Genomic DNA, 115,343 nt, shown 5'->3' on the forward strand with positions numbered 1-115,343 from the left:
GTCAGTGATCGGGCTTATAGACCCCACACATCCGACACGTCAACAGCCACGTTCAAAAAAACTTCAAAAATCGACAACTCACTGAATTTACAGAATAATTCCAGCTGTTGATAAACTAGGTCGATTTAATGCACCGGAAAACCAGCGAATCCGTGGCGCGAATCTTTGACCAGGCGGTCAAAAACCTGATGGCCATTTCACGTGGCCCAAAACGCCCCTCTGAGCGGCCTCATCTACATGTAGACAGCATGGGTCTCTCAGCCGTCAGATGTAGATATCTCCAGCACGAAGCGCCATACGAAGCACGCTCACGGACGCGCCACGCTTGCCCTTAGGCGGGCGATTGCCGTACTTGCGAATTGTCCGCCCTGCCCGACATGACGATCCATGCGGTGGCGGACCGACAACATGGTGATGCATGAGCCGACGGATGCACCGACCGCACGCAGCGCCATCATCTCTATAGGGGCGGAGAACCAGACGTGACGACACAGCTTCCTGCGCTTCCGGTTCGCGAGGTGCTGCCCGCACTGGCACAAGCGCTCACCGCAGGCCCCTCCGTGGTGCTTTCGGCCCCACCCGGCGCCGGCAAGACGACGCTCGTTCCACTCTTCCTGCTCGATCAGAACTGGGCAAAAGGCGGAAAGATCATTCTGCTCGAGCCGCGGCGGCTGGCAGCGCGCGCCGCAGCTGGCCGCATGGCCGAGCTCCTGGGAGAAAAGGTCGGCGAAACCGTCGGCTATCGCATGCGTCTCGACAATCGCGTCTCCGGCAAGACACGCATCGAAGTGGTGACCGAGGGTGTGTTTGCCCGCATGATCCTCGACGACCCGGAACTCAAGGGCGTCGCAGCCGTGCTGTTCGACGAATTCCACGAGCGCTCGCTCGACGCGGATTTCGGCCTGGCGCTGGCGCTCGACGTACAGGCGGCGCTGCGTGACGACCTGAAGATCATCGTTATGTCGGCAACGCTCGATGTCGAGCGGGTCTCGGGCCTGCTTGGCGATGCGCCGGTCATCGAGAGCCAGGGGCGCAGCTATCCGATCGACATCCGCTACCAGGATCGCGGCGGCGACAGCGTCGAGGACACGATGCTGCGGGCCATTGCCGAAGCGCATCGTACGGAAGATGGCTCCATCCTCGCCTTTCTGCCCGGCCAGGCCGAAATCACCCGAGTCGCCACGCGGCTCCAGGACCGCTTCGACAACAATACGGCGATCGTACCGCTTTATGGCAACCTGACCCAGAAGGAACAGGATGCAGCGATCCGGCCGGCGCCATCAGGCACCCGCAAGATCGTGCTTGCCACCTCGATCGCCGAAACCTCGATCACCATCGACGGCGTACGCATCGTCATCGACAGCGGCCTGCAGCGCCTTCCGGTGTTCGAGGCAGCGACCGGGATCACGCGGCTGGAGACGGTGCGCGTGTCGCGCGCGTCTGCCGATCAGCGCGCCGGCCGTGCGGGGCGAACCGAACCCGGCATTGCCATCCGTCTCTGGCATAGCGGCCAGACCGCAGCGCTTGCCGCCTTCACGCCGCCGCAGATTCTAGCCAACGATCTCTCGGGCCTGCTGCTCGACTGCGCCCATTGGGGTGTCAGCGATCCGGCCACCCTTGCCTTCATCGACGCGCCGCCGGAAACGGCGCTTGCCGAGGCCAAGAAGCTGCTGACCGGCCTTGGCGCGCTGGACGAGGCCGGCGCACTGACGCCGACGGGCCGCAAGATCCGCGACCTGGCCTTGCCGCCGCGGCTGGCGGCAATGGCGGTCGCGGCGGCCGAAGAGGGACAGGCGGAAACCGCGTGTCTCTTGGCGGTGATGCTGACCGAACAGGGCTTGGGCGGCAACAGCGTCGATCTCGAGGACCGGGTGCGCCGCTTCCGTCAGGAGCGTGGCGACCGCGCCGACGCCTCGCGCAATCTGGCGCGGCGCATGGCGGCCGAGCTGAAGGGCGCGCCGAAATCGAGCGAACCGATCCAGCCGGGTGCCCTGCTGATGCACGCCTTTCCCGACCGCATCGCGCTGCAGCGCGGTGGCCGCGGCCGGTTCGTCATGGCGAACGGACGGGGTGCCGAGATCCCCGAGACGGAGCGGCTGGCGGCGGCTTCCATGCTCGTCATCGCCGACCTGACCGGCCGCGCCGGCGGCCAGCGCGTGCTGGCGGCGGCAGAGCTGACGCGCGCCGAGGTCGAGGCGCATATGCCCGAGGCGATAACCCGCGAGGACCAGAGCTTTTTCGACAAGGCCAGCCGGCAGGTGCGGGCGCGTCGGGTCACGCGGCTCGGCGCCATCATCTTCGAGGAGGCGCCGCTCACACGACCGACCGGTGAATCGGCGGCGCGGGCACTCGCCGACGGCGTACGCCAGCTCGGCCTTGCCATCCTGCCCTTCTCCAAGGAGGCGATGCAGATGCGCGACCGCCTCGGCTTCCTCAACCGCTCGATCGGTGAACCCTGGCCGGATGTTTCCGACGAAGCGCTGCTCGACCGTCTCGACGACTGGTTCGTGCCCTTCCAGCACGGCATCACCGCGATTGCCGACATCAAGGCATCCAACCTCTCCGACGGTCTGCTCTCCCTCATTCCACACGAGCGGCAACGGGAACTCGGGCGGCTGGCGCCGACGCATTTCGAGGCGCCGACCGGGCAACGGCACCCGATCCACTACGTCGGCGACGAGCCGCTGCTATCGATCCGGGTACAGGAGCTTTTTGGCCTGAAGACCCATCCGGCGATCGGCGATGGGCGGCTGCCGTTGTTGCTCGAGCTGATCTCGCCCGGACATCGGCCGATCCAGACGACGCGCGACCTGCCCGGTTTCTGGGCGGGTTCCTGGCGCGATGTGCGCGCCGACATGCGCGGGCGCTATCCGAAGCATCCCTGGCCCGAGGATCCGGCCAATGCGGCGCCGACGACACGGGCGAAGCCCCGTGGTACATGAGACGAAAGCACCGATCATGGGAATGCAGGCACGAATGACCACTGTTGCGCTCGAACACAACAACGACCAGACCAGCAACCGCAGCCTGCGCCTGCAGACGCTCGTCCGGCTGCGCTGGCTGGCCGTCGGCGGCCAGTCGATCGCCGTCCTCATCACGGCCTTCTGGCTGCAGTTTCCTCTGCCGCTGATTTCCTGCCTGGTGCTGATCGCGAGCCTCGCACTGGTCAACGCCTATGTGACGTTGCGCTATCCGCCGACGCACCGGTTGCAGCCGCCGGCGGCCTTCGCGCTTCTCGGCCTCGATCTCGCGCAGATCACCGGATTGCTGTTCATCACAGGCGGGCTCACCAATCCCTTCGCGCCGCTGCTCTGCGTCCCGGTCATCATTTCCTCTGCGTCGCAGCCGAAGTCACACAGCATCATTCTTGCCGGTTTTGCGGTAATCGCCATCACCGCACTCGCCTTCTCACCCTTTCCGCTGCCCTGGTATCCGGGCACGGTCCTGCTGATGCCGCGGGTGCTGACCGCCGGCATCTGGTTTGCGATCGTCTCGATGACCGCCTTTGCCGCCTTCTATACCTACCGCGTGTCGCTGGAAGCGAGTGAGCTGTCGGAAGCGCTGACGGCGACCGAACTCGTGCTTCAGCGGGAAAAGCACCTGTCGCAGCTCGATGGGCTTGCGGCAGCGGCAGCCCATGAACTCGGCACGCCGCTTGCGACCATCAGCGTCGTCGCCAAGGAGATGGAACGCGAACTCGGCGACGATCCGCGCTTCGGGGAGGACGTGCATCTGCTGCGCAGCCAGAGCGAACGCTGCCGCGATATCCTGAAGCGACTGACGACGCTGTCCTCCGAGAGCGAGGAGCACATGCGGCTCTTGCCGCTGTCGTCGCTGATCGAAGAGGTGATGGCGCCGCATCGCGAGTTCGGCATCCACATCGAGCTCATCGAAAAGGGCGACCGTGCCACGGAGCCGGTCGGCAACCGCAATGCCGGCATTCTCTATGGGCTCGGCAACCTCTTGGAAAACGCCGTCGACTACGCCAAGAAACAGGTGACCGTAACCGTCGAGCACACGGCGGATCGGGTTCGCGTCACGATCGCCGACGATGGTGACGGTTTCGCGCCCGATATCCTGCAGCGGATCGGCGAACCCTATGTGACACGCAGGCAGAAGGATGACAGCGCCGGCGGCCTCGGGCTCGGGCTCTTTATCGCAAAGACGCTGCTCGAACGCTCGGGCGCGCGCCTGCGCTTCGAGAATGGCGGGCCGGAGAGGCCGGGCGCCCGGGTCAGCGTCGAATGGCCGCGCGCCCTGATGGATACGAAACTGGCGAAATGACATTTCGCAGTTTATTGAACGAGGCAGAAACCTATAATCTCGGCGAAAGCGTTCCGTTTTTTGCCCAAGGATTGCGAGAATGACCGACAAATCGACAGCTTCGCCCAGCACCACCGCACAGGACGCCGAACTGATCGGACCGGACCGCACCCTGTTGCTCGTCGATGACGACGCACCCTTTCTCAGGCGGTTGGCCCGCGCCATGGAAGCCCGTGGCTTTTCGGTCGACATCGCCGAATCGGTCGCGGAAGGCATCGCCAAGGCCAAGGGCAACCCGCCGAAATATGCGGTCATCGACCTCAGGCTCGGCGACGGCAGCGGCCTCGACGTGATCGAAGCGATCCGCGGACGGCGCGACGACACGCGCATGATCATGCTGACCGGCTACGGCAACATCGCCACCGCCGTGAACGCGGTGAAGCTCGGCGCGGTCGACTATCTCGCCAAGCCTGCCGATGCCGACGACATCTTTGCCGCGCTCGTGCAGCGCCAGGGCGAACGCGTCGAGCCGCCGGAAAACCCGATGTCGGCCGATCGCGTGCGGTGGGAACATATTCAGCGCGTCTATGAAATGTGCGAGCGCAACGTCTCGGAAACGGCGCGCCGGCTCAACATGCATCGCCGCACGCTGCAGCGCATTCTCGCCAAGCGCGCGCCGAAGTAAGCAATCAACTTCCACGACCGGCGCATAACCGCTGTTCCGGTCGCTTTTCCCCGCGGGATCAGTCGCGACCGCCGGAGAGGATGTCGCCGATCGAATCACCGAGTTCGCCGTTGCGCTCGGCCGCCCATTCGGCAAGCATCAGCCGTTGTGCTGCCGTACGGGCAAAGAGTTGCAGCACCGACTTGCGTGTCGCCGGCGGCAGCCTGTGTTCGGGCGCCTCGCGAACGATGTGGCCTTCATAACCGTCAGACAGCAGCAGTCCGCAGTCCTCCGGAAAGATGTCCAGTGGCACGGCGGCATGGGTGGCGAAGAACAGCCGGTCGCAGTGCTGTCGGTAGTCCGGCCATTTGCGGTCGACGCGAAAGTCCTCGATCGAGGTTTTGATCTCGACGATCCAGATCTCGCCCTTCACCGACAAGGAGATCAGATCGGCACGCCGTCCACTCGCCAAGGTCAATTCTGGCAGGACCGAATGGCGCAGCTCGGCGAACAGCCGCTGCACGCCGCGGCGCACCATCATCGCGCGATTCGACTGGCGACCGTCGATCAAGGGGTTGTCGCCATGGATGGAGAGGATCGTCATGCGTCCGGTGTCCCTTTGAGCCGGTCATTTTGTTGCAAAAAAACAAGGGTCATGGAATTTGCACTTTTCAGCCAAATTGTGGCCGCGCAATCTCTTGCATAGCTCAAACTAATCGAAAATAACCGTAGTCACTGTTGGTCGCGGCGACCCAGTTTTTACTTCGCTTCTTTTTAAGAGACTCCCATGCGCTTCCGCAATGCCTTCCTCTTGTGCAGCCTCGCGGCGACACTCGCCGTTGCCGGCTGCTCGACGACCTCGTCCAAGCCCGAAACGGCTGCGAACGAACCCGCGCCCGCAACGGTACAGGTTGCTACGAATCAGATCTTTAACGGCGATTATGGCGCAGTTGAGGATCACGGTTACGCGCTGCCGGCCATTCCGATCAGCAAGGTCGATACCCGTTTCCATCGCCAGATCGTCGATTACGCCACCAGCGAGCGCCCCGGAACGATCGTCGTCAACACGCCGAATCGCTTCCTCTACTACGTGCTGCCGGGCGGCAAGGCCGTTCGTTACGGCATCGGCGTCGGCAAGGCCGGTTTTGCATGGGAAGGCGAAGCCTATATTGCCTGGAAGCAGGAATGGCCGATGTGGCATCCGCCGAAGGAAATGGCGGAACGCAAGCCGGAAGTCGCCAAGTACGTCGAAGATGGCATGGGTCCCGGCCTCAAGAACCCGCTTGGCGCCCGCGCGCTCTACCTCTTCAATGACCAGGGCAAGGATACACTGTTCCGTCTGCACGGCACGCCGGAATGGTCCTCTATCGGTACCGCCGCTTCGTCCGGCTGCATCCGCCTGATCAACCAGGACATCATCGACCTCTATTCGCGCGTTCGCCCCGGCAAGAGCGCCCGCGTCGTCGTCCAGCAGTAATCGAATCAGATCGACACTGACAAAGCCGCCGACCCCGTCGGCGGCTTTTTTCGTTCGCGCTCAACGTCACCCAACTTCCGAGCGAAAGCCGCAAGCAGGCACACCATCGACGCAAAGTTGCCGTGCTGATTCGCGCTCAAATCAGGGTCGTGGAATATGTCCCTGCCCGCTCGGAAAGTTCAATTTCGACTTAAATTCAGTCTCTTATTAAGTAAGCGTTATCTAAATAATCGAAACAGTGTGCCCACGAAATTCCGCTCGGGAGGGACTGGCATGCTGATCAAGACCAAGCTTATCGGCGCAATCGCGCTTCTATCATCCATCGCTATCGGCATCGCTATTCACAGCCAGAGCACGCTGTCGGAAACCAGCGACATGATGGACGCGGTCTACGCCGATCGCATTGTGCCGCTGAAGAACCTGAAGGCGACTTCCGACGCCTTTGCGGTCTCGATCGTCGATGCTGCCCACAAAGTGCGCAATGGTAACGAATCGATGGAGAGCGGGCTTGCCTCGGTCAATGCCGCACGGGAAACGATCAAGTCAAACTGGGATGCCTATGCGGCGACCTCGATGACCGACGAGGAACGGAACCTCGTCGACAATGCACGAAGCCAGATGGTCGTTGCGATGGATTCGATCACGGCACTCACGCAAATCCTCTCGGCCAAGGACCAGAAGGCTCTTGATGCCTTCGTGCGCGACAAGCTCTACGCGACGATCGATCCGCTGACGGCCACGATCTCCGAGATTTCGGACCTGCAGGTCGAACTTTCGGGTACGGCCTTCGAGGCCAAGCATCATGAGTTCGAAGCCGTACAGACACTCAACATTGGGATCATCGTTCTCGTCGTGGCGCTTGCTGCCGGCACCCTCCTCGTGGTGCTGCGCGGCGTCGTCGGACCGCTCGCCCGCCAGATCGCCGCCATGCGCCGGCTGATCGACGGCCACGTTGAAGATGCCGACGACCCGGTGCGCGGCAAGGACGAGATCGCCGAAATGGCCCGCGCCATTCAATCCTTCCGCGAGGCGGCGCGCTCGAATCTTCGGCTGCAGGCGGAGGCCGAAGAGAACCGCCGCAACGGCGAGGCCGAACGTGTCCGCGTCCAGAAGGCGGCGGAGCAGGCGGCGCAGGAAAAGCTGACGCAGGCGACCGCCGGACTTGCCGGCGGCCTGCAGCGGCTGGCCAACGGCGATCTCGCCGTTCAGCTACATGAGCCGTTCGCCGCCGAGTTCGAACAATTACGGCACGACCTCAACAAGGCGGCCGCGCAGTTGAACGATGCGCTTCTCGCCGTTGCCGACAGCGCCCAAAACATCGGCATGGGCACGCGCGAAATCAGCCAGAGCGCCGACGACCTGTCCAAGCGCACCGAACAGCAGGCCGCGTCTCTCGAGGAAACGGCCGCGGCGCTCGATCAGATCACCGCCAATGTCAGCAATTCCTCAAGACGGACGGAGGAGGCACGCGACATCGCCGGCGAGGCGAAGACCAGCGCGGCCCAATCCGCCGTCGTCGTCGCCAACGCGGTGGAAGCCATGCGTCGGATCGAGGAATCCTCCAGCCAGATTTCCAGCATTATCGGCGTCATCGACGAGATCGCCTTCCAGACAAATCTCTTGGCGCTGAATGCCGGCGTCGAAGCAGCGCGGGCCGGCGAAGCGGGAAAGGGCTTCGCCGTCGTGGCCCAGGAGGTGCGCGAGCTCGCCCAGCGCTCGGCGAAGGCTGCGAAAGAAATCAAGGATCTCATCCGTACATCGAGCCGGGAGGTCGAGAACGGCGTGCACCTGGTGCGCGACACCGGCGAGGCGCTGCAGACGATCGAAGCGCATGTGATCACGATCAACGAACACATGGCGGCGATCGCCACCTCCGCCCGCGAACAGTCGGTGGGATTGAGCGAAGTCAACACCGCCGTCAACCAGATGGACCAGGTAACGCAGCGGAACGCAGCGATGGTCGAGGAAGCCAATGCGGCCTCCGCAACGCTGGCGCAGGAAGGCACAAACCTGCGCAACCTGATCGACCGTTTCACGCTCGCCGGCGAGGCCCAGCCAAAGGGCAGGCCGATGGCGCCTGCCCCGGCAGTCGCCGCAACCACGCGTGACCAGGGACGTCCTCAGCCGGTACGCCGACCAGCCCCATATGCTACCCACGGCAATGCCGCACTCGCAACGGACGGCTGGGCGGAGTTTTAGAGCGGCGCGGGCTGCGATCGTGTCTGGAAGACCGGACCACCGCTGAAACGAAAGAGCCGTGCGTTCATGTGAACGCACGGCTCTTTTCCAATACCCCGACTTCGGTGGCGAATCAGGCGGCGTTGCGCGCCTTCAGCTCCAGGCGGCGGCGGTGCAGGACCGGCTCGGTGTAGCCGTTCGGCTGCTCGCGGCCCTTGAGGACGAGTTCGACGGCGGCCTGGAAGGCAATCGAACGGTCGAAATTGCCGGCCATCGCGACGTAGAGCGGATCATCGGCGTTCTGACTGTCGACGACGGCCGCCATGCGCTTCATCGTCTCGACGACCTGGGCCTCGGTGACGACGCCGTGGTGCAACCAGTTGGCCATGTGCTGGGCGGAGATGCGCAGCGTCGCACGGTCTTCCATCAGGCCGACATTGTTGATGTCCGGAACCTTCGAGCAGCCGACGCCCTGATCGACCCAGCGCACGACGTAGCCGAGAATGCCTTGCGCGTTGTTGTCGAGTTCGCGCTGGATTTCCTCGGGCGTCCAGTTCGGGCGGACGGCGACCGGCACCGACAGGATATCGGAGAGCTTGGCGCGGGCGCGGCTCTTCAGGCTCGCCTGGACTTCGGCGACATTGACGCGGTGGTAGTGGGTCGCGTGCAGAGTGGCCGCCGTGGGCGACGGCACCCAGGCGGTGTTGGCGCCGGCCTTCGGGTGGGCGATCTTCTGTTCGAGCATCGCCGCCATCAGATCGGGCATCGCCCACATGCCCTTGCCGATCTGGGCGTGACCGGACAGGCCACATTCAAGCCCGATGTCGACGTTCCAGTTTTCATAGGCGCCGATCCAGGCTGCCTGCTTCATGTCGCCCTTGCGGATCATCGGGCCGGCTTCCATGGAGGTGTGCATCTCGTCGCCGGTGCGATCGAGGAAGCCGGTGTTGATGAAGACGACGCGCTCGCGGGCCGCGCGGATGCATTCCTTGAGGTTGACCGTCGTGCGGCGCTCCTCGTCCATGATGCCCATCTTCATGGTGTTGGCGGGCATGCCGAGCGCCTTTTCGACACGGGCGAAAATCTCGCTGGCGAAGGCGACTTCCTCGGGGCCATGCATCTTCGGCTTGACGACATACATGGAACCCTCGCGGGAGTTCATGCGGCGACCGCCGTTGCCGACATCGTGGAGGGCAATCAGCGCCGTCACCATCGCGTCCATGATGCCCTCGGGCACTTCCTTGCCGTCGCGGTCAAGGATAGCCGGATTCGTCATGAGGTGGCCGACGTTGCGGACCAGCATCAGCGAGCGGCCGGGAAGGGAAAGCGTGCCGCCGGCAGTTGCCGTGTAAACGCGGTCGGCATTGAGACGACGGGTAAAGGTCTTGCCGCCCTTGGCAACCTCTTCTTCGAGGTCGCCCTTCATCAGGCCGAGCCAGTTGCGGTAGACGACGACCTTGTCTTCGGCATCGACGGCGGCGACCGAATCTTCGCAGTCCATGATCGTGGTGATCGCCGATTCGAGAATGACGTCGGCGATGCCCGCCGGATCTTCCTTGCCGATCGGCGTGGAGGCGTCGAGGACGACGATCGCATGCAGATTGTTGTGCCGGAGAACGATCTCGAAGCGCGCACCTTCAGCCCCGGAATAGCCGGCGAATTGAGCGGCGTTGCGCAGTGCAGTGCTCGAACCATCCTTGAGACCAATCGCCAGCGCACTGCCAGCAACCTTCAGGGAAGTAACGTCCGCCCAGCTTCCATTCGCCAGCGGCGCACTGGCGTCGAGGAAGTTTCGCGCCCAGGCGATGACCTTGGCGCCGCGCTTCGGATTGTAGCCGCGGCCCTTCTCGGCGCCATCAGCGTCCGAAATCGCGTCCGTGCCGTAGAGCGCATCGTAGAGCGAGCCCCAGCGTGCATTGGCGGCGTTCAGCGCATAGCGCGCATTCATGACCGGAACGACGAGCTGGGGGCCGGCGATCGTCGCGATCTCCGGATCGACATTGGCGGTCGAAACGCTGAACTCGCCACCCTCGGGCAGCAGGTAGCCGATATCGCGCAGGAAGGCCTGATAGGTCTCCATATCGCTGGGGGCGCCGTTCTGCTTGTACCAGGCGTCGAGCTTGGCCTGCAGGTCGTCGCGCTTGGCGAGCAGCGCCCGGTTCTTCGGCGCCAGATCGTGCACGAGGGCGGAAAGCTCAGCAAAGAAGTGCTCTGCATCGACGCCGGTGCCCGGCATCGCCTCTTCCATCAGGAAGCGATGGAGGTCCGCATCAATCTTCAATCCATACGTCTCAATGCGGTCCATCTGCCAACTCCTTGAAATAGACGTAAGGAGCGCCACCGATCCGAACGGATGCGATGAAAACGCCCCAACATGTTGATCTTGCGCCTGAAGCGGGTCTCGGACCAGCCCATGCGCAATACGCGCGTGAAACGGCCGCAGTTTCTCACCAATTCATTCCCTGTCAATTCTGCAAGGATGCGAAGAATTGTTTCCGAAATGGAAAAGATCAGCCGTGCGCGATGCGCGGCCGGCCGCTGGCGGACGCAATGAACCGGGCCTCGATCAGCTTGGGGCTGCCCTCGACCTCCGGCGCGTCGATTTCCTCGCGCAGCAACGACGCGGGATCATCGGCACCGTTGGTGCGCGCCGCCTCCAGAGCTGCGGTCTCGGCCCGTCGGCGCGCGGCACCAAAAGCCTTTTCCTGATCGAGAAAGCGTTCGCTGGCCCCGGCCCCGTTGACGACAAAAATGCCCTCCTCCGGCATCGTCACGAAAACGGTGACGGTGGCGCTTACCTGGCCGACCACGGCGCCGACGGCATTGGCGACGCCGGCCTCCTCGGGAATGGCGGCTTCGGTTCCGAGCATCTCGGCAATAGCCGGGTAATAAACCGGCGCCGAAGCGCCAAGTCCGACGAGCGGACGATCGAGACCAAGCGAGAACCGGACGATGCCGGGCGTCCGGGTCAGCGCACGATCGACGGCCTGCGACACGGCGGGATCGATCGCGCCGGCGCCGTCCTCGCCGAGGCAGGCCTGCAGGATGACCTCCGAGGATTGCCGCGTCAGCCGATCGACGATCATCTGCGCCAGCGCCTGTGGAGAAGAAGCAATCGGCTGGCCGGAGCCGTCGCGGGTGCGGGCGGCAAGCTGAATGCCAAGCTCGGCCGCTTCGAGGTTCCATTGCGACTGCCGGCCGAGCACATGCATGGCGTCGGACGGCGTCAGACCGCAGATATGGACGAGCCCCCGGGCCACCAAACGATCGAGCGTCGCCTTCTGTGGCGTCGAGACGAGCAGCGTTTCAAGCGAGACGGGGACGCTACCGATGCGCTCGTAGAGCGCCTGCTCCTGTGGCTGCAGGCCGCTGGCCAGATGATCCGGCAGGCCGGTACGCACAGCAAAGCGCCCATTGTTGCGCCCGGTGTGCTGGGCGCGCATCTGTTTTTCCAGCACCGAGATGACGGCGTCGCCGTGGAGCGCTGCGGCGAGGCTGAGCGGCATCAGCCGGCGCGGACCGAGGTCGATCTTCGCCTTGAGGCCGCGATCGTTGATGCGCACTTCCGAATCACCGCCAAGGCCGTAGGTCCGCATCGCAACAGCCTCGACCATGGTGCGGAAGCCACCAACGACGGCGCCTTCGGCATCGAGACGCGGGCGGCCGCCATCGAGCACGGCCACGTCGGTGGTGGTGCCGCCGATATCCGAAACCACGGCGTTGTCGAGGCCGGTCAGATGCCTCGCGCCGACGAGGCTTGCTGCCGGACCGGAGAGGATCGTCTCGATCGGGCGCAGCCGCGCCTCCTCGGCCGAAATCAGCGCACCGTCACCGCGCACCACCATCATTGGCACGTCGATGCCGCGCGCCTTGAGGAACCCTTCGCAGGACCCGATCAGCCGGTCGATCATCGAGACGAGGCGGGCGTTGAGCAGCGTCGTCAAGGCACGGCGCGGCCCGCCGAGTTTCGAGGACAGTTCGTGGCTGCAGGTGACCGGCAGGTGCGAGACCTCGCGGATGCGGTCGCGCACGCGCTTTTCATGATCCGGATTACGAACGGCGAAATAGCCGGCAATGGCGAAGGAGGAGACCTGATCAGCCAGCACCGGCAGGACGGCGTCGAGCTCGCTCATGTCCAGCGGGGTCTCACCGCCATGCACATTGTGGCCGCCCGGCAGGAAGATTACCGGATCCGAGCCGAGCGCTTCCTGCAAACCGTCGCGCTTCAGATCCTCGGGGCCGAAGCCGATCATGACGAGGCCGGCGCGGCCGCCCTGCCCTTCGACCAGCGCATTGGTGGCAAGCGTCGTCGACAGCGAGACCATGCTGATTGCCGAGACCGGCACGCTGGCCTGATCGAGCACCGCTTCGACTGCACCGGAAATGCCGACCGCGAGATCATGGCGGGTCGTCAGCGCCTTGGCCTTGGCGACCACCCCCTTCGTCTCCGAGAAGAGGGCGGCGTCGGTGTAGGTGCCGCCGGTGTCGATGCCGAGAAGAAAATGGGAGGTCAATTCGCGCAGTCCGGAATTCGCGCGGGGCGCAGAGGCCCCGGGTTCAATGGGGATCGATGCGGTGATATGACATATTTCAGGAGAAGACCATCGTGTCGCAGACATCGACGATGAGTTCAGCGACACCGGTGAGAATGGCAGGGGTCCATCGCATGCTCGAACGCCGCCATCCGTTGCTCGTCGCCTTGCTGTCAGCGGGCATCCTGTGTCTTGCAGCAATGCCGTCCCGCGCACAGGACGCGGAGGAAGAGGAATACAAGCCGCAGCTGCCCGAAGTCGCGATCTACAAGGCGATGCTCGATGCCAACAAGCAGACCGGCTGGATCCAGTTTCGCGACTATGACGACCGGCAGCTGATCTATTTCACGGCATTGCAGACGATGCATTGCCGGCTATCGGAAATCCGCTACTCGATCAATTCCGATGCACTCGACCAACGCTTCCCGCTGGCCAAGTGCAATCCGCAGCTGCCGTTCAACCTGCCGGGCGACGAGACGGCCGAATATGTCTACATCTCGCTGCCCGCCAAAACGGCGCAAACGCTGACGATCCAGGCGGTCTGGGACGATGGCGCCGGAAGCGAGATCGTGGTTTACAAGCCCTGCGACAATGTCGGCGACGCCACCTGCGCACAGATCAAGACGATCAAGAAGCCGTCGAAAATGCTACAGCAGCCGAAGCCGGCGGATTCTCCGGTGCGTTCCGTTCAGTCACCGATCCCCGGCAAGACCTTCAGCGAGCCGAAACCCTCATCGGCAACCCGCCCCGCGGTTGAGTAGTGAGCCGCTGCACCGGCCAGGGATTGGTTTCCGCGGTCGTATCGAAGCGGTAGCGGTGCATCATCACTGCCAACGCGATCACCGCTTCCTGCAGCGCGAAAGTCGCGCCGATGCAGACGCGCGGTCCGGCACCGAAGGGCAGATACTGGTAGCGGTTCAGCTTCTCTCGGTTTTCCGGCAGGAAACGCTCGGGCATGAACGCGCGCGGCTTATCCCAGTAGAGCACATGGCGATGCAGCGTCCAGGGCATGATCAGTACGGCGATCCCTTTGGGGATGCGCACCCGCTCGCCAGTCGGTGAGGTCCACGCGTCTTCCTCGATCGCCGCGCGATTGATTGACGGCGCCGGCGGATAGAGCCGCATCGCCTCCTCGAAGGCGGCGAGCACATGCGGCATCAGACCAAGCCATTCGACCGGCTCGGCACCGCTTGCCATCGCGGTATCGATCTCGGCTTCCATGATTTCGCGATAGGCCGGCGTGTTGGCAACGCAGTAGAGCGTCCAGGCGAGTGCCCGGGCGGTGGTCTCGTGCCCGGCACCGATGAAGGTCAGGATGTTGTCCTCGATCTCCGCGGTCGAAAGGCCCTGGCTGCCCTCGATCTCCAGAAGCAACGTCAGGAAATCCTGCGGCGTGCCCTTGGGGTCCTCCGCCATCTTGCGGCGGCGAAGCGCCATGGTCTCCGACACGATCGAGCGGAAGCGGTTCATCACCCTCTTGCCGCCGATGCGCGTCGGGCGCGGGATCCATTCGGGCGCCAGCAGAATGTCCATCGGATCGACGCGGCCCATGCGGTGCAGCAATTCCTCGACGCTCTGGACGAAGCCTTCGCGCTCGACGGCGACCTCACCGGAAAACAGCGTTTCGGCCAGGATGTCGAAGGTCAGTTCCGTCATGTCGTTGGCGACATTGGTGGTAAAGGGAGCTTCCTGGGCTCCGGCATAGCGCTCGACGAACTGCTCCGAACTGCGCAGCATCTGGCCGGCAAAGCCCTTGGCGTGGCGCGGCGTGAACACCGGCGCCATGGCCTTGCGCGAACGCTTCCAGACCTCGCCTTCCGCCGTCAGCAGCCCGTCGCGCAGGATGGGCCGCAGGATCAGCCGGCGCACCTTCGACATTTCGTAATTGGCGACGTTATCGACGAGGATATGGCGGATGAGGCCGGGATCGTTGACGATCAGGGTGCGCTGGGTAACGAACTTCGTCTCGATCCAGGGCAGCGTATAGGATGGCTCGCCCCACAGTTCGAGCGGATTGCGCAGCACGGTCCTGATGATCTTCAGGTAGGAAGGAATGCCGACACGGGGAACGGGAGCCGGCGGTTCGAACGGCTCCGGACGCATGTCCATGGTGATTGCCTTTCTCGATTGCCCCAGGATTTCAGGTTTTTACGGCGCAATCAAGGAAAGTGCTTCACGTGAATCACAGCAGGCTTTCGAGTTCCGTCAGCTTGTCGTTGACGAGCCAGCCGTAATAGTTTTCCTCCGGCCATTGCGCCTGACCGCTCTGGATCTTGGCGGCGAGCGCTGCCGCGCGGCCATCCGGATTGCCGACATTATAGAGCGTCGCGGTTACACCGGGGTTGGTCGAAATATCGACCCCTGCGATCGACTTGTAGGCGTCGATCGAGTGACGGATCGAGGCCGCCATATAGGCAAGCGAGACGTCCGGATCCATGATCGCCTCATAGACGCCGGCGGCATTGTTCTCGTCGAGGCGCTCATAGCCCGAGGTCTTTGCCACGATATCGGTCAGCATCAGGGCGGTCAGCGGGTTGATCTGACCAAGGCCGAAGGTCTGGCCGGCGAAGAACGGCTGGAAGAAAACGGCGCTGAAACGGTTGTTCGGGTAGGACTTGCCGCCCACCGATTTGCCGCGGAAGTCGTTGTCCCAGACCCGCTCGCGGCAGCTCCACAGCGCATAGGCGCCCTTCTTGGCGCCGCATTCGGAAAATTGCGGCCGAGCCACGAATTCGGCGACGGTCTCGCCATCGTATCCGAACTGGAAGCTGTTGCCGGCATAGGCAGCCGCCTTGACGTAATAGGACTGCAGCCGATCGTAGGCGTCGACATTGTAGGTGTGTTCGCCGACGATGGCGCCGACCATGTGGATCGGCGCGATGCCATAGGCGCGCGACACGGACTTGATCTTGCTGATCAACTGCTTGTCGGTGGCTAGCAGATCGCGGACCTTCTCGAACTTGGCATCGAAGGACGTGCGGCCGGCCTTGGTGCGGCGCACGGATGCGCCGGGGATCGCCGGTTGCTCGACGTTGCGGTTGCCCGGCGGAACGTCGGTCGCGGCGAATGACTGGCTTGCGCTCAGGCAAAACGTGGCGATAGCGAGCATGCAGGCGGTGAAACGCACGATCTCTTCTTCCTGTGACTGGTGGAGGCTGCCTCGGTCGGCGGGCCGCTCCTACGCCAAGATCATGTCGGAAAAATGCCCGGACCACGATCGATAACCGCGTCCGTGTTAGAAAAAATGCGGCCGCCTGTCGAGAGACAGGCGGCCTGCGTATTCAGGGTTGCGGGCGTTTGCATGGCCCTACGACCGAAATGTCACAGGATATAGCGCGACAGGTCGGTGTTGGCGGCGAGATCGCCGACATGCTTGCGCACATATTCAGCGTCGATCGTCACCTCGTGGCCGGCGCGGTCCGGCGCATTGAACGAGATCTCGTCCAGCACACGCTCCATCACGGTCTGCAGCCGGCGGGCGCCGATGTTCTCGACCGTGGCGTTCAACTGCACCGCCACGTCTGCAAGCGCATCAATTGCGTCATCCGTGAAGTCGAGCTTGACCTCTTCTGTGTCCAGAAGCGCCTTGTACTGGCGGATGAGGCTCGCCTCGGTTTCCGTCAGGATGCGGCGGAAGTCTTCCTTCGTCAGCGCGCGCAGCTCGACGCGGATCGGCAGGCGGCCCTGCAACTCCGGCAGCAGGTCCGAGGGCTTGGCCACGTGGAAGGCGCCGGACGCGATGAAGAGGATGTGGTCGGTCTTGACTGGCCCATACTTCGTCGCAACGGTCGTGCCTTCGACGAGCGGCAAGAGGTCCCGCTGTACGCCTTCACGCGAAACGCCAGCACCCATGCCGCCTTCCCGCGAGGCGATCTTGTCGATCTCATCGAGGAAGACGATGCCGTCGTCTTCGACTGCTTTCACGGCCTCGCGCTGGATCTGCTCGTTGTCGAGCAGCTTGTCGGACTCGTCGTCGATCAGCATGCCATAGGAGGCCTTGACGGTCGTCTTGACCTTCTTGGTGCGGCCGCCGAGCGCCTTGCCGAACATCTCCGAGAGATTGAGCACGCCGATATTGGCGCCCGGCATGCCCGGGATCTCGAAGCCGCCGCCCGGCGCGCCGGTCTCGGCGATGTCGATCTCGATTTCCTTGTCGTCGAGCTCGTTGGCCCGCAGCTTCTTGCGGAAGCTGTCGCGCGTTGCCGGCGACGCGGTGGCGCCGACCAGTGCATCGAGCACGCGCTCCTCGGCATTCTGGTGCGCCTTTGCCTTGACTTCGGCGCGGCGCTTTTCGCGCACGAGACCGATGCCGACTTCGACGAGGTCACGGATGATCTGCTCGACGTCGCGGCCGACATAGCCGACCTCGGTGAACTTGGTCGCCTCGACCTTGACGAAGGGCGCGCCGGCGAGCTTGGCGAGCCGCCTGGAAATCTCGGTCTTGCCGACGCCGGTCGGTCCGATCATCAGGATGTTCTTCGGCATCACCTCGTCGCGCAGCTCGTCCCCGAGCTGCTGGCGGCGCCAGCGGTTGCGGAGCGCGATCGCCACGGCGCGCTTGGCGTCGTTCTGGCCGATAATGAAACGGTCGAGTTCCGACACGATTTCTCTGGGTGAAAACGTACTCATGTAGTCCTCTCAAACTCGGTCCGCGTCAGCTCCATCAGGAGTGTGCGGCCGGACGTATCAATCCATTCTGCGTAAGCCACGAAGCCGGCCTTGGTGTAGGCGCTGACGGCCCTTCGGTTGCCGGCGTCAGGGTCGATCACGATGCGGGGTGCGCCGGCGGCAAAGAGCCGCCCGGCAAAGGCCCGGACCGCGAGCGATGCGACGCCCCTGCCCGTCAGTTCCGCCGGGCCGATGAAGATGTCGATACCGGGCACATCGGCCGGCATGTCCTTCGCCCAGGGCTCGTCGTCCGGGTACTGGGCCGGCACCCAGGACTGGATGTAGCCCGCCGGCTCGCCGGCCACGTGGAAGATGAAGCCTTCCACTTCTCCTGACGCGCAGCCTTCGCGGATCAGCTCCACTTCCTTGTCCGGGTCGCCCCACCATTGCCGCACATGCGGCTCGCTCAGCCAGGCATGCAGCAGCGGCAGGTGGCTATCGGCCACCGGCACGAAACTGACATGCGCGGGCTCATTGGGCATCCAGTGTCTCCACGACGATATTGTGGTTGGTGTAGACGCAGATGTCGCCGGCGATCTGCAGCGCCCTGCGGGCAATATCCTCGGCCGACTTGTCGCTGTCCATCAGCGCGCGGGCCGCGGCAAAGGCGTAGTTGCCGCCCGATCCGATGGCAATCGTGCCGTGCTCGGGTTCGAGAACGTCGCCGTTGCCGGTGATCGCCAGCGTGATCGACTTGTCGGCCACCAGCATCATCGCTTCGAGATTGCGCAGATACTTGTTGGTGCGCCAGTCCTTGGCGAGCTCGACGGCTGCCCGCATCAGCTGGTCGGGATACTGTTCGAGCTTTGCTTCGAGCCGTTCCAGCAGCGTGAAGGCATCGGCTGTGGCACCGGCAAAGCCGGCGATCACGTCGCCCTTGGCAAGCCGCCGCACCTTGCGCGCGTTGCTCTTCATCACGGTCTGGCCGAGGCTCACCTGGCCGTCGCCGGCCATCACCACCTTGCCATCCTTGCGTACCGTGATGATGGTCGTCGCATGCATCGTTCCGTAGGGATTGTGTTCGCTCATGAAATTACCCGTAGGCCCCTGATACGCGGGGCATTGCGGCTCGTGACTCGAGCCTGGTTGCTTGAGGCCTATGTAAGTACGGCAGACAGGTTTGCAAATGGCAACAGGCCGCCGGCGCAATCTTCATTCGGCGACTGTCACCGGATGATTCGAATCGACCGCTCAAGTTCTGGATATTTCAGCTTTTGCCTGATAAGGAGCCGCGTCAGCGTATACAGGAGAGCCCGATGGCAGAAGCCACGTCCAGCCGCACCGCAGAGGTTTCGCGAAAGACCAACGAAACCGCGGTATCCGTATCGGTCAACATCGACGGCACCGGAATCGCCAAGATTTCGACCGGCGTCGGTTTCTTCGACCATATGCTGGACCAGCTCGCCCGACATTCGCTGATCGACATGGAGATCAAGACGGACGGCGACCTGCATGTCGACGACCACCATACGGTCGAGGACACCGGCATTGCCATCGGCCAGGCGATTGCCAAGGCGCTTGGCGACCGGCGCGGCATCACCCGCTATGCCTCGCTCGATCTTGCGATGGACGAAACGATGACCCGCGCGGCAGTGGACGTTTCCGGCCGGCCGTTCCTCGTCTGGAACGTGACCTTCACCTCGCCGAAGATCGGCACCTTCGACACGGAACTCGTGCGCGAATTCTTCCAGGCGCTCGCCCAGCATGCCGGGATCACGCTGCATATCCAGAACATCTACGGCGCCAACAACCATCATATCGCCGAGACCTGCTTCAAGTCCGTCGCCCGCGTGCTCCGCACCGCAACCGAAATCGACCCGCGCCAGGCCGGCCGCGTTCCCTCGACCAAGGGGACCCTTGCCTAAGCGGCCAGTCACTGGCTTTGACTCATGGCTTCTTACATGATCCTCACCCCGCCGGGTGCCCGCGCCAACGACGAGCGGGCGCGCTTCGTCGCCGACGGCTTTTCCTGGTGGGCCTTCCTTTTCCCGGCGCTCTGGCTTCTCGCCAAGCGTCAATGGGCAATCGGAATCGCAGTTGCTGTTCTGCAGATCTCGTTAATATTCCTGTCGAACCACGAGAGCGGCTTCTTGCCATCTCTCCTGGCCCAGCTCGCGCTTCGGCTGGTGGTGGCGCTCGAAGGGCCTGTTCTGGTGGCACGCAGCCTGACGGCCCGTGACTGGACGCTGCGTTCCATCGTTCCGGCGCCCAATCTCGAAGCGGCCGAAGAGATCTATTTCACGAGCCTGGCTTCGAATGAGACCAAGCCCGCCGCCCCCTCCCCGGCCGACTGGACCGTGCGCAAGCCCTCAAGTGGCGGCCCCGGCCTCGGCCTTTTTGATTCCTACGGAGAACGCTGATGCGCGTCGCCATCATCGATTACGGCTCGGGCAATCTGCGCTCGGCCACCAAGGCCTTTGAACGGGCCGCCCGCGAAGCCGGCATTGCAGCCGAGATCGACCTTACCGACAAGCCGGAACGGGTGGCGAGCGCCGACCGCATCGTGCTTCCGGGAGTCGGCGCCTATGCCGATTGCCGCCGCGGCCTTGCTGCCGTCGACGGCATGGAGCAAGCGCTGACCGAGGCGGTCGAACAGGCTGGGCGACCCTTCCTCGGCATCTGCGTCGGCATGCAGCTGATGTCGTCGCGCGGACTTGAAAAGACCATCACCCATGGTTTTGGCTGGATCCCCGGCGATGTCGTCGAGATGACGCCCGCCGACACCACGCTGAAGATCCCGCAGATCGGCTGGAATACGCTGAAGCTCAAGCGCGAGCACCCGCTGTTTGACGGCATCCGTGTTGGCGAAGCCGGCCTGCATGCCTATTTTGTGCATTCGTACCACCTGGCCGCTGAGGACGCCGCCGACGTGGTCGCCGAGGCCGACTATGGCGGGCCGGTCACGGCCTTCGTCGCCAACGGCAACAAGGCGGGCTCGCAGTTCCACCCGGAAAAGAGCCAGGCGCTTGGCCTTGCCCTCATCTCGAATTTCCTGCGCTGGAAGCCCTGAGCTTTCGCACGACTGATTGGACAGACCCATGATCCTTTTTCCCGCGATCGACCTGAAAGACGGGCAATGCGTGCGCCTGAAGCTTGGCGACATGGACCAGGCGACGGTTTACAACCCCGACCCGGGGGCCCAGGCCCGCGCCTTTGAAGACCAGGGCTTCGAATGGCTGCACGTGGTCGACCTCAACGGCGCGTTTGCCGGTGAGACGGTCAACGGTACCGCCGTTGACGCCATTCTCAAGGCGACCAAAAACCCGGTGCAGCTCGGCGGCGGCATCCGCACGCTCGACCATATCGAAAACTGGCTGTCGCGCGGGCTTGCCCGCGTCATCCTCGGCACCGTGGCTGTCCGTGATCCGGCGCTCGTGATCGAGGCCTGCCGCAAATTCCCCGGCAAGGTCGCCGTCGGCATCGACGCCAAGGGCGGCAAGGTTGCCGTCGAAGGCTGGGCCGAGGCTTCCGAACTCGGCGTGATCGAGCTTGCCAAGAAGTTCGAGGGCGCCGGCGTTTCGGCGATCATCTATACCGACATCGACCGCGACGGCATCCTGACCGGTATCAACTGGGCTTCGACGCTGGAACTGGCGGACGCGGTTTCCATTCCTGTCATCGCATCGGGCGGTCTCGCCTCGATGGACGATATCCGCCGCATGGTCGAGCCGGACGCGCGCAAGCTCGAAGGCGCCATCTCCGGCCGCGCGCTCTATGACGGCCGCATCGACCCGCAGGAGGCGCTGGAGCTGATCCGCGCTGCGAGAAAGGCTTGAACCATGACGCTTAAAGCCCGCGTTATCCCCTGCCTCGACGTCAAGGACGGCCGTGTCGTCAAGGGCGTCAACTTCGTCGACCTGATCGACGCCGGTGACCCCGTGGAAGCGGCCCGCGCCTATGACGCTGCCGGCGCCGACGAGCTCTGCTTCCTCGACATCACCGCGTCCTCGGACAATCGCGAGACGATCTTCGACGTCATCGCCCGTACGGCCGAACAGTGCTTCATGCCGCTGACCGTCGGCGGCGGCGTGCGCCAGGTTTCCGACATCCGCAAGCTGCTTCTGGCCGGCGCCGACAAGGTGTCAATCAACACGGCTGCGGTAAAGAACCCGGAATTCGTCGCCGAAGCCGCCGACAAGTTCGGCAACCAGTGCATCGTCGTCGCGATCGACGCCAAGAAGGTCTCGACGGATGGCGAAGCGGATCGCTGGGAGATCTTCACCCATGGCGGACGCCAGCCGACCGGCATCGACGCGATCGATTTTGCCCGTCGGGTGGTCGATCTCGGCGCCGGCGAGATCCTTTTGACCTCGATGGACCGTGACGGCACCAAGAGCGGCTATGACATCGCACTTACCCGCGCCGTCGCCGACGCGGTCCGCGCGCCCGTTATCGCGTCGGGTGGCGTCGGCACACTCGACCACATGGTCGCCGGCATCAAGGACGGTCACGCGACCGCGGTCCTTGCCGCCTCCATCTTCCACTTCGGCACCTATAGCATTGGCGAAACCAAGCGCTATATGGCGGAGCATGGCATCGCCATGCGCCTCGACTGAGCTTCAGGATCTCCCATGGGCGACTTCACACTTTCCGACCTCGAAGCCATCGTCGCGATACGCGCGATAGCGGCGCCGGACGAATCCTGGACGGCGAAACTGGTGGCAAGCGGCCAGCCGAAGGCGGCGAAGAAACTCGGCGAGGAAGCGGTTGAAACCGTGATCGCGGCCATCAGCAACGACCGCGCAAATCTCGTCGCCGAAAGCGCCGATCTCCTCTATCATCTAATGGTCGTATTGAAGATCGCCGACGTTCCGTTGCAGGATGTGCTCAACGAACTTCAGCGACGGACCAACCAATCCGGCCTGCAGGAAAAGGCAAATCGGCAGACCCCATGACGATCGCGGCGAAAGACATCGAAGCAGCCGACCTGCCCGACAACCTCCAGAAGCGGGACTACTCGCCCTATCATTTCTTCACCGCCGAGGAATGGTCGCGCTTTCGCGCCGATACGCCGATGACGCTGACGGCCGACGAGGTACAGCGGCTGCGATCGTTGAACGACCCCGTCGATCTCGGCGAGGTCCGGCAGATCTACCTGTCGCTGTCACGCCTGCTTTCGACCCATGTGGAATCGTCGCAGATGCTCTTCGAGCAGCGCAAGCGCTTCCTCAGCATGTCCGAGACGAAGACCCCCTTCGTCATCGGCATTGCCGGATCGGTCGCCGTCGGCAAGTCGACGACGGCCCGCATCCTGGCGCAGCTTCTGGCGCGTTGGCCGTCGAGCCCGAAGGTCGACCTGGTGACAACAGACGGTTTTCTCTATCCGAACGCCGTGCTCCAGCGCGAAAACATGATGGACCGCAAGGGCTTTCCGGAGAGCTACGACGTCGGCGCGCTCCTGCGCTTCCTGTCGGCGATCAAGGCCGGCCAGCCGAACGTCAAGGCGCCCAGCTATTCGCACCTGACCTATGACGTGCTGCCCGACCAGTTCACGGTCATCGACCGGCCAGATATCCTGATCTTCGAAGGCATCAACGTTCTGCAGTCGCGCAACCTGCCGGCCGACGGCAAGATCGTGCCGATGGTCTCGGATTTCTTTGACTTCTCGATCTATATCGATGCCGAGGAGAGCCTGATCCACAGCTGGTACGTCAACCGCTTCATGCGGCTGCGCGAAACCGCGTTCAAGAACCCGGAATCCTACTTCCACCGCTACGCCACGATCAGCGAGGATGCAGCCCGGGCCATTGCCGAGGGATTGTGGCACAACATCAACCTGAAGAACCTGCACCAGAACATCCTGCCGACACGCCCGCGCGCCGACCTGATCCTGCAAAAGGGCCCGAACCATCTGACCGAAAAGGTGGCGCTCAGGAAGCTCTAAGCTTTCGGTGCATCCTCAGGGATTGACGCGGCGGAGTGTCAGATTGACCCGCCCGCCATTCTTCAGCAGCGTCGACGTGCTCGGATAGATCCGGTCGACGCCATGGAAGGCGAGACGCCCTTCCCCACCCAGCACCACGACATCGCCGCTTTCCAGCCGGAAGGACATGGTCTGGCCGCCGCGCGTATTGCCACCCACGCGGAAGAGGCAGCTGTCACCAAGCGAGATCGAGACGACGGCGGTTTCAAGATCGCGCTCGTCGCGATCCTGGTGCAGCCCCATGCGGGCCTCTTCGGAATAGAAGTTTACCAGGCAGGCCTCGGGCGTCTTGCTGCTTGCGGAAACCGCATCCCAGATATCGAGCAGGATCTCCGGCATGACCGGCCAGGGGCGGCCGGTCACCGGATGCTGAGACTGGTAACGATAGCCGCGATCGCGATCCGTGACCCAGCCGAGCGCGCCGCAATTGGTCATGCGCACCGACATGGGTTTGCCAGTCTTCGGCATTTCCGGCACGAACAGCGGCGCTTCGGCAACGACTGACCGAATGGCCTCGACCAGTTGCTCTTGCCGGGCACGATCGAGATAACCCGGAATATGTCTGATCCCTTTCGGGAGCACCTGCATGAGAAGCAGTCCTTATTGTTCCAGGCCGAGAAGTGCCGCCGGCACACCGTAGCGAAGCGGCCAGCCGGCATAGGCCACATCCGTCGGCCCAACGACGTGATCGACCAGGTTCCAGCGGCCATTCTGGAAGCTGACGAGTGCGAACACCGTCAGACCATCCATCATGTCTGCCTCGTCGCGCAACCCGGTTTGCGAAAGCTCGATCGATCCGCCACCCGGCCGTTGCGGCTCGACCTGCATGAAGGCCCAGTTGGGTGCGGCACGCATGGTGGTGACGACGAATTCGACGGGACCGCGCATCTCGGCTTCGACCGCGGGGCGGATCGCGTCGAGGATGGCGGCACGCTCCGTACTGCCCTTGGCGGGTTCACGGAAAGGCTGCGCCAAAGAACCGCTGGCAAGCCAGAGGCTTGCCAGCGCGGCAACGACGAGAGAACGCCTGAAGGACACGCTCAGGCCGCATCCAGATCCGGAATGCGCAGAACCTGGCCGGGATAGATCTTGTCCGGATGGGTCAGCATCGGCTTGTTGGCTTCGAAGATCACCGTGTGCTTGGCGCCCTTGCCCTTGCCGTACTGCGCCTCGGCAATCTTCCAGAGGTTATCGCCCTTCTTGACCGTATAGAAGACGGGCTCCTTTGCCGGAGCAGGTGCTGCGCCGGCATCGGCGACCTTGAGTTCGGAGGCCTCGACTGCGGACACGCCGAGCGTGTTGCCGACGGCGACGACGGCCTTTTCGAAGACGCTCTGGTCCTTCACGACACCCTTCAGCACGACCTTGTCACCGGCCACTTCGACCTGCACGTCCTTGGTGCCGAGATCGTGGGATGCAAGTTCCTTCTGAACGCTTTCGGCATCCGGAGCATCGTCGTCGCCGCCGATACCAAGCTTCTTGCCGGCGTTCTTGATAAAGCTGAAAAGACCCATGAATATCTCCTTTTGCGAAAACACTGCTCGATAAGAGAGGGCGCTGCCCGCCAAAAGGCAAGGGAGCCGCAAAAAGAATCAATCGCCTCCAGGCCGGCCCCTGAGCTTCTTGATCTCCCCGCGACCCGACTTCTCCTTGAGACGCCGCTCGACGGAGCCGCGCGTCGGCTTGGTCTTCTTGCGCGGCGGCGGCGGGGGTTCGGCAGCCTTCAGGATCAACTCCTTCAGCCGCTCGCGCGCATCCTCGCGGTTGCGCTCCTGGCTGCGAAAGCGGCTCGCCTCGATCATCAGCACGCCCTCTTTCGAGGCGCGCTTGCCGGCGATCTTCAGGGCGTTGGCCTTGATGCGATCGGAAAGCGCCGGAGACGCCTGGACGTTGAAGAACAGCTGAACGGCGGTCGACACCTTGTTGACGTTCTGCCCGCCCGGGCCACCGGCCAGCACGAATTGCTCCGTCAGCTCCCAGCCGGCAAGGACGATATTGTCGTTTATGTAGAGCGGGTCGCTGGCCATGGTTCACCTCGGCCCGATCTATGGCACAGAGCGAACCCGTTGAAAACACTGCGGCGCCGCGCGTCTCCTCAGAGGCGCAAAGGTCGCCGTAGCACTCTGGCTCGCCTTAGATCGAAGAGGATTTAAAGGGACATAGAGCAGACGCGAAAGCGAAAAACCCGGCCACAAGGACCGGGTTTCACGTGAATCATAGCCGACAATGTTTATTCGGCGGCGATCTTCGTACCGGGAGCCGCGTCGCGAACGCTGCCGTCCACATGGCTCTCGAACTTGGCGAAGTTCGTGATGAACATGTCGACCAGGCGGCGGGCCTGTGCGTCATAGGCTGCACCATCGGCCCAGGTCGAGCGTGGGTCGAGGATGCCGTCGTCGACGCCCGGGACCGACACCGGAACGGCAAAGCCGAAGTTGGCATCGGTGCGCAGTTCCGCAGCGTTCAGCGAGCCGTCAAGCGCGGCCGCGAGCAGAGCGCGCGTCACCTTGATCGGCATGCGGCTGCCGGTGCCGTAGGCGCCGCCGGTCCAGCCGGTGTTCACCAGCCAGCAGGTGACGCCGTTCTTGGCGATCAGGTCCTTCAGCAGGTTGCCGTATTCCGACGGGTGACGCGGCATGAACGGTGCGCCGAAGCAGGTCGAGAAGGTGGCTTCCGGCTCCGTAACGCCCTTTTCCGTGCCGGCGACCTTGGCGGTGTAGCCGGAAAGGAAGTGGTACATCGCCTGTTCCGGCGTCAGCTTGGCAATCGGCGGCATCACGCCGAAGGCATCGGCGGTCAGCATGATGATGGTGCGCGGCTGCGGTGCGGTGCCGGTGGCGCTGGCATTCGGGATGAAGTCGAGCGGATAGGCGCAACGGGTGTTTTCCGTCAGCGAACCGTCGTCGAAATCCGGAACGCGGCGCTCGTCAAGCACGACGTTTTCCATGACAGTGCCAAAGCGGCGGGTGGTCGCATAGATTTCCGGCTCGGCGGCTTCCGACAGGCGGATCGCCTTGGCGTAGCAGCCGCCTTCGAAGTTGAAGACGCCCTGCTCGCCCCAGCCGTGCTCGTCGTCGCCGATCAGCGTGCGGGTCGGGTCGGCCGAAAGCGTCGTCTTGCCGGTGCCGGAGAGTCCGAAGAAGATCGCGGTGTCGCCGGCCGCGCCCACGTTTGCCGAGCAGTGCATCGGCATGACGCCCTTCTTCGGCAGCAGGTAGTTGAGAACGGTGAAGACCGACTTCTTCATTTCGCCGGCATAGGACGTGCCGCCGATGAGGATGAGGCCGTTGGTGAAGTCGCAGGCGATGACCGTCTCGGTGCGGCAGCCGTAGCGCTCCGGATCTGCTTTGAAGCTCGGCAGATCGATGATCGTCAGCTTCGGCAGGAAGGAGCCGAGCGCTTCGCGGGCTGGGCGAATCAGCAGATTGCGGATGAACAGCGAATGCCAGGCGTACTCGGTAACGACGCGCGTCGGCAGGGAGTTGTCGGCATCGGCGCCGCCAACCAGGTCCTGCACGTAGAGCGACATGCCCTTGGCGTGCTCAAGCATATCCTTGCGCAGCAGCGCAAAATGCTCCGGAGACATCGGCTTGTTGTTGTCCCACCAGATCTGGTCGTCGGTGTTCGCATCGCGAACGACGAACTTGTCCTTCGGCGAGCGACCGGTGTGCTGGCCGGTACGGGCGACGAGCGCACCGTGTGCCGTCAGCTCAGCCTCGCCGCGGCGAAGAGCTTCCTCATAAAGCTCTGCGGCTTCGAGGTTGTACCGAACCGTTTCCAGGTCGATAAAGCCGAGTTTTTCCAAGCCGTTCGCGAGATTGCGAGTGCCGAGTTGCTCCATGGTCAAGCTTCCTTCGTGTTTGGCCATTGGCGTTGAATTTCGCCGGACCTTACTTGCATGCTCGCTCAAAAACAAGGCGACGTCAAAAAAAGAATAATGATTTCAGTATATTAATCGATTTAAAGAAAATTATCGTTTTTTTAATCGGTTGAAACCGGCCTCCCGAACACCGATCTGACAGGACGTATCCTATCGTCACGACAGGTGCTTTTTGGGCTTCGCCACAATTTGTTCCACCTTTATACTCACTAACGCACCCGTGACTCGCGAATGCCGGAGTTTTCGGGGACGGGACCGGCACCTCAAAAGACGGAGTTGAACACGATGCAGACCATCGCGCTTGTCGATGATGACCGGAATATTCTGACGTCCGTATCCATCGCCCTGGAGGCAGAAGGCTACAAAGTCGAGACCTATACCGACGGCGCTTCGGCGCTCGAAGGCCTGCTCGCCCGGCCGCCGCAGCTTGCGATCTTCGACATCAAGATGCCGCGTATGGACGGCATGGAACTGCTGCGCCGCCTGAGGCAGAAGTCGGACCTGCCGGTGATCTTCCTCACCTCCAAGGATGAAGAGATCGACGAACTCTTCGGCCTGAAGATGGGCGCCGACGACTTCATCACCAAGCCGTTTTCGCAGCGCCTTCTGGTCGAACGCGTCAAGGCGATCCTGCGCCGCGCCGCCAACCGCGAAGCCGCGGCCGCCAATCCGAACAATACCGTCAAGGCAACCGACGCGCCGTCGCGCTCGCTCGAGCGCGGGCAGTTGGTGATGGATCAGGAGCGCCACACCTGCACCTGGAAGAGCGAGCCGGTGACCCTGACGGTGACGGAATTCCTCATTCTCCATTCGCTGGCGCAGCGCCCGGGCGTGGTGAAGAGCCGCGACGCACTGATGGACGCTGCCTATGACGAACAGGTCTATGTCGACGACCGCACCATCGACAGCCACATCAAGCGGCTGCGCAAGAAGTTCAAGATGGTCGACAACGACTTCGACATGATCGAGACGCTTTACGGTGTCGGCTATCGTTTCCGGGAGAGTGCCTGAGCCTCGGGGCTTGCCATCGAGCCCAGAGTGGCGCATTTGAAGCGGCGCGATGGTGATGGCCTCATCTGAGACTCGACACGATCTCCGCCGTCTTCGGATCAACACCATGGAAGGCGGCGCAACCGGCCGGCAGCGCCGCCGCTATCGAACGATTATGAAGGACAGTCCGCGCGGGAGCGGGACATTTGGTAGAAGTCTTGCACGGCGACATTGAAGACACTGACGGGCGTGCCCAGGCACTGAAGGGCCAGCGCCGCTGGGCGCATCCCTTTACGCTCATTCGTCGTCTCTTCGGCAATGCCGTCTTCTCGAGCCTCACCCGCCGTATCGTCTTCTTTAACCTGGTGGCGCTCGTCGTTCTGGTCGGCGGCATCATGTACCTAAACCAGTTCCGCGAGGGGCTGATCGACGCGCGCGTCGAAAGCCTTTTGACCCAGGGCGAAATCATTGCGGGCGCGATCTCGGCCTCCGCTTCGGTCGATACCAATTCGATCACCATCGATCCCGAAAAGCTGCTGGAACTGCAGGCCGGCCAGAGCATCACGCCGCTGCCGAGCGACGAGGATCTCGACTTCCCGATCATCCAGGAGCGTGTCGCGCCGGTTCTGCGCCGGCTGATCTCGCCGACGCGCACCCGCGCCCGGCTGTTCGACGCGGACGCCGACCTGCTGCTCGATTCGCGCCATCTCTATAGCGGCGGCCAGGTGCTGCGCTTCGACCTGCCGCCGATCGAGCCGGAGGCGACGGGCATCGGCGAAAAGCTCAACAGCTGGCTGAACAAGCTTTTGCAGCCGGGCAATCTGCCGCTCTATAAAGAACCGCCGGGTGGCAACGGCTCGATCTACCCTGAGGTGACCAATGCTCTGACGGGCGTGCGCGGCTATGTCGAGCGCGTTACCGAGAAGGGCGAGCTTATCGTTTCCGTGGCGGTGCCCGTCCAGCGCTTCCGCGCCGTTCTCGGCGTGCTCCTGCTTTCGACCCAGGCCGGCGACATCGACAAGATCGTCCAGGCCGAGCGCCTCGCCATCATCCGCGTCTTCGGCGTCGCGGCGCTCGTCAACATCATCCTGTCGCTGCTTCTGTCGTCGACGATCGCCAATCCGCTGCGCAGGCTTGCGGCAGCAGCGGTGCGCGTGCGCCGCGGCGGCGCCAAGGAGCGCGAGGAAATTCCCGACTTCTCCTCGCGCCAGGACGAGATCGGCAACCTATCGGTCGCGCTGCGTGAGATGACGACTGCGCTCTATGACCGGATCGCCGCGATCGAAAACTTTGCCGCCGACGTCAGCCACGAGCTGAAAAACCCCCTCACCTCACTGCGTAGCGCCGTCGAGACGCTGCCTTTGGCGCGGACCGACGAATCGAAGAAGCGGCTGATGGACGTCATCCAGCATGACGTCCGCCGCCTCGATCGCCTGATCAGCGATATCTCGGACGCCTCGCGTCTCGACGCGGAACTTGCCCGCAGCGACGCCAAGACGATCGATCTCGAAAAACTCCTCGGCGACCTCGTCGATATCTCGCGCCAGGTCCGAAGCAAGAAGAAGGCGGTGCTGCTCGATTTCGTCATCGACCGCAAGGACAGCCCCAAAGCGCGCTTTGCCGTCAGCGGCTACGACCTGCGCATCGGCCAGATCATCACCAACCTGATCGAAAACGCCCGTTCCTTCGTTCCCGAGGACGGCGGGCGGATCGTCGTGCGCCTCACCCGCTCGCGCTCGCGCTGCCTCGTCTATGTCGAGGACAACGGCCCGGGCATCCAGGCAGAAGACATCGACCGCATTTTCGAGCGCTTCTATACCGACCGGCCGGAAGGCGAGGATTTTGGACAGAACTCCGGCCTCGGGCTGTCGATCTCCAGGCAGATCGCTGAAGCCCATGGCGGCACGCTCAAGGCCGAGAACATCGCCGGACCGGATGGCCATATCACCGGCGCGCGCTTCGTCCTGTCCCTGCCCGCCGAGCCGCACGCGTGACAACGGCCCGCGCCAATGTCCACGGCACCGCAATCGTGCTCGGGACACGCGGCTTCCTGCTTACCGGCCCGTCCGGCAGTGGCAAATCCAGACTGGCGCTCGCCTGCATCACGGCCGCCCGGCAGGCCGGACATTTCGCGGCGCTCGTCGCCGACGACCGCGTGGATCTTGCGCTCGAACACGACCGGATCGTGGCGCGCTGCCCGCCCTCCATCCACGGCCTCATCGAAATCCGCGGCGCCGGCATCGGCACGATCGAAACCGTGCCTGCCGCCGTCATGGACTGGGCCATTCTGCCCGTCGCCGCCCCATTCGACCCGCGGCTACCGCCCGAAGACGAGACATTGCCCCTGCCACTCGGGCGCGTATTGCCGATTGTTCGCGTTCCCGTTGAAGAGGGCGCCCAGGTTCTCAATATTTTGCAGGCGCTCATCGCTGAAAAAATAGGTTTCTAGCCCGATTTACCGTCAGCGCGACCGGAATTTCGGCATTTTTGGCTTGCACTTCCCCTTTTCCTTGCCAAGATGCCCTCCCCAACAGGTGGACGAAATTGCTGCATTGCGATATCTGGCCATCAGTGAATTGCGTGTGCAGTTGGAGCGAAGATACCCATGATCGGACTTGTGCTTGTCACCCATGGCAAGCTGGCTGAGGAATTTCGACATGCGCTTGAGCATGTTGTCGGTCCGCAAAAGGCTATAGAGACCGTCTGCATCGGCCCCGAGGACGACATGGACCAGCGTCGGCAGGATATCCTCGACGCGGTCACCAATGTCGACGAAGGCAACGGCGTCATCATTCTCACCGACATGTTCGGCGGGACCCCCTCCAACCTCGCCATCTCGGTGATGCGCAGCGGCACCGTCGAAGTGATCGCCGGCGTCAACCTGCCGATGCTGATCAAGCTTGCCGGCGTGCGCGGCGAGAGCGACATGGACAAGGCACTTGTCGAGGCCTCCGAGGCCGGGCGGAAATACATCAACGTCGCCAGCCGCGTCCTGAGTGGAAAGTAATGGATCACCGCCCCGACATGTCGCTGACGCGCGAACTGCTGATCATCAACAAGCGAGGCCTGCATGCGCGGGCGTCAGCAAAGTTCGTGCAGACGGTCGAGGCCTATGACGCCGAGATCACCGTTTCGAAGGACGGCATGACCGTTGGCGGAACCTCGATCATGGGGCTGATGATGCTGGCCGCCAGCACCGGCTGCAGCGTTTGCGTGACCGCCAGCGGCGCGCAGGCCGAAGAAGCCCTGAACGCGCTCGACGCTCTGGTCGCCGACAAGTTCGGCGAAGAAATCTGACGGCAATATAAAGATATAAAGACTTCTTTATATCGAGGTTGCTCTCCACCCTGAATCCTGATAGATCGGTCGCACTCTCACCGCGTCGTATAGGCGTGGGAGGCATAATCGCGCCGCGGAGATGGCCAAGGCCGCGCGGCTTGAAGAGATCAGCCCGGAGAACTCCATGACCACCACTCAGGACTACATCGTCGCCGACATCGGACTTGCCGATTTCGGGCGCAAGGAAATTGCGATCGCCGAAACGGAAATGCCGGGCCTGATGGCCTGCCGCGAAGAGTTCGGCGCTTCGAAGCCGCTGAAGGGCGCGCGCATCACCGGCTCGCTGCACATGACCATCCAGACCGCCGTCCTCATCGAGACGCTGGTCGCGCTCGGCGCCGACGTACGCTGGGCTTCGTGCAACATCTTCTCGACCCAGGACCACGCCGCAGCCGCGATCGCCGCCAGCGGCGTTCCGGTCTTCGCCGTCAAGGGTGAGACGCTCGAAGAATACTGGACCTACACGGACAAGATCTTCCAGTGGGCCGACGGTGGCGTCTCGAACATGATCCTCGACGATGGTGGCGACGCCACCATGTACATCCTGCTCGGCGCCCGCGCCGAAGCCGGCGAGGACGTGCTCTCCAACCCGGGCTCCGAGGAAGAAGAAATCCTCGTCGCGCAGATCAAGAAGCGCCTTGCCGCTTCGCCGGGCTGGTTCACCAAGCAGCGCGACGCGATCAAGGGCGTGACCGAGGAAACCACCACCGGCGTCAACCGCCTCTACCAGCTCCAGGCCAAGGGCCTGCTGCCCTTCCCGGCGATCAACGTCAACGACAGCGTCACCAAGTCGAAGTTCGACAACAAGTACGGCTGCAAGGAATCGCTGGTCGACGGCATCCGCCGCGGCACCGACGTGATGATGGCCGGCAAGGTCGCCGTCGTCTGCGGTTACGGCGACGTCGGCAAGGGTTCGGCCGCCTCGCTTTCCGGCGCCGGCGCCCGCGTCAAGGTCACTGAAATCGACCCGATCTGCGCGCTCCAGGCCGCCATGGACGGCTTCGAAGTCGTCCAGCTCGAAGACGTCGTCTCCTCGGCCGACATCTTCATCACGACGACCGGCAACAAGGACGTCATCCGCATGGACCACATGCGCGAGATGAAGGACATGGCGATCGTCGGCAACATCGGCCACTTCGACAACGAGATCCAGGTCTCGGCTCTGCGTAACCTGAAGTGGACGAACATCAAGCCGCAGGTCGACATGATCGAGTTCCCGAAGGGCAACCGCATGATCCTGCTTTCGGAAGGCCGCCTGCTCAACCTCGGCAACGCCACCGGTCACCCGTCCTTCGTGATGTCGGCCTCGTTCTCCAACCAGGTCCTGGCCCAGATCGAGCTCTTCACCAAGGGTGAGAAGTATAAGAACGAAGTCTACGTCCTGCCCAAGGCGCTCGACGAGAAGGTCGCTCGCCTGCACCTCAAGAAGCTCGGCGCCAAGCTTTCGGAACTTTCCGAAGAGCAGGCCGACTACATCGGCGTGAAGACGCAGGGTCCGTTCAAGGCTGAGCACTACCGGTACTAATCCTTACCCGGGCAATCCACAACATCTTGTGGCCGCGTTCTTGACAAGAGAGCGCGGCCGCTTTTTTGGGCCTCTCCCTTCCCGACGATTCGACTAGGAAGTATGCTCTAACCCATTGATTCGTGATGCCGGTGCGGACCTTGGGCATCGCGGATGGGATGTCTTGTCGAATTAGCGGCAAACAGACGGAGACAGACCGGGGATGCAATCGGAACTGACGCGGACCCTTGAACAGGGCCCCGGTGGAACTGTGCAAGGCGCAGCAAGGCCGGCAGCACCCTTCGGACAGACGGGGATGGCAGCGCCATGAACAAAGACCAGACAGATTTTCCGGCCATCCGCCGCAAGGGTCCGAAATTCCTGCGCCGCCTTTTGGCCGGCACCGCCCTTTTCACCGCCACGGACGCTCTCGCCCAGGTTGTCCCGCAAAAGGCCGGCATCTTCGGCTCGTCGGAGGTCGTCACCTTTTCCGTGCTGATCGGCGTCATTTCCGCTGCGATGATCTCGGCGATCTGGCTGATCCGCCAGCGCGGCAACATCGAGGCGGAAAACCGCGAGCTTAGGTCCGACCTTTCCGACGCCAACCAGCGCCTCTCGCGCTACCAGGCGCTGGTCGCCGACAAGAACCGCCGGATCGTCATCTGGGACGGGCTTCTCGAACGCGCCGAACTGCTCGGCCAGCTGCCGGCGGAAACCGGCGCGCCTTCCGACGACCGCGACTTCCTGGCCTTCGGCCGCTGGGTCAAGGCGCAGTCTGCAGGCGAGCTCGAAAAATCGATCGAGGCGCTTCGCACCCAGGCCCGCAGCTTCGATCTCGTCATCGAAACGCAGCGCAACGAAGTGCTGGAAGCCCAGGGACGCGTTTCCGGCGGCCGCGCCTTTGTGCGCTTCATCGCGCTCAACAACATGCGGGCGGAGCTCGCCGAACTGAAGCTCGAACACGACCGGCTCAATATCGCGCTTCGCTCCTTCCATACGCTCCTCGACGCAATCGACCTGCCCGTCTGGCAGCGCGGCACCGACGGCGCGCTCGTCTGGGTCAACGAAGCCTATGCCGACGCCGTCGAGGCACCCGATGTCGCCACCGCCGTCGCGGAAAAGCGCGAGTTGCTTGCGACCGTTGCGCGTGAAAAGATCCGGTCGGTCTCGACGTTCGATACGCCTTTCCACGACAAGGTCTCGACAGTCGTGCGCGGCAACCGCACCTTCTTCGACGTCGTCGACGCCCGCAGCGCCGCCGGTTCGGCCGGTATCGCAGTCGATATTTCGGGGATCGAGGCCGTGCGCGAAGAGCTCAACCGCACGCTCAAGAGCCATGCGGAAACGCTCGACCATCTGGCGACGCCCGTCGCGATCTTCGACGGCAACCAGCGTCTGCAGTTCTACAACCAGGCCTTCCAGCGCCTGTGGAACCTCGATATCGGCTTCTTGGAGCGCAAGCCGGACAATGGCGAAGTGCTCGATCGGCTGCGCGCCGGCGGCCAGCTGCCGGAACAGCTCAACTGGAAACAGTGGAAGGCGAACGCACTATCGGTCTACCAGGCGCTCGATACGCAGAGCGACCTTTGGCACCTGCCGAACGGACAGACATTGCGCGTCTTTGCCACCGCCCGCCCGCAGGGCGGCGTTACCTGGGTGTTCGAGAACCTGACCGAGAAGGTCGACCTCGAAACGCGCTACAACACCCTCGTCCAGGTCCAGGGCGAAACCATCGATCACCTGGCCGAAGGCGTAGCGGTGTTCGGCCCGGACGGCCGCATCCGCCTGTCGAACCCGGCGTTTCGCGCGATCTGGGGCATCAGCGAGGCTGAAGCCAAACCCGGTACGCATATCAAGGCGATCGAGCAGGCCTGCCTGATCTCCTACGACCAGCCCGACGGCTGGAAGCGTTTCACCCACATCATCACCAGCTTCGACGACGAGCGGCCCTCCAGCCGCGGCATTCTCGAACTCAGGACCGGGCTGATTCTCGACTACGCGGTCATCCCGCTGCCGAACGCCCAGACGATGCTGACCTTCGTCAACATTACCGACAGCGTCCGGGTCGAGCGCGCGCTCACCGAAAAGAATGAGGCGCTGCGCAAGGCCGATGCGTTGAAGAACGACTTCGTCCACCACGTCTCCTACGAGCTACGCTCGCCGCTCACCAACATCATCGGTTTTGCCGATCTCTTGAAGACGCCGGCTTTCGGCGACCTCAACGAGCGCCAGGCAGAGTATGTCGACCATATCGCCACGTCGTCGTCGCTGCTTCTGACGATCGTCAACGACATCCTCGATCTTGCGACCGTCGACGCCGGCATCGTCCAGCTCGACCTTGCCGACATCAGCCTCACCGATTTCCTCGACGACATCGCGTATCAGATGGCCGACCGTCTGACCGAAAGCGGCGTGACGCTCCGGATCGCCGCACCTGATAATCTCGGCCGGATGGTCGCCGATCAGCAGCGCCTGAAGCAGATCTTCGTCAAGCTGCTCACCAATGCCGCGAACTTCGCCCCCGATGGCAGCGTCATCGAACTGGCGTGCCGCCGCGAGGGCAGCGACTTCATCTTCTCGGTCTCCGACAGCGGCCCCGGCATTCCGCAGGACGTGCTCGACACGGTCTTCAACCGCTTTGAAAGCCACGGTCAGCGCGGCGGCGCCGGCCTCGGGCTTTCGATCGTCGAGAGCTTCGTCAGCCTGCATCACGGCACGGTCTCGATCCGCAGCAAGGAAGGCGAAGGCACGGAAGTGACCTGCCGCATCCCTTCGGCCGACGTGCCGGCCACCGTCGCGGCCGAATGATGCCGGCGATCGAGCGCCATCTTGCAAACGAGGCGGCAACGATCGAGCTTGGTGAGGACCTGGCGCTCGCCCTGAAGCCTGGCGACTGCGTCGCTCTTTCGGGCGATCTCGGCGCCGGCAAATCCACACTGGCGCGCGCCTTTTTGAGGGTCGTCGCCGATGACGACGGCCTGGAAGTGCCGAGCCCGACCTTCACGCTGGTCCAGAGCTACGACTTGCGCATACCCGTCGCGCATTTCGACCTTTACCGGCTGGCCGATTCCAGCGAGCTCGACGAACTGGGCTTCGATGAAGCCCTGTCGCAGGGCATCTGCCTGGTCGAATGGCCGGAACGGGCGGACGACGCCCTCCCCTCACGTCGCATCACGCTTGCGATCACCCACGAGAAGGACGGGCGACGCGTCGAAATTTCGGCGCCTGATGATACGCTGCAGCGCATCGCCCGAACGCTTTCGATCCGCGAATTTCTCGATACGAACGGACATTCCAAGGCGCGGCGGCGGCACCTGAGCGGCGACGCCTCGATCCGGGCCTATGAGCGCATTTACCCGACGGACGGCTCCGTTAGCCGGATTCTGATGGATTCGCCGCGGCACAAGCCGGGCCCGATCCTTCAGGACGGAAAGTACTATCAGCAGCTGGCGCATATCGCCGAAGATGTCGTTCCCTTCGTCGCCGTCGACCAGATGCTCATTGCCCGCGGCTTTGCGGCGCCTGAAATCTACGCCCGCGACATCGACCAGGGCATCCTCTTGATCGAAGATCTGGGCTCGGAGGGCGTCCTCCATGCGGACGGAGAGCCGATCGACGAACGCTACATCGAGAGCGCGCGGCTGCTTGCCCGCCTGCACTCGGAACCGGCCGAGGCCGAGATCAAGGTCGAGCCGACTGTGATCCACCGCATTCCGGATTTCGACCGGACGGCGATGAAGATCGAGACGCGGCTTTTGACCGACTGGTATCTGCCCTGGAAACGCGGCGCGCCGGCAAGCGACGACGAGAAGCGCGAATATGGAGAGATCTGGGACGGCCTGATCGACCTCCTGCAGACATCCGAAACGAACCTGCTGCTGCGCGATTTTCACTCGCCGAACATCATCTGGCGCGGGGAACGCGAAGGTCTGAACCGGATCGGCCTCATCGATTTCCAGGACGCAATGATCGGTCCGACTGCCTATGACGTCGCGTCCTTGGTTCAAGATGCCCGCGTCACCATCCCGCCTTCGCTCGCAAGCCGGATGATGGACGCCTATCTCGCCGAACGGCGCGCGGGTGGTAGCTTCGACGAGGCAATGTTCCTTCGCGACTGGCACCTGATGTCGGCGCAGCGCAACTGCAAGCTCGTCGGCATCTGGGTGCGGCTGATGCAGCGCGACGGCAAGCCCGGCTACATGAAGCACATGCCGCGCACTTTCGCCTATCTTCAGGCGGCGCTTTCACATGAATCGCTGAAACCCTTGCACGACTGGTGTATGAAGACCGGAATCCTCGTTTCCGAATCAGCGAACTGACAGAGAATCAATGTCGATCAGCAATGCGATGGTGCTCGCCGCGGGCCTCGGCACCCGTCTTCGTCCGATCACCAACACCATGCCAAAGCCGCTCGTCGAGATCGCCGGCAAGCCGATGATCGACTACGTGCTGGACCTCCTGGTGGAGGCCGGCGTCAGCACGGCCGCGGTCAACGTGCATCATTTCGCCGACCTGATGGAAGGCCATCTCAGCCAACGCAGCGCCCCGGAGATCGTGATTTCGGACGAGCGCGAGGCGCTGATGAATTCCGGCGGCGGTCTCGCCAAGGGGCTGAAACTGCTGCCGGAGGGGCCGGTTCTTGTGATGAATGCCGATCTCTTCTGGGTCGGCGAGCCCAAGGGCAAGCCCAGCAACCTGACGCGCCTGGCCGCCGCCTTCGACGCGGAGCGCATGGACATGCTGCTCCTTTGCGTGCGCGACGAGGATACGACCGGCCACAACGGCAAGCGGGATTTCTCGCTGGGTGACGACGGCAAGCTCACGCGCTACGCCGAAGGCCTGCCGAACCCGGTGGTCTATGCCGGCGCGATCGCGCTTCACTCCCGGCTTTTTGCCGACGCGCCCGACGACGCCTTCAATCTCAACATCTACTTCGATCGCGCCGCCGAGGAAGGCCGTCTTCACGGCCTGCTGCTCGAAGGTCACTGGATGACGGTCGGAACGCCCGAGGCGATCGGCGAAGCGGAGGCGGCGATCCGCCGCCACCAGCCGGAGGGATGAGCGTGCGTGGCCGCCGGTCCAACGTCTTCACGATCCCGCCCGGCCTCCCCTTCCTGAAGACGCTCGCCGAAAAGCTTTGCGACGGTAGCCTGACGCCGGACTTCCGCTACGACCCGGCCGATCCCCTGCCGCTTGCCGGCGTGACGATCTTCGTGCCGACGCGGCGCTCGGCCCGTGTGCTCCGGTCCGAGTTCGTCGACCTGCTCGGCGGCCGCTCCACCATCCTGCCCACCATCAAGGCGCTCGGCGAGACCGATGACGACAGCGGCTTCTTCGATGCCGAGGTGCCGGCGATCCTCGATCTCGCCCCGCCCCTGCCCGGGACCGCACGCCTGATCGAGCTTGGCCGGCTTATCCTCGCCTGGCGCAACCGGCTGCCGAAGGTGGTGCTCGACATCCATGCGGAGAGCCCGCTGATTGCGCCGGCAAGCCCTGCCGATGCGATCTGGCTCGCGCGCAATCTTGCCGACCTCATCGACGCGATGGAGACGGAAGAGCTCGACTGGGACAAGCTCGACAAGCTCGATGCCGGCGAGCACGCCCTCTGGTGGCAGCTGACGCTCGAATTCCTGAAGATTGCCCGCAGCTACTGGCCGGAACGGCTGGAGGAACTGAAACAATCCTCGCCCGCGCGCCACCGCAACGCGATCCTGCAGGCCGAGACGCAGCGCATCGCCGCCGGCAAGATCGAGGGCCCGATCATCATTGCCGGTTCGACCGGCTCCATTCCCGCAACGGCCACGCTGATTGCCGCCGTGCAGAAGCTGCCCAACGGTACGATCGTGCTGCCTGGCCTCGACCAGACGATGAGCGAGGCCGAATGGGACATGATCGTCGCCGACGCCGCCCTTGACGGCAGGCCGGACCCGGCAAGCCGCAGCCACCCGCAATACGGCTTTTACAGGCTGCTGAAACGCATGGGCGTTCTGCGGCCCGACGTGACCGCCCTGGCTGTCGCCGAGGTCGACCTAGACGTCCGTGCCGAGATCCTGTCGCACGCTCTTCTGCCGGCCAAGGCGACCAATGCATGGACCGCGATGCGCAGCGAGCTGGATCCGGCGTTGCTGCAGCAAGCCTTCCAGGATGCAGCCCTCATCGAAACCGCCAACGAACGCGAGGAAGCGGCCGCGATCGCGGTCGCCTTGCGGCTCGCGCTCGAAGGCAGCGACGAGAGCCAGGCAGCGCTGATCACGCCGGACCGCAATCTCGCACGGCGGGTCGGCGCCGAGCTTGCCCGCTTCGGCATCGAGGCCGACGATTCCGCCGGTACGCCTCTCATCGCGACGCCGCAGGGCAGCCTGCTGCGGCTGCTGCTAGAAGCATGCCTGCGCCCCGGCGATCCCGTGCCGTTCGTCGCGCTGCTCAAGCATCCGCTGGCGCGCTTCGGGCTTTCCCGCGACAGGATGCGCGAAGGGGCCGACGCGCTGGAACGCATGGCACTGCGTGGCAGCACCGCGACGGTCGATCTGCTGGTGCTCGAATCCGTGCTCGACGCGGCGATCGTCCGGCACAAGACCGATCGCCATCCACCGGAATGGCGCATCGGCATCGGGAATGACGCGCTTCAGGCGGCCCGCGACGTGGCGGCGAAGATCGGTCTCGCGGTGGCGCCGCTCGCCTCCGCGCTGACGCGCAGCCGGGACGGCAGCCGCGTGTTCTCGGACGAATTTACCTTTGCCGACTGGGCGATGCGCACCGGCGAGGCCCTGGAAGCGGCCTCAGCCGACGAGCGTGGCGACCTCGGTGGGCTTTGGTCCGGCGAGGCCGCCGATACGCTCGCAACTCTCCTTCGCGGCATCATCGAGACCGACGGCCAGATGACCGCGGACGGGCCGCAATGGTGCGATGTCGTCGAAGCCCTGTCGGCCAGCGCCGCGGTCAAGCCTCGCTCCATGCGCCATCCGCGGGTGTTCATCTTCGGCGCGCTGGAATCGCGCCTGCAGAGCATGGACCTGGTGGTTCTCGGCGGCCTGAACGAAGGCAATTGGCCGGGCCAGACGGCCAACGATCCGTTCCTTTCGCGCACCATGAAGACGGGGATCGGTCTTGAGCCGCCTGAACGACGCATCGGCCAGCTTGCGCACGACTTCCAGATGGCCTGCGGCACAAGGCGGCTGATCTTCACCCGCTCGATGCGCCAGGGCGCAGCACCCACCGTCGCCTCGCGCTGGCTGCAGCGGCTGCTGGCGCTCGGCGGCGAACGGCTGACGCGAGCGCTGCACGCCAATGGCGCCGACTATCTCGCCTGGGCCCGCATGCTTGACGACGGCGGCCGCCAGCCGCTGGCCGAGCGCCCCGCCCCCAAGCCACCGGCGGACCTGCAGCCGCGCAAGTACTCTTTCAGCGAAGTGTCGCGGCTACGGCGCGACCCCTACGCGATCTATGCGCGACGCATCCTTCGGCTGGATCCGCTGCTGCCGTTCAACAGCGACCCCGGCCCGGCCGAGCGCGGCACGCTTTACCACCAGATCGTCGAGCGTTTCGTACGCGCCGGCGTCGATCTGATGTTACCGGCGGCGGAAGAGGTCATGCACCGGCTGCTGAACGAGGCTTTCGACGAGGCGCGACTGCCCACCCATATCGACACGATCTGGCGGCCGCGCTTTGCCGCCGTCGGCTTGGCCTTCATCAAATGGGAACGGGACCGCGCCCGCTTCATCCGCCGGTCGCGCACCGAAGTGGCGGCATCGATGGAGCTCGGCGTCGCCGACATGCGGCTGACCGGCATTGCCGACCGGCTCGATACGCTGACCGACGGCAGCGTCGAGATCGTCGACTACAAGACCGGCTCCAGCCCATCGACCAAGGAAGCCCGCGTGCTGCTCGACCCGCAGCTCGCGCTGGAAGCCGCGGCCCTCAAGGCCGGCGCCTTTAAGGACGTGCCGCCCAGCCACCCACAGTCGCTGCTCTATGTCCGGCTCAAACCGGGCGCGCGCTTCAAACCGGAAGCGGTCAACAACGAAGGCAGCAAGTCGAAGGAGACGAAGTCGGCCGATCAGCTTGCGGACGAGTCGCTTGCCGAACTCAGGAAGCTGCTAAGCGCGCTTCTCTCGGGCAAGCATGGCTTTGCCTCGCGCGTGATTGTTCAGAAAGAGCGCGATTATGGCGGCGAATACGACCATCTGGCACGCGTAGCCGAATGGTCGACGGCCGACAGCGAAGAGGAGGATGGCGATGAGGGATGACAACCTCGGCCCCGAACAGGCGACGCCTCAAAGCTGGCTCGACTGGACCTCGCGCCGGCAGTCGCTGGCTTCGGACCCGGACCGCTCCGCCTGGGTGTCGGCCAATGCCGGCTCCGGCAAGACCCACGTGCTGACCCAGCGGGTGATTCGGCTGTTGCTTGCCGGCTGCCGCCCCTCGGCGATCCTCTGCCTCACCTATACCAAGGCGGCGGCCTCCGAAATGTCGAATCGCGTCTTCGAACGGCTGGCCGAATGGGTAACGCTCGACGACGCGACGCTCGAAAAGCGGATCGAGGCGATTGAGGGCGAGCGGCCCGGGCGCTTGAAGCTGCAGGAGGCGCGGCGCCTGTTCGCCCGCGCGCTGGAGACCCCGGGCGGCCTGAAGATCCAGACGATCCATGCCTTTTGCGAGGCGCTGCTGCACCAGTTTCCGCTGGAGGCCAATGTCGCCGGCCATTTCTCGGTTCTCGACGATCGCGCGGCTGCGGTTCTGCTTGCCGATGCGCGCCGGCTGCTGCTGACCGCGACCGCGGCCAAGGACGATCCGGCTCTTGCCCACGCCTTTGCCACCGTGCTCGACATCGCCGACGATACCGGCCTGGAAAAGCTGCTGGCCGCAATCGTCGAAAACCGAACCGCGATCCAGGTCTTCCTCGAACATGCCGACGGGCTCGGCGGCACCGAGGCCGAGCTGCGCCGGGCGCTGAAGCTTTCGCCGGAGGAAAGCGTCGACGGCGCCATGGCGACGATCTGGCCCTTGGCGGGCTTGAACGGCGCGGCGCTCGAACGGTACTTCTCGCTCGCCACCAGCGTCGGCGGCACGAAGGTGCTCGACTTTGCGGAGGGGCTGAGGACCGTTTCGAAGATGACGGATCTCAGCGCGCGCTATGACGGGCTCAGGCATCTGTTCTTCACCGGCACGGGCAAGCCGCGGGCGCAATCCGCCTTCCTCAACAAGGCGATGCAGCAGGCTGCCCCCGATCTCATTGACCTCGTGGACGAGGCCTATCGCCATGTCGTCGCCTGCATCGATCACATCAGCATCCTCAGGATGTTCGAGGCGACGCTGGCGGCGCTGACGCTCGCCGAGCGGCTGAATGCCGACTACGAGGAACTGAAGCGACGCCGCAGCCAGCTCGATTTCGAGGACCTGATCAACCGCACGGCGGCGCTCTTTGCCCGCGGCGACGTCAGCGCCTGGGTACACTACAAGCTCGACCAGGGCATCGATCATATCCTCGTCGACGAGGCGCAGGACACCAGCCCGGCCCAATGGACGATCATCCAGGCGCTCGCTTCCGACTTCTTCTCGGGCGAGAGCGCACGCGGTACTGCCCGCACGATGTTTGCCGTCGGTGACGAGAAACAGTCGATCTACTCCTTCCAGGGCGCCCGTCCGGAGCGGTTTTCGCGCGAGAGCCAGGAGACCGAACGGCGGGTGCGCGACGGCGGCAAGGCTTTCGAGCCCATCCGCCTGCAGCTCTCCTTCCGCTCGACCGTCGACGTGCTTTCGGCCGTTGACGCCGTCTTTGCCAATCCGGCGCATGCGCGAGGCCTCAGCGCCCGCAACGAGCCCGTGGTGCATGCTTCGAACCGCATCGGCCATCCCGGCGCCGTCGACATCTGGGACGTGATTGCCGCCGAACCGGTGGATACAGACGAGGAATGGACTGCCGCCTTCGACGCAACGCCGGAGAGTGCGCCGGTCAATATCCTCGCCCGCCGGATCGCAGCCACGCTGGAAAGCTGGATCGGCAAGGAGACGATCGTCGAGAAGGGCGTTCGCCGGCCGATGCGCCCGGGCGACGTGATCGTACTGGTCCGCAAACGCGACGCCTTCGTCAATGCTCTGACGAGAGCACTCAAGCGCCGCAACAACATTCCGGTCGCCGGCGCCGACCGGTTGGTGCTCACCAAGCATATTGCCGTCCAGGACCTGCTCGCCCTCGGGCGGTTCGTGCTGTTGCCGCAGGACGACCTGTCGCTGGCCGCGCTGATGAAAAGCCCGCTGTTCAACCTCGGCGAGGACGCGCTGTTCGAACTCGCGGCGCGGCGCGGCGAAGGCGAAAGCCTCTGGGAGAGGCTGCAGCATGAAGCCGATGACGGCATCCTGTTTCACCAGACGGCGCGAACGCTGAAATCCTACATGGCGCTCGCAAGCCAGCTGGCTCCGCATGACTTCTATGCCCGCGTCCTCGGCGTGCATGGCGGCCGCGCCGCCTTTCTCGCGCGCCTCGGCACCGAGGTCAGCGACATTCTCGACGAGTTCCTGACCTTCGCGCTCGACCAGGAAAGAAGCGGCCTGCCCGGCCTGCAGGCCTTCGTCTCGACGCTGGAAATGGAAGCGCCGACGGTCAAGCGCGAGCAGGACAAGGAACGCGATGAAGTTCGGATCATGACCGTGCACGCGGCCAAGGGCCTGGAAGCGCCAGTCGTCTTCCTCGCCGATGGCGGCGGGGCGGCGTTCAGCAACCAGCATGTGCCCTCTCTTCGCTTCCTGGAGCTTGCCCAGAGAGACGGCACCGTCCTGCCGCTTCCGGTGTGGCGCGCGCCGGGCGCGGAATCGAACTCGCTCATCACCGCCGACGGCGAGCGGCTGAAGACGCTGGCTGAGGAAGAATATCGTCGCCTGCTCTATGTCGGCATGACCCGCGCCGCCGACCGCCTGATCGTCTGCGGTTATCGCGGCCAGCGGGCCGTTGCCGATACATGGCACGCTATGGTTCAGGCGAGCCTTGCCGGAGACGAGAGCGGCCGCGGCCACCCGACCAGTTTTCACGCCGGCGGCGAGGAATGGTCCGGCCATGCCTGGCGCGAGAAGCAGCTCGAACGCGATCTGCCCTCCGGCGATGCGCGCTCGGCCGATTCGGGCCGTCCCGCCACCGCCCTGCCAAAGGCGCTTTCGACGCCACTGCCGCCGCAAAAGCGGCTGCCGCGGCCGCTCAGTCCTTCCGGCGTCGGCATCGCGGTTGACGAGGACGATGGCGATGCGCTCGTCGGCTCGGCTCTTTTCTCAGAAAAGGCCCCGGCAAACCTCTCGATGCTGCGCGGCGCCATCCTGCACCGCCTGCTGCAGGTTCTGCCCTCGATGGCGGGAGACGATCGCCGGGCCGCGGCCGAACGCTATCTCGAGCGATCCGTGCCCAGTTGGCCTTCAGAACAACGCGCCGCACTGATCGCCAGCATCGAAGCCGTGCTCGACCATCCGGACCTCGGCGCAGTTTTCTCGGTGAGCAGCCGGGCCGAGGTTTCGGTCATGGGTACGCTGGCGCTCGGCAAGCGCGAGCACGCGGTTTCAGGCCGGATCGACCGGCTGGCCGTTCGCGACGGCGTCGTCACGATTGCGGACTTCAAGACCAACAGGCAGGTGCCGGCATCTCCTAACGACATTCCCTTCGCCTACACGGCGCAGCTTGCGATCTACCGCGCGCTCCTGCAGCCGCTTTATCCAGCACATGCGTTTCGATGTGTACTGATCTTCACCGAGGGGCCGGCAATCCACGTCGTTCCCGACCAGGCACTCGACAGGAGCCTTGAAGACCTCGCGACAAAGTGAGATACCCGATATTGAAAATCCAGCGGTGCCTTCTCACATGACACACAACATCTGGATACTGCCATTCCGAACGCAAGGAGCAGCCTATGGCTACTGTAAAGGTCGATACGTCCAATTTTCAGCAGGAAGTGCTGAACTCCGCCGAGCCGGTGGTTGTCGATTTCTGGGCTGAATGGTGCGGCCCGTGCAAGATGATCGCCCCGAGCCTCGAGGAAATCTCGAACGAACTCGCCGGCAAGGTCAAGGTTGCCAAGCTCAACATCGACGAAAACCCGGAACTGGCCGCCCAGTACGGCGTTCGCTCGATCCCGACGCTCGCCATGTTCAAGGCCGGCGAAGTGGCTGACATCAAGGTTGGCGCCGCCCCGAAGACGGCCCTGTCCTCGTGGATCTCCACGGCGGTCGCTTAAAGCAAGTTCACTGCTGAAAACGCTGAAAGCCCGGCATGCCGGGCTTTTTTCTTGTCTTCAATCTAGAAGCCGGATGGCGGTCCCGGCTGGCGATCACTTCGGCGGCGTGCCGTTGTCGGCAAGCACATCGCCCACCAGATAGAGCGAGCCACCGATCAGGATGCGTGGCGGCGCCGGGTCTTCGTCGACCAGATTGGCGATGACCGTCAGCGCCTCGGCAACGGAGGAAACCGCGGAAGCCTCGAAACCGACCGAAGCGGCATCGCTCGCAAGAGCCACGGGATCAAGCCCGGCATCGGAACCGCGGATCGGCACGGTGAAGACCTGTTCGGCGAGATCGAGGAAGGCGCGGAAGTAGCCGATCGGCTCCTTGGTGTTGATCATGCCGATGATCAGGAACAAGGGGCGCGATTCGCGCTCCTCGAAGGTCGCCATCGCCTCGGCAATCACCTGGCCGGCGCCAGGATTGTGACCGCCGTCGACCCAGATCTCGGCACCCATCGGACCGTAATGCGTGAGCTTGCCGCTGGTGAGGCGCTGCAGTCGCCCTGGCCATTCGACGCCCGCAAGCCCTCTTTCGATCGCCGCGTCGGAGATGTCGAAACCGGCGGCGCGGACCGCGCGGATGGCCGCAGCGGCATTGGCATACTGGTGGCGCCCCGGCAGCTTCGGCAGCGGCAGGTCGGCAAGCCCGCCCTCGTCCTGATAGACGAGCCGGCCAAACTCCTCGTGGGCCATGAAGTCCTGGCCATAAACGAACATCGGGCAGCCCAAGCGCTCCGCCGTCGAGACCAGGACGTCACGAGCGGCCTCTTCCTCCTGCTGGCCGATCACCACGGGGCAGCCGCGCTTCATGATGCCGGCCTTTTCGGCCGCGATCAGTTCCACCCGATCGCCGAGATAGGCCTGATGGTCGAGCGAGATCGGCATGACGACCGAGACGGCCGGTCGGGACATGACGTTGGTCGCGTCGAAGCGGCCGCCAAGGCCAACCTCGATGATCGCCACATCGGCCGGATGCTCGGCGAAGAGCAGGAAGGTGACGGCGGTCAGGATCTCGAAGACGGTGATCTTCTCGCCGCCATTGGCTTCGGCAACGCGGCGCACGGCATCGGCAAGCACGGGATCGCTGACGAGCCTGCCCTTGCCACCCTTGACGCCGAGGCGATAGCGCTCATGCCAGTTGACGAGATGCGGCGAGGTATGGACGTGGACGCTGAGGCCGGCTGCTTCGAGGATCGCCCGCGAAAACGCGGTTGCCGAGCCCTTTCCGTTGGTGCCGGCGACATGGATCACCGGCGGCAGTCGGTCCTGGGGATTGCCGAGTGCTGCAAGAAGCCGGGTGATCCTGTCCAGCGACAGGTCGAAGCCCTTGGGGTGAAGGGCGAGAAGTTTTTCGATCTCGTAGCCCGCTTCGCTGGCTTCCACCGCTGCCATCTCTTAACCCCGCCCCGACACGCTCGGCTGCTACAGCGCGCGCCTTATAGGCCGTCTACCGATCGCTGTAACGCCTTGAGTTGCAGCATCCCCGCACACAAGAAATTGCGGAGATGCATTATTTTGTTCTACGCAGTTCGACCAGCCCAGCGCTTATTCAAGCGCTGGCAGCGACCGGCAAGGCGGCCGGCTGCGTGCCGCCGTTGAGCTTCGAGGCTTCCGCCGGCTTCTTCATCAGGATTTTCAGGACCCGGGCGAGCGTCGACGGCAGATCATGGCGCTTGACGACCATGTCGACCATGCCGTGCTCCAGCAGGTATTCCGACGTCTGGAAACCTTCCGGCAGTTTCTCGCGCAGCGTCTGCTCGATCACGCGCTTCCCGGCAAAGCCGATTTCCGCGCCGGGCTCGGCCATGTGGATGTCGCCGAGCATCGCGTAGGATGCGGTGACGCCGCCCGTGGTCGGGTTGGTGAGTACGACGATATAGGGGAGGCCCGCTTCCTTCAGCATGTTGACGGCAACCGTGGTGCGCGGCAGCTGCATCAGCGACAGGATGCCTTCCTGCATGCGGGCGCCACCCGAAGCCGGGAAGATGACCAGCGGGCACTTCTCGGCGATCGCCCGTTCGAAGGCCTTGATGATCGCCTCGCCGGCAGCCATGCCGAGCGAGCCGCCAATGAAGTTGAACTCGTGCACGACGGCGACGAGCTTGACGCCCTGGACGCGGCCGAGACCGGCGACGATCGTGTCTTCGAGTTCAGTCTTGGCGCGGCTGTCGCGCAGACGATCGACGTATTTCTTGGAATCGCGGAACTTCAGCGGGTCCTGAGCGACCTTCGGCTGCGGAAACGCTTCAAAGATGCCGCCGTCGAACAGGTCCTTCAACCGCGCCTTGGCCGGCATCTTCATGTGGAAGCCGGACTGCGGGATGACCCACTTGTTTTCCTCGAGATCGCGGTGGAACACCATCTCGCCGGTTTCCGGGCACTTGATCCAGAGATTCTCCGGAACTTCCCGGCGGCCCAGCATCGAGTTGATCTTCGGCCGAACGTAGTTTGTGATCCAGTTCACTTAGTAACTCCTGAAGATTTCCTTCGGGTTGTGCGCGCTAATATAGGCAATTATTCGGCTGCTGCGAGACGTGCGGACCGCACGCCTGCCGAGAGCCCTCTCACCAGCGCTTCGACACCCGGAACCGTCGCATCGGTCGCCTTGCCCTCTTCGGTCAGGCTCGACGCGATCTGGTTGACGATCGCCGTACCGACGACCACGCCATCGGCAGATGCTCCGATGGCCCTTGCATGTTCCGCCGTCTTGACGCCGAAACCGACGCAAACGGGCAGATTGGTGTGTGCCTTGATACGCCCGACGGCGCCGGCGATCAACGACGGATCGGGCAGAGCCGAACCGGTGATGCCGTTCATCGACACGTAATAGACGAAACCGGAGGTGTTTTCGAGGACCTTCGGCAGGCGACGGTCGTCCGTGGTCGGCGTCGCCAGGCGAATGAAGTTGATGCCCTTCTCCAGCGCCGGGATGCAGAGTTCGTCGTCCATCTCCGGCGGCAGGTCGACGACGATCAGGCCGTCAATGCCGGCGGCCAGCGCATCCGTCAGGAAGCGGTCGACGCCGTAGATATAGATCGGGTTGTAATAGCCCATCAGCACGATCGGCGTGCGCTGGTCGTCCTCACGGAAACGGCGGGCGATCTCAAGCGTCTTTGCGAGCGTCTGTCCGCTCTTCAGCGAGCGTTGACCGGCCAGCTGGATCGCCGGGCCGTCGGCCATCGGGTCCGAGAAAGGCATGCCGAGTTCGATGACGTCGGCGCCGGCCTTCGGCAGCGCCTTCATGATCGAGACCGACGTCTCGAAATCCGGATCGCCGCCCATGAAATAGGTGACGAGGACCGGACGTCCTTCGGCCGCAACATCGGCAAATCGCTTGTCCATGCGTGCGGTCATGATCTTACTGCCCCATTCCCAGTAACTTGCCGACGGTGAAGATGTCCTTGTCGCCGCGGCCGGAGAGGTTCATCAGGATGATCTCGTCCTTGCCCATTTTTGGCGCGCGCTTGATGACTTCGGCAAGCGCATGCGACGGCTCGAGCGCCGGAATGATGCCTTCGAGACGGGTCAGCGTCTGGAACGCCTCAAGCGCTTCGTGGTCCATGATCGGCACGTATTCGACGCGACCGACATCGTTCAGCCAGGCGTGCTCCGGGCCGATGCCGGGATAGTCGAGACCGGCCGAAATCGAATGCCCTTCCTTGATCTGGCCGTCGCCGTCCTGCAGCAGATAGGTGCGGTTGCCATGCAGCACGCCGGGCGAACCGGCTGTGATCGAGGCGCAATGCTCGTCGCCTTCGATGCCCTTGCCGCCGGCTTCGACGCCGACGATCTTGACGCTCTCGTCATCGAGGAACGGATGGAAGATGCCGATTGCGTTGGAGCCACCGCCAACGGCGGCAATGACGAGATCCGGCAGCCGGCCTTCGGCGGCGAGCATCTGCTCCTTGGCTTCCTGGCCGATCACCGCCTGGAAATCGCGGACCATCTCCGGATAGGGATGCGGGCCGGCAGCCGTGCCGATCAGGTAGTAGGTGTTGTCGACATTTGTGACCCAGTCACGCAGCGCCTCGTTCATGGCGTCCTTGAGCGTGCCGCTGCCGGCCGTCACCGGCTTTACCTCGGCACCCAAGAGCTTCATGCGGAAGACGTTCGGCGCCTGGCGCTCGACGTCGGTCGCGCCCATGTAGACGACGCAGGGCAGGCCGAAGCGGGCAGCGACGGTTGCCGAAGCCACGCCATGCTGGCCGGCACCGGTCTCAGCGATGATGCGCGTCTTGCCCATGCGCTTGGCAAGCAGGATCTGGCCAATGCAGTTGTTGATCTTGTGCGAGCCGGTGTGGTTCAGCTCTTCGCGCTTGAAGTAGATCTTGGCGCCGCCAAGCTCCGCCGTCAGCCGTTCAGCAAAATAGAGCGGGCTCGGGCGGCCGATATAATGCGCGCCGAGATGCTCCAGCTCCGCCTTGAAGGCCGGATCGTTCTTCGCGTTGTCCCACTCGTTCTGGAGATCGAGGATCAGCGGCATGAGGGTTTCGGCCACGAAGCGGCCACCGAAGATACCGAAACGGCCGTCCTCGTCCGGGCCACCCCGGAAGGAATTCAACTTTGGCGCCTGGTTCACGTCCTGCTCCCTGACCGTGGCATGCCCGCCTCCGCCTGGCGAACGGCATTGAAAAACGATTCCATGAGCTTCAGATCCTTGACGCCCGGCGCGCTCTCGACGCCGGAGGAGATATCGATGGCACGCGCGCTGGTCTGCGCCATGGCCTCGCCAATGTTGTCGGCGTTAAGACCACCGGAAAGCATGTAATCGACGCTTCCGTCAAGCGCATCGAGAAGCTTCCAGTCAAAGGAAACGCCGTTGCCACCGGGCAAATCGGACCCTTTTGGCGGCTTGGCATCGAAGAGGAAGCGATCGGCAATGCCGATATAGGCATCGATCTTTTCAAGGTCAGATGCTTCGCGCACCGAAAGGGCCTTCATGACGGGAAGGCCATACATCGCCTTGACCGTCAGCAGTCGCTCCGCGTCCTCGCTGCCGTGAAGCTGCAGGATATCCGGATTGAGGGCCGAGACGATCTCGTCAAGCTCGTCATTGTCGGCATTGACCGTGACGGCGACGATCTTCGCCTGGCCGCGAATCCTGTCGGCGATGCGGCCGGCATCGTCGGGCTCGATGTTCCTGGGGCTCTTCGGGAAAAAGATGAAGCCGACATGGGATGCGCCGAGCGCGACAGCACGCTCGGCCGCTCCCGCGGTCTTCAGCCCGCATATCTTCACTTGGGTTTTCATGAGAAGCGACCTTGCATGAAATGCCGCGCGAGTCGAGCCAAAAACCGACGCGAAAGCGGTCACTCAGCGCCCCTGCACCCGTCCTTTGGCGGGTGCACGCCCCTTGCGCGGCAGGCGCGCTTTCACCATATGCATTTTACCACAACGGAGAGACTGATGCGCCTGTTGCTCGCGCTTATCCTGCCCTGGCTGCAGTTTTTTACCATCGGCCGCCCTTTTGCTGGCCTCATTTGCCTGATCCTGCAGTTGACCCTGATCGGCTGGGTTCCGGCGGCGATCTGGTCGGTCTATGCGCTCAGCCAATACAAGACCGACGAGAAGATCCGTGAAGCGCTGCGCCATCGCGCATAACGCGCCGCTCATCGCCATCCAAGATTCAATCGAAGTCGATCGCGTGAAGCATCGTGCCGTTGCGGCGGAGCCATCGCTTGGCATCGTCCGTATCCGGACACAGCCTCCCGCACAGCGCCCAGAAGTCGGGCCCGTGGTTCATTTCCTGCAGATGTGCCACTTCATGCGCAGCGAGATAGGCGATGACCTTTGGCGGCGCCATGACGATGCGCCAGGAAAAACTCAGCGCCCCGTCGGCTGAGCATGATCCCCAGCGGCTGCGCGTGTCCTTGAGCGAAAGCGACTTTGCCCTCCGGCCGATACGGCCGCTATAGATCGCCACCAACCGGTCGAGATCCTGGCGCGCTTCCTTCTTCAGGAAATCGACGATGCGCCGGGTGAGATGTTCCTCGCCACCGCTGACGCTCAGCACCGGTTCGTCATCGATCACGATCGCTTCCGTGAGCCCACGGATCTTGCCGGTGCGCTCGATGCGGTGGGCAACGCCGCGGATGAGGATGGAACCGCCCTCCTCGATCTGGCTTTCGCCGGAGAAGCGGGCGAGCTTGGTCATCAGCCAGCCCTGGTGTCGTGTCAGGAAGGCATTCACCTCGCGCTCGGGGAGGCCCTGCGGCACCGTCATCTTCAGGGCCCGCCCGCCTGGCTCGATGCGCAGCGTCATGCGCGTCGCGCGCGCGTTTTGCTTGATCGTCAGCGGCAGGGACTTGCCGGCGACCTCGATCTGCCGCGTTGTTGCGGGTGGTGCAGGTTGAATGCGCCGCTTGAAGGAAGGGAACATGCAGGCTTTCTAACCGATTCGCGGGGCTTTCGCCTACTGTTCGCTGGTTGGATGCGTGCCGACAGTGATCCGGCGTTTCATGTGAAACGCCGGAAGCGGTTTCGTCAGGTTAATGGGCTTCGACAATCGGACCCGAGCCACCATTCTTGCGATCGCGCATGAAGCGGTCGAACTCTTCCTGGTCCTTGGCGCGGCGAAGCTCGCGCACGTAGGTGTCGAATTCTTCGCGCATCTCGTCGAGCTTGCGGCGCTCCTCTTCGAGGCGAGCCAGTTCAGCTTCGCGCCAGTCGTCGAAAGCGACGTTGCCGGTACGATGCGTCCAGTTGGAACGGCGGCCGCCGCGCTTGAAAGCCGAGCACATGCCATCCACCGTATCGTTTGCGTCTTTCTTGAACGTCTTGAGCTTTTCGCCAAAGAGAATGTACGCGAGCATGGCCAGGCCGAGCGGCCAGAAGACCACAAAGCCAAGCACCATCAGAGCGATGGTCGCGGGCGTCCAATCCGGACGGATCATTGCAGATTGGTTCATCTTCAGGATTCCTCGCAATCATCCGGGCCGCCCATGCGACCCGATGAAAACGATGTGGGAAGGCGCCCCTGGCTCTGCAAGACGCCTCCCTCCGGAATCCGACAAACCCTTGACTCTACGCGGTCAAAACGACCCCAAGAGCCGGGATCAGGCCGACTTTCCGCCCTTGATCAGCTGCTTTACCGGTTTTGCGTGGCGCGCATGCTCGCGGTGGAACGAGACGATGCGCGGCGCGATTTCGCGGCGGAAGCGAGAGCCGTTGAAGACGCCGTAGTGACCGACATCCGGCTGCATGTAGTGCATGCGCATATGATCCGGGATGTTGGTGCAGATGGTCTGCGCCGCCTTCGTCTGGCCAACGCCCGAGATATCGTCGTTCTCGCCTTCGACCGTCAAGAGCGCGACCTTCTTGATCGCGGTCGTGTCGACGCGCTTGCCGCGATGCATCATCTCGCCCTTCGGCAGCGCGTGCTGCATGAACACCACCTGCACGGTCTGCAGGTAGAATTCGGCCGTCAGGTCCATGACCGCGAGATATTCATCATAGAAGTCACGGTGCTTCTCGGCGGCATCGCCGTCGTTTTTCACCAGATGGGCGAAGAACTCCTTGTGGGCGATCAGGTGCCGGTCGAGATTCATCGACATGAAGCCGGAAAGCTGCAGGAAGCCCGGATAGACCATGCGCATGAAGCCTGGCTGCGGCCACGGCACCGGCATGATGACATTGTCACGGAACCATTCGATCGAACGTTCTTCCGCCAGCTGGTTGACGCCGGTCGGGTTGATGCGGGTGTCGATCGGACCGCCCATAAGCGTCATCGTCGCCGGCGACAGCGGATCGTCGGCAGCTTCCATCAGCGCGACGGCGGCAAGCACCGGCACCGCGGGCTGACAAACGCCGATCACATGCGTGTCGGGCCCGAGGAAATGCAGCATCTGGATGACGTAGTCGATGTAGTCATCCAGATCGAAGGTGCCTTCGCTGAGCGGCACCATGCGGGCATCGATCCAGTCGGTGATGTAGATATCGGAATGCGGAAGCAGGGCTTCCACCGTGCCGCGCAACAGCGTCGCATAGTGGCCGGACATCGGCGCGACGATGAGCACCTTCGGATCGGGTGCGCGGCCCTTGGGAAGCGCACGCTCGAAATGAATGAGGTTGCAGAATGGCGCCCGCCAGACGATGCGTTCGTAGATCGAAACCGATTGACCATCGACCACAGTCTCGGGAAGACCGAACTCCGGCTTGCCATAACGGCGGGTGGAGCGCTCGAACACTTCGAGACCGGCGGCGGCGGCGCGACCGAAATAAGTGTGCGAGACGGGGTTCATCGGATTGCTGAACGCGAGACGCATGGCGTCGGCTGCCGTGCGCCACGGCGCCATCATTGCGTGGTTCAGTTCATAGAGCTGGTAGAACATGGGAAGCGTACCCCTTGGTTCAATCAACGACAACGCCGCTCCCGGTCGGACGCAAGCTTGCGATTGTTTGTCTTGGTGTCCGCAATCGCTGCCAGACTACCATTTTTCTTGTGCAGTGCAACAAATATACCCGTCTCGCCTCGATACAAGGCCTGAAGCTAGAATGAATCTGGATTCCTGACGATTTGCAAACGAGCTTGCTCGAAACTGGCCGTTTTCCGCTGTTTTCGTGCATTGAGGCACGCTGCCTGACGTTTTCAGGAAAATCTGGCGCCTCGCCGCAGCAAAATATGGGTACGCTCCCCTGTGGCGATGCAGCAAAGCCGCCATCACTCAGGTGGCCGCCACTTGGATGACTGCCTTCACCAGACCCGTCTTTTCCTCCGCCCATCGCGGCAGATCGGCAACCGCGCCATCGAGCGTGGTGCGGTGGGTGATCAGCGCGTCGATAGGCACAAGGCCGGACGCGATCGACGCGACGACGTGGTCGAAATCCTGCCGGGTCGCGTTGCGGCTGCCGATCAAGGTCATCTCGCGCTTGTGGAACTCCGGATCGGAGAAGCGGATCTCGTCCTTGACGACACTGACGAAGACCAGGGTACCGCCATGGGCGACGTGGGCGAAGGCCGCCTGCATCGAACCACCGTGCCCGGTGGCGTCGAAGACGACATCGAAACCGTCGCCATCCGTCGCAGCGGCAATGCGCGCCGCCGCATCAACATCCACGACGATGCCCTTGGCAAAGCCGAGCTTGCGAGCGGCAAAGTCCAGCCGCTCGGTACTGGTGTCGGCGAGCACCACGTCATGGCCGGCGATGCGCGAGAAGATCGCCGTGCCGAGTCCGATTGGCCCGGCACCGATAACCAGCGCCCGTGCCCCTGCATCCGTCGATGCCCGGCGGACCGCGTGGGCGCCGATCGCGAGGAACTCGACCGTTGCCGCGGCCTCCGGCGACAGACCCTCCGCCGGATAAAGATTACCCTCCGGCACGACGATCTCCTCGCAAAACGCACCGTCGGTATGGACGCCGAGAACCTTGATGGCCGTGCAGCAGTTCGGTTTGCCCTTTCGGCAGGCAATACAAGCGCCACAGGAGAGATAGGGGTTGACCACGACCGGCGTGCCGGGCGCTATCGTCGTCCCTCGCCCGCCAGAAATCACCGTCGCCGAGATCTCGTGGCCCATGACCCGCGGATATTCGAGGAACGGATGTTTGCCGGCGAAGATATGGTAGTCCGTGCCGCAGATGCCGACATGGCTGACGGCAAGGCGGACCCAACCGTCCGGCACGGTTTCGATTGGCGTGCGATCGACGACCTCCAGCCGACCGGGTTGTGGGCAGAGCACGGCTTTCATGGCAATTCTCTCGAGTACGGCGGCGCCTAGCGGGCGCTGCGGCGACGCAATTGGTCGAAATAGACGATGACGATGATCAGCGCGCCGGTGATGATGCGCTGCCAGAACGAGTTGACGTTCAACAGGTTGGCGCCGTTGTTGATCGTTGCGAGGATGAAGGCGCCGAGCAGCGGCCCGTGCACCGAGCCGACAGCCCCAAAGAGGCTGGTGCCGCCGATGACCGACGAGGCGATCGCCTGCAGTTCCCAGCCTTCGGCCTGGGTGGCGTTGCCGATGCCGATGCGCGAGGCAAGCAGCAGGCCAACGAAGGCGGCGCAGGTCGACGACAGGATGTAGGCGAGATAGATCGTGCGGTGGACGTTGACGCCGGAGAGACGGGCGGCCTCACTGTTGGAGCCGACGGCGAAGAGATAGCGGCCGAAGCGGCTCAAATGCAGGAAGACATAGGCCGGGATCGCCACCACGATCACCATCCAGAACAGGCTGGGAACGCCCAGGAAATCGGCGCGCGAGAAATTGGTGAAGGCCTCATTGGTGATCGAAATGGTCGAGCCATTGGTGATCAAGAGGCCGATACCGCGGAGCGAGGTCAGGGTCGCCAGCGTGATGATGAAGGGCGGCAGGCCCATGCGCACGATGCCGAAGGCGTGGAATGCGCCGATCAGCACACCGAAGGCAAGCGTGAGGATGATGGCGATCCAGAGCGGCACGCCGGCGGCCAGCAGCCAGGCGACGATAACGCTGGTGAAGCCGACCACGGCACCGACCGAAAGGTCGATGCCGGCGGTGATGATAACGAAGGTCTGGCCAACCGCAAGGATCGCCGTCATCGCCCCCTGGCGCAGCAGGTTGCTGATGTTGTTGGGCGTCCAGAAACTGTTGGTCGCGAAGCCCAACAGCAGCCAGAGGAACAGAAGCAACCCCAGGAGGGTAAGGCCGAACAGAATGCTCACGCCCTTGCGTGGTGCCGCGCTGGCGCCGCTCTCCACCGTTTCCGCACTCATCGTCTTCCTCCCTGCATCCTCAAGTTTGTTTTTATCGGTTCAAACGCCAATTGCCTGCGTCAGCACTTCCTCATGGCTCGCGGCGCGATAGTCGTGGCTGGCGACCAGCCGCCCGCGCCGGAACACGTGCAGCCGGTCCGCCAGTTCGTAGACCTCGGGCAGATAGGACGAGATCAGGATGATGCCCGCCCCGTTCTCCAGAAGCCGCGCGAACAGCCGATAGATTTCCGCCTTGGTTCCGACATCGACGCCGACCGTCGGCTCGTCGAAGATGAAAAGCTTAGCGCCGTGGCTCAGCCACTTGCCGATGACGATCTTCTGCTGGTTGCCGCCGGACATGGCGGAGGCCAGCACCCGGCGTGACGGCGTCTTGATCTTCAGGTCGCGAATCTGGCGGTCGGCGTTTTCCCGTTCCTGCTGGCCATTGATCGTCAGACCGCGTGTCAGCCGGTTGAAAACCGGCAGATTGATGTTGAGGCCGATCGGCAGGTTGAGGCAGAGGCCCTGGTCGCGCCGGCTTTCCGGCGCAAGCGCAATGCCGAGGTCCATGGCCTTACGCTCGCTGGCGATCTCAACCTTGCGGCCCTGCCAGTAGATCTCTCCAGCCGTTGGTCGGTGCCGGCCATAGAGGCCGAGCGCGAACTCGCTGCGTCCTGCGCCGATCAGCCCATAGAGGCCGACGATCTCGCCGGCGCGCACCGTCAGCGATACATCCTGGAAACCGGGACCGCTCAGGTTCCGCGTCTCGACGATCATCTCGCCGGGCGGAAAATGCTCCTTGTGATAGATCTGCTCGATCGTGCGGTTGATCATCAGCGCGATCAGTTCCGCCTCATTGGTCTCGCCGATCTTGCGGGTGCCGACATGGGTGCCGTCACGCAGCACCGAGACACGGTCGGCAAGCTCGAACACTTCCTCCATGCGATGGCTGATATAGACGATCGTCACGCCTTCGGCCTGCAGCCTTCGGATCAACCGGAAGAGCTGTGCCGATTCCTGGCGGGTGAGATAGGCGGTCGGCTCATCGAAGATCAGAAACTGCGTGCCGCGCATGGCCGCGCGTGCCGTGGCGACAAGCTGCTGCTGGCCGATCGTCAGGCTACCAAGCACGGCACCGGCCGGCAGGTTAAAGCCGAGATCATCCAGCACGCTTTGTGCCGCATCGGTCATGGCGCGCTTGCGCATCAGGCCGTTGCGATTGATCTCGTCGCCGAGAAACATATTGGCCGCGACCGACAGGTGTGCGCAAAGTACGACCTCCTGGTGCACGGCATTGATACCGCGCTCAATCGCCTCCTGCGGCGTGCCAAGCTGAACGGGTTTTCCGCACCAGAAGATTTCACCGGACGTGCGCTTGATGACGCCGGTCAGAAGCTTGATCAGCGTCGACTTGCCGGCCCCGTTCTCACCGACGATCGCGTGAACTTCACCGGAAAGAAAGGTCAGCGACGCCGGCTTCAAGGCTTCGACGGCGCCATACTTCTTCTGCAGGGCGCGCAGCTCCAGGATAGGCTCGCCTTTCGGAACCGGATGGCGTGTCGCCACATGCAGTCCTTCGGTCCTCCCGTCGCGTGCCTCTTGCAAATCGGTCATCTGCGCATTCCTCCCATCGCAGAGATCGCTTGCGGCCGGTCCTCGTTCCGGCCGCAAGCGGGTGCGGCGGGCTCAACGCCCACCGCAGCCGTCGTCACTTGACCTTCGGGTTCAAGAGAGCGTCGATCTTCGGCTCGGCCATGTTGGCCTTGGTCACCAGATTGGCGCCGGTATCGACATTCGCCTCGACCTTCTCCTTCTTCGAGACCGCGAGCGCCGTCTTCACGCCATCATAACCCATGCGATAGGGATCCTGAACGACGAGACCGGCCAGAACGCCTTCCTTGAGGAAGCCGACCGTCTTGTCGTCGCTGTCGAAGCCGATCACCTTGATCTTGTCGCCGAGCTTGTTTTCGGCAATTGCCTGGCCGACACCCTGCGCCATGATCAGGTTGGACGCGAAGACGCCGACAAGGTTGGGATTGGCGGTGATCAGGTCGGTCATGATGTTGAGGCCGGTGGTCGCCTGGCCGTCGGCATATTTGTCGACGACGACCTTGAAGCCCGGATACTTGGTCTTGACCTGATCGAGGAAGCCTTCGCGGCGCTGGTCGAGCGAGCCGACGCCCGGAAGGCTGGTGATGATGGCGATCTCACCCTCTTCCTTGCCGCTCATTTCCTTGACCGCCGCAGCGAGACCATCGGCAGCGATGCGGCCGCCCTGAACGTTGTCGGTGGTGAGGAACGACGAGAAGGCCTTGGAGTCGGCACCGGAGTCGATGCCGATGATCGGAACGGCCTTTGCCGCCTCGTCGATCGGCTTGCCGAGCGCCTTGAATTCCGTCGGCGAAATGACGACGGCAGCCGGCGCGCCCGCAACCGCGTTCTCGAGAATGCTGATCTGGCCGTTGATATCGGATTCGGATTGAGCGCCGAGTTCCGGTACGTTGACGCCGAGATCCTTGCCGGCGGCGCGGGCGCCAGCGAGCACGATCTGCCAGTAGAAGGACGTGGTATCCTTGACGATGATCGGGATCGTAACGTCCTGTGCGAAGGAGGCGACCGGCGACATGCCGGCGATCATCGCGGCGCCGGCCAAGGCGGTAAAGGCGCGACGGGTAAGGCTGCTTTTCAGAATGCTCATCCCAGGTTTCTCCTCTTGGTGCACCGTGTTCCACTTCTTGGAGGTCGATCGCAGGTGCTGGCTTATCGACCTTTTATCGATAAAAAACATATTGGAATGCTAATACGACAATCCCGGCTTGGCAAGCTGCCGGAACAGCATTTCAGACGGCGCTTTAGTGCCGTCCGTTAAACCCGAACCGGCTCGTCCCCGAGCTCCGGTGCGACCAGTGTGAACGGCTCGAAGGCGGCGAAATCGGCGGCGGAAAACCGGTGCTCGACGAGCACCATGTTGCGCGCCAGGCTCTGCGGCTTGGCGGTGCCGAGCAGCACCGAGGCGACCTGCGGATGGCCAAGCGGAAACTGCATGGCGGGTGCGGCAAGCGGCACGTTCATGCCGCGGGCGACCGCGTCCATGGCATCGACCTTTTGCCGGATATCTTCCGTTGCCGGCATGTAGTCGAAATGCGCGCCTTCGACCGGTCCCGTCGCCAGGATGCCCGAATTGAAGACCCCGCCGACGACGAGCGAAGTCTGCTTCTTCTCGCAGAGCGGCAGCAGTTCGGCGACAGCCGACCGGTCGAGCAAGGTGTAACGTCCGGCGAGCAGGATACAGTCGAGATCGGCGTGGCGCAGGACGTCGAGACAGATCGGCACTTCGTTGACGCCAAGACCATAGGCCGCAATCGTTCCCGAGGATTTCAGCTCCTCCAACGCCTTGAGGCCGCCCTCCAGCAACTGCCGTAAGTAGATCGCATTGCGGGCGGCGCCATGGGTATAGACGCCGATATCATGCACATAGAGGATATCGATGCGGTTGAGCCCGAGCCTGGCGTAGCTGAACTCGACCGAGCGCATGATGCCGTCATAGCTGTAGTCGTAGGTGACGTCGAAATTGAGCGGCTTCACATAGGAATAGTCCGGCACCTTGTCTTGCGGCACCGGATGCAGGAGACGGCCGACCTTGGTGGAGAGCACGAACTGGTCGCGCGGCTTATCGCGCAGGAAGTCGCCGACGCGGCGCTCGGCAAGGCCGAGGCCGTAGAACGGCGCAACGTCGAAGTAGCGCATGCCCGACTGCCAGGCAGCGTCCAGGGTCGCCATCGCCGACTCGCGGGTGCATTCGCGGTAGAGGCCGCCGAGACCGGCGGCGCCGAAGCTAAACTCGGTCACCGATAGGTCGGTTCGACCGATCCGTCTCGTCTGCATTTCCCCGTTTCCTCCTCCCAGGATGCCTTACGTACTTAGAGCGTTGCGCCCAGATGCCAGGGCACGAACTCATTATCGCCGTAGCCGAAAAGCTCGCTCTTGGTCTTGCGGCCCGAAGCGGTCTCGATGATCAGATCGAAGATCTCGCGGCCAAGCCCGGCAATGCTCGCCTCCCCCGAAGCGATCACGCCGCAATCGATATCCATGTCCTCTTCCATCGCCCGGTAGAGCGCCGTGTTGCTGGTAAGCTTGATCGACGGCGCGGGCCGACAGCCGAAACAGCTGCCGCGACCGGTGGTAAAGGCAATGACATTGGCGCCGCCGGCGACCTGGCCAGTGGCCGATACCGGGTCGTAGCCAGGTGTATCCATGAAGACGAGCCCGTGCTCGGTGACGCGTTCGGCATAACGGTAGACCGCGTTCAGCGGCGAGCGGCCGCCCTTGGCGACGGCGCCGAGCGATTTTTCGAGGATCGTGGTCAGGCCACCACGTTTGTTGCCCGGCGAAGGATTGTTGTCGAGCGAGGCGCCATGCATCGCCACATAGCTCTCCCACCAGGCAATCAGCCCATCAAGTTTCAGCGCCACTGCTTCGTTGACTGCACGGCTGCGCAACAGGTGCTCGGCGCCATAGATTTCCGAAGTCTCGGAGAGGATCGCCGTGCCGCCGGCCGCGGCAAGGATATCGACCGCAGCACCCAGCGCCGGATTTGCGGTGATGCCCGAAAGCCCATCTGAACCGCCACATTGCAAACCGACGATGATCTCGCTGACCGGGATCGCAATACGGCGTTCCTTGCCGACTTCGGCCGCGATTTCCTCGAGAATCCCCAGCGCCTTTTCAACGGAACGACGCGAGCCGCCGGCTTCCTGGATGTTGAAATGACGTTTCTCCGCGCCGGCGCCGCTCTGACCATAGAGCGTCAACTGGTTGACCTCGCAGCCGAGGCCGACCATCAGAACGCCGCCGAAATTGACATGGCGGGCGTAGCCGGCGAGCGTGCGGTGCAGATTGGCCATGCCGTCGCCGGTCGAGGACATGCCACAGCCCTGATCGTGCACGATCGGCACGAAACCGTCGATACCCTCATATCTCGGGAGAATGCGCCTGTTCGCCTCCTCGGCGATGGCGCGACAGACCGTGGTGGAACAGTTCACGCTGGCGACGACACCGATGTAGTTGCGCGTCGCTGCCCCGCCATCACCTCTTCGATAGCCCATGAAGGTGCGGGCCTTGTCGGCATCGCTTGCCGCTTCCGGCACCCCCTGTGGGCTGATCGCCAAGCGATCCTTGTCGAAGGCGAGGTTGTGGGAGTGCACGTGGTCGCCCGGCGCGATATCGGCGGTCGCCCGGCCGATCGCCTGGGCGTATTTCACGACCGGCTCGCCGGCGCGGATGGGGCGGATCGCGATCTTGTGGCCGGCATCGACTTTCGCTGCTGCATGAACATTGTTCGGCAGGGCGTCGCCAGCGGCAATCGCCAGCGTCGCCACGACGACATTGTCCTCCGGTGCGAGCAGGATGGTGGACGGCGCAGACACCCGGTTTCTCCCAAATGATTTTCGTTCTGTCTTTTATCTACAATAGACAGATAGCCGTCAATGGGTATTATAGCGAAAACATCGGCGGCACGGCCGAGACCCCCCGGAGCGACTTGAGAGGAACAGATCTGGATGACAGACGCAGACAAAACCGGAGCGACGGGATAGAGGAGCCTTCCGCGTAAGCGCAGAAAACTTCGAACGATCCGGACGTCGCCCATGGCAAAACAGAACACCGTCTTCAAGGATGCCTATAACCGCTGCCTGAAGTTGCTGGCGGACACATCCTCGCTGCCCTCCGAGCCAGAACTCGGGCAGATGCTCGGCGTCAGCCGGACGACGGTGCGCGCGATCCTCAGCCGCTTCGAGGAACTGCAGCTGATAGCCTGGGACAAGCGCAAAAAGAGCGTGCTGAGACAACCCCGGCCCGACGATTATTTTCCGACGGAAGAGACGGATTCACTCGCCGAGATCATCGAGCGCAGCTTCATGCGCCGGATTCTCGCCGGCGGCGCCGAACCGGGCATGCAGATCAACGAACTGGAACTGGCGCGCGACATTGGAACCGGCACGACCAGCGTGCGTGAATTCCTGATCCGCTTCAGCCGCTTCGGCCTGATCGAGAAGCGGCCGAACAGCCATTGGATCCTCAAGGGTTTCACCCGCGAATTCGCGCTGGAACTGACGGAAGTGCGCGAGATGTTCGAACTGCGCTCGGCCGCGCGCTTCGTCTCTTTGCCCGACAACCATCCGGCCTGGGAAGAGCTTCGGGAGATCGAGGCTCTGCACCGGGACATCCTAGCCGACATCGACAATCGCTACCGGGAGTTCTCCGAGCTCGACGAGCAGTTTCACCTGCTGGTGCACAAGGCATCGAGCAACCGGTTCATCGTCGATTTCTACGACATCATCGCGATCGTCTTCCACTATCACTACCAGTGGAACAAGACGAATGCCCGCCAGCGCAACGCCCGCGCGCTCGAAGAACACCTCGCCTATATCGAAGCACTGCGTTCGCACGACCCGGCCAAGGCGGAACAGGCCTGCCGGCGACACCTTCAGTCCGCTCGCGAAACCCTTCTCCAATCCATTCCATAGCCAGCTATCGGAGCCTATGCATGCCGACGCCGATCGTGCAATTCGGGACGAGCCGTTTCCTTCAGGCGCATGCCGACCTCTTCATCAGCGAAGCGTTGACGAAGGGGGAAGCGCCCGGTCCGATCACGATCGTGCAAACGACAGGGTCGAGCGAACGATCTGGACGCCTCACAGCCCTTGCCCGGCCGGAAGGCTTTCCTGTCATCATTCGTGGCATCCAGGAAGGCGAGACGATCGACGCGACGCAGCAAGTGACAAGCGTCGCGCGCGCGCTTTCGACCGCCCAAAACTGGAGCGAGATCCGGGCGATTATCGCCGAGGAAGCCGAAATCCTGATCTCCAACACCGGCGACACGGGTTACCAGGTCGGCGACAACGACCTGATAACCGACATTCCGCTTTCCTTTCCGGGTAAGCTGCTCCTGCTCTTGGAGGCGCGTTTCGACGCGGCCCGACGCCCGCTGACGATTCTTCCTTGCGAGCTCGTGTCGCGCAACGGCGACGTGTTGAAGGCGCTGATGCTGCGGCTCGCGGCGGAGCGGATGGGAAACAGCGCCTTTATCGACTGGCTGGACAAGGATGTCGTCTGGGCCAACACGCTGGTCGACCGCATCGTCTCCGAGCCGCTCGAGCCTGCCGGTGCAATTGCCGAACCTTATGCGCTCTGGGCGATCGAAAACCAGTCCGGCCTGCGGCTCCCTTGCATCCATCCGTGCGTGAAGCTCGTGGATGACCTGACGCCTTACGAGAAGCTGAAGCTTCACATTCTCAATCTCGGCCACACGGTGCTCGCCGAGCTCTGGCTTAGGCAAGGTCGCGACCAGAACGAGACCGTTCGGAAAATCCTGGCCGACCCCGGCATTGCCGCGCACTTGGACAAAATCTACCAATCCGAAGTGATCCCCGCCTTTGCCGCAAAAGGCCTGGAGAGCGAAGCGGCAGACTACGTGACCGCGACGCTGGAACGCTTCAGAAACCCGTTCCTCAACCACCGCCTAGGCGATATCGCCAATCATCATCGCGAAAAGATCGAACGGCGGATCGTCGATTTGCGGCGTTGGAGCCCCGGCGTAGCCATGCCCGAGCTCCAGGCAATCTGCGATCAGTAGCCGGATTCCTGCTTTTTCGGAACCGACGTCGCCTCGCCGAGAAACTCCTGGCGTAATGCCGTCGTCGCGCGCACGAGCGAGGTGACATCCGTGCCGATCGCCATGAAATCGGCGCCCATCTCGCGATAGTCTCGCGCCTGTTCGAGATCGAGCGTCATGATGCCCCGCGCCTTGCCGGCCTTCTTGATGCGCTCAAACGCGTCAGCGATCGCCGCGCGCACCTCCGGATGACCCGGCTTGCCGAGGTAACCCATGTCGGCCGCCAGATCGGAGGGGCCAATGAACAGGCCGTCGACGCCATCGAGCGCGGCAATCTCGTCGATGGCGGCAAGACCTGCGCGGCTCTCGATCTGCAGGATCAGGCAGATTTCGTCGCCGGCGGTCTGAAGATAGTCGCCGATACGGCCGAACTCCGAGGCCCGCCCGAGGGCGGCGCCGACGCCGCGAATACCATGGGGCGGATAGCGGGTGGCGCGCACCAACTGCTGCGCCTGCGCCAGGCTCTCGACCATCGGGATCAGGAGGGTCTGCACGCCGGTATCGAGAATCTGTTTGATCAGCACGGTATCGCCCACCGGCAGGCGAACCATCGGGTGGCTCGCCGATGCGGAGACGGCACGAAACTGTGCGGACAGCAGCGGGATATCGTTCGGCGCATGTTCGCCGTCGATGAGCAGCCAGTCATAGCCGCTGCCGGACACCACTTCGGCCGCATAGGGGCTGGCTAGCGCCACCCAGAGCCCAAGCTGGAAGCGGTTTTCGCGCAGGGCTGCTTTGAAAGGGTTCTTCGGTGCCGGCATGGGTCGTCTCCTCCTGCTATGCGACGGGACGAGCGATGCCTCAATCCCGCAATCACGAGATTTCTACCGGCAAAGAAAAAAACCGGCCAGAACTTTCCGGCCGGTTTTTCAGATTGGGTACCGTATCTTACGCAACGCCGCCGAGGCAGACGTATTTGATCTCGGTGAACTCCTCGATGCCGTAGCGCGAGCCCTCGCGGCCGAGGCCGGAAAGCTTGACGCCACCGAACGGCGCTTCGGCCGTCGAGATCAGCCCGGTGTTGACGCCGACCATGCCGTATTCCAGCGCTTCGGCGACCCGGAACACCCGCACCAGGTCCTTGGCGTAGAAATAGGAGGCAAGGCCGAATTCGGTGTCGTTTGCCTGCTCGACGACATCCGCCTCGTCGGTGAAGCGGAAGAGCGGGGCGACCGGCCCGAAGGTTTCCTCACGCGCAACCGCCATCGCCTGGGTGACGTCGGCCAGAACCGTCGCTTCATAGAAGGTGCCGCCGAGCGTGTGGCGCTTGCCGCCCTGGATGACGCGTGCGCCCTTGGAGGTGGCGTCAGCGATGTGCTCCTCGACCTTTTCCAGCGCCGCCTTGTCGATCAGCGGGCCAAGGATCACGCCTTCGTCGAGACCGTTGCCGATCTTCAGCTTGGCGACCGCCTTGGCGAGCTTGTCGGAGAAGGCATCATAGACCTTGTCCTGCACATAAATGCGGTTGGCGCACACGCAGGTCTGGCCGTTGTTGCGGAACTTGGCGATCAGCGCGCCTTCGACCGCGGCATCGAGATCGGCATCGTCGAAGACGATGAACGGCGCATTGCCGCCGAGTTCCAGCCCGAGCTTCTTGATGGTGGCAGCACTCTGGCGGTAGAGCTCGGCCCCCACCTCCGTCGAGCCGGTGAAGGTGAGCTTGCGCACGACCGGGTTCGAGGTCATCTCGGCGCCGATCTCGCGGGCAGAACCGGTGATGACGCTGAAGAGGCCCTTCGGCAGGCCGGCACGCTCGGCAAGGATCGCAATGGCGATCGCCGAGAACGGCGTCTGGGCAGCCGGCTTCAACACCATGGCGCAGCCGGCAGCAAAGGCCGGGCCGGCCTTGCGGGTGATCATCGCATTGGGGAAGTTCCAGGGCGTGATCGCCGCAACGACGCCGATCGGCTGCTTCATGACCAGGATGCGCTTGTCGGGCTGGTGGCCGGGGATCAGGTCGCCATAGATGCGGCGCGCCTCTTCGGCAAACCACTCGACGAAGCTTGCACCGTAGACAATCTCGCCGGTCGCCTCAGTGAGCGGCTTGCCCTGTTCCAGCGTCAGGATGCGGCCGAGATCGTCCTTGTTCTCAATCATCAGCTCGAACCACTTGCGCAGCACGCCGGCGCGGTCCTTGGCCGTGCGCGCTGCCCAGGTCTTCTGGGCGACGCGCGCGGCCTCGATCGCAGCCCTGGTTTCCTTGGCGCCGAGCTTCGGCACCCGGCCGATGATCTCGCCCGTCGCCGGGTTGTTCACCTCGATCGCGTTTGCCGCGTCCGCCTCGATCCACGCGCCGCCAACGAGGGCTGCCTGGCGAAACAATGATGGGTCTTTAAACGACATGATCCGTCCTCTCTCAAATCCTACAGAACTTATACAACTTTTTTCTTGGAAACGGCAATGACCTCAAGTCGCCGTTTCTGTAATTTCCTGAGGCGCACAAGGCGCGCGGGCGCTCACGTTTCCATGCATCCAACCCGTTTCTTCGCCATCCGTCCTCATGTAGCGTTCGAAGCGAATCAAACCATGGGCCGCCAGTCGGTCCAGCGACGTTCCCAGGTTCACGCGACACCGAGAAGAGGCTTGTCCATGACGGCGACCGACAACAGAAAAGCTGACCATCCGATCGATGCCATGTTCATCGAGCGCTGGTCGCCCCGCGCCTTCACCAATGAGGAAATCGACGAAAAAACCCTGCTTTCCTTCTTCGAAGCGGCGCGTTGGGCGCCGTCTGCCAGCAACCGGCAACCCTGGCGCTTCGTCTATGCGCGCCGCGGCACAGATCGCTTCCCGGTGCTGCTCGACACGCTCGACGAGGGAAACCAGCGCTGGGCGAAGAACGCGGCGGCACTTCTGGTCGTGATTTCAAGAACGCATAATGCAGCGCAGAACGGCGAGATGCGGCACGCCTACACCCACGCCTTCGACACTGGGGCGGCCTGGTACAGCCTCGCTTTGCAGGCCTCGCTCGCGGGCTGGCACACCCATGGCATGGCCGGTATCGATCGCGACAAGGCGATGCACGCCCTGAATGTTCCCGAACACTACCGGGTCGAAGCCGCCGTTGCGATCGGCCGGCTTGCCGATTCCTCGACGTTGCCGGACGATCTGCGCGCACGCGAAATCCCGAGCCAACGCAAGCCGGTCGGCGAGTTCGCCTTCGAGGGGCGGTTCAAGGGCGAATGAAGCGCCAACGAAAAATCCCGGCTCTGAGGCCGGGATTTTCTTTATGTCTCTGCATAGGCCTCGATCAGATGTCGAGGTTTGCGACGCTCAGCGCATTCTCCTGAATGAACTCGCGACGCGGCTCAACCTCGTCTCCCATCAGACGCGAGAACAGGCCGTCGGCGTCGGTGGCGTCGGTAACCCGGACCTGCAGCAGCGAGCGGACGTTCGGATCGAGCGTCGTTTCCCAGAGCTGCTCGGCGTTCATCTCACCCAGACCCTTGTAGCGCTGCATCGACAGGCCCTTGCGGCCAGCGGCAAAGATCGCGTCGAGAAGCGCACGCGGGCCGCTGACCTCCTGCGCGCCGTCCCGGCGACGCAAAACCGGCGGTGCCGAGTAGATCTCTTTCAACTTTGACGCCAGTTGGTCGATATAGCGGGCATCGGAGGAACCGATCAGCGCCATGTCGAGTACGGCGAATTCCTTGACGCCGCGAACCATGCGTTCGAACCGCAACCCGCCTTCGCTGGTAACTGTGCCGGTCCAGCCGCGCTCGGTTTCCTCGGCGATCACGTCGAGACGACGCGCGATCTCGGCGGCGGTCTTTTCGTACTCGTCGCGCTGGCCGTTGAGCTCGACGTTCAGCGCGCCGGCGATGGCCGCCTGCTCGACAATCGCCCGATTATAGCGCGAGTGAAGCCCGTTCATGAGGTTACGCAAGCGCAGGGCATCGGTGATCACCTCGCGCAGGTCCTGCCCGGCGCGGACTTCGCCCGATTCAAGCTGCAGCGTCGCTTCCTCGAGACCCATCGAGATCAGGTAGTCTTCGAGCGCCTGCTCGTTCTTGAGATACTGCGCCGACTTGCCGCGCGTCACCTTATAGAGCGGCGGCTGGGCGATATAGATGTGGCCGCGCTCGATCAGTTCCGGCATCTGCCGGAAGAAGAATGTGAGCAGCAGGGTGCGGATGTGGGCGCCGTCGACGTCGGCGTCCGTCATGATGATGATCTTGTGGTAACGCAGCTTGTCGGCGTTGAACTCGTCCTTGCCGATCGACGTGCCGAGCGCGGTGATCAGCGTACCGATTTCCTGGCTCGACAGCATCTTGTCGAAGCGCGCACGCTCGACGTTGAGGATCTTGCCGCGCAGCGGCAGGATCGCCTGGTTTTCGCGCGACCGGCCCTGCTTGGCCGAACCACCCGCCGAGTCCCCTTCCACCAGGAAGACTTCGGACTTTGCCGGGTCACGCTCGGAGCAGTCCGCCAGCTTGCCCGGCAGCGACGAGATGTCGAGCGCGCCCTTGCGGCGCGTCAGTTCGCGCGCCTTGCGGGCAGCTTCGCGGGCGGCAGCGGCTTCGACCACCTTGCCGACGAGGATCTTGGCTTCGGTCGGATGTTCTTCGAACCAGGTGCTGAGCGCCTCGTTGACGAGGCTTTCGACCACCGGTCGCACTTCCGACGACACCAGCTTGTCCTTGGTCTGCGACGAGAATTTCGGATCGGGAACCTTGACCGAGAGTACGGCCGTCAGGCCTTCGCGGCAGTCCTCGCCCTGGAGCGTGACCTTTTCTCTCTTTGTAATGCCGGACGTATCGGCATAGGACGTGACCTGCCGGGTCAAGGCGCCACGGAAGCCCGCCATATGCGTGCCGCCGTCGCGCTGCGGGATGTTGTTGGTGAAGCAGAGCACGTTTTCGTGATAGCTGTCGTTCCACCACATCGCCACTTCGACGGTGATGCCGTCCTTCTCGCCGCGGATCGATACCGGCTTGTGCACCAGCGGCTTCTTCGCGCGGTCGAGATAGGCGACGTAGGCCTCAAGACCGCCCTCGTACATCATCTCGTCCTGGCGGATGTCCGAATGGCGCTTGTCGGTGAGGATGATATGAACGCCTGAATTCAGGAACGCGAGTTCGCGCAAGCGGTGCTCGAGCGTGTTGTAGTCGAACTCGGTCTTGGTGAAGGTCTCGCTGCTCGGCAGGAACGTCACCTCGGTCCCGGTCTCATCGCCGGCGTCGCCGGTAACGGCGAGAGAGCCGTCAGCGACACCGTGGGTGAAGCTCATCTCGTGAATCTTGCCTGCGCGCCGGATCTTCAGCTTGAGCGAAACCGAAAGCGCATTGACCACCGACACGCCGACGCCGTGCAGGCCGCCCGAAACCTTGTAAGAGTTCTGGTCGAACTTACCGCCGGCGTGCAGCTGGGTCATGATGACCTCGGCCGCCGAGACGCCCTCTTCCTTATGGATGTCAGTCGGGATGCCGCGACCGTTGTCGGTTACCGTCACCGAGCCGTCCGGATTGAGCGACACCGTCACGATGTCGGCATGGCCCGCAAGCGCTTCGTCGATCGCGTTGTCCACCACCTCGTACACCATGTGGTGCAGACCGGAGCCGTCGTCGGTGTCGCCGATATACATGCCCGGCCGCTTGCGTACGGCATCCAGGCCCTTCAGCACCTTGATGGAATCGGCACCATATTCGGCGCTGGCGCCGGTTTCGGTCTCAGGATTGTCGGTCATTCAGCTACGGGTCTTTCCAGGTTCTTCGGACATGGTGATTCGTTGCGAATCACGTCTCGGACGCCTCTTGGACTATAGAAAATTTGTCCAGGGTTCCAAATCCCGGACCGCCGCGCGGCGGCCGGAAACAAGCATTCATCCCCTGTCATTATCAGGAAATGTGGCTTTTTCCAAAACATCTTGCAGCTTGCGGATCGTCTCCGGAGACAAAGCGCGAATTTGTTCGCTCAATCGGTTGGCAAAGGCCGTGTGCTCCGGCGTCAGACCCGACGTGTCGAGCACCGTTTTTGGCGAGGAGACGTTGGCAATGCGGAACAGATCCTCCGCCTCGTCCCAGATCACGTTGAAGTAACCGGTGACGCGCTGGAGGAAGTCGAAGCTCGGCGCACCGCGCTTTCCATGCTCGAGCGCCGAGAGATAAGCGGCCGAGACGCCGATCGCCTTTGCCATCTCCTTCTGCGACACGCCCTTGCGGCGCCTGAGGTCGCGCAGAGCCTGGCCGAAGGGCGTCATAGCGCGCTGCCTCTCACCCGCGCCAGGCGGACGTAGAGCGCGCCGTCGCCGCCATGGTTACGGGCGGCCGGCTCATAGGACGAAATCAGCGGCCGGAATTCGGGAAGCGAGAACCAGAGTGGCACCGCCCGCTTCAAGGCGCCGTCGCTGCCGAACGAGGTGCCCTTGCCGGTAATGACGAGCACATGTCGCAGCCCCCGCTCGTGCGCCCGCAGCAGAAACTGCAGAAGAAGTCCGTGCGCTTCGCTCTGGATCATGCCGTGCAGGTCGATCCGGCCCTCAAGCACCAGGTGCCCCTTTGCCAGCTTGCGCTTGACCGGCCGCTCCAGTGGATGATGCACTTTTTCGCCGAGCTTCTTCGTCAGCGCTATGCCCGCCTGCTCGAGAGCTGTTGCCGGCTGTTGCGGCCGCTGCTTGCCCTTCGCCTCTTCCGGAGGTTTTGCCTGTTCGTCCTCGGCCAGAATCTCCATCAGGTCGGCGAGCCGACCGGCCATCGGTCTCGCCGAACGGGCAACCTTGCCCCAGAGAATGCGATCCTCGGCCGAAAGTTTCTTGTCCTTAGCCATGGCCGTAACGGGGCGCGGCCGCCTTGGGAACGAAGACGTAAAAGTCGGCTGCGTTGCGAACCGCTCCGGCCCGCTCACCGGCCTCGAAACCGGATCCGGTAAAGATATCGCCGCGAGCCGGGCCAACGATCGCCGAGCCGGTATCGAGCGCCAGCATCAGACGCTGGAAAGGTTTTCCGTCATCGAGCCGCGTCAGGCTCTCGCTCGCGATAAAAAAAGGAACGCCAAAGGTGTGGATCAGCCGATCAACTGCCAATGAGCGGTTCGGTTCGAGCGAGACCTTGGCGGCGGCAATCGGCCCCAGCCGTTCGTCCTCGACGTCTGCCTCGCGGAAGAAGATGAATGACCGGTTGTGCCAGAGAACCTCGTCGACCTCTTCGGGATGCGCTTCCAGCCAGTCGCGAATACTCATCATCGAAACGGTGGCTGCATCGATCTTGCCGCGCTCGATCAGCAATTTGCCAACGGCTGAGAAATAGTGCCCGGTCTTGGCCGAATAAGTGACGCGGCGGCGCGAACCATCCGGGAAGCGGAGTCGTGCGGCACCCTGGACATGAACGAAGAAGACCTCGACCTTGGACTTCGCATAGGCGATCTCCAGGCCGCGGCCGGCCAGATGGCCCTGCTCTATCGCTTGCCTGTCCGGATACTCGCTGATCCGGCCACCCTCGGAGAGACCGAAGGCGAAATAGGGATCCATCCCCTCCGGCCGGTTGCCATCGTGAACATCGACCAGATCGTCCGGTCGGCGGTAGAGCGGATAACGATAGGTCTCGTCCGCTTCGGTGCGGACATCGATCTCGGGCTCGTAAAAGGCCGTGACAAAACCGGAACCCGTTTCTGGCACGATCCGGAAGGGGACGAAATGCGCTTCGAAAAACGCCCGTGCGTTCTCTCCGCTACCAACCTGCTGCCGCGAGGCGGAGAAGGCCGGCAAAAGATCGTCGACTGAAATCCCGAGAGAACCCGCGCGATAGGGTTTGACCGTCGAGACATGCTGGTGACAGCGACGCATCGCCTCGATCACCGCGATCGGATCATCATGTTGCCAGCCCGGAAGCTCGGCGAAACGGGCTGGCTCAAGTCGATAGGACATGGGTACCGCGTCCGCTCAGTTTTCGGATTCGGTGGCGATCAGCTTCCAGTTCGGATCCCGCGAACGAATGTCGCGCGCGAAGGTCCAGAGATCGTTGACCTCCGCAACCGACTCGGCGTCGCCGTCAATCAGGCCGCCCTGCTTGTCATAGGTCGCCGAAATCAGCTGGCTGACGATGCGAACGGTGATGTTCTCTTCGCTGTCCTTCACTTCGGCGTGAATGATGTCTGCCTTGTCGATGCCGACGAAGGTGGACTTGACGACTTCGCCCTTGCGCTCGCGATCGGTGATCGCCGCGTCGAAGCCTTCATAGACCTCGCGGGACAGCAGATTCTTCAGCGTCTTTCGGTCGCCATCCGCGAAAGCCATGACGATCATCTCGTAGGCCATCTTGGCGCCGTTGACGAATTCCTTGGGATCGAAACCCTGATCCGCGTCGCTCAGCGCCCGCAGCTGGGTGTTGAGCGTCGTTCCGGTCTTGGCGAAAGCGTCGATCATTTCGTAGCGGTTTGCTTCTTCGTCCGCATTCTCGCGGCGCGGCAGCTGCACGACCTTGCCCTTGTCGCCGTTTTCCGGCCCCTGGCTCATGTCGCGTGGCGAATACGGATCAAACGGCGGCCGCTCGCTCCCGGTCCGGCGGCCCAAGACGCTGCGCAGTTGGAGGAAAATGACCACCGCGGCGATCAGGAAAAAAAACGTGATGAAGTCAAAAGAGCCCATTTCCACCCGGAACCGCTGTTAGAATTTCTCGTGGCTATTCCATATAGTCCGCAAGGATAGATCATTCAAATGGCGATGTCGCACCCTTAGACGGGGATGTGACACCAGGTTTCATTTTCGGGCAGCATCGATGCGTTCATTTCTTATCCCCCTTGCCATCCTCGGGCTTCCGCTGGCCGAGATCGCCGGTTTCGTTGTCGTTGGCCGAGAGATCGGCCTCCTGATGACGTTGCTGCTGGTTCTTGCCAGTGCATTTGTCGGCGTTATCCTGCTGAGAGTCCAGGGATTTACCGTCATTCGGCGAATGCAGGACGCCACGCGCAACGGTAGCGACCCGGGCCGGGAGGTGCTTGGCGGCGCATTGCTGTTCGTCGCGGCGATCCTGCTGGTGGTGCCGGGCTTCGTCAGCGACGTGATCGGCCTCCTGCTGTTTCTGCCTTTCGTTCGAAATGCGGTTGCCGGTTTCCTGCGCAAGCGAATGACGATCGTGACCGCGGCATCCGGTGCCGGCTGGACACGGCCGCACGAACCGCGCCCCTCGCCGCGCGTCATCGATCTCGATGAAGGCGAATTCTCGCGAACGGACGACGAGGATCCGCCGCAGGTCGGCGATCGCCGCCAGCCCTAGCCAAGAGGCCACGGTGACAGAATGCGCGAACGGCACTCTATCGCCCATATTCCGGAGCATGCTTTCCGCTTTCCGCTTGGAGCAGAAACCCAGCGCCCGCTGGAAAGCGCCGGGCCCGCAGGGTTGTAAGCCCTAGGCCGAAATGCTAGATGGCCTCACCTATTTTTGTCGAGGAACCCTTATGACGACTGATACCGCATCCAACGGCAACGGCAGCGCGCAGCAGAGCCCGACGCTGAACATCCTCGCCCAGTATATCAAGGACCTTTCCTTCGAAAACCCGGGCGCGCCGCGTTCGCTGCAGGCCCGTGACAAGGCGCCGTCGATCAATATCAACGTCAACGTCAATGCCAACCCGCTCGCAGAGAACGATTTCGACGTCGTGCTCTCGCTGAACGCAGAAGCCAAGGACGGCGACCGCGTCCTGTTCAACGTCGAGCTCGCCTATGGCGGCGTCTTCCGCGTTGCCGGCTTCCCGCAGGAGCACATGCTGCCGCTGCTCTTCATCGAGTGCCCGCGCCTGCTGTTCCCGTTCGCCCGTCAGATCGTTGCCGACGCAACCCGCAACGGCGGCTTCCCGCCGCTGATGATCGATCCGATCGATTTCGCGCAGATGTTCGCTCAGCGCATGGCCGAAGAAAAGGTCCGCGCCCAGGTTTCGAACGAAACCGCAAACTGATCGAATTTCAGATTGATGAAACGAAAAGCCCGGCCAATGTGCCGGGCTTTTTCGTATCTGCCTTAGTCCTGGGGGTCGTATTTTGCCCAGATCGCCTTGGCGCCGATCTTCCCGATCAACGCCGCGTGGGCGGCAAGGTCCGCCTCCGAGAGCCGGTTCGGCAAGGGACGCGGCCGCTGGCCGATAAGGATCGGCGCGTCGTCGAGTTCGATTGCCTGATCGGTCGATCTGTTGGACACAAGGCCGAGTGCTGCCTGACGGCCGCCGATCATCTCGATGTAGACTTCCGCCAGCAGTTCGGAGTCGAGAAGCGCGCCGTGCTTGGCGCGGTGCGAGTTGTCGATACCGTAGCGACGGCAAAGCGCGTCCAGCGAATTAGGCCCCATCGGGTGTTTGCGGCGGGCAAGCGCCAGCGTGTCGGTCACCCGCTCGATGGCGATCGGCGGCATGCCCAGACGCGCAAACTCGGCGTTGATAAAGCCCATGTCGAAGGTGGCGTTGTGCGCGACCCAACGGGCGTCGCCGAAAAACTCGAGGATCTGGTCGACCACATCGGCGAATGGCGGCTTGTCCTTCAGGGACTCGTCGGTGATCCCGTGGATGGCGAGCGCATCCGGGTGAACCTTGCGGTTGCCGGGATTGATATAGATGTGCAGCGTACGGCCGGTCGGAAATTGGTTCTCGAGCTCGACACCGCCGATTTCGATCACTCGGTCCTCGCGATTGTCGAGGCCTGTCGTTTCCGTATCGAAGATGATCTCACGCATCCGCGTCTCCGTTGCTGGCTGCGAGTTGGTCGACGACGGCCTTCACTTGGGCTCGGGTGACGTCGAAACTGTCGCTGGTATCGATGATGTAGTCGGCGCGTTTACGCTTTTCGCTGTCCGGCACCTGACGCGCAAGGATCATCGCAAGTTTTTCCTCGGTCATTCCTGGGCGCTTCAGCGCCCTTTGGCGCTGCAGCTCGGCCGAACAGGTCACGACGACGACGCGATCGACCCGCTTGTCCGCACCCGTTTCAAACAGGAGAGGAATGTCGAGAACGACGAAGGGCGCGCTGGCGGCCTGGTTTTCCGCGAGGAACTCCTGCTCCTTGCGGCGCACCAGCGGATGGACGATCGCCTCAAGCTCGCGCAGCCGTTCCGGCGCCTGCATGAGCTGGCGCGAGAGTTCGGCGCGATCGACTTTTCCATCTTTCGTGCTTCCGGGAAACGCCGCTTCCACCGGCGCCACCGCCTCGTCGCTATAGAGCTGATGCACGACCTCGTCGGCATCGTTCACCGGCACGCCGAAGTCGCGAAACATCTGGGCGGTCGTCGACTTGCCCATGGCAATCGATCCGGTGAGCCCAAGGATAATCATCAGTGCCTGTCCATGTCGTCGATAATCAATTGTCGAAGGTCGGCGTCCACCGTCGGCCGACAGCCGAACCAGAGTTCGAAGCCGGGCACCGCCTGGTGCAGAAGCATGCCCAAACCGTCGACGATCGCAAAGCCCTGCACCTCTGCCTGCGCCAGGATCGGCGTCTTCAACGGAACATAGACAATATCCGTGACGACTGCGCTCGAAGCCATAACGCCGAAGTCGATCGCCGGTGCTTCGCTGCCGTCCATGCCGAGCGAGGTGGTATTGATGAACAGGCCTGCGCCGGTCATCACGTCCGTGAGTGCGCCCATCGGATGGGCTTCCACCGCCGGACCGAACCGGTCGGCAAGTTCCTGCGCCCGTTCGACGGTGCGATTGACGACATGGATCGTCTTGATGCCGCGATCACGAACAGCCTGGATGATCGCCCGGCTGGCGCCGCCGGCGCCGAGAATGACTGCCGTCGACGTCCGGTCCCAGCCGGCCGCCCGCTCGTCGAGGTTGGCAACGAAGCCGCGGCCGTCGGTATTGGTGGCATGCACCTTTCCGTCCTGAACCCACAGCGTGTTGGCGGCGCCGAGTTCCTGGCTGAGCTCATCCGGCTGATCCACCAGTCGACAGGCCACTTCCTTGTGGGGGATGGTCACATTGCCACCGCAGAAACCGGATGTCCCGTCCTTGAGGCTGGCAATGAAGGCGGCGAATTCTTCCGGCTTGACCTCGTGCGCTCGATAGCTGCCGGGCAGACCGAGCTGTTTCAGCCAATAGCCATGGATCAGCGGCGACCGGGAATGCTTGATCGGATAGCCGGTGACGAAGGCGTGGTTAACAAATGTTTCACGTGAATCACGCATCGATCGTTCCCAGTTCACGGAGTTTGGCAAGCAGCGGCAGCATCGGAAGACCGAGGATGGTGAAGTAGTCGCCCTCGATCTTTTCGAAGAGCTGGATGCCCTCGCCTTCCAGCTGGTAGGCGCCGACGCTCGAAAGCGCCTTTTCGCCGACACGCTCTAGATGACGCTCGACGAAATCTGCCGTCAGCGGGCGCACGGTCATGTGGGCGGCAGACACATGGCGCCAGATGACGTCTTCGCCACGCAAAAGGACGACGGCACTGTTCAGGCGGTGCGTCTGGCCGGAGAGTGAAAGCAGATGTGCGGCAGCTTCCGCCATGGTCTTCGGCTTGTGGTAGACCCGCGACCCCAATGACATTGTCTGATCGGATCCGATCACCAGCGCGTCTGCGAAATACCTGGCGACATCGCGTGCCTTTGCTTCCGCCAGTTCGAGCGCAACGGTTTCGGGCGCAACGCCTTTATCCTCGAGCGGCTTTTCCAGCGCCCGCTCGTCGATCTCGGCCGCCTTCGCTTCAAAGACCAGGCCGGCATTCTCCAGGAGCGCCCGGCGAAACGGGCTGGCCGAAGCCAGGACGAGCGAAGATGTCATCATTCAAGTTCCCGAATTGTTCGAATCCGCTCTAACGCAGACGTGGACGCAGGGCAACGATTGCCGCTGCCGTTTCCTCTATCGAACGGCGGGTGACATCGATGACGGGCCAATTGTTGCGCGCACAGAGCGACCGGGCATATTTCAGTTCCTCGGTGATCGAGGCCTTGTCGGTGTACTCATCGCCGTGAAAGCCTTGCGTCGTTCCGAGCACCCGGTGCTGGCGCACTTGCGAGATACGGTCGGCCGTCGCGATCAACCCGACTACGAGCGGCTTCGTCGCTTCCATCAATCTTTCAGGCAACGGTACGCCGGGGACAATCGGGATGTTCGCTGTCTTGATGCCACGGTTGGCGAGATAGATGCTGGTCGGCGTCTTCGACGTCCGGCTGATGCCGATGAGGACGACATCCGCGTCGTCGAAATCCGCCGGCAGCTGACCGTCGTCATGGTCCATGGTGAAATTGAGCGCGTCGATGCGCGCGAAATATTCCGCATCCATCACATGCTGAGCACCGGATCTCCGCCGCGACGGGGATCCCAGATAGGACTGAAAGAGGTCGATGATGGGATCCAGCACGGAGACGCAAGGGACGCCCATCTCGCGGCAACGGCGATCGATGATATCGGCGAGTTCGCGGTCGACGATTGTATAGAGAACGATGCCCGGTGCGCCGTCGATCGCGTCGAGAACCTGCAGCAGCTGTTTGCGGTTCCGGATCAGCGGATAGACGTGCTCGAGCGCATGCGAGCTTTGAAATTGGGCCGCGGCGGCGCGCCCGGCGGCAATCAGAGTCTCGCCCGTTGAGTCCGAAATCAGGTGAAGGTGGAAGTAGTTTTTCTTGTTCTCCACGCAATTCTCCTGGTGCTGTTGATAAGCCGGGATGAAACACAGCTAACGACGGGGCCTGGATCCAGGCAAGTGGAAAACAGCCGAGTTATTCACAATTGGGGCTGCGGCGGACATTGTTTCGCGGCGGATGTGGACAAGACTCACGGCGCGGACAAAGTGTCACGGATATCAACTTCTTTTCCACAGGCGCGTCAAAAATCGAACGCGACTTAAAGAACTGATTCAAAATGCCTTTCTGAGATTGACCACGCTGTTTTTCCAGAGATCGAACTCATTGTCCCTTCGCTGAGCGTCGTGATCGCCGGTCGTGGACAAGTCAGTGCGTTGTTTTAATCCTTGATACCCACCGACTCTAAGAAATAGAAACCTTCTAAATATCTTTGATTTTTAATTGGGAGAGACGATCCGTGACCGAAACACGCAGAAAGGTTCTGGAGGTTTTGGCAGGGAAGACGGTGTCACCTCCTCCGATCTGGCTCATGCGCCAGGCGGGACGCTACCTGCCCGAGTACAGGGCAACGCGCGCCGTAGCCGGAAGCTTCCTCGATCTTTGCTACACGCCCGATCTCGCAGTCGAGGTCACGTTGCAGCCGATCCGTCGCTACGCTTTCGATGCCGCCATTCTCTTCTCCGACATCCTGGTCATTCCCGATGCGCTGAAACGCAACGTGCGCTTCGAAGAAGGCCATGGGCCACGAATGGATCCGATCGATGCTGATGGTATCCGTCTCCTGAAGCCTGAGGGCATCGCTGAACACCTCCAGCCGGTCTTTGAGACGGTTTCGCGGTTGCGCGCAGAGCTTCCCTCGGAAACGACGCTGCTCGGCTTCTGTGGCGCTCCCTGGACGGTTGCGACGTATATGATCGCCGGACAGGGGACGCCGGACCAGGCCCCTGCCCGTCTCTTCGCGTATCGCAATCCCGAAGCCTTCGATCATCTGCTCGCCTTTCTGGCGGATGTATCGGCTGAATATCTCGTGCGACAGATCGATGCCGGCGCCGATGCCGTGCAGATCTTCGATTCCTGGGCGGGTGTTCTCGGTGAGGAGGAATTCGCCCGCTACGCCGTCAAGCCGGTGCAGCGGATCATCGCCTCCGTTCGGGCGCAGCGGCCGCAGGCAAGGATCATCGCCTTTGCGAAGGGCGCGGGGCAGCTGTTGAACGGATATCGGCAGGCGACCGGTGCTGACGCGATCGGTCTCGACTGGACCGTTCCGCTTTCCTTTGCGAAGGATCTGCAGAAGGAAGGGCCGATACAGGGCAATCTCGATCCGATGCGGGTCGTTGCCGGCGGCGTGGCGCTTGAGGAAGGCATTGACCGCATTCTCGACGCACTCGGTCACGGTCCGCTGATCTTCAATCTCGGCCATGGCATAACGCCGCAGGCCGATCCCGATCATGTCTCGGCGCTGGTTGCCCGGGTTCGTGGAGCGCGGTGATGGCGGAGAAGCAGACCGACCGGGCGCCGGGCAACAGGGCGCGGCTCAGGGCAGCGATCGCGCTTGGTGCGTTCGTGGCGCTTCTCGTCGGTCTGTTCGTCTGGCGCCCGGATGATCTCTATCTCTGGATCAAGGCGCTGCATGTTATCGCCGTGATGTCCTGGATGGCGGCGTTGCTCTACATGCCCAGGCTGTTCATCTACCACACGGATGCGGAGCCCGGCTCCGCCCAGTCGGAAACCTTCAAGATGATGGAGTTGCGGCTCCTGAAAGTCATCATGAACCCGGCCATGATGATTTCCTGGGTGCTCGGGCTTTATCTGGCCTGGAGCGTTTATGGCTTCCAGGGTGGCTGGCTGCATGCCAAGCTTCTGTTTGTGGTGCTGCTGACCGGTGTCCACATGCGTTTCAGCCGTGCTGTGCGCGCCTTTCAGCGCGACGAGAACAGGCACGATGCGCGCTATTGGCGGTTGATGAACGAGGCGCCTACCCTCTTGATGATCCTCATCGTCATCATGGTCGTCGTGAAGCCATTCTGAATTTAATCGATTTGCGGCCTGTCATAGGCGTTTCTAATTTGCGACAGCCCCTTGCAGGGTTTCACGTGAATCGCTATTTTCTGCCATCTCCTCTTCATGGCTTGTAACAAAGACAAGAGCCTGCCCCTTCCTGCTGCAGCTCCCTAACGAATACTCGCCATCTCCCCACTACCCATACCAAACATGGATCCTTCATGGCTGAAATGAAGCTACAAGAACTCAAGAACAAGACGCCGACCGATCTGCTCGCTTTCGCCGAGGAGCTCGAGGTGGAGAACGCCAGCACGATGCGCAAGCAGGAGCTGATGTTCGCAATCCTCAAGATGCTCGCGGCCCAGGATATCGAGATCATCGGTGAAGGCGTCGTTGAAGTGCTCCAGGACGGCTTCGGCTTTCTGCGCTCGGCGAATGCAAACTACCTCCCCGGTCCGGACGATATCTACATCTCGCCCTCCCAGATCCGCCGCTTCTCGCTGAAGACCGGCGACACGGTTGAGGGTCCGATCCGCGGACCGAAGGAAGGCGAGCGCTACTTCGCCCTCCTCAAGGTCAACACCATCAACTTCGATGATCCGGAAAAGATCCGTCACAAGGTTCACTTCGACAACCTGACGCCGCTTTACCCGAACGAGCGCTTCAAGATGGAACTCGACGTTCCGACCTCGAAGGATCTGTCGGCCCGGGTCATCGACCTGGTTGCGCCGCTCGGCAAAGGCCAGCGCGGCCTCATCGTCGCTCCGCCGCGCACCGGTAAGACTGTTCTCCTGCAGAACATCGCCCATTCGATCACCGCGAACCATCCGGAATGCTACCTGATCGTTCTCCTGATCGACGAACGTCCCGAAGAAGTGACGGACATGCAGCGCTCGGTGAAGGGCGAAGTCGTGTCCTCGACTTTCGACGAGCCGGCGACCCGCCACGTACAGGTCGCCGAGATGGTGATCGAAAAGGCCAAGCGCCTCGTGGAACACGGCCGTGACGTCGTTATCCTGCTTGACTCGATCACCCGCCTCGGCCGCGCCTACAACACCGTTGTTCCGTCATCGGGCAAGGTCTTGACCGGTGGTGTCGACGCCAATGCTCTGCAGCGCCCGAAGCGCTTCTTCGGTGCCGCCCGTAACATCGAAGAAGGCGGCTCGTTGACGATCATCGCGACGGCGCTGATCGACACCGGCAGCCGCATGGACGAAGTGATCTTCGAAGAGTTCAAGGGCACAGGCAACTCGGAAATCGTGCTCGACCGCAAGGTCGCCGACAAGCGCATCTTCCCGGCGATGGACATTCTCAAGTCCGGTACGCGTAAGGAAGACCTGCTCGTTCCGCGCCAGGATCTGCAAAAGATCTTCGTGCTGCGCCGTATTCTGGCGCCGATGGGCACGACCGACGCAATCGAGTTCCTCATCGACAAGCTCAAGCAGACGAAGAACAACGGCGATTTCTTCGACTCGATGAACACCTAAGACGCGTTCATCATCCGACTTCGGGACCGGTCGACCACGCGTCGGCCGGTTTTCTCGTTTCAAAACCTTAGCCGGATTCTCCGGTCATTCGATTCGGTTTCGCAACAATCTCCGACTAGGCCCGCAATCAGACAGACACCGTTTCTGCTGATTCACGTGAAACACCTACCCACCGTGAAATACGAGGATGCGGCGAGGCCTTGAAATTTCGGCATTCTTTCGGCATAAGCACGCCGACCCATTGAGATAGCGTTTGCCCCGCGTGAGCGCGCTCCGCGAAGCGGAACGATCCGGTCCGGAACTTCGACGATCCCCATTGCATCGACCATCGACGCGCCCTGCGTGTCCGCGGTCTTTTCAGGTGAGCCCATGACAGCGACGCACACGATTTATGCGCTTTCCAGCGGATCTCTGCCCGCCGGCGTCGCAGTCGTGCGTATCAGCGGCGGGCGCACCGAAGCGGTGTTGCAGGCGCTGTGTGGTGGTGTGCCAACACCTCGGTCGGCGACATTGAGATCGATTCGGTCCCGTAACGGAGATGTCATCGACAGCGGCCTTGTTCTCTATTTTCGCGGACCTGCCTCCTTTACAGGAGAAGACTGCGCCGAGCTTCAGATCCATGGTGGTCGGGCGGCAGTAAACGCCTTGCTTGAGGAACTCTCGAAGCTCGAGGGTTTGCGCCATGCGGAAGCCGGTGAGTTTTCGCGCCGCGCCTTCCAGAACGGCAAGCTTGACCTGGTCGAGGTGGAGGGTCTCGCCGACCTGATTGCTGCGGAAACCGAGATGCAGCGCCGGCTCGCGATCGAACACTCCGGCGGTGGACAATCAAAGATCTATGCCGGCTGGGCGAAGCGCTTGACCCATGCGCGGGCGATGATCGAGGCCGAGCTCGATTTTGCCGATGAAGACGATGTGCCGGGCTCGGTCAGCGAGCGCATCTGGCAGGATATGTCCATGCTGTCGCAAGAGATAGCAGCACATATTGCCGATGCGCCGATCGCGGAGATCATCCGCGACGGCCTGAAGATCGTCATCGCCGGTGCGCCGAACGCCGGCAAGTCGAGCTTGCTCAATGCACTGGCCCAGCGTGACATTGCAATCGTCACCGAGATTGCTGGTACGACCCGCGACGTTCTTTCCGTGGACCTTTCCTTAGCCGGATTCTCCGTTAAGCTCTACGATACGGCGGGGCTGCGGGAAACCGACGAGAGAGTAGAGCAAGAAGGTATTCGTCGCGCACGAGAAATTATCGAGAGAGCAGATCTGATCTTGCTGTTGGCCGATGCGCCGGACGGTTTTGATGTCATGTCCGACTTCCCATCCGACACGACGCCCGTGCTACGGGTTGGAACCAAACTTGATCGCGGCAGTGATGGCTGGCGCGAGGGGGACGCGGATGTGTTGGTCTCGACGAGAACCGGCGAAGGCATGGAGCGACTGCTGGACGCGATCGCGGCGCACCTGCCGGATCTCAGTGGGCGGACCTCGCTGTCGCTGCCTTCGCGGCGGCGCCATGTCGATAGTCTCCGCCAGGCGCAGCGGTCGATTGACGACAGCTTGGCAAGTCAGGACTTGGGGCTGGATATACGCGCGGAACTGTTGCGCCTTGCTGGCGACGCAATTGGACGGATAACCGGCCGCGTGGATGTTGAGAACCTTCTCGATGTGATATTTTCTGAATTCTGTATCGGGAAATAACCAGTAGGCCAGTGCAGTACAACGTGTGCGAGTCCTTCGTTGTGTTTCACGTGAAACGATTCGTGCCGGGTCAACCCCGGAGAAGAGGCAATGATGCAATTTGACGTAATCGTCATTGGCGGTGGCCATGCCGGCTGCGAAGCCGCGGCTGCGGCTGCGCGTCTGGGCGCCAACACAGCGTTGATCACGCACAAGGCATCCACGATCGGCGTTATGTCCTGCAACCCGGCGATCGGCGGCTTGGGAAAAGGACATCTGGTCCGCGAGATCGACGCGATGGACGGCTTGATGGGGCGCGTCGCTGATGCCGGCGGTATTCAGTTTCGTTTGCTCAACCGCCGTAAGGGTCCGGCAGTGCGCGGACCGCGTACGCAAGCCGATCGCCGCCTCTATCGCGAAGCCATGCAGCGGGAGATCGCTGCCATCGAGAATCTGACCGTTATCGAGGGCGATGCCTTCGACCTTCTGGAAGAGCAAGGCCGCATCCACGGTGTCGTCATGAAGGACGGCCGCAGCTTTCAAGCGAACTCCGTTGTTCTGACGACGGGCACGTTCTTGAAGGGCCTCATCCATATTGGCGATCAGAAGATACCGGCCGGTCGCGTCGGTGAGGAACCGTCCGTCGGGCTCTCGGGAACCTTGCTGCGTTTTGGGTTGCGGCTCGGCCGCCTGAAGACCGGAACGCCCGCCCGCCTGGATGGACGCACCATTGACTGGGCGCGTGTTGGCCGGCAAGGTCCAGACGAAGATCCTGTGCCCTTCTCGTTCATGACCGACGGGATCGTGAATCGCCAGATCGATTGCGGTGTGACGCGGACGACGGAAGAGACGCACAAGATTATTACCGACAATATCGGCAAGTCGGCGATGTACTCGGGACAGATCGAGGGTGTCGGACCGCGCTATTGTCCGTCCATCGAGGACAAGATCGTACGATTCGGCGAGCGTGATGGCCACCAGATCTTCCTGGAACCGGAGGGTCTCGACGACGATACGATCTACCCGAACGGCATTTCGACGTCGCTGCCGGCTGACATCCAGGAAGCCTTTATCAAGACGATCCCAGGATTGGAGAATGTCGCGATACTGCAGCCTGGTTATGCCATCGAGTACGATCACGTCGATCCGCGTGAACTGAACGCGACCCTTGCCGTCCGCAAGATGCCAGGGCTTTTCCTCGCCGGTCAAATCAACGGTACGACCGGCTATGAGGAAGCCGGCGCGCAAGGTCTTGTTGCCGGCTTGAACGCCGCCTTGGCCGCGACCAACCGTCCCGAAATCGTGTTCAGCCGAACGCAGTCCTATATTGGTGTCATGATCGACGACCTGACGTCGCGCGGGATCACCGAGCCCTATCGCATGTTCACCTCCCGCGCGGAGTATCGATTGTCGCTGCGGGCCGACAATGCCGATGCGCGCCTGACACCGCTTGCAATGGAGGTCGGCTGCATCTCGGCTGCGCGGCGCGAACGCTTTGTCGATTGGCGCGCGCGTTTCGACGAAGGACGTGCCCTGTTGGAAGGCCTCTCGGTAACGCCGGCTGAAGGTAACCGTCATGGCCTTAAGCTCAACCAGGATGGCCAACGGCGCACTGCTTTCGAGATCCTGTCCTATCCCGATCAGTCGATTACCGGCTTGCAGACCATCTGGCCCGAGCTGTCGGCGATTGGTCCGCGCGTCGTTGAGGCGCTTGAAATCGATGCGGTCTATGCGGTCTATATGGATCGTCAGGCAGCGGATATCGCCGGCATTCAGCGCGAGGAAAATCTTGCCATACCCGATGGCTTCGACTTCGATATGCTCTCGGGCCTCTCCAACGAGCTGAAGCAGAAGCTGAAGCAGCAGGCGCCCCGCAATCTGGCTCACGTGATGAAGGTCGACGGTATGACGCCGGCAGCAGCATCGCTGATCCTGGCGTGGGTGAAGCGACAGAACCGAACCGTAGAACGTGAAGAAAAGGCCGGCGTACAATGAAGGCGAGTCCAATCGATGTGTTGAACGGACTGCGTGTTTCACGTGAAACGAATGAACGGCTGGAGCATTTTGCCAATCTCTTTCAGAAGTGGGCGAAGTCGATCAATCTTGTTGCGCCGTCCACTATCGAGGATCTTTGGCGTCGGCACATTGTCGATAGCTTGCAGCTCGCGCAGTTGTCGCCCGGTCCGAAGGCCTGGGTCGATCTCGGCAGCGGTGGCGGCTTTCCAGGTGTCATCACGGCGATCTATCTCGCCGAACTTGGCGACGGTTGGGTCCATCTCGTTGAAAGCAACAACAAGAAGGCTGCCTTTCTGCGTGTAGCTCTGGCCGAAACGGGTGCGCGCGGCTCGGTTCACCCGGTTCGAATCGAAGAAGCAGGGGCATTGATTCCCCGCGCGGACGCGGTTTCGGCGCGCGCGCTCGCGGATTTGACCTTGCTGCTCGACTATTCTGCGCCGTGGATGACGGCGAAGGAGCAGAAAGCGGTCGCCTACTTCCACAAAGGGCGGGATTACCAGCGCGAAATCGACAAAGCCGTTGGCCGCTATCAGTTTGATCTGGTAAAACATCCAAGCGTGGTCGAGCCGGATTCTGTCGTGCTCGAGATCGCAAATCTGGCGCGCAGGGCCCAGTGATCGCGAGCGGAAACATGTTTGGTGGCAAAAACCGGATCATCACAATCGCAAATCAGAAAGGCGGCGTCGGCAAAACCACGACCGCCATCAATTTGGCGACTGCATTGGCGGCTATCGGCGAACACGTTCTGATCGTTGATCTGGACCCGCAAGGCAACGCCAGCACCGGGCTCGGCATTCAACGCCGCGATCGGAACCTGTCATCCTATGAGCTGATGATGGGATCGCACGGGATCGGCGAGATCGCTCAACAGACAGCCGTTCCGAATCTCTCGATCATTCCATCGACCATGGACCTTCTCGGCGTCGAGATGGAAATTTCGCAGGAACCGGATCGTGTCTTCCGTTTACGCAAGGCCTTGGTTAGCCCCGCCGCGATGGAATATTCCTACGTGCTCGTCGATTGCCCACCATCGTTCAACTTGCTGACGATGAACGCGATGGCGGCCGCCCATTCGGTGCTTGTCCCTCTGCAGTGCGAGTTCTTCGCGCTCGAGGGTCTGAGCCAGCTGCTGGAGACTGTGGATCAGATTCGCCGAACCGTGAATCCGAGCCTGGATATCCAGGGCATCGTCCTGACCATGTTCGATTCGCGCAACAACCTGGCACAGCAGGTTGTTAGCGATGTGCGGACGCATCTCGGCGACAAGGTCTACCACACCCTGATCCCGCGCAATGTTCGCGTCTCGGAGGCGCCTTCCTATGGCAAGCCGGCCATTCTTTATGATCTGAAGTGCGCTGGCAGTCAGGCCTATCTGCAACTGGCCTCCGAAGTCATTCAACGCGAACGCCAGCGCAAAGCGGCATAATCATTTCGGTAGCGTAATTTAACTCGGGTGACGATATGAACGACGATAGCTCGAAGAGGCGGCTCGGTCGCGGACTGGCCGCGTTGATCGGCGAGATGGATCAGCCGTTGCAAACAGGGGCAGCTGCCCCTGCCCCGGTCAATCCGGATCGGCGCGTGCCGATCGAGTTCGTATCGCGCAATCCGCGCAACCCGCGTCGTCAGTTCGACGAAGCCGAACTCCAGGATCTCGCCAATTCGATCCGTCAGCATGGTATTGTCCAGCCTGTCGTTGCTCGCACCATCGGCGTCGATCGCTACGAGATCATCGCCGGCGAGCGCCGCTGGCGTGCCGCACAACTGGCCGGGTTCACCGAAATCCCGGTTATCATTCGCGACGTTGACGATCGCACGGCGCTTGAAATCGCTATCGTCGAAAACGTCCAGCGCTCGGATCTCAATCCGCTCGACGAAGCGCTTGGCTACGAGCAGTTGATCGCCGAGCACGGCTATACGCAGAACGATCTCGGCGAGATCATCGGCAAGAGCCGAAGCCATGTCGCCAATAGCCTGCGTCTTTTGAAACTGCCGGAACCTGTCCGGGACATGTTGTCGGAAGGCGCGCTTTCGGCCGGACATGCCCGTGCACTCATTCCGACCTCGGATCCGGCAACCCTCGCCCGGACGATCATTGCCAAGGGGCTCTCGGTGCGTGACGCCGAGCGCATCGCGCAGAACGATATTCGCGCGCAGAACGATCCGAATTACGGCAAGACCGTCCGTCGCGACGAGAAGGATGCCGATACGCTAGCGCTCGAGCGCACGTTGTCGGATAGCCTCGGGCTTGAGGTTACCGTGAACCACAAGGCATCCGGTGGTCATTTGCGCATTGCCTACAAGACGCTGGATCAACTGGAAGAAATCTGCCGGCTGCTCGAGCGGCGATAAGCCACTCGTGCGTATTTTTGCTTTGGCGTATTGATGGCGCGTCTCTCCAACGAGCGGCGCGCCTAATTATTTGATATGATGAGATCTTTTGGCGTCCAGTTGAATTTCGGACGGCGAGGTCCACCCATCTCCCTCATGCAGCCTGAAGACCTGTTGGCGAAATTCGAACACTAGGCTGCGGCAACGGGACTGGATCGACAGAGGCAGGTCAGCGTCGCGCCGATTGCACCGCGATCGCCATCAGGTTCTGCAGCACCAGGCTTTCCTCCAGGCTCGCACGGCTGCGGCTCTGAAAGATGGTCGTCTGCAGGCGATTGAGCTCGCGGCGGATGGCCGGGCTCGACCAATGCTTCAAGGCTGCCTCGACGATCGGCTTGCGGCGAAAGTGCAGCCCACGCCCCAGCGTGGCGATCACTTGCCCCGCCTGCTGGCGGCTTGCATCCATCTCGGCGCGCATCACATCGAGCTGCTGAAACTGGCGCAGGCACGCCTGCAGCACCAGAAAGGCCGGCGTCTTGGATGTGGTGATCTTCTGCATCGCATGCAGCAATCCATCGAGGTCGCCCTTCAGCACGGCATCGACGGCATCGTCGACGGAGATGGCGCTGGCATCCCCGACGATATCGAGCACGTCTTCTTCGTCCACCGTGGACTTGCCGCGGCAGTAGAGCGCAAGCTTGCGCAGCTCGTTTCGTGAGGCCAGGCGGTCGCCACCGAGCGCCTCCAGCAACCGTTGCCGTGCTGCGGTGCTGATGCCCAGCTTCTCGTCGCCGAGTTCCTTGTCGATCAGCGCCTGCAGGCTGCGCGTGTCGTCACTGTAGCAGGTGATACAGGCGACCGAACGCGCGCTCTCGCCGATCTTTCGAAGTGCGGACCCCTTCTTGAGGTCGCCGGCTTCGACGATCACATAGCTTCCGGTCGGTGGCTCGGACGAAAGGATCTGCAACGCATCGACCAGCGGCTTTTCATTGGCTGCGCCACGGACCCAGACGAGCTTTTCTCCACCGAAGAGGCCGATCGAGTTTACTTCATCGAGCAGCCGCCCGGGCGATTGCGTCAGTTCACTGACATCGAGCTTCAACAGGGAAAACGGATCGTCGAGCGGCACGCCGCAACGGGCGGCGATTGCAGAGGCACGCTCGGAGACGAGCCCGCGGTCGGGCCCGTAGAGGATGAAAAGCCGGTAGACTCCGGCTGACTTCTGGAGAAAGGAGTCGAACTCGTGCGACTTGACCTCGCTCATGCCGACACCCGTTAGCGGCTGAGAGCCGCGGCGATGTCGGCCCGGATCAGCTCGGCGAGTTCCTTGGCTGCGCGGTTTTCACCGTCACGAACGGCGCGCACCTTGGCAAATTCCTGGACCGGGAAGTCAACGAGAGCAACGGCCGTGCGGTTGCCGGACTTGATGGTCTCGCCCGTACCGATCTTCGTCAGATTGTAGTCCGCCTTGACGACGATACGACCGGCGCCGGCGCGGTCCTTGGCCTGATCGTAGAGCACGCCCATCGACCGGTGGGTGACGGTGAGCGCCAGGTGATACTGCGGATTCACGGGCTCGCCCTGACCACCTGCGGCCAGGAAGATCAGCGCGTTACGCACTTCCTGCTCGACACGGTCGGTGGCTTCGGAAATCTCGATCGCCGCCAGTGCCGTCGAGGTGCCGACCGGGTCGGAATAGAGCGGCCGGACCTGGCAGCCGGCGAGCGCGGTCAACATGAGCGCGCCAGCCAGAACCGGAATCGACCGGATACGGAAACCAGCTCTATCAGACAACGACATTGACGATCCTCTGGGGCACGACGATGATTTTCTTGGGGCTGCTGCCGTTGAGCGCGGACTTGACGGCATCGAGCGCCAGGACGGCGCTTTCGATCGCACTCTGATCCGCATCGCGAGCGATTGTCAAATCTGCGCGCTTCTTGCCATTGATCTGCACCGGCATGGTGATTTCGTTCTCGACGACCAAAGCGGGGTTGAACGCCGGCCAGCCGCGTTCCGCAATCAGACCCTCGCCCCCGACCTCGCGCCAGCATTCCTCGGCGAGGTGCGGCATCATCGGTGCGATGAGGTTGATCAGGATCGTCGTCGCATCCTTCACAGCCCCCGCCAGGGCCGCATCGGCCTTGCCGGCTGCTACCTGGGTCAGCGGTGCGGCAAGCGTGTTCACGAGCTCGTAGATGCGCGCCACGGCCTTGTTGAAGGCAAGCTTGTCGTAGTCGGCCTCGACCGCGCGCAGCGTCTTGTGCGCGGCTTGCGAAACAGCGAGAGCCTCGCCTTCGAGCGCCGGGGTGGCCTCGATCGCCCGCAGCTTCTCGGCCGCTTCGCTGATCAGACGCCACACGCGCTGCACGAAGCGATGCGATCCTTCGACGCCGGCTTCCGACCAGATCACGTCGCGATCCGGCGGCGAATCGGAGAGAACGAAGAAGCGGGCGGTATCAGCGCCATAGGAAGCGATGATGTCGTCGGGATCGACGACGTTCTTCTTCGACTTCGACATCTTCTCGATCGAGCCGATGGTGATTTCCTCACCGGTTTCGATCAGCGTCGCGCTACGGCGTCCATCGATCTCCTCGATGCGGATCTCGGCCGGCGTCACCCATTCGCGCTGGGCGCCTTCGCCGCGGCTATAGGTTTCATGCACGACCATGCCCTGCGTGAACAGGCCTTTGAACGGCTCGTCGACGGCAACATGGCCGGTGGCCTTCATCGCGCGGGTGAAGAAGCGCGAATAGAGCAGATGCAGGATGGCGTGCTCGATACCGCCGATGTACTGATCGACCGGCAGCCAGTGGTTGGCGACCTTGGGGTCGGTCGGATTGTCTTCCCAGGGTGCGGTGAAGCGCGTGAAATACCAGGACGAATCGACGAAGGTGTCCATCGTGTCGGTCTCGCGACGGGCGTCCTTGCCGCAGTGCGGGCAGGCGACGTGGCGCCACGTGGCGTGACGGTCGAGCGGATTGCCCGGCTTGTCGAAGGTAACGTCCGGCGGCAGCACGACCGGCAGGTCGGCTTTCGGAACTGGTACCACGCCGCAGTCCTCGCAATGGATGACCGGGATCGGGCAGCCCCAGTAGCGCTGGCGCGAGATGCCCCAGTCGCGCAGGCGGAAATTGACCTTGCGCTCGGCACGCGGCGCACCGTCGAGCATTTCCTTCTCGAGCTTCGAAGCAACGGTCTCGAAAGCGTCTTCCGTCGACAGGCCGTCGAGGAAGCGCGAGTTGATCATCACGCCGTCGCCGATATAGGCCTCGTCACCAATGGCGAAGGTCGCGGCATCGCCGTCCCTCGGCATGACGACGGGAACGACCGGCAGGTCATATTTGCGCGCGAAATCGAGGTCGCGCTGGTCGCCGGAGGGGCAGCCGAAGATGGCGCCCGTGCCGTAGTCCATCAGCACGAAATTGGCGACATAAACCGGCAGCTCCCAGCTCGGATCGAGCGGATGCTTGGCACGGATACCGGTGTCGATACCCTTCTTCTCTGCCGTTTCCAGCGCGGCAAGGGAGGTACCGGCGCGGCGGCATTCCTCGCAGAATGCATCGACCTCAGGGTTGCTGGCCGCCACCTGCCTTGCCAGCGGGTGATCGGCGGCGATCGCCAGGAAGGAGGCGCCGAAGAGCGTGTCCGGACGGGTGGTGTAGACGGTGAGCTCGGTTGCGTCGCCGGCGGTGCCTTCGACGATTTCCCAACGCAGCGACAGGCCCTCGGAGCGGCCGATCCAGTTCTTCTGCATCAGGCGCACCTTCTCGGGCCACTGATCCAGCGTATCGAGCGCGTCGAGCAGTTCCTGGCTGAAGTCGGTGATGCGGAAGAACCATTGCGTCAGTTCGCGCTGTTCGACCAGCGCGCCGGAGCGCCATCCACGGCCGTCGATCACCTGCTCGTTGGCGAGCACGGTGTTGTCGACCGGGTCCCAGTTGACCTTGGACTGCTTGCGGTAGACGAGGCCCTTTTCCAGGAAGTCCAGGAACAGGTACTGCTGGCGCTGGTAATAGGCGGGGTCGCAGGTGGCGAACTCGCGGTTCCAGTCGAGCGACAGGCCCATAACCTTCAGCTGCGCCTTCATCGAGGCGATGTTCTGGTAGGTCCAGCTGGCCGGGTGCACGCCACGCTCCATGGCGGCGTTTTCGGCCGGCATCCCGAAGGCGTCCCAACCCATCGGGTGCAGTACGTTGAAGCCGCGGGCGCGCTTGTAGCGCGCTACCACGTCACCCATGGTGTAGTTGCGCACGTGGCCCATGTGGATGCGGCCCGAGGGATAGGGGAACATCTCGAGCACATAGTACTTTTCGCGCGGATCGTCGTTCTCGGTCTGGAAGACTTCGTTCTTGTCCCATTCCTGCTGCCAACGGGGCTCGGCATCACGCGGATTGTATCGTTCGCTAGACATGTCTTTTCGATGTTCCGGAAGTTCTGCGGCGCATAGTTGCGCCTCATGATAGTTGGGGTGACCTTCACCACGAAACCGTCTGACGGTCAAGTTTTTGAAGGGTTTGCCGCGACACTTTGGCGGATTTGAGCCGGTCCATGGCGGAGCGGCCTTGGCAATCGGCTCAACTTTGCCTAAGCCGCTCGGTCAGTGGTTTGGAAATCCCGTGTCGGAGAGCAGGTCCATGGAAGTTCAAGAGCGGTTGCAGGATGTCGTGAGCCGGATTCAGGCAGCGGAGAAGTCTGCCGGTCGCGCCAAGGGTGCCGTCACGCTGGTCGCTATTTCCAAGACCTTCGACGCCGACGCCATCCGCCCGGTGATTGCCGCCGGGCAGCGGGTCTTCGGCGAGAACCGCGTGCAGGAAGCGCAGGGCAAGTGGCCGGAGCTGAAGGCCGAGACATCCGGTCTCGAACTGCACCTGATCGGCCCGCTGCAGTCGAACAAGGCGGCAGAAGCCGTCGCGCTGTTCGATGTCATCGAGACGGTCGATCGCGAGAAGATCGCCCGCGCGCTTGCGGCCGAAATGCAGAGGCAGGGCCGGGCGCTTAGGCTCTACGTCCAGGTCAACACCGGGCTGGAGCCGCAGAAGGCCGGCATCGCGCCGGAGGAGACCGTTGCCTTCGTGGATCTCTGCCGCAACGAGCTGGGTCTTTCGATCGAGGGGCTGATGTGCATTCCGCCGGTGGAAGAAAATCCCGGCCCGCATTTTGCCCTGCTCGCGAAGCTGGCTGCTGCCTGCAAGCTCGAGAAGCTGTCGATGGGCATGTCAGGCGACTTCGAGACGGCCGTCCAGTTCGGCGCCACCGGCGTTCGCGTCGGTTCGGCCATTTTCGGCGCGCGCTGAGGTCCGTTCGTCACATACCGCTTTCGTCGGGGTTCCCCTCGTCTCTCATTAGCCTATCCTTGTGCACGAGGAGGCCGGACATGTCCGGCAATATGCGCAGGGAGGGACGGACATGGCGAGTCGCTATGCCGACGTGTACGCGGGCTGGAAATCGGATCCGCAGAGTTTCTGGTCAAATGCCGCCAATGCGATCGACTGGTTTGAAAGACCGGCACGTGCATTTGATGCGGACGCTGGCATCTATGGGCACTGGTTCGCCGAAGGCATCACCAATACCTGCTACAATTGCCTGGATCGCCATGTGGCCGCGGGCCGTGGCGAGCAAATCGCCTTCATCTATGACAGTCCCGTCACCGGGCGGGTCGAGCGCATCTCCTATGCATCTCTGCTCGGCGATGTAGCAGCGCTTGCCGCCGTCTACCGGAAACTCGGCGTTGGCAAGGGCGACCGGATCATCATCTATATGCCGATGATCCCGCAGGCGGCGGTTGCGATGCTGGCGGCTGCGCGCATCGGCGCCGTGCATTCCGTGGTTTTCGGCGGTTTTGCCGCCAACGAGCTCGCCGTACGCATCGACGATTGCCAGGCCAAGCTCATTGTGTCCGCAAGCTGCGGCATCGAACCTGGGCGCACCGTGGCCTACAAGCCGCTGCTGGATGCGGCGCTCGACATCGCGACCCACAAGCCGGCCCATTGCCTCGTCTTCCAACGCGAGATGGCGGAAGCCGCCATGACCGAGGGACGCGACCTCGATTTCGCTGCGGCTTTGGCGGCGGCCAAGCAGGCGGGAGAAGAGGTCGGCTGTACTCCGGTCGCCTCGACCGATCCGCTCTATGTGCTCTACACGTCGGGCACGACCGGCCAGCCCAAGGGCGTGGTGCGCGACAATGGCGGCCACATGGTCGCGCTCAAATGGTCGATGGAGAATTTCTTCGGCGTGCAGCCGGGCGAAGTGTTCTGGGCTGCGTCCGATATCGGCTGGGTCGTTGGCCACTCCTATATCGTGTATGGTCCGCTCCTCAACGGCAGCACCTCGATCCTGTTCGAAGGCAAGCCGGTCGGCACGCCGGATCCAGGCACCTATTGGCGCATCATTGCCGAACACGGCGTCGTGGTGATGTTCACTGCGCCGACGGCGCTGAGAGCGATCCGCAAGGAAGATCCGGAGGCTTCCCACGTTCGCCGATACGACCTGTCGAAATTCCGCGCGTTGTTTCTTGCCGGAGAACGGGCGGATCCCGATACGATCCAATGGGCAGAAAACGCGCTCGGCGTGCCCGTCATCGACCATTGGTGGCAGACGGAAACGGGATGGCCCGTGGCGGGAAATCCGATGGGGCTCGGGCTCCTGCCGGTAAAGTACGGTTCTCCGGCGGTTCCGCTGCCGGGATACGACGTCCAGATCCTCGACGATGCCGGACATCCGGTTGGCGCCGGTACGCTCGGCAATGTGGTGGTAAAGCTGCCGCTGCCGCCCGGCTGCCTGCCAACGCTTTGGAATGCTGACCATCGGTTCCGTGCGGCCTATCTCGACGAGTTTCCCGGCTACTACAAGACTGCCGATGCCGGCTACCTCGATGAGGATGGTTACATCTTCATCATGGCGCGGACGGACGACATCATCAACGTGGCTGGCCATCGCCTCTCCACCGGAGCGATGGAGGAGGTCTGCGCCAGCCACCCCGATGTCGCCGAATGTGCCGTGATCGGCATTGCCGACGACCTGAAAGGCCAGGTACCGGCCGGCTTCCTCGTCATCAACTCCAATGTTTCCCGTGAAACGTCGGAGATCGAGCGCGAGGTCATCAGCCTCGTGCGCGAACGCATCGGACCTGTTGCCGCCTTCCGCCTGGCCATCTGCGTCAAGCGGCTGCCGAAGACGCGGTCGGGCAAGATCCTGCGCGCCACGATCCAGAAGATCGCTGACCGCCAGCCCTGGAAGATGCCCGCGACGATCGACGATCCAGTCATCCTCGACGAAATCACCGTTGCGCTGCATGGGCGCGGCATCGGTGTATAACGATTGGTAAGCCGGCTCATGAATCTGCGAGGTGCATTCCGTATTAGGCGTGCACAACGGCCGCGAACCAATCGGCGAAACTGGCTGCCGCCTTCGAGCGTGTGACTTTGGTGATCAGGAAGTAGCTCTCGTCCTCCAGGGTGGCGACATCGGACAGGATCACCAGGTCACCGTTTTCGATTTCGCGGCGGAAGACTTCGACCGGGCAAAGCGCCACGCCATGGCCGGCAATGACCGCCGTCGCCAGAAGATTGAAATCCTGGAAAACCGGGCCACGCAACGTCTGCGTGGTCTCCTGCCCTGCTCTTGCCAGCCAATCGCGCCAGCGTGACGTCGTTTCGTCGTGCAGCAGATCGGCAGACGCGATTGTCTCTGGTGTCCTCAACGCGCCTTTCCGCTCGAGATAACGGGGGCTCGCAACCGGCCGATTGATGCGGGAGAACAGCCGATCGGAGCGGGTCCCCTCGCTCTTGTCGGCGCCGAGCGTGATGAGGACGTCGCAGCCGGTTTCCCGCAATTGCTGCTCGGCCATCGCGTAGACGACCTTGACGTCCACCTCGGGGTGACGCTGCAGGAATTCGCCGAGTGCCGGGATCAGCCAGCGCGTGGCGATCGAGGGTATGCAGGCAACGCTCAACTGCGCCTTGGCGTTCAGCCGCAGCAACTCCGTTTCCGCGGCGATGCGCTCGAATGATGATGTCAACACGGCGGACAGGTTCTCCGCCTCCGGCGCCAGACTGACCCCACGCTTCTCGCGCATGAAGAGCGGCCGGCCGAACCACGCCTCCAGCAGCCGGATCTGGTGACTGATGGCGGCGTGCGTCACATGCAGTTCGTCACCGGCGCGGGAGAAGCTCGCCAGACGCGCTGCGGCTTCGAAGGCACGCAGCATGCCGAGTGGGGGCAACATCATCTGTAAGTTTTCCTCATCAAATCCTTGAGGAATCGTCGTTTGATTGGCTGTCGATGTCAACGAATACTGGGCTTCCAACCGAGGCGGGAGAGAGCTTTTCCGTTGGCGGATATTAGAGATGTTTACAGATGGAGAGGCCCATGTTCGTCCGCAGCCTGCAGCAGATCGAAGCAACTGATCATTTCGTTGAGTGGGGCAGCGGGACCAGTCATCGGCTGCTCACCGAGAGGGACGGTATGGGTTTCACCGTCTGCCACACGGTGGTGCGCGCCGGAACGGTATCGCTGCTCGAGTACCGCAACCATCTCGAAGCCTGCTATTGCATCGCCGGGCACGGCGAGGTCGAGGACATGCAGGGCAAGGTCTTCCCGATCAACAAGGGCGATATCTACGTGCTCGACCAGCACGACAAGCATTTCTTGCGCGGCGGCAAGGACGAAGACCTGATCCTCGTCAGCATTTTCAATCCGCCGCTCAAGGGGACCGAGCGCCACAACCTCAATGATCCATCCGGTTCGGCCTACTGAGCACGTTGCTGAGCACTGACCAACAAAAAAGCCCGGATCCTCGATCCGGGCTTTTTTCAATGGGCTGGACGGCGATCAGTACTGATCGTCTTCGTCCTCGTCCTTGCGGTCCGACTTCAGCGACTTGAGCTTGGCGAAGACGGCATCGGCGTCGATTTCCTTCTCTTCCTCACGCTCGTAGCTGAAGCCCAGCTTTTCGGTTTCCTGGGCCGATTCCAGCGTCTGGCCGAGTTCGGCAGCCGTCGGCAGCGGACGGCCCTTGGAAGCGCGTTCGACTTCGAGGTCGAGGTCGATCTGCGAGCAGAGGCCGAGGGTTACCGGATCCATCGGCGTCAGGTTGGCGGAGTTCCAGTGGGTGCGCTCACGGATCTGCTCGATCGTCGACTTGGTCGTACCGACGAGGCGCGAGATCTGCGCGTCCTTGAGCTCCGGATGGTTGCGAACCAGCCACAGAATGGCGTTCGGGCGATCCTGGCGCTTGGAAACCGGGGTGTAGCGCGGGCCCTTGCGCTTGCTATCAGGTACGCGAACCTTCGGCTCGGACAGCTTCAGCTTGTGGTTGGGGTTGCCTTCGGCGCGCGCGATCTCGTCGCGCGAAAGCTGACCGGTCGCAATCGGGTCGAGGCCCTTGATGCCCTGCGCGGATTCACCGTCGGCGATCGCCTTAACTTCGAGCGGGTGCAGCTTGCAGAACTGCGCGATCTGGTCGAAGGACAGCGCGGTATTGTCAACCAGCCAGACGGCGGTCGCCTTGGGCATAAGCAGTTGCTGAGCCATGGATATAGTCCTTTTGTCCGCCGCGCCGGTGTCGCGGGCCGTGGAGTCTACCACTGATTTCCGGGAAATGTGGGCCTCTATACCGTCGTTGTCGCGAAATTGCAATTCTTCAGTTCCAAATGTCCTTTTGTCTAATTGCGGCGGGCATTTGACCTGCTATGAATGTGCGCGAAACGGGGGAGCCCTAGGAGGGGCGAACCGCACTAGGAATGCGTAGGGAGGAAAATATGTCCGCCAAAATCTATCCGGTGTTGAAGTCTGCCAAGAGCCGGACGTTGCTTGATAACGCCACTTACCTGAAGTGGTACGAGGAGAGCGTTTCCGATCCGGCAAAGTTCTGGGGCAAGCACGGCAAACGGATCGATTGGTTCAAGCCCTATACCAAGGTCAAGAACACGTCCTTCAAAGGCAAGGTCTCGATCAAGTGGTATGAAGACGGCCTTACCAACGTCTCCTACAACTGTATCGACCGCCACCTGAAGACGCATGGCGAAAAGACTGCCATCATCTGGGAAGGCGACAATCCCTATATCGACAAGAAGATCACCTACAACCAGCTCTACGAGCAGGTCTGCCGCCTTGCCAACGTCTTGAAGAAGCATGGCGTCAAGAAGGGCGACCGCGTCACCATCTATATGCCGATGATCCCGGAAGCATCCTATGCGATGCTCGCCTGCGCCCGCATCGGCGCCATCCATTCGGTCGTCTTCGGCGGCTTCTCGCCGGACGCACTTGCCGGCCGTATCGTCGACTGTGAGTCCACCTTCGTCATCACCTGCGACGAGGGCGTGCGCGGCGGCAAGCCGGTCCCGCTCAAGGAAAACACCGATACGGCAATCGACATCGCGGCCAAGCAGCATGTCATCGTCAACAAGGTTCTGGTCGTGCGCCGCACCGGCGGCAAGACCGCCTGGGCACCGGGCCGTGACCTCTGGTACCACCAGGAAATCGCGACCGTGAAGCCGCATTGCGAGCCGGCGAAGATGAAGGCGGAAGATCCGCTGTTCATCCTTTACACCTCGGGCTCGACCGGCAAGCCGAAGGGCGTGCTGCATACGACCGGCGGCTACCTCGTCTATGCGTCGATGACGCACGAATATGTCTTCGACTACCGCGATGGCGAGGTCTACTGGTGCACCGCCGACGTCGGCTGGGTCACTGGTCACTCCTATATCGTCTATGGACCGCTCGCGAATGCGGCGACGACCGTGATGTTCGAAGGTGTGCCGAATTTCCCGGACGCGGGGCGTTTCTGGGAAGTGGTCGACAAGCACAAGGTCAACGTCTTCTACACCGCGCCGACGGCGATCCGCTCGCTGATGGGCGCCGGCGACGACTTCGTCAAGCGCGCCTCGCGCTCGTCGCTTCGCCTGCTCGGTTCGGTCGGCGAGCCGATCAACCCGGAAGCCTGGGAGTGGTACTACAACGTCGTCGGCGAGCAGAAGTCGCCGATCGTCGATACCTGGTGGCAGACCGAGACCGGCGGCATCCTGATCACGCCGCTGCCGGGTGCGACCGATCTCAAGCCGGGTTCGGCCACGCGGCCGTTCTTCGGAGTTCAGCCGCAGCTCGTCGACAACGAAGGCAATGTTCTGGAAGGTGCTGCCGACGGCAACCTCTGCATCACCGACAGCTGGCCGGGCCAGATGCGCACGATCTACGGCGACCATGCGCGTTTCGGTCAGACTTACTTCGCCACCTACAAGGGCAAGTATTTCACCGGTGACGGCTGCCGCCGCGATGAGGACGGCTACTACTGGATCACCGGCCGCGTCGACGATGTCTTGAACGTCTCCGGCCACCGCCTCGGTACGGCCGAAGTGGAATCGGCGCTCGTGTCGCATCATCTCGTCTCGGAAGCGGCCGTCGTCGGCTATCCGCACCCGATCAAGGGCCAGGGCATCTATTGCTATGTTTCGCTGATGGCTGGTGAAATCGGCAACGACGAACTGCGCGCCGCCTTGGTGAAGCATGTCCGTTCGGAAATCGGGCCGATCGCGACGCCGGACAAGATCCAGTTCGCTCCGGGCCTGCCGAAGACCCGCTCGGGCAAGATCATGCGCCGCATCCTGCGCAAGATCGCGGAGGATGACTTCGGTGCGCTCGGCGATACCTCGACGCTCGCCGATCCGGCCGTTGTCGATGATCTGATCGCGAACCGCCAGAACAAGGCCTGACCTTGAAAACCGCCGCGCGTCTCTTGGACGTGCGGCGGTTCCCCTCTCGTCGCCAGGTGGCCGTCAAACCATTTCGTGAGCCGGATTCAGATCGAGGTTGCGGGCGCAGGCGCCCGACCTGAACTTAGAAGTCGATCGCCCGACCCTTGATCTCCCAGTCGCCGTAGCGGGCTGGATCTTCACCTCCGCGCCCGCCGATCTCCTGCGGCAGTTCCTTCTTGATCTCCGCCTGACGCCGCTCTTCCGCTTCCTTCAGCGCCCGCACAGCGGCGGGCGGCAGCGGCTTCTTCGGGCGGTCGGCGGCGTTGTCATTGTCGTTCTGCATCTGAACGGTATCCGGATTCGAGCATCAATATTGAAGAATTGGGTGTTTGCACCCATCATATAGGATGCCGTTCCCCGGACGGGAACCCTGATTCACGTGAAACGTAGACGACCCGGAGCCTCCTGATGAACCTTGTCCGCACCGCCATGCTGCTTGCAGTCATGACCGCCCTGTTCATGGCGGTAGGCTTCGCCATTGGCGGACGGGGCGGCATGATGATCGCCTTCGTCATGGCCGCAGGCATGAACTTCTTCTCCTACTGGAACTCCGACAAGATGGTGCTGCGCATGTACCGCGCGCAGGAGGTCGATGAGCGCAGCGCCCCGGAATATTACGGCATCGTGCGTGACCTCGCCCGCAATGCCGGCCTGCCGATGCCGCGCGTCTATGTGATCGATAGCCCGCAGCCGAACGCGTTTGCCACCGGTCGCAATCCGGAGAATGCCGCGGTCGCCGCGTCGACCGGGCTGCTTCACGCTCTCGACTATGACGAGGTCGCCGGCGTGATGGCGCATGAACTCGCGCACGTGCAGAACCGCGATACGCTGACGATGACGCTGACGGCAACCCTTGCCGGCGCGATCTCGATGCTCGGCAACTTTGCCTTCTTCTTCAGCGGCAACCGTGAAAACAACAATCCGCTCGGCTTCATCGGCACGCTTGTCGCGATGATCGTGGCGCCGATGGCGGCAATGCTGGTGCAGATGGCGATCAGCCGGACGCGCGAATACTCGGCCGACCGTCGCGGCGCCGAGATTTGCGGCAAGCCCCTGGCGCTCGCTTCGGCGCTGCAGAAAATCGCAGGCGCCGCCCATCAGATCCACAATGACGATGCTGAGCGCAACCCAGCAACGGCGCATATGTTCATCATCAATCCGCTCTCCGGCGAGCGCATGGACAACCTGTTCTCGACCCATCCGAACACCGAAAACCGCATCGCGGCCCTGCAGCAGATGGCGCAGGAGATGTCTTCGGTCTCGACGCCGCCGGTTCGTGCTGATAATCCCGTGCGCAAATCGCGCTCTGTGCCCTCTACCGGATGGGGTCGCGGTGGTTCCGAACCGCCCAAAGGTCCCTGGTCCTGATGTCTGCAGAAAACAACAACGATTCACGTCCGAAACGATCGCACCGCAATGGCGGCGCAGCGAAATCGAAGAAGCCCGCTCCGGCGCCGCGTGGTCCGGAGAAGCCGGGGTTGAGGGCTCGTCAGGCCGCCGCGAAGATCTTGGCAGCAGTCATCGATCGCAAGACGTCGCTCGACGGCATGCTCGACAGCGAGCACGGCAACCCGGCCTATCGCGAGCTTAACGACGCCGACCGCGCTCTGGTCCGGGCAATACTCAATTCCGCCCTTCGCCATCTCCCGCGCGTGCAGGCTGCGATCAATTCGCTGCTGCAGACGCCCCTACCGGAAGGTGCGCGGGCGCTGGAGCATGTGCTTGCCGTGGCAGCGGCACAGATCCTCTATCTCGACGTGCCCGATCATTCCGCCGTCGATCTCGCCGTCGAACAGGCGCAGAACGATCCGCGCAACCGCCGCTTCGCCAATCTCGTGAACGCCGTGCTGCGGCGCCTGTCGCGCGAAAAGGAAGCTGTTCTCGAAAGCACGCGCCATATTCCGGCGATGCCGGAATGGTTCTTCGAGCGCCTCATTGCCCACTACGGCGCAGCCGCGGCCGAGAAGATCGCCGAGGCGCAGTTGACGCCGGCGGCAATCGATCTTTCCGTCAAATCCGAGCCTGCGGCTTGGGCCGAGCGGCTTGGTGGCACCGTCCTGCCGACCGGCTCTGTGCGGCTTGGCGCATTCTCCGGCTCCATCCCTTCCTTAGCCGGATTCGATGATGGCGGCTGGTGGGTCCAGGACGCGGCTGCATCGATTCCTGCTCGACTGTTTGGCGACCTCAAGGGCAGGCGGACCGTCGATCTCTGCGCCGCACCGGGCGGCAAGACGGCCCAACTCATTCTTGCCGGAGCCGAAGTGACGGCGCTGGACCAGTCCGGCAGCCGCTTGCGCCGGCTGAAGGGCAATCTCAAGCGGCTGGGGCTCGAGGCCGAGACCAAGGAAGTCAACATGGCGGACTTCCAGCCGGAAGCCCTGTTCGATGCGGCGCTTCTCGACGCTCCCTGCTCCTCCACCGGCACGACACGACGTCACCCTGATGTGTTGTGGACCAAGGGACCGGAAGACATCGAAAAGCTTGCCGACCTGCAGGAGCGGCTGCTTCGTCATGCGCTGACGGTGGTCAAGCCCGGTGGCACCGTCGTCTTCTCGAATTGCTCCCTCGACCCGCGTGAAGGCGAAGAGGTCGTTGCCCGGGTTATCGGTTCGGGCGATAACTGTGAGCGCGTTCCGATTTCCGCAGCGGATTGGCCGGGGCTTGAGGACGCGATCACGCCGGTCGGCGAAATGCGGACGACGCCGGCCATGCTGCCGCTCGATGCACCGTTTTCGAGTGGCCTCGATGGTTTCTACGCGGCGGTGATTCGGCGCAAATAACAGCGCAAACTGAGCTTTCAGCAGCTCGAACCGGGCCTCAAGGCCCTGTTTCACCGCATCATTTGACGCTTTCGACCGGGAAGCCTATCAAAGATGGCAGGATTGATAAAAGTTTAATGGTCTTCGCGGCACCATGCGGACGCTGGCGCGAGGTCCTGACGCGCTCCGATGATGTGAGTGATCGTGCCAGAAATGAGGTAACCGGCGGCGTTGATGTTGTTTTCCGGCAGGCGAAGGCTTTCTTACCTGTATGTGCGTGAAGGCTGGCGCCGCGTGTCGCGTCGCCTGTCGATCGGGCGCGTCTCCACTCTGCGCTTTACCGGCTCCACCCCCAATCGCCTGATCGTTGCGCCGACGGATCTGAGGGCCGTCGATCCCTTTGTCGCGGAAGAAATTCTTGCCGGGCGCTTCCCTCTTGCCGGCCGCGTGCTCGACACGGAGGGCGAGTCGCCGTTCGAGATCGATCTGCCGTCGCGAGAATTTGCGGCCCGGCTGCATTCCTTCGGCTGGCTGCGGCACCTGCGGGCGATCCGCGAGGATGCGGGTTTCATCCGGCTGCGGCAGATCGTCGACGACTGGATCGGCACCCATGGACGCGATCTCGGCGGCATCGCCTGGGATGCGGATATCATGGCGCAGCGCATCATCGCCTGGCTGTCCCATTCGCCGGTGGTGCTGCGCAATGCCGAGCATGGCTTCTACCGCCGTTTCCTGAAAAGCCTGGCGCTGCAGGTGCGCTATCTCAGGCATATCGCCGATACCGTGCGCGACGGCGAGCAGAGGCTTCGGGTGCGGCTTGCGCTTGCCATGGCGTCGGTCTCCATGCCGGCATCGCCGAGCGCCATCCGCAAGGCATCGCGCCATCTCGATCTCGAACTCGACCGCCAGATCCTGCCCGACGGCAGCCACTTCTCGCGTAGTCCGCGCGCGGGTCTTGAGCTGTTGCTGGATCTGCTGCCACTCCGCCAGACCTACGTTAATCTCGGGCATGACGTGCCGTCGCGCCTCATTCCCTGCATCGACCGGATGTACCCGGCCCTGCGCTTCTTCCGGCACCAGGGCGGCGAACTCGCGCTGTTTAATGGTGCTACCTCGGTTCTGGCGCATGAACTGGCGTCGGTGCTGCGCTATGACGAGACGGCCGGCGAACCCTTCCGCTCCCTGCCGCACGCCCACTACGAACGTATGGCCATGGAAAACACCGTTGTCATCATGGACACCGGCCGGCCGCTTTCCGTAGACCTGTCGCGCAGTGCCCATGCCGGCTGCCTGTCCTTCGAAATGTCCTCGGGCAAGACGCGCTTCGTCGTCAATTCCGGCGCCCCGAAGTTTGCCGGGGAGCGATTCCGCCAGATGGCGCGGATGACGGCTGCCCATTCGACCGTGACGGTCAACGACACGTCGTCGTCGCGCTTCTCGCAATCGCGCTTTCTCGGACCGATCATGACGTCGGGCGTCAAGCACGTGACGGCGGCCCGCAAGGACGAAGCGGGCGGGCTCGAATCGGTGACCGCAAGCCACGATGGCTATCTTGCCGCCTTCGGCCTGGTCCACGAGCGTGGCATCGGTGTTTTGAACGGCGGTCGCATGGTCCGCGGTCGCGACCGGCTGTCGCGCGCCGACGGCAGCGACCCGGAGGCAAGCGATACCGCGATTGCCGTGGCGCGGTTCCACATTCATCCGGCGGTCGCCATTCGCCAGAACAGCGCCCGCGAGATCTTCCTGACGGCGCCGGATGGCGAGATCTGGCTGTTTGCCTGCCAGGATGGTGACCTTGCCGTCGAGGAGGACATCTTCTTTGCCGATCCTTCGGGTATCCGGGCCTCGCAGCAGCTGACGGTGACCTTTGCGATTGCGCAGCAGCCGGAGATCCAGTGGACGTTTTCACGCGCGAACTGAGCCTTCTGTCTTGACGACGGGCACGCCCAAGAAAGCGCCTCAAGTTTTCCGTTCGCGTTTCAGGAGCGATCGCATTGAAGAATTTGGATCGATCCGATCCAGATTCATCGCGATCTTCAGGCCCGGCGAGGTTCCTTCGCCCGGCAAGCTATGCTAACGGGCAGCCATCTCAACCGCCGGAGCTTCCTCCCGGGGCGTCCGGCGCCGCCAAAGGAGCATGGTTGTGGCTGTCGCCTCCAAGAAAATCCCCGCCCCGAACGAGGTTACGGTCCGCACCGCCCTCCTCTCCGTCTCCGACAAGACGGGCGTCGTCGAGCTCGCGCGCGCCCTTAACGAAAAGGGCATTCGGCTCGTTTCGACGGGCGGGACCCACAAGGCACTCTCCGAGGCTGGCCTGCCGGTGAGCGACGTTTCCGAGCTAACCGGCTTTCCCGAGGTCATGGACGGCCGCGTGAAGACGCTGCATCCAGGCGTTCACGGTGGCCTCTTGGCAATCCGTGACGATGCCGATCACGTTGCGGCCATGTCGACGCACGGCATCACCGCCATCGACCTCGCGATCATCAACCTCTATCCCTTCGAAGAGGTCAGGGCCAAGGGCGGCGACTACCCGACGACGGTCGAAAACATCGATATCGGCGGCCCGGCGATGATCCGCGCCTCGGCCAAGAACCATGCCTATGTGACGATCGTCACCGATCCGGCCGACTATCCGGTGCTGCTCGAAGAGCTTGCTTCCGGCAAGACGACCTATGCCTTCCGCCAGAAGATGGCCGCCAAGGCCTATGCCCGGACTGCCGCCTATGACGCGGCCATTTCCAACTGGTTTGCCGAGGCGCTCGACACCCCGATGCCGCGCCATCGCGTCATCGGCGGCGTCCTGAAGGAAGAAATGCGCTACGGCGAAAACCCGCACCAGAAGGCGGGCTTTTATCTCACCGGAGAGAACCGCCCGGGTGTCGCCACCGCGACGCTGCTGCAGGGCAAGCAGCTCTCTTACAACAACATCAACGACACGGATGCCGCCTTCGAGCTGGTGGCCGAGTTCCTGCCCGAGAAGGCACCGGCGGTCGCGATCATCAAGCATGCCAACCCTTGCGGCGTCGCGACCGCGCCGACGCTTGCCGAAGCCTATCGCCGAGCGCTTGCCTGCGATTCCACCTCGGCTTTCGGCGGCATCATCGCGCTCAACCAGGAGCTCGATGCGGAGACGGCCGAAGAGATCGTCAAGCTCTTCACCGAAGTGATTATCGCGCCTTCGGTCAGCGATGCGGCCAAGGCAGTGATTGCCCGCAAGCCGAACCTGCGTCTGCTTGCGACCTGTGGCCTGCCGGATCCACGTATTCCGGGTCTTGCCGCAAAGACCGTCTCGGGCGGCCTGCTCGTGCAGACGCGCGACAACGGCATGGTGGAGGATCTCGAACTCAAGGTCGTCACCAAGCGCGCGCCGACGCCCCAGGAACTCGAAGACATGAAGTTCGCCTTCAAGGTGGCCAAGCACGTGAAGTCGAATGCGATCGTTTATGCCAAGGACGGCCAGACGGCCGGCATCGGCGCCGGCCAGATGAGCCGTGTCGATTCCGCCCGCATCGCCGCGATCAAGGCCGAAGAAGCCGCAAAGGCGCTGGGCCTTGCAACGCCGCTCACCAAGGGTTCGGCCGTTGCCTCCGAAGCCTTCCTGCCGTTTGCCGACGGCCTGCTCTCGGCGATCGCCGCGGGTGCTACGGCCGTCATCCAGCCGGGCGGCTCCATGCGTGACGAAGAGGTGATTGCGGCTGCGAACGAGCATGGCGTCGCCATGGTCTTCACCGGCATGCGCCACTTCCGCCACTAAGATCGTCGGGCGGGCGCTGGGCGTCTGTCCGGAATTGGCCGCTAAGGCCCAACAGTCAGAAGCCGTCGCTTCCCCAGGATGCGGCGGCTTTTTTGCGACCGTCATCGGCCGGATAGGGCGTGCGCAGAAGGATCAGCAGGCCGATCACCAGAAAAGCAATCAGCGCCATCATGCCGATCCGTGCCGAGCCGGTGGCAAGCGTGATCGTGGCAACGGATGCGGGGGCGAGGAACGAGGTGGCCCGGCCGGACAGCGCATAGAGGCCGAAGTAGCGACCGGCCTCGTCGAGGCTGACGCTGCGGGCGAGGTAGGAGCGCGACGAGGCCTGAACGGGGCCGAAGGCGACACCGACGAGCAGGCCGTAGAGAATGTAGGCCTTTTCGGCGGCCGTGCCGAACAGGCCGCCGGTATCTTCCATCGACAGCGGCAGCAGCCCGAACAGCGTGAAGCCGGGGCCTGTCGAGACGATGCCGATCGTGGCAATCGTCAGGCAGATCAGGCTGGCGGTGACGATCACCTTGGAGCCAAGGTGCGCATCCAGCCAGCTGGCGCAGAGGCAGCCGCCGATCGCGACGACGTTGAGAATGATGCCGTAGACGCCGAGCTCCAGGGTCTGCCAGGCGAACATCGCGGCCGCGAAGGTGCCGCCGAGTGCCAGCAGACCATTGACGCCGTCCTGGAAGACCATGCGCGCGATCAGGAAGCGCAGGATCCCACGCCTTTCCCGAAGCTCGACGAGCGTGCCCTTGAGCTCCCTGAGGCCCGTGACGGTTGCCTTGCCGAGCGACATTGCCGCCTTGGTGGCATCGGGCGTGAACAGGAACATCGGCAGGATAAAGACGAGGTACCAGACGGCGGAGATCGGGCCGGTGATGCGTGCATCCTCCCCCTTTGCCGGATCCAGGCCGAACAGAGGGTCGATGCCAAGCGCCGTCTTGCCGGTCTCAGGACTTCCGGCAAGCAAGGCCACGACGGCGACCAGCACGATCATGCCGCCGAGATAGCCGAGCCCCCAGGCGATGTTGGAAATGCGCCCCACGTCCTTCTCCGGCACCAGACGGGGCATCATCGAATCGTTGAAGACGATCGAGAACTCGGCCGCGACCGTCGCGAGGATCATGAAGATCGCCGGATAGAGGATCGGCGAGCCGGGGGCTGCGAACCAGAGCATAGCCAGCGATGCGATCTTGATGACGGCGAAGAAGGCGATCCAGGGTTTGCGCGGCCCGGTGGCGTCGGCGATCGAGCCGAGCACCGGCGAAAGAACCGCGATGATGATGCCCGAAACCGTGAGCGTGTAGCCCCACATCGCCTGGCCGACCGCATGGTCCTCCGTCAGCCGCGATACGAAATAGGGGCCGAAGATGAAGGTCGTGATGACGGTGAAGAAGGGCTGCGCGGCCCAGTCGAACAGCATCCAGCCGCCGATGCCCGCACGGGACGTGCGTGGCTGGTCTTCAGTCCCCCCGGCCGAAATCTGCAAAGTCCCCTCCCGAAACGACTGCGCCACGCGTCCCCTCGAACGCGCGGCGCAGCCTATCTTCAATTGAACCGATTCCAAAAGGTCTGGAACCGGACGCGGGCGAAAAAACTGCCCGCATCCTCTTTGGTACCGTTACTTGGCCCTTCCGCGTGCCAGGTCGTTGAGGAGACCTGCAGCGACGGTGATCTTGGCAAGCGTCGTTTCACCCTTCTCGGTCAGAAGGCGCAGCTGGCCAGTCGCCTGGGCGACACGGACGCGCTCGCTTTCTTCCCAGGCCGCAACCGGGTTGCGCTCCTTCTTCTGCTCGCGCAGGGCTGCCGCGGTGATATCCCGGCGTGCCGCCGCGATATCGGATACGGCGCGTGACAGAGCCATGGCCTCGAACTGCTCGGTTGCCGGAACGCGATCGGATGCCGCCAGCAGACGGTTGATGCGAAGCGTGTCGGTGACGGCGAAATAACCTTGCGCCGTGCGGCTCAGCGTCTCGCCGGTTTCTGCGGCAATCTGCATGATCTCGGGCACCAGCGTCATCAGCGCCAGTTCCGAGATTTCCTCGGCGAGCTTGGCGGGAACGCCACCCTCGACGAAGGCTGCCGTCTTCAACCGGGCTTCTTCGGCGCTCTCGCCGGACACTGCAGTGCGCATGGTCGCACGCAGCTTCTGCAGGCCGTCGCCGAGGCGCGATACGGCCTCGGAGACCGAGCCGGTCGCCGCATGGGTGCGCAGCGCCCGCTCGGTGACGAGCGTGAAGATGCGGCCGACTTCCTGGTAGAGGATGTTCTGCAGGCCGCCGCCGATCTTGTTGTCGAGCGCGTCGATCTCGTCATAGATCCGCGGTAGGTCGAAGCCGTCGAGCGCCAGCACCGCCGCCTTGACGACGTCGGCCGAGAGGAAGCCGGTGGCGTCCGTCAGGGTCGAGACAAAGGCCGGACCACCGCGGTTGATGACCTCGTTGGCGAGGATCGTCGCGATGATTTCGCGGCGCAGGCGGTGACCGTGGATATCGCCGGCATAGGCCTTGCGCATCTTGCCCGGGAAGTAACGCTCGAGCGTCGCCGTGAAGTACGGATCGTCGGGCAGCTCGCTCGCAATCAGCTCATCGAAGAGAACGAGCTTGGAGTAGGAGAGCAGCACGCCGATTTCCGGGCGGGTCAATGGCTTGCCCGCCTGGTAACGCTCGGTCATGGCCTGGTCGGTCGGCAGCGTCTCGACCTTGCGGTTGAGATGGCCGTCGGCCTCCAGCCGGGTCATGAGCCGGCCGAGCGTCGTGCGGTTGCCGAGCCCTTGCATGGCGGTCAGAGAGATCGCCAGCGACTGCTCGTAGTTGTTGCGCAGCACCAGGTGGCCCACTTCCTCGGTCATCGAGGCGAGCAGCGTGTTGCGCTTCGGACGGGTCAGGCGACCATCGCGCATGGCGGAAGCCAGCGCGATCTTGATGTTGACCTCGACGTCGGACGAGTTGACGCCCGCCGAGTTGTCGATGGCATCCGAGTTGCAGCGGCCGCCATTGAGGCCGAAGCCGATGCGGCCCTTCTGGGTGACGCCGAGGTTGGCGCCCTCGCCGATGACACGGGCGCGGACCTCTTCGGCTGCCACGCGAATGGCGTCGTTGGCGCGATCGCCAACTTCGGCGTCCGTTTCGTTGCTGCCGCGCACATAGGTGCCGATACCGCCGAACCAGAGCAGGTCGACCTGGCTCTTCAGGATCGCGTTCATGATCTCGAAGGGCGTTGCCTTCTGCTTGTCGAGGCCGATGGCAGCCATCGCCTCAGGCGTCAGCGTCACCGACTTCTCGGCACGCGAGATGATCATCGCGCCGTCGGAAAGCGTCTTGCGGTCATAGTCCTGCCAGCTCGAGCGAGGCAGCGCGAACATGCGCTTGCGCTCGGCAAAGGACCCATCGATATCCGGATTCGGATCGATGAAGATATCGCGATGATCGAAGGCTGCGATGAGGCGGATCTTCTCGGACAGAAGCATGCCGTTGCCGAAGACGTCGCCCGACATGTCGCCAACGCCAGCAACGGTGAAGGGCGTCGTCTGGATGTCGGTGTCCATCTCACGGAAGTGCCGCTTGACGGTCTCCCAGGCGCCGCGGGCGGTGATGCCCATCTTCTTGTGGTCGTAGCCGGCGGAACCGCCCGATGCGAAGGCGTCGTCGAGCCAGAAGCCCGCTTCCTGTGCGAGGCCGTTGGCCGTGTCGGAGAAGGTCGCGGTGCCCTTGTCGGCAGCAACGACGAAGTAAGGGTCGTCGCCGTCATGGCGCTGCGTGTCGGCCGGCGGTACGACATCCTGGCCGACGATGTTGTCGGTGACCGACAGCAGGGTGCGGATGAAGGTCTTGTAGGCTTCGGTGCCGGCCTTGAAGATTTCGTCGCGGGTGCCGCCCACCGGAAGCAGCTTCGGATAGAAGCCGCCCTTGGCGCCGACGGGCACGATAACGGCGTTCTTGACCTGCTGCGCCTTCACCAGACCGAGCACTTCCGTGCGGTAGTCCTGGGCGCGGTCCGACCAGCGCAGACCGCCGCGGGCGACCTTGCCGAAGCGCAGGTGCACGCCCTCGACCTCGGTGCCGTAGACGAAGATTTCGCGGAACGGATGCGGTTCCGGCAGACCGTCGAGCTGCTTCGGGTCCAGCTTGAAGGCGAGCACCGCGCGCGGCTTGCCGTCGGCGTCATGCTGGAAGTAGTTGGTCCGGAGCGTCGCTTCGATCGCGTTGACGTAGCGTCGCAGAATCCGGTCCTCGTCGAGGCTCGGAACGGCCGAGAGCGCGTCCTCGATCGCCGACAGCAGCGCGTTGCACTTCTTGGCGCGCGGCTTTTCCTCGAGCTTCGGATCCATGCGGGTCACGAACAGCTTGAAGATATCGGCGGCAATCGCCGGATACTTGTTCAGCGTGTCGGCGATATAGCCCTGAGAGTAGGTGATGCCGGCCTGTCGCAGATAGCGGGCATAGGCGCGCAGCACCGTCACTTCGCGGGCGTTGAGGCCCGCAAGCAGGATCAGCCGGTTGAAGTTGTCGTCCTCGATCGCGCCGTTCCAGGCGGCCAGGAACGCCTCTTCCAGCGCCGGGCCGGATTTTTCGAGGTTCAGCGCAAGGCCATCACGATGGATCAGCTCCATGTCGTGCAGCACGACCTTGCGCTTCTCTTCGCCATGGGCATTGACGCCGATGTCGTAGGTCTGTTCGCTGATGACCCGGAAGCCGAGGTTTTCAAGCAAAGGTACGCGGCGCGACAGCGACACTGGTTCGCTGGCGTGGAAGATCTTGAGCTCGGCGGTGTCCGGCCGCGAGACGGCGCGGGGATAGTGGTAGAACTCGATGCGGATCGGATCCGGGCCCTTGCAGGCGGCGATGTCGGCCAGATCGGCATAGGCTTCAGCCGGCGTGAAGAACGACTGGTAGGCATTGTCGACATCGAGCTCGATGCCGTCCTTGCGGGCAAGCAGGTCGAACCGGTCGATCCAGCGGGTGACGATGCCGCGAACGGCTTCTTCGAGCTTGGCCTGCGGAATGCGCGGCGTCTTGCCGGCGGAGCGGCCGATGATGAAGTGGACGCGGGCAAGGCCCCCTTCCGGGAAGGCCGGGTAGTAGGCGGAGACGCGACCGTCATAGACCGTCTTCAGGTAGTCGCCGATCTTTTCGCGCACATCCGAATCGTACTGTTCGCGCGGCACGAAGACGATGACCGAGACGAAGCGGTCGAAATGGTCGATGCGTGGCAGCACGCGGATGCGCGGCCGGTCGCCGAGTTCGTTGATCTGTTCGCAGAAAGCGGCGAGCAGGCCGACATCGATCTGGAAGAGATCGTCGCGCGGATAGGATTCGAGCGTGTTGTCGAGCATCTTGCCGGAATGGCTCTGCGGATCGTAGCCGAAGTGATCGACGATCTTTTCGATCTTGTGGCGCAGCAGCGGGATCTCGGCCGCCTGGCGGGTATAGGCCGAGGAGGTGAAGAGGCCAACGATGCGCAGTTCTCCGGCGACATTGCCGTCGGCGTCGAAGCGCTTGACACCGATATAATCCATATAGGCGCGGCGATGGACGACCGACTTGACGTTGGCCTTGGTGACGATCAGGAAATCCGGGCTTTCGAGGAAGGCGAGAATTTCAGGCGTAGTCAGCACCGCGTCCTTGCCCTGGCGCAGCACGCGCACATCGGGATTGGAGAGCATGCCGAGGCCCCTGCCCTTGCCGCGCTCGACCATCGCCTTTCCGCCCTTACCGGAATAGGTGTATTCGCGCATGCCGAGGAAGGTGAAGTTGTTGTCACGCAACCAGCGGAGGAAGGCAAGCGCCTCGTCGCGGTCGCTCTTCTTGCGCGAGGCGTTATAGGCCTCCAGTTCCTGCATCGCATGATCGAGCAGCGCGGTCATCGCTGGCCAGTCGTGCACAGCCTGGTGCACCTGCTCCAGCACGTCGCGAATGCGGTTGCTGAGCTGTTCGGCCTCGACCGGCGCGAGCTTTGTCAGATGGATCTGGATGTGGCTGACGCGGTGCGACGGATCGCTTTCCTCTTCGGGATCGAAGAGCTTTGCCGGCTTGCCCGGCTCCTTGACCAGGATGGGGTGGATCGCGAGGTGAATGTCACGGTGGGTGCTGGTGATTTCCCCCATGACCGAATCATAGAGGAACGGCATGTTGCGTTCGGTGACCGCGATGATCGACACCTCGGTGCCGCCAGGTGCTACACCGGCGACGGTTTCGACGGAAACCTGCGGCTTGCCGCCGTCCCAGCGGGCGAGTTCCTGATAGGCATGGGCGGCCGTCAGCGCCAGCATGTCCGCCGAATAGAGATCGAGGTCATCGTTGCTGGCCCCACCGAAGAGGATCTCCGGCGCCAGCGCCTCGACGCCCAGTTTGATGGCGGCCGCCTTCGCTGCGTCGATGTGTCTGTCCCGCTTCGGATTGTATTTCACGCCCATGAAGTCTCTCCCATTCATGATAGGCCAAACCCTATCAGAACCATGGCTAATGGCGACCGCTTTTTACGCTGATTTCGGCAAAATCGAGCCCAAAATCGGAGAATTTCACGTGAAAACAGCTTAAATCCATTTAAATCGAAGGTAATTTCGCGAAAATTGCTCGAAAATCGAAGAAAAAGCACGAAAACGCCAGAGGCTTCTCCGGAACCTATCTGCCATCGGCTGTTGACAGGGGGGTGACAGTCGGGTGAACAGAGTTTCGAGATCTAGGATTGGACTGGTCGATGCCCGAAATGCCTTCCCTGCCCGGCGCCGTCATCGTCATCTCGAGCCATGTCGTGCGCGGCAAGGTGGGCAACAGGGCCGTGGTCTTCGCGCTTGAAACTCTGGGGCATCCAGTCTGGGCCCTGCCGACCGTCATCCTCCCCTGGCATCCGGGCCACGGCCGCTCGACGCGGGTCACCATTTCCGATCAGGATTTCGGGTCGGTGATCGATGACCTCATTGCAGCACCCTGGGCCGGAGAGGTGCGTGCCGTGCTTTCGGGCTACCTCGGCTCGGCCGGACAGGCCGAAAGCGTGGCCCGGCTGGTGACGGCGCTGAAGGAGCGCAATCCCAAACTGATCTACGCCTGCGACCCCGTGATCGGCGATGCTGGCGGTCTCTATGTGCCGGAAGTCACGGCGGTTGCCATTCGCGACCAACTGCTGCCGCTTGCAAATCTCGCGACCCCGAACCGTTACGAGCTTGCCTGGCTTGCCGGGGCGACGTTGGAGACGAACACGGCGATCCTTGACGCAGCGCTCGGCCTCGGTCCGGCCCGCGTTTTGGTGACGTCTGCCGTGCCGATGATGAGCGGCGGGACCGGCAATCTCTTTCTCTCGGGCAACCACGCCCTGCTTGCCGAACATCGTTTGGTCGAAAACCCGCCGAATGGTACGGGCGACCTGTTGGCGGCGGTGTTTCTCGCCCGAATCCTTGAAGGACTTTCAGAGGAACGCGCCTTGCAGATGGCGACTGCGAGCGTATTTGAGATCATCGCGCGGAGCGTCAAGCGCGGCGCGGATGAACTGACCATCGAGCAGGACGCGTCGAGCCTATCGACGCCAATGGCGATGGTGCAGATGCGCCGACTGGTTCATCCGAATCAGATGCGGCGCAAGTGAAGAAGCTGTTCACGGACCGCCACCCCTATGGCATCGTGGATTGAATTTTAGATCGCGATCATTTTCATGACGGAGGCGCAGGTGGGCGAAAGCCGGCCATGCCGCCTTGAAGCACGAGCGGAGCAATCGATGGACAAGCAGCAGCAGCGTTTTCCGGACTATCTTCTGAACGGCTACCACAACTTCATGAACGGTCGCTTCAGCGAGCAGCAGAAACGCTACAAGGCGCTGGCGGAAACCGGTCAAAAGCCGAAGACAATGGTGATTGCCTGTTGCGACTCGCGTGCTGCGCCGGAAACGATCTTCGACAGCGGCCCGGGCGAACTCTTCGTCGTGCGCAACGTCGCCAATCTCATGCCGCCCTACGAGCCGGATGGTCACTACCACTCCACTTCGGCGGCCCTCGAGTTCGCCGTGCAGTCGCTGCGCGTCAGCGACATCGTCGTCATGGGCCATGGCCGCTGTGGTGGTATCAAAGCGGCACTCGATCCCGATGCGGAGCCTCTGTCACCGGGCGATTTCATCGGTCGCTGGATGCATCTGCTGAGGCCCGCGGCTGAGCAGATCCAGAGCAACGACGTGATGACGCAGGCGGAGCGCCAGCGTGCGCTCGAGCGAGTTTCGATCCGCAACTCGCTTGCCAATCTGCGCACTTTCCCGTGCGTCCAGATCCTCGAGGCCAAGGGCAAGCTCCACCTGCACGGCGCCTGGTTCGACATCTCGACCGGCGAACTCTGGGTGATGGACCCGGTGACGGGCGATTTTTCCCGCCCGGGAATGTAAGCGGTCAGCAAAAAAAGGCCCGGCTCTTTCGAACCGGGCCCTTTGTCTGGTTGGTTATGCGTTCCGAAGGACGAAAATCCTAGAGACCGTCGATCTCGGCGCCGATGATGGCGATCGCCTGCTGGTAGACGCTTGCGGCGTTCCAGCCCTGGATCGCAGCGAAGTTCGCCTGGCCCTGCTGATAGCCGGCGCCCGGCTGCCAGCCATGGCCGCGCAGGAAATTGGCGGTGGATGCCAGCGCGTCGGCCTTGGAGCGCACCATGTCGACATGGCCGTTGCCATCGCCATCGACGCCGTATTTCAGGACGTTGGCGGGCAGGAACTGGGTCTGGCCGATCTCGCCGTGGGCGGCGCCACGCGCATCCGGGCTCAGATCGCCGCGCTGCACGAGCTGCAGGGCCGCATAGAGCTGGTTGGTGAAGTAGTCCGAGCGACGGCAGTCATAGGCCAGCGTCGAAACGGCCGAGAGCGTGTGCTCCTTGCCCATGAAACCGCCGAAGCCGGTTTCCATGCCCCAGATGGCAATCAGCGGGCCAGCCGGCACGCCGTAGCGCCGCTCGATGCTGGTAAAGAGTGCGGCGTTCTGCTGCTTCATCTTCTTGCCGCGGGAAATGATCACTTGGCCGCCGCGCTTCTGCATGAACTGCTCGAGCGACAGCTTGAAGCTCTTCTGGCCGCGGTCGGCGCGGATCGTCGCCTTGTTGTAGGAGACGCCGGAGAGTGCACGGTCGAGCACCTGCGGGCTGATGCCGTTGCCGGAGGCCTGCTGCTTGAAGTTCTGCACCCAGGCCTCAAAGCCGCTTCCATCATTGCCGCATTGGGCGGCCGATGCCACCGCCGGAAAAACTGCAGTCGAAATCAGGGCGGCAAGCCCCACTGCTGCGCACTTCGCCCTGTGCATGAAATACCCCGTCATAGCCCGAATCTCGTTGCTCTTAAAAATGCCAGCCTTCGCCGGCCGTGTCACCTACCGCAAGCGGCAGGTAACTTTATCGTGGTTTCACGTGAATCCGGGAAGGATCGGCCCCTCGTGAAACAGGAAACCCGCCAGGCTCGAAAGAGCCTGGCGGGAGTGAGTGGTTCTAATGCCGTTTTCAGGCAGCCTGCTTGCGCGGCTTGATGAGGCCACGATTGACCAGCAGCTCGGCAATCTGGATCGCGTTCAGAGCGGCACCCTTGCGCAGGTTGTCGGAAACGACCCACAGGTTGAGGCCGTTCTCGACGGTTGCGTCTTCGCGGATGCGCGAGATGTAGGTCGCATCTTCGCCGGCGCACTCGTAAGGCGTGACGTAGCCGCCGTTCTCGTGCTTGTCGACGACGAGGCAACCCGGCGCTTCGCGCAGGATGTCGCGCGCTTCGTCAGCGGTGATCTCGTTTTCGAACTCGATGTTCACCGATTCGGAATGGCCGATGAAGACGGGAACGCGCACGGCGGTGCAGGTCACCTTGATCTTCGGGTCGAGCATCTTCTTGGTCTCGGCGAGAACCTTCCACTCTTCCTTCGTGTAGCCGTCTTCCATGAACACGTCGATGTGCGGAATGACGTTGAAGGCGATGCGCTTGGTGAACTTCTTCGATTCGATCGGATCGGCAACGAAGACGGCGCGGGTCTGGTTGAAGAGTTCGTCCATGCCGTCCTTGCCGGCGCCGGAAACCGACTGGTAGGTCGAGACGACGACGCGCTTGATC

The 115,343-nt window shown here is 62.8% G+C and carries 98 protein-coding genes (1 of these 98 running past the window's edge); 49 read left to right on the plus strand and 49 right to left on the minus strand.

Features of this window, described 5'->3' with window-relative positions; translation table 11 throughout:
* The first annotated feature begins 482 nt into the window (after window positions 1-482).
* From hrpB to IB263_RS16475, 3 genes are all read left to right on the plus strand, one after another.
* A complete protein-coding gene (hrpB, locus tag IB263_RS16465; protein ID WP_192438707.1) occupies window positions 483-2,942 on the plus strand; it encodes an ATP-dependent helicase HrpB in 2,460 nt (819 codons plus the stop codon).
* A 34-nt stretch (window positions 2,943-2,976) separates the two neighbouring features.
* A complete protein-coding gene (locus IB263_RS16470) occupies window positions 2,977-4,284 on the plus strand; it encodes an ActS/PrrB/RegB family redox-sensitive histidine kinase (RefSeq protein WP_034802125.1) in 1,308 nt (435 codons plus the stop codon).
* 79 nt (window positions 4,285-4,363) lie between these two features.
* On the plus strand, window positions 4,364-4,948 hold the full coding sequence (locus IB263_RS16475) for an ActR/PrrA/RegA family redox response regulator transcription factor (RefSeq protein WP_034802128.1): 585 nt from the start codon (window positions 4,364-4,366) through the stop codon (window positions 4,946-4,948).
* Window positions 4,949-5,006: 58 nt separating this feature from the next.
* On the opposite strand, the gene IB263_RS16480 is transcribed toward IB263_RS16475, so the two are convergent.
* On the minus strand, window positions 5,007-5,531 hold the full coding sequence (locus tag IB263_RS16480; RefSeq protein ID WP_060583436.1) for an MmcB family DNA repair protein: 525 nt from the start codon (window positions 5,529-5,531) through the stop codon (window positions 5,007-5,009).
* Window positions 5,532-5,714: 183 nt separating this feature from the next.
* Between IB263_RS16480 and IB263_RS16485 the strand changes: the two genes are divergently transcribed.
* Window positions 5,715-6,404, plus strand: a complete 690-nt coding sequence (locus IB263_RS16485; protein ID WP_034802133.1) for a L,D-transpeptidase — start codon at window positions 5,715-5,717, stop codon at window positions 6,402-6,404.
* A 273-nt stretch (window positions 6,405-6,677) separates the two neighbouring features.
* On the plus strand, window positions 6,678-8,603 hold the full coding sequence (locus IB263_RS16490) for a methyl-accepting chemotaxis protein (RefSeq protein ID WP_192438708.1): 1,926 nt from the start codon (window positions 6,678-6,680) through the stop codon (window positions 8,601-8,603).
* 112 nt (window positions 8,604-8,715) lie between these two features.
* On the opposite strand, the gene IB263_RS16495 is transcribed toward IB263_RS16490, so the two are convergent.
* Both IB263_RS16495 and IB263_RS16500 read right to left on the minus strand, forming a co-directional pair.
* Window positions 8,716-10,887: a malate synthase G gene (locus IB263_RS16495; protein WP_192438709.1), complete on the minus strand. Its 2,172-nt coding sequence runs from the start codon at window positions 10,885-10,887 to the stop codon at window positions 8,716-8,718.
* 205 nt (window positions 10,888-11,092) lie between these two features.
* Entirely contained in the window at window positions 11,093-13,096 is a 2,004-nt protein-coding gene (locus IB263_RS16500) for a hydantoinase/oxoprolinase N-terminal domain-containing protein (RefSeq protein WP_192438710.1), read from the minus strand.
* Window positions 13,097-13,188: 92 nt separating this feature from the next.
* Between IB263_RS16500 and IB263_RS16505 the strand changes: the two genes are divergently transcribed.
* A complete protein-coding gene (locus IB263_RS16505) occupies window positions 13,189-13,875 on the plus strand; it encodes a hypothetical protein (protein WP_143556420.1) in 687 nt (228 codons plus the stop codon).
* Here IB263_RS16505 and IB263_RS16510 read toward each other — a convergent pair.
* The 5 genes from IB263_RS16510 to hslV form a co-directional block, all read right to left on the minus strand.
* Window positions 13,829-15,223, minus strand: a complete 1,395-nt coding sequence (locus IB263_RS16510; RefSeq protein ID WP_060521556.1) for a cytochrome P450 — start codon at window positions 15,221-15,223, stop codon at window positions 13,829-13,831. The genes IB263_RS16505 and IB263_RS16510 overlap by 47 nt on opposite strands.
* Window positions 15,224-15,296: 73 nt before the next feature.
* Window positions 15,297-16,241 (minus strand): DUF1402 family protein, encoded by a 945-nt coding sequence (locus IB263_RS16515; protein WP_090428639.1) that lies wholly within the window; start codon window positions 16,239-16,241, stop codon window positions 15,297-15,299.
* Between the two features lie 194 nt (window positions 16,242-16,435).
* Window positions 16,436-17,743: an ATP-dependent protease ATPase subunit HslU gene (gene hslU / locus IB263_RS16520; protein ID WP_034802146.1), complete on the minus strand. Its 1,308-nt coding sequence runs from the start codon at window positions 17,741-17,743 to the stop codon at window positions 16,436-16,438.
* Entirely contained in the window at window positions 17,740-18,264 is a 525-nt protein-coding gene (locus IB263_RS16525; RefSeq protein ID WP_060583448.1) for a GNAT family N-acetyltransferase, read from the minus strand. Before IB263_RS16525 ends, hslU begins: the two co-directional genes overlap by 4 nt.
* The gene (hslV, locus tag IB263_RS16530) at window positions 18,254-18,811 is read right to left on the minus strand and encodes an ATP-dependent protease subunit HslV (RefSeq protein WP_051659613.1); all 558 of its coding nucleotides are present in this window, start codon (window positions 18,809-18,811) and stop codon (window positions 18,254-18,256) included. Before hslV ends, IB263_RS16525 begins: the two co-directional genes overlap by 11 nt.
* 227 nt (window positions 18,812-19,038) lie before the next feature.
* Here hslV and hisB point away from each other — a divergent pair, with 227 nt between their 5' ends.
* From hisB to coaA, 7 genes are read left to right on the plus strand one after another with little or no spacing between them, the layout of a single operon-like run.
* The gene (gene hisB, locus IB263_RS16535; protein WP_034802151.1) at window positions 19,039-19,647 is read left to right on the plus strand and encodes an imidazoleglycerol-phosphate dehydratase HisB; all 609 of its coding nucleotides are present in this window, start codon (window positions 19,039-19,041) and stop codon (window positions 19,645-19,647) included.
* Window positions 19,648-19,671: 24 nt separating this feature from the next.
* Window positions 19,672-20,142: a DUF2628 domain-containing protein gene (locus IB263_RS16540; protein WP_060521554.1), complete on the plus strand. Its 471-nt coding sequence runs from the start codon at window positions 19,672-19,674 to the stop codon at window positions 20,140-20,142.
* Complete coding sequence (hisH, locus tag IB263_RS16545) at window positions 20,142-20,792, plus strand: imidazole glycerol phosphate synthase subunit HisH (RefSeq protein WP_112772882.1); 651 nt, start codon at window positions 20,142-20,144, stop codon at window positions 20,790-20,792. Before IB263_RS16540 ends, hisH begins: the two co-directional genes overlap by 1 nt.
* Window positions 20,793-20,820: 28 nt before the next feature.
* The gene (gene hisA / locus IB263_RS16550; RefSeq protein WP_192438711.1) at window positions 20,821-21,558 is read left to right on the plus strand and encodes a 1-(5-phosphoribosyl)-5-[(5-phosphoribosylamino)methylideneamino]imidazole-4-carboxamide isomerase; all 738 of its coding nucleotides are present in this window, start codon (window positions 20,821-20,823) and stop codon (window positions 21,556-21,558) included.
* A gap of 3 nt (window positions 21,559-21,561) precedes the next feature.
* On the plus strand, window positions 21,562-22,338 hold the full coding sequence (gene hisF, locus IB263_RS16555) for an imidazole glycerol phosphate synthase subunit HisF (RefSeq protein ID WP_034802161.1): 777 nt from the start codon (window positions 21,562-21,564) through the stop codon (window positions 22,336-22,338).
* Window positions 22,339-22,353: 15 nt separating this feature from the next.
* Window positions 22,354-22,677, plus strand: a complete 324-nt coding sequence (locus tag IB263_RS16560; protein ID WP_192438712.1) for a phosphoribosyl-ATP diphosphatase — start codon at window positions 22,354-22,356, stop codon at window positions 22,675-22,677.
* Window positions 22,674-23,666 carry a type I pantothenate kinase gene (gene coaA / locus IB263_RS16565; RefSeq protein ID WP_060521550.1) on the plus strand — a complete coding sequence of 331 codons (993 nt, stop codon included), beginning with the start codon at window positions 22,674-22,676 and terminating at the stop codon, window positions 23,664-23,666. The genes IB263_RS16560 and coaA overlap by 4 nt, the downstream gene beginning before the upstream one ends.
* 15 nt (window positions 23,667-23,681) lie before the next feature.
* Here coaA and IB263_RS16570 read toward each other — a convergent pair whose 3' ends face one another.
* From IB263_RS16570 to IB263_RS16590, 5 genes are all read right to left on the minus strand, one after another.
* Entirely contained in the window at window positions 23,682-24,293 is a 612-nt protein-coding gene (locus tag IB263_RS16570) for an alpha-ketoglutarate-dependent dioxygenase AlkB (RefSeq protein ID WP_060521549.1), read from the minus strand.
* A gap of 12 nt (window positions 24,294-24,305) precedes the next feature.
* On the minus strand, window positions 24,306-24,743 hold the full coding sequence (locus tag IB263_RS16575) for a hypothetical protein (protein ID WP_034802172.1): 438 nt from the start codon (window positions 24,741-24,743) through the stop codon (window positions 24,306-24,308).
* A 2-nt stretch (window positions 24,744-24,745) separates the two neighbouring features.
* Window positions 24,746-25,219, minus strand: coding sequence for a peptidoglycan-binding protein LysM (gene lysM / locus IB263_RS16580; RefSeq protein WP_034802175.1), 474 nt, complete (start codon window positions 25,217-25,219; stop codon window positions 24,746-24,748).
* Window positions 25,220-25,297: 78 nt separating this feature from the next.
* On the minus strand, window positions 25,298-25,732 hold the full coding sequence (arfB, locus tag IB263_RS16585; RefSeq protein ID WP_034801693.1) for an alternative ribosome rescue aminoacyl-tRNA hydrolase ArfB: 435 nt from the start codon (window positions 25,730-25,732) through the stop codon (window positions 25,298-25,300).
* A 203-nt stretch (window positions 25,733-25,935) separates the two neighbouring features.
* Window positions 25,936-27,546: a phosphoenolpyruvate carboxykinase gene (locus IB263_RS16590; RefSeq protein WP_192438713.1), complete on the minus strand. Its 1,611-nt coding sequence runs from the start codon at window positions 27,544-27,546 to the stop codon at window positions 25,936-25,938.
* Window positions 27,547-27,870: 324 nt separating this feature from the next.
* Between IB263_RS16590 and chvI the strand changes: the two genes are divergently transcribed.
* From chvI to trxA, 12 genes are all read left to right on the plus strand, one after another.
* Window positions 27,871-28,596, plus strand: a complete 726-nt coding sequence (gene chvI, locus IB263_RS16595; RefSeq protein WP_034801691.1) for a two-component system response regulator ChvI — start codon at window positions 27,871-27,873, stop codon at window positions 28,594-28,596.
* A gap of 239 nt (window positions 28,597-28,835) precedes the next feature.
* Window positions 28,836-30,569, plus strand: a complete 1,734-nt coding sequence (locus tag IB263_RS16600; protein ID WP_218685636.1) for a sensor histidine kinase — start codon at window positions 28,836-28,838, stop codon at window positions 30,567-30,569.
* Window positions 30,566-31,024: an HPr kinase/phosphorylase gene (locus IB263_RS16605; protein WP_112985711.1), complete on the plus strand. Its 459-nt coding sequence runs from the start codon at window positions 30,566-30,568 to the stop codon at window positions 31,022-31,024. Before IB263_RS16600 ends, IB263_RS16605 begins: the two co-directional genes overlap by 4 nt.
* 156 nt (window positions 31,025-31,180) lie before the next feature.
* A complete protein-coding gene (locus IB263_RS16610) occupies window positions 31,181-31,582 on the plus strand; it encodes a PTS sugar transporter subunit IIA (protein WP_034801684.1) in 402 nt (133 codons plus the stop codon).
* Entirely contained in the window at window positions 31,582-31,872 is a 291-nt protein-coding gene (locus IB263_RS16615) for an HPr family phosphocarrier protein (protein WP_043624332.1), read from the plus strand. Before IB263_RS16610 ends, IB263_RS16615 begins: the two co-directional genes overlap by 1 nt.
* A 166-nt stretch (window positions 31,873-32,038) precedes the next feature.
* A complete protein-coding gene (gene ahcY, locus IB263_RS16620; protein ID WP_034801698.1) occupies window positions 32,039-33,439 on the plus strand; it encodes an adenosylhomocysteinase in 1,401 nt (466 codons plus the stop codon).
* Window positions 33,440-33,745: 306 nt separating this feature from the next.
* Window positions 33,746-36,226, plus strand: a complete 2,481-nt coding sequence (locus IB263_RS16625; RefSeq protein WP_060521543.1) for a PAS domain-containing sensor histidine kinase — start codon at window positions 33,746-33,748, stop codon at window positions 36,224-36,226.
* Window positions 36,226-37,737, plus strand: a complete 1,512-nt coding sequence (tsaE, locus tag IB263_RS16630; protein WP_192438816.1) for a tRNA (adenosine(37)-N6)-threonylcarbamoyltransferase complex ATPase subunit type 1 TsaE — start codon at window positions 36,226-36,228, stop codon at window positions 37,735-37,737. Before IB263_RS16625 ends, tsaE begins: the two co-directional genes overlap by 1 nt.
* A gap of 10 nt (window positions 37,738-37,747) precedes the next feature.
* Window positions 37,748-38,479, plus strand: coding sequence for a nucleotidyltransferase family protein (locus IB263_RS16635; protein ID WP_060583462.1), 732 nt, complete (start codon window positions 37,748-37,750; stop codon window positions 38,477-38,479).
* Window positions 38,480-38,481: 2 nt separating this feature from the next.
* Window positions 38,482-41,664, plus strand: a complete 3,183-nt coding sequence (gene addB / locus IB263_RS16640; RefSeq protein ID WP_371814127.1) for a double-strand break repair protein AddB — start codon at window positions 38,482-38,484, stop codon at window positions 41,662-41,664.
* Window positions 41,654-45,220, plus strand: a complete 3,567-nt coding sequence (gene addA / locus IB263_RS16645) for a double-strand break repair helicase AddA (protein ID WP_192438714.1) — start codon at window positions 41,654-41,656, stop codon at window positions 45,218-45,220. Before addB ends, addA begins: the two co-directional genes overlap by 11 nt.
* Before the next feature lie 86 nt (window positions 45,221-45,306).
* Window positions 45,307-45,630 (plus strand): thioredoxin, encoded by a 324-nt coding sequence (gene trxA, locus IB263_RS16650; RefSeq protein WP_034801674.1) that lies wholly within the window; start codon window positions 45,307-45,309, stop codon window positions 45,628-45,630.
* Between the two features lie 93 nt (window positions 45,631-45,723).
* On the opposite strand, the gene IB263_RS16655 is transcribed toward trxA, so the two are convergent.
* From IB263_RS16655 to IB263_RS16675, 5 genes are all read right to left on the minus strand, one after another.
* Window positions 45,724-47,067, minus strand: a complete 1,344-nt coding sequence (locus IB263_RS16655; protein ID WP_112772878.1) for a folylpolyglutamate synthase/dihydrofolate synthase family protein — start codon at window positions 47,065-47,067, stop codon at window positions 45,724-45,726.
* Between the two features lie 157 nt (window positions 47,068-47,224).
* A complete protein-coding gene (accD, locus tag IB263_RS16660; protein ID WP_034801670.1) occupies window positions 47,225-48,139 on the minus strand; it encodes an acetyl-CoA carboxylase, carboxyltransferase subunit beta in 915 nt (304 codons plus the stop codon).
* Between the two features lie 50 nt (window positions 48,140-48,189).
* Entirely contained in the window at window positions 48,190-49,029 is an 840-nt protein-coding gene (gene trpA, locus IB263_RS16665; RefSeq protein ID WP_034801668.1) for a tryptophan synthase subunit alpha, read from the minus strand.
* A 4-nt stretch (window positions 49,030-49,033) separates the two neighbouring features.
* Window positions 49,034-50,254: a tryptophan synthase subunit beta gene (gene trpB / locus IB263_RS16670; RefSeq protein ID WP_034801666.1), complete on the minus strand. Its 1,221-nt coding sequence runs from the start codon at window positions 50,252-50,254 to the stop codon at window positions 49,034-49,036.
* Window positions 50,251-50,925, minus strand: a complete 675-nt coding sequence (locus IB263_RS16675) for a phosphoribosylanthranilate isomerase (RefSeq protein WP_192438715.1) — start codon at window positions 50,923-50,925, stop codon at window positions 50,251-50,253. The genes trpB and IB263_RS16675 overlap by 4 nt, the downstream gene beginning before the upstream one ends.
* Window positions 50,926-51,081: 156 nt before the next feature.
* On the opposite strand from IB263_RS16675, the gene IB263_RS16680 reads away from it, so the two are divergent.
* Complete coding sequence (locus IB263_RS16680) at window positions 51,082-51,276, plus strand: YqaE/Pmp3 family membrane protein (protein ID WP_034801662.1); 195 nt, start codon at window positions 51,082-51,084, stop codon at window positions 51,274-51,276.
* 25 nt (window positions 51,277-51,301) lie between these two features.
* Here IB263_RS16680 and IB263_RS16685 read toward each other — a convergent pair whose 3' ends face one another.
* The 9 genes from IB263_RS16685 to IB263_RS16725 all read right to left on the minus strand — a co-directional run bounded on the left by IB263_RS16685 (window position 51,302) and on the right by IB263_RS16725 (window position 61,770).
* Window positions 51,302-52,054, minus strand: a complete 753-nt coding sequence (locus tag IB263_RS16685) for a M48 family metallopeptidase (protein WP_192438716.1) — start codon at window positions 52,052-52,054, stop codon at window positions 51,302-51,304.
* Window positions 52,055-52,163: 109 nt separating this feature from the next.
* Window positions 52,164-52,583 carry a DUF2852 domain-containing protein gene (locus IB263_RS16690; RefSeq protein ID WP_034801651.1) on the minus strand — a complete coding sequence of 140 codons (420 nt, stop codon included), beginning with the start codon at window positions 52,581-52,583 and terminating at the stop codon, window positions 52,164-52,166.
* Window positions 52,584-52,730: 147 nt separating this feature from the next.
* Window positions 52,731-54,005 carry a polyhydroxyalkanoate depolymerase gene (gene phaZ, locus IB263_RS16695; RefSeq protein WP_090295152.1) on the minus strand — a complete coding sequence of 425 codons (1,275 nt, stop codon included), beginning with the start codon at window positions 54,003-54,005 and terminating at the stop codon, window positions 52,731-52,733.
* Window positions 54,006-54,338: 333 nt separating this feature from the next.
* Complete coding sequence (locus tag IB263_RS16700) at window positions 54,339-55,361, minus strand: zinc-binding alcohol dehydrogenase family protein (RefSeq protein ID WP_090295153.1); 1,023 nt, start codon at window positions 55,359-55,361, stop codon at window positions 54,339-54,341.
* A gap of 26 nt (window positions 55,362-55,387) precedes the next feature.
* Window positions 55,388-56,365 carry an ABC transporter permease gene (locus IB263_RS16705; RefSeq protein WP_034801644.1) on the minus strand — a complete coding sequence of 326 codons (978 nt, stop codon included), beginning with the start codon at window positions 56,363-56,365 and terminating at the stop codon, window positions 55,388-55,390.
* A gap of 39 nt (window positions 56,366-56,404) precedes the next feature.
* The gene (locus tag IB263_RS16710) at window positions 56,405-57,958 is read right to left on the minus strand and encodes a sugar ABC transporter ATP-binding protein (protein ID WP_034801642.1); all 1,554 of its coding nucleotides are present in this window, start codon (window positions 57,956-57,958) and stop codon (window positions 56,405-56,407) included.
* A gap of 94 nt (window positions 57,959-58,052) precedes the next feature.
* On the minus strand, window positions 58,053-59,042 hold the full coding sequence (locus IB263_RS16715) for an ABC transporter substrate-binding protein (RefSeq protein WP_034801640.1): 990 nt from the start codon (window positions 59,040-59,042) through the stop codon (window positions 58,053-58,055).
* Between the two features lie 167 nt (window positions 59,043-59,209).
* Window positions 59,210-60,229, minus strand: coding sequence for an aldo/keto reductase (locus tag IB263_RS16720; protein WP_192438717.1), 1,020 nt, complete (start codon window positions 60,227-60,229; stop codon window positions 59,210-59,212).
* Window positions 60,230-60,264: 35 nt separating this feature from the next.
* On the minus strand, window positions 60,265-61,770 hold the full coding sequence (locus tag IB263_RS16725; RefSeq protein WP_192438718.1) for an altronate dehydratase family protein: 1,506 nt from the start codon (window positions 61,768-61,770) through the stop codon (window positions 60,265-60,267).
* A 219-nt stretch (window positions 61,771-61,989) separates the two neighbouring features.
* On the opposite strand from IB263_RS16725, the gene IB263_RS16730 reads away from it, so the two are divergent.
* Window positions 61,990-62,868, plus strand: coding sequence for a GntR family transcriptional regulator (locus IB263_RS16730; RefSeq protein ID WP_060608961.1), 879 nt, complete (start codon window positions 61,990-61,992; stop codon window positions 62,866-62,868).
* A gap of 20 nt (window positions 62,869-62,888) precedes the next feature.
* Window positions 62,889-63,977 (plus strand): mannitol dehydrogenase family protein, encoded by a 1,089-nt coding sequence (locus IB263_RS16735; protein WP_192438719.1) that lies wholly within the window; start codon window positions 62,889-62,891, stop codon window positions 63,975-63,977.
* Here the strand turns inward: IB263_RS16735 and hpaI are convergent.
* Together hpaI and gabD are read right to left on the minus strand one after the other, a co-directional pair.
* On the minus strand, window positions 63,971-64,777 hold the full coding sequence (gene hpaI, locus IB263_RS16740) for a 4-hydroxy-2-oxoheptanedioate aldolase (protein ID WP_060608968.1): 807 nt from the start codon (window positions 64,775-64,777) through the stop codon (window positions 63,971-63,973). The two genes, IB263_RS16735 and hpaI, sit on opposite strands and share 7 nt — an antisense overlap.
* A 127-nt stretch (window positions 64,778-64,904) precedes the next feature.
* The gene (gene gabD, locus IB263_RS16745; protein ID WP_192438720.1) at window positions 64,905-66,359 is read right to left on the minus strand and encodes an NADP-dependent succinate-semialdehyde dehydrogenase; all 1,455 of its coding nucleotides are present in this window, start codon (window positions 66,357-66,359) and stop codon (window positions 64,905-64,907) included.
* 246 nt (window positions 66,360-66,605) lie between these two features.
* Here gabD and IB263_RS16750 point away from each other — a divergent pair, with 246 nt between their 5' ends.
* Complete coding sequence (locus tag IB263_RS16750) at window positions 66,606-67,202, plus strand: nitroreductase family protein (RefSeq protein WP_113552995.1); 597 nt, start codon at window positions 66,606-66,608, stop codon at window positions 67,200-67,202.
* 64 nt (window positions 67,203-67,266) lie between these two features.
* Here IB263_RS16750 and gyrB read toward each other — a convergent pair whose 3' ends face one another.
* The 5 genes from gyrB to IB263_RS16775 all read right to left on the minus strand — a co-directional run bounded on the left by gyrB (window position 67,267) and on the right by IB263_RS16775 (window position 72,597).
* Complete coding sequence (gene gyrB / locus IB263_RS16755) at window positions 67,267-69,702, minus strand: DNA topoisomerase (ATP-hydrolyzing) subunit B (RefSeq protein WP_034800121.1); 2,436 nt, start codon at window positions 69,700-69,702, stop codon at window positions 67,267-67,269.
* Window positions 69,703-69,837: 135 nt separating this feature from the next.
* Window positions 69,838-70,215 carry a helix-turn-helix domain-containing protein gene (locus IB263_RS16760; RefSeq protein ID WP_034800122.1) on the minus strand — a complete coding sequence of 126 codons (378 nt, stop codon included), beginning with the start codon at window positions 70,213-70,215 and terminating at the stop codon, window positions 69,838-69,840.
* Window positions 70,212-70,781: a Smr/MutS family protein gene (locus IB263_RS16765; protein WP_192438721.1), complete on the minus strand. Its 570-nt coding sequence runs from the start codon at window positions 70,779-70,781 to the stop codon at window positions 70,212-70,214. Before IB263_RS16765 ends, IB263_RS16760 begins: the two co-directional genes overlap by 4 nt.
* Window positions 70,774-71,877 carry a murein transglycosylase A gene (locus IB263_RS16770; RefSeq protein WP_192438722.1) on the minus strand — a complete coding sequence of 368 codons (1,104 nt, stop codon included), beginning with the start codon at window positions 71,875-71,877 and terminating at the stop codon, window positions 70,774-70,776. Before IB263_RS16770 ends, IB263_RS16765 begins: the two co-directional genes overlap by 8 nt.
* A gap of 15 nt (window positions 71,878-71,892) precedes the next feature.
* Window positions 71,893-72,597: a Tim44/TimA family putative adaptor protein gene (locus tag IB263_RS16775; RefSeq protein WP_034800130.1), complete on the minus strand. Its 705-nt coding sequence runs from the start codon at window positions 72,595-72,597 to the stop codon at window positions 71,893-71,895.
* 130 nt (window positions 72,598-72,727) lie between these two features.
* Between IB263_RS16775 and IB263_RS16780 the strand changes: the two genes are divergently transcribed.
* Both IB263_RS16780 and secB read left to right on the plus strand, forming a co-directional pair.
* Window positions 72,728-73,225 carry an FxsA family protein gene (locus IB263_RS16780; protein WP_034800132.1) on the plus strand — a complete coding sequence of 166 codons (498 nt, stop codon included), beginning with the start codon at window positions 72,728-72,730 and terminating at the stop codon, window positions 73,223-73,225.
* Between the two features lie 181 nt (window positions 73,226-73,406).
* Complete coding sequence (gene secB, locus IB263_RS16785; RefSeq protein WP_060521526.1) at window positions 73,407-73,904, plus strand: protein-export chaperone SecB; 498 nt, start codon at window positions 73,407-73,409, stop codon at window positions 73,902-73,904.
* 62 nt (window positions 73,905-73,966) lie between these two features.
* On the opposite strand, the gene dnaQ is transcribed toward secB, so the two are convergent.
* Genes dnaQ through IB263_RS16810 form a run of 5 tightly spaced genes read right to left on the minus strand, consistent with a single transcriptional unit; the run spans window position 73,967 to window position 77,568 of the window.
* Window positions 73,967-74,671 carry a DNA polymerase III subunit epsilon gene (gene dnaQ / locus IB263_RS16790; protein WP_192438723.1) on the minus strand — a complete coding sequence of 235 codons (705 nt, stop codon included), beginning with the start codon at window positions 74,669-74,671 and terminating at the stop codon, window positions 73,967-73,969.
* Complete coding sequence (gene coaE / locus IB263_RS16795) at window positions 74,664-75,266, minus strand: dephospho-CoA kinase (RefSeq protein ID WP_192438724.1); 603 nt, start codon at window positions 75,264-75,266, stop codon at window positions 74,664-74,666. Before coaE ends, dnaQ begins: the two co-directional genes overlap by 8 nt.
* Window positions 75,266-76,123: a shikimate dehydrogenase gene (locus IB263_RS16800; protein ID WP_192438725.1), complete on the minus strand. Its 858-nt coding sequence runs from the start codon at window positions 76,121-76,123 to the stop codon at window positions 75,266-75,268. The genes coaE and IB263_RS16800 overlap by 1 nt, the downstream gene beginning before the upstream one ends.
* Window positions 76,116-76,715 carry a Maf-like protein gene (locus tag IB263_RS16805; RefSeq protein ID WP_192438726.1) on the minus strand — a complete coding sequence of 200 codons (600 nt, stop codon included), beginning with the start codon at window positions 76,713-76,715 and terminating at the stop codon, window positions 76,116-76,118. Before IB263_RS16805 ends, IB263_RS16800 begins: the two co-directional genes overlap by 8 nt.
* A 31-nt stretch (window positions 76,716-76,746) precedes the next feature.
* Window positions 76,747-77,568 carry a pyruvate, water dikinase regulatory protein gene (locus IB263_RS16810; protein ID WP_034800138.1) on the minus strand — a complete coding sequence of 274 codons (822 nt, stop codon included), beginning with the start codon at window positions 77,566-77,568 and terminating at the stop codon, window positions 76,747-76,749.
* A 407-nt stretch (window positions 77,569-77,975) separates the two neighbouring features.
* Here IB263_RS16810 and hemE point away from each other — a divergent pair, with 407 nt between their 5' ends.
* The 8 genes from hemE to IB263_RS16850 all read left to right on the plus strand — a co-directional run bounded on the left by hemE (window position 77,976) and on the right by IB263_RS16850 (window position 87,051).
* Window positions 77,976-79,007, plus strand: a complete 1,032-nt coding sequence (gene hemE / locus IB263_RS16815) for a uroporphyrinogen decarboxylase (protein WP_127889626.1) — start codon at window positions 77,976-77,978, stop codon at window positions 79,005-79,007.
* Window positions 79,004-79,546, plus strand: a complete 543-nt coding sequence (gene hemJ, locus IB263_RS16820; RefSeq protein WP_089044253.1) for a protoporphyrinogen oxidase HemJ — start codon at window positions 79,004-79,006, stop codon at window positions 79,544-79,546. Before hemE ends, hemJ begins: the two co-directional genes overlap by 4 nt.
* Before the next feature lie 194 nt (window positions 79,547-79,740).
* Entirely contained in the window at window positions 79,741-81,006 is a 1,266-nt protein-coding gene (gene rho / locus IB263_RS16825; RefSeq protein ID WP_089044254.1) for a transcription termination factor Rho, read from the plus strand.
* A 369-nt stretch (window positions 81,007-81,375) separates the two neighbouring features.
* A complete protein-coding gene (mnmE, locus tag IB263_RS16830) occupies window positions 81,376-82,704 on the plus strand; it encodes a tRNA uridine-5-carboxymethylaminomethyl(34) synthesis GTPase MnmE (RefSeq protein WP_192438727.1) in 1,329 nt (442 codons plus the stop codon).
* Between the two features lie 90 nt (window positions 82,705-82,794).
* The gene (gene mnmG / locus IB263_RS16835; protein ID WP_192438728.1) at window positions 82,795-84,678 is read left to right on the plus strand and encodes a tRNA uridine-5-carboxymethylaminomethyl(34) synthesis enzyme MnmG; all 1,884 of its coding nucleotides are present in this window, start codon (window positions 82,795-82,797) and stop codon (window positions 84,676-84,678) included.
* Complete coding sequence (gene rsmG / locus IB263_RS16840; RefSeq protein WP_192438729.1) at window positions 84,675-85,316, plus strand: 16S rRNA (guanine(527)-N(7))-methyltransferase RsmG; 642 nt, start codon at window positions 84,675-84,677, stop codon at window positions 85,314-85,316. Before mnmG ends, rsmG begins: the two co-directional genes overlap by 4 nt.
* Window positions 85,317-85,330: 14 nt before the next feature.
* Window positions 85,331-86,125: a ParA family protein gene (locus IB263_RS16845; protein ID WP_060521519.1), complete on the plus strand. Its 795-nt coding sequence runs from the start codon at window positions 85,331-85,333 to the stop codon at window positions 86,123-86,125.
* Between the two features lie 35 nt (window positions 86,126-86,160).
* On the plus strand, window positions 86,161-87,051 hold the full coding sequence (locus IB263_RS16850; RefSeq protein ID WP_034800146.1) for a ParB/RepB/Spo0J family partition protein: 891 nt from the start codon (window positions 86,161-86,163) through the stop codon (window positions 87,049-87,051).
* 208 nt (window positions 87,052-87,259) lie between these two features.
* On the opposite strand, the gene holA is transcribed toward IB263_RS16850, so the two are convergent.
* Genes holA through leuS form a run of 3 tightly spaced genes read right to left on the minus strand, consistent with a single transcriptional unit; the run spans window position 87,260 to window position 91,444 of the window.
* Window positions 87,260-88,294, minus strand: a complete 1,035-nt coding sequence (gene holA, locus IB263_RS16855) for a DNA polymerase III subunit delta (RefSeq protein WP_192438730.1) — start codon at window positions 88,292-88,294, stop codon at window positions 87,260-87,262.
* 11 nt (window positions 88,295-88,305) lie between these two features.
* Window positions 88,306-88,830 (minus strand): LPS assembly lipoprotein LptE, encoded by a 525-nt coding sequence (gene lptE, locus IB263_RS16860; RefSeq protein ID WP_034800148.1) that lies wholly within the window; start codon window positions 88,828-88,830, stop codon window positions 88,306-88,308.
* Window positions 88,817-91,444, minus strand: coding sequence for a leucine--tRNA ligase (gene leuS, locus IB263_RS16865; RefSeq protein ID WP_192438731.1), 2,628 nt, complete (start codon window positions 91,442-91,444; stop codon window positions 88,817-88,819). Before leuS ends, lptE begins: the two co-directional genes overlap by 14 nt.
* Window positions 91,445-91,667: 223 nt before the next feature.
* Between leuS and IB263_RS16870 the strand changes: the two genes are divergently transcribed.
* Both IB263_RS16870 and IB263_RS16875 read left to right on the plus strand, forming a co-directional pair.
* A complete protein-coding gene (locus IB263_RS16870) occupies window positions 91,668-92,327 on the plus strand; it encodes a YggS family pyridoxal phosphate-dependent enzyme (protein ID WP_192438732.1) in 660 nt (219 codons plus the stop codon).
* A 112-nt stretch (window positions 92,328-92,439) separates the two neighbouring features.
* Window positions 92,440-94,347 (plus strand): propionyl-CoA synthetase, encoded by a 1,908-nt coding sequence (locus IB263_RS16875; RefSeq protein ID WP_192438733.1) that lies wholly within the window; start codon window positions 92,440-92,442, stop codon window positions 94,345-94,347.
* A gap of 43 nt (window positions 94,348-94,390) precedes the next feature.
* On the opposite strand, the gene IB263_RS16880 is transcribed toward IB263_RS16875, so the two are convergent.
* Window positions 94,391-95,260, minus strand: coding sequence for a LysR substrate-binding domain-containing protein (locus IB263_RS16880; protein WP_371814131.1), 870 nt, complete (start codon window positions 95,258-95,260; stop codon window positions 94,391-94,393).
* Between the two features lie 140 nt (window positions 95,261-95,400).
* On the opposite strand from IB263_RS16880, the gene IB263_RS16885 reads away from it, so the two are divergent.
* Window positions 95,401-95,787, plus strand: coding sequence for an ectoine synthase (locus IB263_RS16885; RefSeq protein ID WP_043624205.1), 387 nt, complete (start codon window positions 95,401-95,403; stop codon window positions 95,785-95,787).
* Between the two features lie 75 nt (window positions 95,788-95,862).
* Here IB263_RS16885 and IB263_RS16890 read toward each other — a convergent pair whose 3' ends face one another.
* Window positions 95,863-96,564: a DUF1013 domain-containing protein gene (locus IB263_RS16890; protein ID WP_034800153.1), complete on the minus strand. Its 702-nt coding sequence runs from the start codon at window positions 96,562-96,564 to the stop codon at window positions 95,863-95,865.
* A 227-nt stretch (window positions 96,565-96,791) separates the two neighbouring features.
* Between IB263_RS16890 and acs the strand changes: the two genes are divergently transcribed.
* Window positions 96,792-98,741 (plus strand): acetate--CoA ligase, encoded by a 1,950-nt coding sequence (gene acs / locus IB263_RS16895; protein WP_060583722.1) that lies wholly within the window; start codon window positions 96,792-96,794, stop codon window positions 98,739-98,741.
* 124 nt (window positions 98,742-98,865) lie between these two features.
* Here acs and IB263_RS16900 read toward each other — a convergent pair whose 3' ends face one another.
* Entirely contained in the window at window positions 98,866-99,066 is a 201-nt protein-coding gene (locus IB263_RS16900) for a DUF1674 domain-containing protein (protein ID WP_034800155.1), read from the minus strand.
* A 125-nt stretch (window positions 99,067-99,191) separates the two neighbouring features.
* Here IB263_RS16900 and htpX point away from each other — a divergent pair, with 125 nt between their 5' ends.
* The 4 genes from htpX to purH all read left to right on the plus strand — a co-directional run bounded on the left by htpX (window position 99,192) and on the right by purH (window position 105,296).
* A complete protein-coding gene (gene htpX / locus IB263_RS16905) occupies window positions 99,192-100,151 on the plus strand; it encodes a zinc metalloprotease HtpX (RefSeq protein WP_034800156.1) in 960 nt (319 codons plus the stop codon).
* Window positions 100,151-101,563: an RsmB/NOP family class I SAM-dependent RNA methyltransferase gene (locus IB263_RS16910; protein WP_192438734.1), complete on the plus strand. Its 1,413-nt coding sequence runs from the start codon at window positions 100,151-100,153 to the stop codon at window positions 101,561-101,563. The genes htpX and IB263_RS16910 overlap by 1 nt, the downstream gene beginning before the upstream one ends.
* 213 nt (window positions 101,564-101,776) lie before the next feature.
* Window positions 101,777-103,462 carry a heparinase II/III family protein gene (locus IB263_RS16915; RefSeq protein WP_060609253.1) on the plus strand — a complete coding sequence of 562 codons (1,686 nt, stop codon included), beginning with the start codon at window positions 101,777-101,779 and terminating at the stop codon, window positions 103,460-103,462.
* Window positions 103,463-103,685: 223 nt separating this feature from the next.
* Window positions 103,686-105,296: a bifunctional phosphoribosylaminoimidazolecarboxamide formyltransferase/IMP cyclohydrolase gene (gene purH / locus IB263_RS16920; RefSeq protein ID WP_192438735.1), complete on the plus strand. Its 1,611-nt coding sequence runs from the start codon at window positions 103,686-103,688 to the stop codon at window positions 105,294-105,296.
* A 55-nt stretch (window positions 105,297-105,351) separates the two neighbouring features.
* On the opposite strand, the gene IB263_RS16925 is transcribed toward purH, so the two are convergent.
* A complete protein-coding gene (locus tag IB263_RS16925) occupies window positions 105,352-106,779 on the minus strand; it encodes an MFS transporter (protein WP_090295185.1) in 1,428 nt (475 codons plus the stop codon).
* Between the two features lie 132 nt (window positions 106,780-106,911).
* Window positions 106,912-111,705 (minus strand): NAD-glutamate dehydrogenase, encoded by a 4,794-nt coding sequence (locus IB263_RS16930; RefSeq protein ID WP_192438736.1) that lies wholly within the window; start codon window positions 111,703-111,705, stop codon window positions 106,912-106,914.
* A 284-nt stretch (window positions 111,706-111,989) separates the two neighbouring features.
* On the opposite strand from IB263_RS16930, the gene pdxY reads away from it, so the two are divergent.
* Together pdxY and IB263_RS16940 are read left to right on the plus strand one after the other, a co-directional pair.
* Window positions 111,990-112,871, plus strand: coding sequence for a pyridoxal kinase PdxY (gene pdxY, locus IB263_RS16935; RefSeq protein ID WP_192438737.1), 882 nt, complete (start codon window positions 111,990-111,992; stop codon window positions 112,869-112,871).
* 129 nt (window positions 112,872-113,000) lie between these two features.
* Window positions 113,001-113,654 (plus strand): carbonic anhydrase, encoded by a 654-nt coding sequence (locus tag IB263_RS16940; protein WP_034800167.1) that lies wholly within the window; start codon window positions 113,001-113,003, stop codon window positions 113,652-113,654.
* A gap of 79 nt (window positions 113,655-113,733) precedes the next feature.
* Here IB263_RS16940 and IB263_RS16945 read toward each other — a convergent pair whose 3' ends face one another.
* Window positions 113,734-114,555 carry a lytic transglycosylase domain-containing protein gene (locus IB263_RS16945; protein ID WP_034800180.1) on the minus strand — a complete coding sequence of 274 codons (822 nt, stop codon included), beginning with the start codon at window positions 114,553-114,555 and terminating at the stop codon, window positions 113,734-113,736.
* 193 nt (window positions 114,556-114,748) lie between these two features.
* Window positions 114,749-115,343, minus strand: the 3' portion of a protein-coding gene (locus IB263_RS16950) for an aspartate-semialdehyde dehydrogenase (protein WP_034800169.1). 440 nt of this gene lie beyond the right edge of the window; the window shows 595 of its 1,035 coding nt (coding positions 441-1,035); its start codon lies off the right edge, out of view; the stop codon is at window positions 114,749-114,751.

Origin of the sequence: Ensifer sp. ENS03, from assembly GCF_014852035.1 — a bacterium.
Classification (GTDB): domain Bacteria; phylum Pseudomonadota; class Alphaproteobacteria; order Rhizobiales; family Rhizobiaceae; genus Ensifer; species Ensifer adhaerens.

Coding starts and splice junctions, on each gene's coding strand:
- IB263_RS16470 (WP_034802125.1), top strand. CDS start 2,977: ATGACCACTGTTGCGCTCGAACACAACAACGACCAGACCAGCAACCGC.
- IB263_RS16475 (WP_034802128.1), top strand. CDS start 4,364: ATGACCGACAAATCGACAGCTTCGCCCAGCACCACCGCACAGGACGCC.
- IB263_RS16480 (WP_060583436.1), bottom strand. CDS start 5,531: ATGACGATCCTCTCCATCCATGGCGACAACCCCTTGATCGACGGTCGC.
- IB263_RS16485 (WP_034802133.1), top strand. CDS start 5,715: ATGCGCTTCCGCAATGCCTTCCTCTTGTGCAGCCTCGCGGCGACACTC.
- IB263_RS16490 (WP_192438708.1), top strand. CDS start 6,678: ATGCTGATCAAGACCAAGCTTATCGGCGCAATCGCGCTTCTATCATCC.
- IB263_RS16495 (WP_192438709.1), bottom strand. CDS start 10,887: ATGGACCGCATTGAGACGTATGGATTGAAGATTGATGCGGACCTCCAT.
- IB263_RS16510 (WP_060521556.1), bottom strand. CDS start 15,223: ATGGACATGCGTCCGGAGCCGTTCGAACCGCCGGCTCCCGTTCCCCGT.
- hslU (WP_034802146.1), bottom strand. CDS start 17,743: ATGAGTACGTTTTCACCCAGAGAAATCGTGTCGGAACTCGACCGTTTC.
- IB263_RS16525 (WP_060583448.1), bottom strand. CDS start 18,264: ATGCCCAATGAGCCCGCGCATGTCAGTTTCGTGCCGGTGGCCGATAGC.
- hslV (WP_051659613.1), bottom strand. CDS start 18,811: ATGAGCGAACACAATCCCTACGGAACGATGCATGCGACGACCATCATC.
- hisB (WP_034802151.1), top strand. CDS start 19,039: ATGGCAGAAGCCACGTCCAGCCGCACCGCAGAGGTTTCGCGAAAGACC.
- IB263_RS16540 (WP_060521554.1), top strand. CDS start 19,672: ATGGCTTCTTACATGATCCTCACCCCGCCGGGTGCCCGCGCCAACGAC.
- hisH (WP_112772882.1), top strand. CDS start 20,142: ATGCGCGTCGCCATCATCGATTACGGCTCGGGCAATCTGCGCTCGGCC.
- hisA (WP_192438711.1), top strand. CDS start 20,821: ATGATCCTTTTTCCCGCGATCGACCTGAAAGACGGGCAATGCGTGCGC.
- hisF (WP_034802161.1), top strand. CDS start 21,562: ATGACGCTTAAAGCCCGCGTTATCCCCTGCCTCGACGTCAAGGACGGC.
- IB263_RS16560 (WP_192438712.1), top strand. CDS start 22,354: ATGGGCGACTTCACACTTTCCGACCTCGAAGCCATCGTCGCGATACGC.
- coaA (WP_060521550.1), top strand. CDS start 22,674: ATGACGATCGCGGCGAAAGACATCGAAGCAGCCGACCTGCCCGACAAC.
- IB263_RS16570 (WP_060521549.1), bottom strand. CDS start 24,293: ATGCAGGTGCTCCCGAAAGGGATCAGACATATTCCGGGTTATCTCGAT.
- lysM (WP_034802175.1), bottom strand. CDS start 25,219: ATGGGTCTTTTCAGCTTTATCAAGAACGCCGGCAAGAAGCTTGGTATC.
- arfB (WP_034801693.1), bottom strand. CDS start 25,732: ATGGCCAGCGACCCGCTCTACATAAACGACAATATCGTCCTTGCCGGC.
- IB263_RS16590 (WP_192438713.1), bottom strand. CDS start 27,546: ATGGAGCAACTCGGCACTCGCAATCTCGCGAACGGCTTGGAAAAACTC.
- chvI (WP_034801691.1), top strand. CDS start 27,871: ATGCAGACCATCGCGCTTGTCGATGATGACCGGAATATTCTGACGTCC.
- IB263_RS16610 (WP_034801684.1), top strand. CDS start 31,181: ATGATCGGACTTGTGCTTGTCACCCATGGCAAGCTGGCTGAGGAATTT.
- IB263_RS16615 (WP_043624332.1), top strand. CDS start 31,582: ATGGATCACCGCCCCGACATGTCGCTGACGCGCGAACTGCTGATCATC.
- ahcY (WP_034801698.1), top strand. CDS start 32,039: ATGACCACCACTCAGGACTACATCGTCGCCGACATCGGACTTGCCGAT.
- IB263_RS16625 (WP_060521543.1), top strand. CDS start 33,746: ATGAACAAAGACCAGACAGATTTTCCGGCCATCCGCCGCAAGGGTCCG.
- tsaE (WP_192438816.1), top strand. CDS start 36,226: ATGCCGGCGATCGAGCGCCATCTTGCAAACGAGGCGGCAACGATCGAG.
- IB263_RS16635 (WP_060583462.1), top strand. CDS start 37,748: ATGTCGATCAGCAATGCGATGGTGCTCGCCGCGGGCCTCGGCACCCGT.
- addA (WP_192438714.1), top strand. CDS start 41,654: ATGAGGGATGACAACCTCGGCCCCGAACAGGCGACGCCTCAAAGCTGG.
- trxA (WP_034801674.1), top strand. CDS start 45,307: ATGGCTACTGTAAAGGTCGATACGTCCAATTTTCAGCAGGAAGTGCTG.
- IB263_RS16655 (WP_112772878.1), bottom strand. CDS start 47,067: ATGGCAGCGGTGGAAGCCAGCGAAGCGGGCTACGAGATCGAAAAACTT.
- trpA (WP_034801668.1), bottom strand. CDS start 49,029: ATGACCGCACGCATGGACAAGCGATTTGCCGATGTTGCGGCCGAAGGA.
- IB263_RS16675 (WP_192438715.1), bottom strand. CDS start 50,925: ATGAAAACCCAAGTGAAGATATGCGGGCTGAAGACCGCGGGAGCGGCC.
- IB263_RS16680 (WP_034801662.1), top strand. CDS start 51,082: ATGCGCCTGTTGCTCGCGCTTATCCTGCCCTGGCTGCAGTTTTTTACC.
- IB263_RS16685 (WP_192438716.1), bottom strand. CDS start 52,054: ATGTTCCCTTCCTTCAAGCGGCGCATTCAACCTGCACCACCCGCAACA.
- IB263_RS16690 (WP_034801651.1), bottom strand. CDS start 52,583: ATGAACCAATCTGCAATGATCCGTCCGGATTGGACGCCCGCGACCATC.
- phaZ (WP_090295152.1), bottom strand. CDS start 54,005: ATGTTCTACCAGCTCTATGAACTGAACCACGCAATGATGGCGCCGTGG.
- IB263_RS16700 (WP_090295153.1), bottom strand. CDS start 55,361: ATGAAAGCCGTGCTCTGCCCACAACCCGGTCGGCTGGAGGTCGTCGAT.
- IB263_RS16705 (WP_034801644.1), bottom strand. CDS start 56,365: ATGAGTGCGGAAACGGTGGAGAGCGGCGCCAGCGCGGCACCACGCAAG.
- IB263_RS16710 (WP_034801642.1), bottom strand. CDS start 57,958: ATGACCGATTTGCAAGAGGCACGCGACGGGAGGACCGAAGGACTGCAT.
- IB263_RS16715 (WP_034801640.1), bottom strand. CDS start 59,042: ATGAGCATTCTGAAAAGCAGCCTTACCCGTCGCGCCTTTACCGCCTTG.
- IB263_RS16720 (WP_192438717.1), bottom strand. CDS start 60,229: ATGCAGACGAGACGGATCGGTCGAACCGACCTATCGGTGACCGAGTTT.
- IB263_RS16730 (WP_060608961.1), top strand. CDS start 61,990: ATGGCAAAACAGAACACCGTCTTCAAGGATGCCTATAACCGCTGCCTG.
- IB263_RS16735 (WP_192438719.1), top strand. CDS start 62,889: ATGCCGACGCCGATCGTGCAATTCGGGACGAGCCGTTTCCTTCAGGCG.
- hpaI (WP_060608968.1), bottom strand. CDS start 64,777: ATGCCGGCACCGAAGAACCCTTTCAAAGCAGCCCTGCGCGAAAACCGC.
- gabD (WP_192438720.1), bottom strand. CDS start 66,359: ATGTCGTTTAAAGACCCATCATTGTTTCGCCAGGCAGCCCTCGTTGGC.
- IB263_RS16750 (WP_113552995.1), top strand. CDS start 66,606: ATGACGGCGACCGACAACAGAAAAGCTGACCATCCGATCGATGCCATG.
- gyrB (WP_034800121.1), bottom strand. CDS start 69,702: ATGACCGACAATCCTGAGACCGAAACCGGCGCCAGCGCCGAATATGGT.
- IB263_RS16760 (WP_034800122.1), bottom strand. CDS start 70,215: ATGACGCCCTTCGGCCAGGCTCTGCGCGACCTCAGGCGCCGCAAGGGC.
- IB263_RS16765 (WP_192438721.1), bottom strand. CDS start 70,781: ATGGCTAAGGACAAGAAACTTTCGGCCGAGGATCGCATTCTCTGGGGC.
- IB263_RS16770 (WP_192438722.1), bottom strand. CDS start 71,877: ATGTCCTATCGACTTGAGCCAGCCCGTTTCGCCGAGCTTCCGGGCTGG.
- IB263_RS16775 (WP_034800130.1), bottom strand. CDS start 72,597: ATGGGCTCTTTTGACTTCATCACGTTTTTTTTCCTGATCGCCGCGGTG.
- IB263_RS16780 (WP_034800132.1), top strand. CDS start 72,728: ATGCGTTCATTTCTTATCCCCCTTGCCATCCTCGGGCTTCCGCTGGCC.
- secB (WP_060521526.1), top strand. CDS start 73,407: ATGACGACTGATACCGCATCCAACGGCAACGGCAGCGCGCAGCAGAGC.
- dnaQ (WP_192438723.1), bottom strand. CDS start 74,671: ATGCGTGAGATCATCTTCGATACGGAAACGACAGGCCTCGACAATCGC.
- coaE (WP_192438724.1), bottom strand. CDS start 75,266: ATGATTATCCTTGGGCTCACCGGATCGATTGCCATGGGCAAGTCGACG.
- IB263_RS16800 (WP_192438725.1), bottom strand. CDS start 76,123: ATGCGTGATTCACGTGAAACATTTGTTAACCACGCCTTCGTCACCGGC.
- IB263_RS16805 (WP_192438726.1), bottom strand. CDS start 76,715: ATGACATCTTCGCTCGTCCTGGCTTCGGCCAGCCCGTTTCGCCGGGCG.
- rho (WP_089044254.1), top strand. CDS start 79,741: ATGGCTGAAATGAAGCTACAAGAACTCAAGAACAAGACGCCGACCGAT.
- mnmE (WP_192438727.1), top strand. CDS start 81,376: ATGACAGCGACGCACACGATTTATGCGCTTTCCAGCGGATCTCTGCCC.
- mnmG (WP_192438728.1), top strand. CDS start 82,795: ATGATGCAATTTGACGTAATCGTCATTGGCGGTGGCCATGCCGGCTGC.
- rsmG (WP_192438729.1), top strand. CDS start 84,675: ATGAAGGCGAGTCCAATCGATGTGTTGAACGGACTGCGTGTTTCACGT.
- IB263_RS16845 (WP_060521519.1), top strand. CDS start 85,331: ATGTTTGGTGGCAAAAACCGGATCATCACAATCGCAAATCAGAAAGGC.
- IB263_RS16850 (WP_034800146.1), top strand. CDS start 86,161: ATGAACGACGATAGCTCGAAGAGGCGGCTCGGTCGCGGACTGGCCGCG.
- holA (WP_192438730.1), bottom strand. CDS start 88,294: ATGAGCGAGGTCAAGTCGCACGAGTTCGACTCCTTTCTCCAGAAGTCA.
- lptE (WP_034800148.1), bottom strand. CDS start 88,830: ATGTCGTTGTCTGATAGAGCTGGTTTCCGTATCCGGTCGATTCCGGTT.
- leuS (WP_192438731.1), bottom strand. CDS start 91,444: ATGTCTAGCGAACGATACAATCCGCGTGATGCCGAGCCCCGTTGGCAG.
- IB263_RS16870 (WP_192438732.1), top strand. CDS start 91,668: ATGGAAGTTCAAGAGCGGTTGCAGGATGTCGTGAGCCGGATTCAGGCA.
- IB263_RS16875 (WP_192438733.1), top strand. CDS start 92,440: ATGGCGAGTCGCTATGCCGACGTGTACGCGGGCTGGAAATCGGATCCG.
- IB263_RS16880 (WP_371814131.1), bottom strand. CDS start 95,260: ATGATGTTGCCCCCACTCGGCATGCTGCGTGCCTTCGAAGCCGCAGCG.
- IB263_RS16885 (WP_043624205.1), top strand. CDS start 95,401: ATGTTCGTCCGCAGCCTGCAGCAGATCGAAGCAACTGATCATTTCGTT.
- IB263_RS16890 (WP_034800153.1), bottom strand. CDS start 96,564: ATGGCTCAGCAACTGCTTATGCCCAAGGCGACCGCCGTCTGGCTGGTT.
- acs (WP_060583722.1), top strand. CDS start 96,792: ATGTCCGCCAAAATCTATCCGGTGTTGAAGTCTGCCAAGAGCCGGACG.
- IB263_RS16900 (WP_034800155.1), bottom strand. CDS start 99,066: ATGCAGAACGACAATGACAACGCCGCCGACCGCCCGAAGAAGCCGCTG.
- htpX (WP_034800156.1), top strand. CDS start 99,192: ATGAACCTTGTCCGCACCGCCATGCTGCTTGCAGTCATGACCGCCCTG.
- IB263_RS16910 (WP_192438734.1), top strand. CDS start 100,151: ATGTCTGCAGAAAACAACAACGATTCACGTCCGAAACGATCGCACCGC.
- IB263_RS16915 (WP_060609253.1), top strand. CDS start 101,777: ATGTTGTTTTCCGGCAGGCGAAGGCTTTCTTACCTGTATGTGCGTGAA.
- IB263_RS16930 (WP_192438736.1), bottom strand. CDS start 111,705: ATGGGCGTGAAATACAATCCGAAGCGGGACAGACACATCGACGCAGCG.
- pdxY (WP_192438737.1), top strand. CDS start 111,990: ATGCCCGAAATGCCTTCCCTGCCCGGCGCCGTCATCGTCATCTCGAGC.
- IB263_RS16940 (WP_034800167.1), top strand. CDS start 113,001: ATGGACAAGCAGCAGCAGCGTTTTCCGGACTATCTTCTGAACGGCTAC.
- IB263_RS16945 (WP_034800180.1), bottom strand. CDS start 114,555: ATGCACAGGGCGAAGTGCGCAGCAGTGGGGCTTGCCGCCCTGATTTCG.